The 97,942-nt window shown below is 68.7% G+C and carries 96 protein-coding genes, 2 tRNA genes and 1 pseudogene (1 of these 99 running past the window's edge); 52 read left to right on the forward strand and 47 right to left on the reverse strand.

Annotated features, from left to right (window positions below; genetic code table 11):
- Positions 1-235: the end of an NmrA family NAD(P)-binding protein gene (locus J2Y58_RS06400; RefSeq protein ID WP_310100354.1), read on the forward strand. 632 nt of this gene lie to the left of the window's left edge; 235 of the gene's 867 nt are visible here — the last part of the coding sequence; the start codon falls outside the window, past its left edge; its stop codon occupies positions 233-235.
- A 62-nt stretch (positions 236-297) separates the two neighbouring features.
- Here J2Y58_RS06400 and J2Y58_RS06405 read toward each other — a convergent pair whose 3' ends face one another.
- From J2Y58_RS06405 to J2Y58_RS06430, 6 genes are all read right to left on the reverse strand, one after another.
- Positions 298-444, reverse strand: a complete 147-nt coding sequence (locus tag J2Y58_RS06405; RefSeq protein ID WP_310100357.1) for a hypothetical protein — start codon at positions 442-444, stop codon at positions 298-300.
- 103 nt (positions 445-547) lie between these two features.
- Positions 548-1,828 (reverse strand): MFS transporter, encoded by a 1,281-nt coding sequence (locus J2Y58_RS06410; RefSeq protein ID WP_310100360.1) that lies wholly within the window; start codon positions 1,826-1,828, stop codon positions 548-550.
- 38 nt (positions 1,829-1,866) lie between these two features.
- Positions 1,867-2,871, reverse strand: a complete 1,005-nt coding sequence (locus tag J2Y58_RS06415) for a transporter (RefSeq protein ID WP_310100363.1) — start codon at positions 2,869-2,871, stop codon at positions 1,867-1,869.
- 136 nt (positions 2,872-3,007) lie between these two features.
- The gene (locus J2Y58_RS06420; protein WP_310100366.1) at positions 3,008-4,756 is read right to left on the reverse strand and encodes a bifunctional 3-(3-hydroxy-phenyl)propionate/3-hydroxycinnamic acid hydroxylase; all 1,749 of its coding nucleotides are present in this window, start codon (positions 4,754-4,756) and stop codon (positions 3,008-3,010) included.
- A complete protein-coding gene (locus J2Y58_RS06425) occupies positions 4,675-5,523 on the reverse strand; it encodes a fumarylacetoacetate hydrolase family protein (RefSeq protein WP_310100370.1) in 849 nt (282 codons plus the stop codon). Before J2Y58_RS06425 ends, J2Y58_RS06420 begins: the two co-directional genes overlap by 82 nt.
- A 29-nt stretch (positions 5,524-5,552) precedes the next feature.
- A complete protein-coding gene (locus J2Y58_RS06430; RefSeq protein WP_310100373.1) occupies positions 5,553-6,431 on the reverse strand; it encodes a VOC family protein in 879 nt (292 codons plus the stop codon).
- A gap of 157 nt (positions 6,432-6,588) precedes the next feature.
- On the opposite strand from J2Y58_RS06430, the gene J2Y58_RS06435 reads away from it, so the two are divergent.
- Positions 6,589-8,073 (forward strand): carotenoid oxygenase family protein, encoded by a 1,485-nt coding sequence (locus J2Y58_RS06435; RefSeq protein WP_310100374.1) that lies wholly within the window; start codon positions 6,589-6,591, stop codon positions 8,071-8,073.
- 25 nt (positions 8,074-8,098) lie between these two features.
- Entirely contained in the window at positions 8,099-9,568 is a 1,470-nt protein-coding gene (locus J2Y58_RS06440) for an aldehyde dehydrogenase family protein (RefSeq protein WP_310100377.1), read from the forward strand.
- A gap of 18 nt (positions 9,569-9,586) precedes the next feature.
- On the opposite strand, the gene J2Y58_RS06445 is transcribed toward J2Y58_RS06440, so the two are convergent.
- Positions 9,587-10,345 (reverse strand): IclR family transcriptional regulator C-terminal domain-containing protein, encoded by a 759-nt coding sequence (locus tag J2Y58_RS06445; RefSeq protein ID WP_310100380.1) that lies wholly within the window; start codon positions 10,343-10,345, stop codon positions 9,587-9,589.
- Positions 10,346-10,402: 57 nt separating this feature from the next.
- On the opposite strand from J2Y58_RS06445, the gene J2Y58_RS06450 reads away from it, so the two are divergent.
- Positions 10,403-10,990: a hypothetical protein gene (locus tag J2Y58_RS06450; protein WP_310100384.1), complete on the forward strand. Its 588-nt coding sequence runs from the start codon at positions 10,403-10,405 to the stop codon at positions 10,988-10,990.
- Positions 10,991-11,064: 74 nt separating this feature from the next.
- On the opposite strand, the gene J2Y58_RS06455 is transcribed toward J2Y58_RS06450, so the two are convergent.
- The gene (locus J2Y58_RS06455) at positions 11,065-11,475 is read right to left on the reverse strand and encodes an SgcJ/EcaC family oxidoreductase (RefSeq protein WP_310100387.1); all 411 of its coding nucleotides are present in this window, start codon (positions 11,473-11,475) and stop codon (positions 11,065-11,067) included.
- Positions 11,472-12,737, reverse strand: a complete 1,266-nt coding sequence (locus tag J2Y58_RS06460; RefSeq protein ID WP_310100390.1) for a GGDEF domain-containing phosphodiesterase — start codon at positions 12,735-12,737, stop codon at positions 11,472-11,474. Before J2Y58_RS06460 ends, J2Y58_RS06455 begins: the two co-directional genes overlap by 4 nt.
- Before the next feature lie 109 nt (positions 12,738-12,846).
- Between J2Y58_RS06460 and moaA the strand changes: the two genes are divergently transcribed.
- From moaA to J2Y58_RS06480, 4 genes are all read left to right on the forward strand, one after another.
- Positions 12,847-13,857 (forward strand): GTP 3',8-cyclase MoaA, encoded by a 1,011-nt coding sequence (gene moaA, locus J2Y58_RS06465; protein ID WP_310100648.1) that lies wholly within the window; start codon positions 12,847-12,849, stop codon positions 13,855-13,857.
- Entirely contained in the window at positions 13,854-14,633 is a 780-nt protein-coding gene (locus tag J2Y58_RS06470) for an NAD kinase (protein ID WP_310100393.1), read from the forward strand. The genes moaA and J2Y58_RS06470 overlap by 4 nt, the downstream gene beginning before the upstream one ends.
- A gap of 66 nt (positions 14,634-14,699) precedes the next feature.
- Positions 14,700-14,774 (forward strand) — tRNA-Asn (locus J2Y58_RS06475).
- Between the two features lie 161 nt (positions 14,775-14,935).
- Positions 14,936-15,544: a CC0125/CC1285 family lipoprotein gene (locus J2Y58_RS06480; protein ID WP_310100395.1), complete on the forward strand. Its 609-nt coding sequence runs from the start codon at positions 14,936-14,938 to the stop codon at positions 15,542-15,544.
- Positions 15,545-15,772: 228 nt separating this feature from the next.
- Here J2Y58_RS06480 and J2Y58_RS06485 read toward each other — a convergent pair whose 3' ends face one another.
- From J2Y58_RS06485 to hisI, 4 genes are read right to left on the reverse strand one after another with little or no spacing between them, the layout of a single operon-like run.
- Positions 15,773-17,575, reverse strand: coding sequence for an acyl-CoA dehydrogenase C-terminal domain-containing protein (locus J2Y58_RS06485; protein ID WP_310100398.1), 1,803 nt, complete (start codon positions 17,573-17,575; stop codon positions 15,773-15,775).
- 4 nt (positions 17,576-17,579) lie between these two features.
- Positions 17,580-17,999, reverse strand: coding sequence for a MerR family DNA-binding transcriptional regulator (locus J2Y58_RS06490; RefSeq protein ID WP_310100399.1), 420 nt, complete (start codon positions 17,997-17,999; stop codon positions 17,580-17,582).
- 31 nt (positions 18,000-18,030) lie between these two features.
- A complete protein-coding gene (locus tag J2Y58_RS06495) occupies positions 18,031-18,516 on the reverse strand; it encodes a hypothetical protein (protein WP_310100401.1) in 486 nt (161 codons plus the stop codon).
- Positions 18,516-18,890, reverse strand: a complete 375-nt coding sequence (hisI, locus tag J2Y58_RS06500; RefSeq protein WP_310100403.1) for a phosphoribosyl-AMP cyclohydrolase — start codon at positions 18,888-18,890, stop codon at positions 18,516-18,518. Before hisI ends, J2Y58_RS06495 begins: the two co-directional genes overlap by 1 nt.
- A gap of 486 nt (positions 18,891-19,376) precedes the next feature.
- On the opposite strand from hisI, the gene purF reads away from it, so the two are divergent.
- On the forward strand, positions 19,377-20,834 hold the full coding sequence (gene purF, locus J2Y58_RS06505) for an amidophosphoribosyltransferase (RefSeq protein ID WP_310100406.1): 1,458 nt from the start codon (positions 19,377-19,379) through the stop codon (positions 20,832-20,834).
- Positions 20,834-21,547, forward strand: a complete 714-nt coding sequence (locus J2Y58_RS06510) for an SDR family NAD(P)-dependent oxidoreductase (RefSeq protein ID WP_310100408.1) — start codon at positions 20,834-20,836, stop codon at positions 21,545-21,547. Before purF ends, J2Y58_RS06510 begins: the two co-directional genes overlap by 1 nt.
- 3 nt (positions 21,548-21,550) lie before the next feature.
- Here the strand turns inward: J2Y58_RS06510 and J2Y58_RS06515 are convergent, their stop codons facing one another.
- From J2Y58_RS06515 to J2Y58_RS06525, 3 genes are read right to left on the reverse strand one after another with little or no spacing between them, the layout of a single operon-like run.
- On the reverse strand, positions 21,551-22,762 hold the full coding sequence (locus J2Y58_RS06515) for a cyclopropane-fatty-acyl-phospholipid synthase family protein (RefSeq protein ID WP_310100411.1): 1,212 nt from the start codon (positions 22,760-22,762) through the stop codon (positions 21,551-21,553).
- Positions 22,763-22,774: 12 nt separating this feature from the next.
- Positions 22,775-24,115, reverse strand: a complete 1,341-nt coding sequence (locus J2Y58_RS06520) for a deoxyribodipyrimidine photo-lyase (protein ID WP_310100414.1) — start codon at positions 24,113-24,115, stop codon at positions 22,775-22,777.
- 8 nt (positions 24,116-24,123) lie between these two features.
- On the reverse strand, positions 24,124-25,044 hold the full coding sequence (locus J2Y58_RS06525) for a histone deacetylase (protein WP_310100417.1): 921 nt from the start codon (positions 25,042-25,044) through the stop codon (positions 24,124-24,126).
- A 42-nt stretch (positions 25,045-25,086) separates the two neighbouring features.
- Here J2Y58_RS06525 and J2Y58_RS06530 point away from each other — a divergent pair, with 42 nt between their 5' ends.
- From J2Y58_RS06530 to J2Y58_RS06565, 8 genes are all read left to right on the forward strand, one after another.
- Positions 25,087-26,049: an alpha/beta hydrolase gene (locus J2Y58_RS06530; protein WP_310100420.1), complete on the forward strand. Its 963-nt coding sequence runs from the start codon at positions 25,087-25,089 to the stop codon at positions 26,047-26,049.
- 31 nt (positions 26,050-26,080) lie between these two features.
- Positions 26,081-26,611: an RNA pyrophosphohydrolase gene (locus tag J2Y58_RS06535; protein ID WP_310100423.1), complete on the forward strand. Its 531-nt coding sequence runs from the start codon at positions 26,081-26,083 to the stop codon at positions 26,609-26,611.
- A gap of 15 nt (positions 26,612-26,626) precedes the next feature.
- Entirely contained in the window at positions 26,627-27,691 is a 1,065-nt protein-coding gene (locus J2Y58_RS06540) for a DUF481 domain-containing protein (RefSeq protein WP_310100425.1), read from the forward strand.
- A 25-nt stretch (positions 27,692-27,716) separates the two neighbouring features.
- Complete coding sequence (locus J2Y58_RS06545) at positions 27,717-28,919, forward strand: hydrolase (protein WP_310100428.1); 1,203 nt, start codon at positions 27,717-27,719, stop codon at positions 28,917-28,919.
- Entirely contained in the window at positions 28,916-29,932 is a 1,017-nt protein-coding gene (locus tag J2Y58_RS06550; RefSeq protein ID WP_310100433.1) for an arginine N-succinyltransferase, read from the forward strand. Before J2Y58_RS06545 ends, J2Y58_RS06550 begins: the two co-directional genes overlap by 4 nt.
- Positions 29,929-31,182 (forward strand): N-succinylarginine dihydrolase, encoded by a 1,254-nt coding sequence (locus J2Y58_RS06555; protein ID WP_310100436.1) that lies wholly within the window; start codon positions 29,929-29,931, stop codon positions 31,180-31,182. Before J2Y58_RS06550 ends, J2Y58_RS06555 begins: the two co-directional genes overlap by 4 nt.
- Positions 31,179-31,418, forward strand: coding sequence for a hypothetical protein (locus tag J2Y58_RS06560; RefSeq protein ID WP_310100438.1), 240 nt, complete (start codon positions 31,179-31,181; stop codon positions 31,416-31,418). Before J2Y58_RS06555 ends, J2Y58_RS06560 begins: the two co-directional genes overlap by 4 nt.
- Before the next feature lie 62 nt (positions 31,419-31,480).
- On the forward strand, positions 31,481-33,628 hold the full coding sequence (locus J2Y58_RS06565; RefSeq protein ID WP_310100441.1) for a TonB-dependent receptor domain-containing protein: 2,148 nt from the start codon (positions 31,481-31,483) through the stop codon (positions 33,626-33,628).
- Positions 33,629-33,680: 52 nt separating this feature from the next.
- Here J2Y58_RS06565 and J2Y58_RS06570 read toward each other — a convergent pair whose 3' ends face one another.
- From J2Y58_RS06570 to J2Y58_RS06585, 4 genes are all read right to left on the reverse strand, one after another.
- Positions 33,681-34,196, reverse strand: a complete 516-nt coding sequence (locus tag J2Y58_RS06570; RefSeq protein WP_310100444.1) for a GNAT family N-acetyltransferase — start codon at positions 34,194-34,196, stop codon at positions 33,681-33,683.
- Position 34,197: 1 nt separating this feature from the next.
- Positions 34,198-34,620 (reverse strand): nucleoside-diphosphate kinase, encoded by a 423-nt coding sequence (gene ndk / locus J2Y58_RS06575; protein WP_310100447.1) that lies wholly within the window; start codon positions 34,618-34,620, stop codon positions 34,198-34,200.
- An 82-nt stretch (positions 34,621-34,702) separates the two neighbouring features.
- Positions 34,703-35,143, reverse strand: a complete 441-nt coding sequence (locus J2Y58_RS06580; protein WP_310100449.1) for a DNA polymerase III subunit chi — start codon at positions 35,141-35,143, stop codon at positions 34,703-34,705.
- Between the two features lie 10 nt (positions 35,144-35,153).
- Positions 35,154-36,596 carry a leucyl aminopeptidase gene (locus J2Y58_RS06585; protein WP_310100453.1) on the reverse strand — a complete coding sequence of 481 codons (1,443 nt, stop codon included), beginning with the start codon at positions 36,594-36,596 and terminating at the stop codon, positions 35,154-35,156.
- Positions 36,597-36,749: 153 nt separating this feature from the next.
- Between J2Y58_RS06585 and J2Y58_RS06590 the strand changes: the two genes are divergently transcribed.
- From J2Y58_RS06590 to rsmA, 4 genes are all read left to right on the forward strand, one after another.
- Positions 36,750-38,990 carry an LPS assembly protein LptD gene (locus J2Y58_RS06590; RefSeq protein WP_310100455.1) on the forward strand — a complete coding sequence of 747 codons (2,241 nt, stop codon included), beginning with the start codon at positions 36,750-36,752 and terminating at the stop codon, positions 38,988-38,990.
- Between the two features lie 76 nt (positions 38,991-39,066).
- Positions 39,067-40,422 carry a peptidylprolyl isomerase gene (locus tag J2Y58_RS06595; protein WP_310100457.1) on the forward strand — a complete coding sequence of 452 codons (1,356 nt, stop codon included), beginning with the start codon at positions 39,067-39,069 and terminating at the stop codon, positions 40,420-40,422.
- A 10-nt stretch (positions 40,423-40,432) separates the two neighbouring features.
- Entirely contained in the window at positions 40,433-41,434 is a 1,002-nt protein-coding gene (pdxA, locus tag J2Y58_RS06600) for a 4-hydroxythreonine-4-phosphate dehydrogenase PdxA (RefSeq protein WP_310100459.1), read from the forward strand.
- Positions 41,431-42,252 (forward strand): 16S rRNA (adenine(1518)-N(6)/adenine(1519)-N(6))-dimethyltransferase RsmA, encoded by an 822-nt coding sequence (rsmA, locus tag J2Y58_RS06605; RefSeq protein WP_310100461.1) that lies wholly within the window; start codon positions 41,431-41,433, stop codon positions 42,250-42,252. The genes pdxA and rsmA overlap by 4 nt, the downstream gene beginning before the upstream one ends.
- 7 nt (positions 42,253-42,259) lie before the next feature.
- Here rsmA and J2Y58_RS06610 read toward each other — a convergent pair whose 3' ends face one another.
- The 3 genes from J2Y58_RS06610 to guaB all read right to left on the reverse strand — a co-directional run bounded on the left by J2Y58_RS06610 (position 42,260) and on the right by guaB (position 45,855).
- The gene (locus tag J2Y58_RS06610; RefSeq protein WP_310100463.1) at positions 42,260-42,784 is read right to left on the reverse strand and encodes a tetratricopeptide repeat protein; all 525 of its coding nucleotides are present in this window, start codon (positions 42,782-42,784) and stop codon (positions 42,260-42,262) included.
- 33 nt (positions 42,785-42,817) lie between these two features.
- Positions 42,818-43,969 (reverse strand): RsmB/NOP family class I SAM-dependent RNA methyltransferase, encoded by a 1,152-nt coding sequence (locus J2Y58_RS06615; RefSeq protein WP_310100465.1) that lies wholly within the window; start codon positions 43,967-43,969, stop codon positions 42,818-42,820.
- A 428-nt stretch (positions 43,970-44,397) separates the two neighbouring features.
- Positions 44,398-45,855 (reverse strand): IMP dehydrogenase, encoded by a 1,458-nt coding sequence (gene guaB / locus J2Y58_RS06620; RefSeq protein ID WP_310100466.1) that lies wholly within the window; start codon positions 45,853-45,855, stop codon positions 44,398-44,400.
- 142 nt (positions 45,856-45,997) lie between these two features.
- Here guaB and J2Y58_RS06625 point away from each other — a divergent pair, with 142 nt between their 5' ends.
- Entirely contained in the window at positions 45,998-46,690 is a 693-nt protein-coding gene (locus tag J2Y58_RS06625; RefSeq protein ID WP_310100467.1) for a PEPxxWA-CTERM sorting domain-containing protein, read from the forward strand.
- Positions 46,691-46,731: 41 nt separating this feature from the next.
- Here J2Y58_RS06625 and J2Y58_RS06630 read toward each other — a convergent pair whose 3' ends face one another.
- Positions 46,732-48,348, reverse strand: coding sequence for a phosphoenolpyruvate carboxykinase (locus J2Y58_RS06630; protein ID WP_310100469.1), 1,617 nt, complete (start codon positions 48,346-48,348; stop codon positions 46,732-46,734).
- Positions 48,349-48,510: 162 nt separating this feature from the next.
- Here J2Y58_RS06630 and J2Y58_RS06635 point away from each other — a divergent pair, with 162 nt between their 5' ends.
- From J2Y58_RS06635 to J2Y58_RS06670, 8 genes are all read left to right on the forward strand, one after another.
- Positions 48,511-49,215 (forward strand): response regulator transcription factor, encoded by a 705-nt coding sequence (locus J2Y58_RS06635; protein WP_310100470.1) that lies wholly within the window; start codon positions 48,511-48,513, stop codon positions 49,213-49,215.
- Complete coding sequence (locus J2Y58_RS06640) at positions 49,184-50,749, forward strand: stimulus-sensing domain-containing protein (RefSeq protein WP_310100472.1); 1,566 nt, start codon at positions 49,184-49,186, stop codon at positions 50,747-50,749. The genes J2Y58_RS06635 and J2Y58_RS06640 overlap by 32 nt, the downstream gene beginning before the upstream one ends.
- Positions 50,746-51,177: an HPr kinase/phosphatase C-terminal domain-containing protein gene (locus J2Y58_RS06645; protein WP_310100475.1), complete on the forward strand. Its 432-nt coding sequence runs from the start codon at positions 50,746-50,748 to the stop codon at positions 51,175-51,177. The genes J2Y58_RS06640 and J2Y58_RS06645 overlap by 4 nt, the downstream gene beginning before the upstream one ends.
- Positions 51,174-52,070 (forward strand): RNase adapter RapZ, encoded by an 897-nt coding sequence (gene rapZ, locus J2Y58_RS06650; RefSeq protein ID WP_310100478.1) that lies wholly within the window; start codon positions 51,174-51,176, stop codon positions 52,068-52,070. Before J2Y58_RS06645 ends, rapZ begins: the two co-directional genes overlap by 4 nt.
- 17 nt (positions 52,071-52,087) lie before the next feature.
- Positions 52,088-52,507, forward strand: a complete 420-nt coding sequence (locus J2Y58_RS06655; RefSeq protein ID WP_310100651.1) for a PTS sugar transporter subunit IIA — start codon at positions 52,088-52,090, stop codon at positions 52,505-52,507.
- Positions 52,504-52,773, forward strand: coding sequence for an HPr family phosphocarrier protein (locus J2Y58_RS06660; protein WP_310100481.1), 270 nt, complete (start codon positions 52,504-52,506; stop codon positions 52,771-52,773). Before J2Y58_RS06655 ends, J2Y58_RS06660 begins: the two co-directional genes overlap by 4 nt.
- A 21-nt stretch (positions 52,774-52,794) precedes the next feature.
- A complete protein-coding gene (locus J2Y58_RS06665; protein WP_310100483.1) occupies positions 52,795-53,592 on the forward strand; it encodes an RNA methyltransferase in 798 nt (265 codons plus the stop codon).
- 97 nt (positions 53,593-53,689) lie between these two features.
- Positions 53,690-54,139: a hypothetical protein gene (locus tag J2Y58_RS06670; protein ID WP_310100487.1), complete on the forward strand. Its 450-nt coding sequence runs from the start codon at positions 53,690-53,692 to the stop codon at positions 54,137-54,139.
- Between the two features lie 14 nt (positions 54,140-54,153).
- On the opposite strand, the gene J2Y58_RS06675 is transcribed toward J2Y58_RS06670, so the two are convergent.
- The 3 genes from J2Y58_RS06675 to recR form a co-directional block, all read right to left on the reverse strand.
- Positions 54,154-55,533, reverse strand: a complete 1,380-nt coding sequence (locus J2Y58_RS06675; RefSeq protein WP_310100491.1) for a DNA recombination protein RmuC — start codon at positions 55,531-55,533, stop codon at positions 54,154-54,156.
- A 63-nt stretch (positions 55,534-55,596) separates the two neighbouring features.
- On the reverse strand, positions 55,597-56,130 hold the full coding sequence (gene def, locus J2Y58_RS06680; protein ID WP_310100494.1) for a peptide deformylase: 534 nt from the start codon (positions 56,128-56,130) through the stop codon (positions 55,597-55,599).
- A gap of 45 nt (positions 56,131-56,175) precedes the next feature.
- Entirely contained in the window at positions 56,176-56,772 is a 597-nt protein-coding gene (gene recR / locus J2Y58_RS06685) for a recombination mediator RecR (RefSeq protein WP_310100654.1), read from the reverse strand.
- Between the two features lie 52 nt (positions 56,773-56,824).
- On the opposite strand from recR, the gene fmt reads away from it, so the two are divergent.
- On the forward strand, positions 56,825-57,730 hold the full coding sequence (fmt, locus tag J2Y58_RS06690) for a methionyl-tRNA formyltransferase (RefSeq protein WP_310100497.1): 906 nt from the start codon (positions 56,825-56,827) through the stop codon (positions 57,728-57,730).
- Positions 57,727-58,518 (forward strand): tRNA pseudouridine(38-40) synthase TruA, encoded by a 792-nt coding sequence (gene truA, locus J2Y58_RS06695; RefSeq protein WP_310100501.1) that lies wholly within the window; start codon positions 57,727-57,729, stop codon positions 58,516-58,518. The genes fmt and truA overlap by 4 nt, the downstream gene beginning before the upstream one ends.
- On the opposite strand, the gene J2Y58_RS06700 is transcribed toward truA, so the two are convergent.
- From J2Y58_RS06700 to ilvD, 3 genes are all read right to left on the reverse strand, one after another.
- Positions 58,458-59,648 (reverse strand): class I SAM-dependent RNA methyltransferase, encoded by a 1,191-nt coding sequence (locus J2Y58_RS06700; protein ID WP_310100503.1) that lies wholly within the window; start codon positions 59,646-59,648, stop codon positions 58,458-58,460. The two genes, truA and J2Y58_RS06700, sit on opposite strands and share 61 nt — an antisense overlap.
- On the reverse strand, positions 59,645-61,018 hold the full coding sequence (locus J2Y58_RS06705; protein WP_310100506.1) for an NAD(P)H-hydrate dehydratase: 1,374 nt from the start codon (positions 61,016-61,018) through the stop codon (positions 59,645-59,647). The genes J2Y58_RS06700 and J2Y58_RS06705 overlap by 4 nt, the downstream gene beginning before the upstream one ends.
- A 108-nt stretch (positions 61,019-61,126) precedes the next feature.
- Complete coding sequence (gene ilvD / locus J2Y58_RS06710) at positions 61,127-62,848, reverse strand: dihydroxy-acid dehydratase (RefSeq protein ID WP_310100507.1); 1,722 nt, start codon at positions 62,846-62,848, stop codon at positions 61,127-61,129.
- Between the two features lie 109 nt (positions 62,849-62,957).
- Here ilvD and J2Y58_RS06715 point away from each other — a divergent pair, with 109 nt between their 5' ends.
- Complete coding sequence (locus J2Y58_RS06715) at positions 62,958-64,961, forward strand: S9 family peptidase (protein WP_310100510.1); 2,004 nt, start codon at positions 62,958-62,960, stop codon at positions 64,959-64,961.
- Between the two features lie 178 nt (positions 64,962-65,139).
- Here J2Y58_RS06715 and J2Y58_RS06720 read toward each other — a convergent pair whose 3' ends face one another.
- The 7 genes from J2Y58_RS06720 to dapA form a co-directional block, all read right to left on the reverse strand.
- Positions 65,140-65,487: a response regulator gene (locus tag J2Y58_RS06720; RefSeq protein ID WP_310100513.1), complete on the reverse strand. Its 348-nt coding sequence runs from the start codon at positions 65,485-65,487 to the stop codon at positions 65,140-65,142.
- 40 nt (positions 65,488-65,527) lie between these two features.
- Positions 65,528-67,948, reverse strand: coding sequence for a response regulator (locus tag J2Y58_RS06725; protein ID WP_310100517.1), 2,421 nt, complete (start codon positions 67,946-67,948; stop codon positions 65,528-65,530).
- 17 nt (positions 67,949-67,965) lie between these two features.
- Positions 67,966-70,017: a M13-type metalloendopeptidase gene (locus tag J2Y58_RS06730; RefSeq protein WP_310100520.1), complete on the reverse strand. Its 2,052-nt coding sequence runs from the start codon at positions 70,015-70,017 to the stop codon at positions 67,966-67,968.
- A gap of 63 nt (positions 70,018-70,080) precedes the next feature.
- Complete coding sequence (locus tag J2Y58_RS06735; protein WP_310100522.1) at positions 70,081-70,641, reverse strand: DUF2062 domain-containing protein; 561 nt, start codon at positions 70,639-70,641, stop codon at positions 70,081-70,083.
- 2 nt (positions 70,642-70,643) lie between these two features.
- Positions 70,644-71,126: an SsrA-binding protein SmpB gene (gene smpB, locus J2Y58_RS06740; RefSeq protein ID WP_310100524.1), complete on the reverse strand. Its 483-nt coding sequence runs from the start codon at positions 71,124-71,126 to the stop codon at positions 70,644-70,646.
- Positions 71,127-71,165: 39 nt separating this feature from the next.
- On the reverse strand, positions 71,166-71,492 hold the full coding sequence (locus J2Y58_RS06745; RefSeq protein WP_310100528.1) for a hypothetical protein: 327 nt from the start codon (positions 71,490-71,492) through the stop codon (positions 71,166-71,168).
- Positions 71,493-71,498: 6 nt separating this feature from the next.
- Positions 71,499-72,380 carry a 4-hydroxy-tetrahydrodipicolinate synthase gene (gene dapA, locus J2Y58_RS06750; protein WP_310100531.1) on the reverse strand — a complete coding sequence of 294 codons (882 nt, stop codon included), beginning with the start codon at positions 72,378-72,380 and terminating at the stop codon, positions 71,499-71,501.
- A 231-nt stretch (positions 72,381-72,611) separates the two neighbouring features.
- On the opposite strand from dapA, the gene J2Y58_RS06755 reads away from it, so the two are divergent.
- The 6 genes from J2Y58_RS06755 (at position 72,612) to J2Y58_RS06780 (ending at position 78,465) form a co-directional block, all read left to right on the forward strand.
- Positions 72,612-74,459 carry a lytic transglycosylase domain-containing protein gene (locus J2Y58_RS06755; RefSeq protein WP_405053076.1) on the forward strand — a complete coding sequence of 616 codons (1,848 nt, stop codon included), beginning with the start codon at positions 72,612-72,614 and terminating at the stop codon, positions 74,457-74,459.
- Entirely contained in the window at positions 74,456-74,941 is a 486-nt protein-coding gene (locus tag J2Y58_RS06760) for a GreA/GreB family elongation factor (protein ID WP_310100536.1), read from the forward strand. The genes J2Y58_RS06755 and J2Y58_RS06760 overlap by 4 nt, the downstream gene beginning before the upstream one ends.
- A gap of 197 nt (positions 74,942-75,138) precedes the next feature.
- Positions 75,139-75,381: a hypothetical protein gene (locus tag J2Y58_RS06765; protein WP_310100539.1), complete on the forward strand. Its 243-nt coding sequence runs from the start codon at positions 75,139-75,141 to the stop codon at positions 75,379-75,381.
- Positions 75,382-75,439: 58 nt separating this feature from the next.
- Positions 75,440-76,237 carry an NYN domain-containing protein gene (locus J2Y58_RS06770; RefSeq protein WP_310100542.1) on the forward strand — a complete coding sequence of 266 codons (798 nt, stop codon included), beginning with the start codon at positions 75,440-75,442 and terminating at the stop codon, positions 76,235-76,237.
- Positions 76,238-76,239: 2 nt separating this feature from the next.
- Positions 76,240-77,865 (forward strand): M28 family peptidase, encoded by a 1,626-nt coding sequence (locus tag J2Y58_RS06775; protein WP_310100659.1) that lies wholly within the window; start codon positions 76,240-76,242, stop codon positions 77,863-77,865.
- A gap of 42 nt (positions 77,866-77,907) precedes the next feature.
- Entirely contained in the window at positions 77,908-78,465 is a 558-nt protein-coding gene (locus J2Y58_RS06780) for a Uma2 family endonuclease (RefSeq protein ID WP_310100545.1), read from the forward strand.
- Between the two features lie 194 nt (positions 78,466-78,659).
- On the opposite strand, the gene ettA is transcribed toward J2Y58_RS06780, so the two are convergent.
- Positions 78,660-80,339 (reverse strand): energy-dependent translational throttle protein EttA, encoded by a 1,680-nt coding sequence (gene ettA, locus J2Y58_RS06785; protein WP_310100548.1) that lies wholly within the window; start codon positions 80,337-80,339, stop codon positions 78,660-78,662.
- Positions 80,340-80,449: 110 nt separating this feature from the next.
- Here ettA and J2Y58_RS06790 point away from each other — a divergent pair, with 110 nt between their 5' ends.
- The 4 genes from J2Y58_RS06790 to J2Y58_RS06805 all read left to right on the forward strand — a co-directional run bounded on the left by J2Y58_RS06790 (position 80,450) and on the right by J2Y58_RS06805 (position 82,757).
- Positions 80,450-81,847, forward strand: coding sequence for a M20/M25/M40 family metallo-hydrolase (locus J2Y58_RS06790; RefSeq protein WP_310100552.1), 1,398 nt, complete (start codon positions 80,450-80,452; stop codon positions 81,845-81,847).
- A 165-nt stretch (positions 81,848-82,012) separates the two neighbouring features.
- A complete protein-coding gene (locus J2Y58_RS06795) occupies positions 82,013-82,276 on the forward strand; it encodes a hypothetical protein (protein ID WP_310100556.1) in 264 nt (87 codons plus the stop codon).
- A gap of 18 nt (positions 82,277-82,294) precedes the next feature.
- Positions 82,295-82,558: a hypothetical protein gene (locus J2Y58_RS06800; RefSeq protein ID WP_310100559.1), complete on the forward strand. Its 264-nt coding sequence runs from the start codon at positions 82,295-82,297 to the stop codon at positions 82,556-82,558.
- A gap of 122 nt (positions 82,559-82,680) precedes the next feature.
- Positions 82,681-82,757 (forward strand) — tRNA-Pro (locus tag J2Y58_RS06805).
- 261 nt (positions 82,758-83,018) lie between these two features.
- On the opposite strand, the pseudogene J2Y58_RS06810 reads toward J2Y58_RS06805, so the two are convergent.
- The 6 genes and pseudogenes from J2Y58_RS06810 to J2Y58_RS06835 form a co-directional block, all read right to left on the reverse strand.
- Positions 83,019-83,479, reverse strand: a pseudogene (locus tag J2Y58_RS06810) (transposase); the annotation flags it as partial.
- Positions 83,480-83,583: 104 nt separating this feature from the next.
- Complete coding sequence (locus J2Y58_RS06815) at positions 83,584-84,384, reverse strand: aminotransferase class III-fold pyridoxal phosphate-dependent enzyme (protein WP_310100562.1); 801 nt, start codon at positions 84,382-84,384, stop codon at positions 83,584-83,586.
- Positions 84,336-84,884: an aminotransferase class III-fold pyridoxal phosphate-dependent enzyme gene (locus J2Y58_RS06820; RefSeq protein ID WP_310100565.1), complete on the reverse strand. Its 549-nt coding sequence runs from the start codon at positions 84,882-84,884 to the stop codon at positions 84,336-84,338. The genes J2Y58_RS06815 and J2Y58_RS06820 overlap by 49 nt, the downstream gene beginning before the upstream one ends.
- A 26-nt stretch (positions 84,885-84,910) precedes the next feature.
- Positions 84,911-86,473 (reverse strand): long-chain-fatty-acid--CoA ligase, encoded by a 1,563-nt coding sequence (locus J2Y58_RS06825; RefSeq protein ID WP_310100572.1) that lies wholly within the window; start codon positions 86,471-86,473, stop codon positions 84,911-84,913.
- A complete protein-coding gene (locus J2Y58_RS06830) occupies positions 86,470-87,285 on the reverse strand; it encodes an enoyl-CoA hydratase/isomerase family protein (protein ID WP_310100574.1) in 816 nt (271 codons plus the stop codon). The genes J2Y58_RS06825 and J2Y58_RS06830 overlap by 4 nt, the downstream gene beginning before the upstream one ends.
- A gap of 780 nt (positions 87,286-88,065) precedes the next feature.
- Positions 88,066-88,989: a LysR family transcriptional regulator gene (locus J2Y58_RS06835; RefSeq protein ID WP_310100582.1), complete on the reverse strand. Its 924-nt coding sequence runs from the start codon at positions 88,987-88,989 to the stop codon at positions 88,066-88,068.
- A 104-nt stretch (positions 88,990-89,093) separates the two neighbouring features.
- On the opposite strand from J2Y58_RS06835, the gene J2Y58_RS06840 reads away from it, so the two are divergent.
- The 8 genes from J2Y58_RS06840 (at position 89,094) to J2Y58_RS06875 (ending at position 95,301) form a co-directional block, all read left to right on the forward strand.
- Complete coding sequence (locus J2Y58_RS06840) at positions 89,094-89,792, forward strand: pirin family protein (RefSeq protein WP_310100585.1); 699 nt, start codon at positions 89,094-89,096, stop codon at positions 89,790-89,792.
- A 49-nt stretch (positions 89,793-89,841) separates the two neighbouring features.
- Positions 89,842-90,669 carry an alpha/beta hydrolase gene (locus J2Y58_RS06845; protein WP_310100587.1) on the forward strand — a complete coding sequence of 276 codons (828 nt, stop codon included), beginning with the start codon at positions 89,842-89,844 and terminating at the stop codon, positions 90,667-90,669.
- 52 nt (positions 90,670-90,721) lie between these two features.
- Complete coding sequence (locus tag J2Y58_RS06850) at positions 90,722-91,312, forward strand: NAD(P)H-dependent oxidoreductase (protein WP_310100590.1); 591 nt, start codon at positions 90,722-90,724, stop codon at positions 91,310-91,312.
- Positions 91,313-91,554: 242 nt separating this feature from the next.
- Positions 91,555-92,142, forward strand: coding sequence for an arylesterase (locus J2Y58_RS06855; protein WP_310100593.1), 588 nt, complete (start codon positions 91,555-91,557; stop codon positions 92,140-92,142).
- Between the two features lie 68 nt (positions 92,143-92,210).
- On the forward strand, positions 92,211-93,185 hold the full coding sequence (locus tag J2Y58_RS06860) for an SDR family oxidoreductase (protein WP_310100596.1): 975 nt from the start codon (positions 92,211-92,213) through the stop codon (positions 93,183-93,185).
- A gap of 32 nt (positions 93,186-93,217) precedes the next feature.
- On the forward strand, positions 93,218-93,517 hold the full coding sequence (locus tag J2Y58_RS06865; RefSeq protein ID WP_310100662.1) for a hypothetical protein: 300 nt from the start codon (positions 93,218-93,220) through the stop codon (positions 93,515-93,517).
- A 63-nt stretch (positions 93,518-93,580) separates the two neighbouring features.
- On the forward strand, positions 93,581-94,660 hold the full coding sequence (mgrA, locus tag J2Y58_RS06870) for an L-glyceraldehyde 3-phosphate reductase (protein ID WP_310100599.1): 1,080 nt from the start codon (positions 93,581-93,583) through the stop codon (positions 94,658-94,660).
- Positions 94,661-94,806: 146 nt separating this feature from the next.
- A complete protein-coding gene (locus J2Y58_RS06875; protein ID WP_310100602.1) occupies positions 94,807-95,301 on the forward strand; it encodes an FCD domain-containing protein in 495 nt (164 codons plus the stop codon).
- Positions 95,302-95,370: 69 nt separating this feature from the next.
- On the opposite strand, the gene J2Y58_RS06880 is transcribed toward J2Y58_RS06875, so the two are convergent.
- Genes J2Y58_RS06880 through J2Y58_RS06890 form a run of 3 tightly spaced genes read right to left on the reverse strand, consistent with a single transcriptional unit; the run spans position 95,371 to position 97,626 of the window.
- Complete coding sequence (locus J2Y58_RS06880; protein WP_310100605.1) at positions 95,371-97,074, reverse strand: L-dopachrome tautomerase-related protein; 1,704 nt, start codon at positions 97,072-97,074, stop codon at positions 95,371-95,373.
- Positions 97,075-97,113: 39 nt separating this feature from the next.
- Entirely contained in the window at positions 97,114-97,419 is a 306-nt protein-coding gene (locus tag J2Y58_RS06885; protein WP_310100608.1) for a SemiSWEET family transporter, read from the reverse strand.
- A gap of 48 nt (positions 97,420-97,467) precedes the next feature.
- Complete coding sequence (locus tag J2Y58_RS06890) at positions 97,468-97,626, reverse strand: hypothetical protein (protein WP_310100611.1); 159 nt, start codon at positions 97,624-97,626, stop codon at positions 97,468-97,470.
- Positions 97,627-97,942: the final 316 nt, after the last annotated feature.

Consider the following 97,942-nt stretch of genomic DNA (forward strand, 5'->3'; position numbering starts at 1 on the left):
GTCCGACGTCCTCGGGCGCCCCGTCGCCTATGGCGGCGACGATCCCAGCGGTTTCGAACAGAACATGGCGACGTTCATGCCGCGCTGGATGGCCTATGAGATGCGGCTGATGGCCGAGCGCTACGTCAGCGACGGGATGATCCCGGAGGCGGGCGACCGCGAGCGCCTGGAGAGCCTGCTCGGCCGGCCCTTGCACGACTATCGCGAGACGGGAGTCCGGCTCGCTTCCGCCTGATCTTCGGGTTGCGACCTCGGCGGCCAGCGGGTTGGATAACCGCCGGCCGCCGGGTTCACGCGTCAGGCGGCGTCCGCCATCCAGGCGATCGCATCCGCGCCGGCGGTTATCTTGAGCGGTGCGGACGGGTCGGTCGCGGCCTCGAACCCGGCAGCTGCAACCTCCTGAGCATGAGTGACCGGCGCTGCGTCCTCCAGGAACCGTCTCATCACGCCCTCGATCAACGGCTTGTAGGCGGGATCGTCGAAGCGTTGCCATAGCCCTTATCTCGCTGATCGCGCCGCCATTTCACGTCTTGACGTTGCCCGCAGCTCACTCGGCGGAAAGCTCAAACTTGACAGGATTCTCGGCCCGTTCGTTCGCGCGCTCGTTGCTGGTTGTCGGGAAGAAGGTGGCGGCAGCTACACCCAAAGCTAAGGTTCCGACGCTGCAAAGGAGGACGGCCGAGCCGAGGGATCCCGACATGCCGGTCAGCGCGATGATCAGGATCGGGCTTGCGAATTGCCCGCTCCAGAAGCTCGACTGCCACCAGCCCGCGCCCTGACCGCGCCGCGCCGCCGGCAGCAGCGCCATCGCGCCGTTGAGAAAGGTCGGCAAGGCGATACCCCCGGCGAAACTGGCGACGAACAGACCCGCAGCCAGATAGGGGTAAGCGGTCGCCAGACCCGCGATGGCGAGGCCGGCGGCGAGCAGCGAAAAGCACAGCACGCCCGTCACCGCGAGCGGCAGATGGCGCAGGCGGCCGAAGCACAAGGTGCCGATAACGACTGCGAAATTGCTCGCCGCCGACATCATGCCGACGGTTGATGGCGCCACCGGGCCAAGTGCGTTCAAGAGATACGGCGTTTGGATCTGTGCGACATAGAAGCCCAACGACAGCACCACTGTCGCGAAGCAGATGATTGCCAGTCGGGCGAAGGGGAGCTCCCCGTGCGGCGGGGTGGAAGGGGCCGCGGGGACGGGTATCGTGCGACCGTCCGACGGCACCAGCATCAGCATGACGGGCAAGGCGAACAGCGCCATGCTATAGACGGCAAACGGCGCGCGCCAGCCGATGGTGCCCAACGCACCGCCAATCAACGCGAAGATCACCGCCGCGACCGACGCACACGCAGTCTGTAACGACAGCAGGCGTTCCCGTCGCGCCGCGGTGTAGAGATCACCGATCAGCGCCGTGGAACACGTCATGATAATGCCTTCCGCCACGCCCATTCCGGCGCGCACCGCGATGATCGCGTTCAGATCATGCAGGACCAATGGCAGCAGGCCGAAGACGGCATAGAGCAGCATCGCGACCGTCAGCAGCCGGCGCTTGCCCACACGATCCGCCAACCAGCCGACCACGGCCGAGCACAGCGCGATCGCCAGCGCCGGTACGGTGAGAGCGAGCGCCACGCGCAGGCGGACGTCGGCGGCGCCCGCGAACGCGGCTTCCAACTGCGGCAGGACCTGCGCGATCAGCAACGTGCCCGCGATCGGCAGGCAGGCCAGCAGCGCCAGCAGCACACCCGGGGCCTGCGTCCTTGTCTCCGCCGAACGCTCGCTGCCCGGCCCGAACGGTACCGCTGCTTGTTCTTGGATCATGACATGCATGACGATCGTCCTTTGTCGAGGAAAAGGGCTGGACCGGGTCAGTGGATCGGCACGATGAATTGGACGTTGATTTGCGGTCCCGTCGCATAGTTGCGCGTCCTGACCGGCAAGTAGACGTTCGCGTTGACCGCGAGGCGCGGCAAACGATCGACGTGAACACCGGGCCCGACATAGATGGCCGATCGCCTGGTGTCGGCCAGACGTGTGCCGTTAATGCGATCGTCGTCCAGCTGCTGCACGAGAAAGCCGTTGGCTCCCAACGCCACGCCACGCGATATCTCACGAGAGGCAGCCAGGTTCGTGTAGATCAGTTGCCCGGCTTGACCGTTCCGGAAGGTGAAGCCCGGAATGGTTGGCGGATTGGCGATGCGGGAGGTGCGGAAATTGTAGAGATATTGCGTGCGGCCCGATACCTCCCAGCCCGGCGCCGGCAACAGCGTCCAGGCGACATACGGGTTGATCGACCAATAGCCGCTGCCCTGGTTGAGGTCGCGAGACCGGTCGAAACCACCGGTGGGCGCGATCGCGTTGAGCGCGAGACGGACGGAGGCGACGGGGCGGGGGCCGCGCATCACCGGCTTGAACTGGATGTACGGACCAAAGGTGATATCCCCCAGACCCGTGCCGTTATCGCGCAGCTGCAATCCGCCGCTGCCGAACCGGCTGTCGATGCGGGTGACGGGCACCAGCACGTCGAACCCCAGCGCGTTGCCGCCGAGCGTGTAGGAAGTGGCGACGGACAATTGCGTCACCGACGTGGTCACGTTGATGCGCGGGTTACGAAATGCAGGCGCGTCGTCGCCCTTGTTGTCGGTGATCGCGTTCAGATCGTTGAAGCGGACATATTGCAGCACCGTCAGACCGGGGCGTGCCGCGCTGAACCCGTCGTAGAAGCTGCTGCTGCCTAGATTGATGCCGTTGGTGGGCACAACCAGATCTGGCAGGGCGGACCCTGCAACGTTCCCGCTCGCCTGCGCACTCGCGGTCGGCGTCGCGAGCATCCCGGTCAGACCAGCCGCACACGACATCATCAGATAGCGCATCATCGATCCTCCCCATGACCCGGGCCTTCTGGCCCTGTGTCGTGACTCGGCGATTGTCGCCGCTTTATCTAATTTCCGAGATATACGGAAATCCGCCTTACTAAAAGCATGATTCCGGCATTGCCGCAATAGCGATCTAGATGGTGGATGCCGTGGATGATGCCGGGACAAGGCTGCCAAGTACCTTCAGCAGATGCGGGGCGACGGTCAGCAACTCGTCGGGCGCAAAGGTCGTCAGTACGTAGCGATCGGGCCGTATCAGCAGGATTCGTCCCGCAGCTCCCGCCGCGCGGAGTGTCGCGAGTGGATCGTGCGCTGCGGTCACGCACGGGACGGACGGAGGCAGGCGATCGTTGCCGATGGAAACAAGACGGGGTTCGAGCCGCACCACAAGCGGCGATCGAGCGACTTCGCGGAGCACCGCCGGATTGAGATCGACGCCGACGAGCGCGAAGCCGTCACCGAGCAGCTCGTCGAGTGGAGTCGGTGCTCCGTTCCGCGGCGTGACGATCGGTTGAGGTAGAAGTCGTCCGACCATTGTCGTGCGCGCCGGCGTCCCATCGGCGAGCACCAGCCCTTTGGCGAAGCGGGGCTTTGGCTTATACTTCATCTGGGCGAAATAGTCGCGCGCCGGGGCCCACAGGCCAAGCGAGCGGAACATCAGCCGGATCATCAGCCCCTTGCGTCTGCTCGACGGACCCATGATGCGTCCCATCCGCAGCGCGAGGCGGATCATCTCGGCAACGTGATCGCGCCGTTCGGGCTCATAGCTGTCGAGGATGGCCGGGGACAGTCGCCCTCCGACCACCCAGGCGAGCTTCCAGGCGAGGTTGTGTGCATCGCGGATGCAGCTGTTCATGCCCTGCCCCGCGAACGGTGGCGTGAGATGGCAGGCATCGCCCGCCAGGAACACGCGCCCGGCACGCCATGTCGGCGCGAGGCGCGCGTGAAAGGTATACACCACGCGGCGGACGACCACGCTGTTCGCGTCGGCACCGTGCGAGCGGATCAGCCGTCGCACCACGGCATCGTCCACCATGTCACCGGGCTGCTCGCCAGGCAGCAGCTTGAACTCGAAACGACGGGTCGCGTTCGGGCCGGGCAAGGCGATGCAGGGGCGGCGCGCGTTGCAGAACACCAACGTGTCGCGGCTCGGCGCAGGTGATCGTTCGAGGTCGACGATCAACCAACGCTCGGGAAAGGTTTCGCCCGCGAGTTCGAGGCCGAGGGTGGTGCGGATCGGGCTTCGGCCCCCGTCCGCGGCCACCAAGTAATCGCAGCGCACCGTACGCCGTCGCCCGTCCGCGTCGGCAAGCGTGAGGGTCACACCGCGGTCATCCTGGTCGAAGCCGTCGAGGATTGTGCCGAACAGGCTGTCGACGCTCGGCGAACGTGCCAGACAATTGCGCAGCGTGGCCTCGAACAGAGGCTGGCGAAAGGCATTGCGCCGCGCATAGCCATAAGGTTGCGCGGTTGGCTCCACCTTCAGGAACGGCCGCCCCCGCGGCGACAGATATTCGGAGCCATAGCCCGCGACGATGTCGGGCAGCACGTCGTCGATCACCCCGGCGGCCTGCATCGTGCGCAGCGATTCGTCGTCGATCGACACCGCACGCGGTTCCTGCACGGTGGCCGCGTTGCGTTCCACCAGCAGCGCGCGCGTGCCGTAGCGCGACAAGAGGCATGCGAGAGCGAGCCCCGTCGGCCCGCCGCCGACGATCACGACCGGATAATGCGCCACGTCCGCCCCGTCACGACGATCGGGCGGCGGAGCATCGACGGAACTTGGCGGTGGCGACAGCGTCATGCCTCGACCTCGACGCGATTGATCAGCAGGCCGACGCCGGGAATATCGACTTCGACCGTGTCGCCGGGCGTCATCCACAAGGGCGGCTGCCGCTTCGCCCCGACGCCGCCCGGCGTGCCGGTGGCGATCACGTCACCTGGCGACAACGGCGTGAACGCGGAGACATAGGCAATGACCGCTGCGATCGGAAAGATCATGTCCGAGGTCGGTTGCGATTGAACGACCTCGCCGTTGAGCCGGGTCGTCACCGTCAGCGTGGCGGGATCCGCAACCTCGTCGGCAGTGACCAGCCACGGTCCGAAAGCGCCGGTGCCGGGAAAGTTCTTGCCCGGCGTGAATTGCCGCGTGTGCCATTGCCAGTCGCGCACCGAGGCATCGTTGAAACAGGCGTAGCCTGCGACATGCGCAATCGCCCCGGCTTCGGGAATAGCGCGTCCGCCTTTGCCGATGACGATCGCCAACTCTCCCTCGAAATCGAGCTGTGTCGAGACGCGGGGCATCGTGATCGCCGCGCGGTGCGCGGTCTGGCTGTCGGCGAAACGGGTGAAGATCGAGGGATGGTCGACCTTGTCGCGGCCGGTTTCCTGGCGGTGGCTCTCGTAGTTGTGACCGACGCACAGGATCTTGCCCGGGTTGGGAATGACCGGCAGCAACGCCAGGTTCGCCCACGGGAGCCGGGGAGCCAAGGCCCGCGCGGCCAGCGCATCGTTCCAAGCAGCGGCAGCGATGAGCGCCTTCAGGTCGAGATAGCGACCGGCGAGCACCGCGCCGACATCGTACACGGTGTCGCCGTCGACGATGCCATAGCTGGCGCCGCGATCGGTGACGAAGCTGGTGAGCTTCATGGAAATATCTTCCTTTTGATGGGAAGGGATCAGCTGCGCAGCAGACCCTGGCCCCAGCTGTTGAGGGTGCGCTGCTCGTGTGGCCACCGGCCTGCGGGCCGATCGTGGCCGACGGTTTCCAGCTCGGCGGAAATCTCGATCCAATTGCCGTCCGGGTCGTGGACGAAGATAAACAGGTTGTTGCCGGGTCCGTGGCGTCCGGGACCCCATTGGATGACCACATGCTCAGCCGCCATGTGGTCGCCCCAGTCGCGGATCGCGTTCCAGTCTGTCGTCTCGTAGCAATGGTGGTCGAAACGGCTCTCCGCCGCCAGGAACACCGCAAAGCTGTGATGCTCCTCGCTGCACCGGAGGAACGAGGTCCGCACGTCGCCTTCGCCATCGAGGACGTCGTCGGACAGGGTGAAGCCCAGGACGTCGACGAAGAACCGCACGATCGCCTGCGGATCGCGACTCGCCATTACCACGTGCTGCAACCGCGCCGCCGGGGTCGGGGAAGCGACGTCGGCGTCGTCCGCGTCGGGCGGGTCGCCCGCGATGCCGAAGACGAAGCGGTTGCCGTCGGGATCACGCACCGTCACCGCGTCGTCGAACAGCGAAGTCGCGCCGTTCTCGGCGTCTAGCCCGGCGGCGACGATGCGACGACGCAGCGCTGCCAGTTCGGCCGTGTCCGGCAATGCGAAGGCCGCCGCTGCCAGCGTGCGTCCAGCGCCCGGCACCAGCAGCAGCTGGCGATCGGGCCCCGTCGCGACGAAGGCGTCGCCGCGGGGCGTGACGCGATATCCCATCGCGCGCCGGTAGAAATCGGCGCTTACCGCCGGGTCGGTGCAGGCGATCTCCAGATAATGGAGGCGTGCGACGAGCGTATCCGCCGGGCGCCCCCACCGGTCCTTCGAGAACAGAAACATGGCATCCTCCTGCGATCGCTCCCCTGACCCACAGCAGAAGGGCGCGCGTATTTCCTATAATACCGGAATTATGTTGTCAAAGGGGAGGCCGGAAAGTAGGGTGGTCACTGCCAACTTGCCGGCCCGTATGCAGTCGGGCGGTACGGAGTTCGAGACGATGAGCTTGCGATTCCCGTCCACCCCGGACTTCCTCGGTCCGCTTTACGCCCCCTCGCGCTTCGAAGGCGGCGTGCACGATCTGGAGGTGACGGGATCGATCCCGCCTGCGTTGAAGGGACGGTTCGTGCAGGTCGCGCCCGACCCGATCTATCCGCCGATGCTGGGCGACGACATCTTCTTCAACGGCGATGGCGCGGTGACGGCGTTTCGGTTCGCTGACGGACATGTCGACCTACAGCGCCGCTACGTCGAAACCGATCGCTTGAAGGCGCAGCGGGCCGCACGCCGCTCGCTCCATGGCCTGTACCGCAATCCCTACACGAACGATCCTGCCGTCGAGGGATTGAGCACCGGCACCGCCAACACCAACGTCGTGCCATTCAACGGCATGTTGCTGGCATTGAAGGAGGACAGCCTGCCCGTCGCGGTCGATCCCGAGACGCTGGCGACGATCGGCAGCTGGGATTTCGGGGGGCAGATCCGCAACACGCCGTTCACCGCGCATCCGAAATTCGACCCGGGCAACGGCAATCTGCTGGCATTCGGTTATGAGGCCGGCGGCCTGGCCTCGCGCGATCTGGTTTATTACGAATTCACCGCCGACGGGCACAAGATCCGCGAAATCTGGGTGACTGCACCGTATGCAGGGATGGTGCACGACTTTGCGGTGACCGAGCGGTTCGTCGTCTTCCCGGTCCTGCCGGCCACCGCAGATCTGGAACGCATCCGCGCCGGCGGTCTCCACTTCGAGTGGCAACCCGATCTGGCGTTCCAGTTTGGCGTGATGCGACGCGATGGCGACGGATCGGACATCCGCTGGTTCACAGGCCCGAACTGTTTCCAGGCCCATGTCCTGAACGCCTTCGAGGAGGGCGAACGCCTTCACCTCGACATGCCCTCGGCCGATGGCAACGTCTTCGCTTTCTTCCCGGAAGCGGGCGGTGGTGCCCCCGCTCCCGAGACGCTGCGTTTCGAGCTCGCGCGCTGGACCCTCGATCTTCGATCGAACGCGAGAGACGCTATCCACGCCACGCTGATGGACGCGCCGTGCGAGTTTCCGCGCTGCGACGACCGGGTCGCGGGGCGGCCGTACCGCCACGGTTTCATGCTCGGGCTCGACATGCGCGAATATGCGATCGACCGCCTGGGACCGCCGGCATGGCAGTTCTTCAACCTGCTGCTGCACGTCGATGTCTCCACCGGGGCGGTGCAGCGCTGGGTGGCGGGCGATGCGGAGTGTTTCCAGGAACCGACCTTCGTTCCGCGCGCCGTCGATGCGGCGGAGGGGGACGGGTACATCCTGGTGCTGGTCAATCATCTGGAAACCAGCACCACCGAGCTGGTGATCCTCGAGTCGCTGGCGATCGCCGAAGGGCCGGTCGCGCGCGTCGCCCTGCCGATGCGGCTGCGCATGAGCCTGCATGGCAATTGGCTGCCCGATACGGACGACGATCGCGCAGTCGCCCCCAATCATTCCGCCTGAGCGGCCGCGAACACGGAGTTCCGACATGACCGACCTTCATTACACCGACCTCGATCGGCAGTTCATCGACGGACGCTGGGTACACGGCAATGCCGGCGAGACGCTGACCAACCGTAATCCGTTCGACGACACCGTGCTCAACACGATCGCGCTGGCGAGCGTCGCCGATCTCGACGGCGCTTATCTGGCGGCTGAGCGCGCGCAACGGTCGTGGCGGCTCACCGGGCCGAGCGAGCGGGCTGCCCTGTTCCTGCGCGTGCTGGCGATCGTCGACGCCCGCAAGGACGAGATCATCGGCTGGCTGGTTCGCGAAAGCGGATCAACGCTGCTCAAGGCAACAATCGAATGGGGCGCCATGCGCGGCGGGGTGATGGAGGCGATTACGCTGCCGTCCCGTGTCGAGGGCAAGATCATGCCGATCGATCAAGCGGGCAAGCAGAGTTTTGTTTTCCGAGAGCCGTTGGGTGTGATCGGCGTTATCAGCCCTTGGAACTTCCCGCTTCACCTATCTCATCGCTCGATCGCCCCAGCCATCGCACTGGGCAACGCTGTTGTTGTCAAACCAGCCGAGGACACGCCGGTCACCGGGGGGTTGCTGATCGCCAAAATCTACGAGGAGGCGGGGCTACCCGCGGGCGTTCTCAACGTCGTGGTTGGCGATGTCGCAGAGATCGGCGACGCGTTCACACTGCACCCGGTGCCCAAGCTGATCTCGTTCACCGGGTCGACCCGTGTCGGAAAGCACATCGCGGGCCTCGCGGCAGGCGGCAAGCAGCTGAAGCATGTCGGCCTCGAACTGGGCGGAAACGCGCCGATCGTGGTGCTCGACGACGCCGATCTCGACCTTGCGGTCCGCGCTGCCGCCTTCGCACGCTTCCTGCACAATGGTCAGATCTGCATGAGCGGCAATCGCATCATCGTCGCAGACAGTCTGTACGACACGTTTGTGGATCGCTTCGTCGCCCATGTCAGCGGCTTCACGACGGGCGACCCGGCCAACCCAGCGACGATCATCGGCCCACTCATCAACAGCAAGCAACGCGACGCCGCGATCCGCAACATTGCTGCGGCGCGCGACGCCGGCTTTTCCGAGCGGCTGAGTGGCGACATCGAGGGGCTGATAGTTCCGCCGCACATCTTTGCCGGCGTGCCTAACGACAGCGCTTTCGCCCAAGCCGAACAGTTCGCGCCCGTCGCCCCGCTGATCCGGGCGCGGAATGAGGAGGAGGCGATCCGGTTGGCCAACGCGACGGAATTTGGCCTGTCGAGCGCGGTGTTCACGCGCGACGTGGGCCGCGGCATGCGTGTCGCCCGGCGGATCGAAGCGGGGATGACGCACGTCAACGACATTTCCGTGCAGGACAGTCCGTTCAACATGTTCGGGGGCGAGAAAAACAGCGGCGTCGGGCGATTCAACGGGGAATGGATCGTTTCCGAATTCACCACCGATCACTGGATCACTGTGCAGGAGACCCCACGCGCCTATCCGTTCTGAGCGCGTCCGGCGGCGGGATCAGGTGGCGGCGATCGCGCGGGTGATCGCCTCACCCGCCTCTGACACCGCTTGTCGCGCTGTGGCCAGCCGATCCTTATCAGCGCGAAATGGCGCGGCCTTCACTACCAGCCCGACGCTACCCAGCACGAGTTCGTCACCGTCGAACACGGGAGCGGAGATGCCCATCATACCCTCATCGAGCTCCCCCTCGGTCATCACCACCTTCTGGCTGCGCAGCCATCGTATATGACCTTTGAACGCCTCCCAGTCGGAGCCGAGCCCCGCCGCAGCAATCTCGTCCGCGTCTGCATCGTAGAAGCGACGCAATTGTCGCCCGGTCAGTTGCGCCAGGATCGCTTTGGAAGCCGCGCCGCGCGCTAGTGGCATGGGTCGGCCACGCTCGTAGCTGATGGCCTCGTCGTCGATGCCGGCGCCATATTGGTCCACGCACATCACGCGGAGGCGGTAGATGCGACACAGCAACCCGGTCACGTCGCCGCCTGTCGCCGCGACCAGACCCGGCAGCACGGAGCGCGCGGCGTGGATCAAGGGATCGAAGCGGCGCATCAGCCGGTCAAGCTCGATCACCGCGGGGCCGATCGTGTAGCGCCCGCCCCGCTGCGATACCAGCAGCCCGGCGTCGACCAGGCTACGCACATATTGATAGGCGGTGCTTCCCGACAGAGACAGCCTGACCGCTACCGCCTCGACCGTCCACTCCGGCTGCTCCACCGTGAACAGGCTCAGGATGGATAGTACCTTGTCGGCAGTCGCCATGTTGCATTCCCTTGTCTGCCGATCGGCGTTGCGACGTCCGGTCAGCTTCCTAGCATCATGACGGGCGCGCGTAAGCCGTCGACGATCAGCGAAACGACCATCAACTCCGTTATCCGCGTCACCGCCGTGGTGCTGCTTGTTCCGATCGCGGCGAACCGGTCGCTCTTGACACCCCTGAAGGGCGGCAATGACCGTCATGCTAGTGGCTCAGCCAACGCCCGGCCTTCTGCTGGACGGTCAGGGGCGCGGATCGCAGGGATGCTGACCGATGCCGGCACGGACCTCGTCATCCTGCGCCTGGCGGGCATGAGCGCAATCCCGGCACTGGCCCTGCTCCCCGGATGGTTATGCATCTGCGCGGCATGCGGCAGTATGAACCGTCACTTCCGCAATGATGCCTTCTTCCCAGCCGGCTATTCAGGGGCGATTGTCATCTCGTTCCGCTTCATTGATCGCGTCGCCGGTCCGAACGTGGCGTTGGCCCGCATCTTGTGCACGATCTCGGGACCTTCACATACGCCCTACTTGCGACCGGCGCCGCCCGAGATGCCGGCGGACAGCCGCCGCCAGTCGCCACGGCATCGGTGGCCACGGCGCGGAGCGGCCGATCGTCGATGTCGCCCTGTACCGTCCTCAACGTCGTAGGCACCCGCCGGATAGATGCCCTGCCCCGCGGCGGCCCGCCGAAGAGATCGAAGGTCGAGTACTGTCAAAAAAGCCTAGCTGCTATGGTCGGAGATGATCTTCCACCCGTCCTTGCGACGTTCAAACAGCAAGGTCGTCAGCCCGGTCTGCGGCGCACCGGTCGTCGGGGTCAGCGTCCAGCGCGCGACGTGCAGGACGTGCACCGCGCTCAGCGGTCGCCACGCGAGCGGCTGGAAGCTCAGGCGACCGCGGATGTTTCCGCCGCCCGTGAAGCTCCGGGCATACCGCTCGGCGATTGCTGGCTTCCCGCGCACCACCTTGTCCCCGGCGACATAGACGGCGTCGGGCGCATAGATGGCGGTGAAGCGCGCGAGATCGCCGGCGTTCCAACCGGCCGCACTATCGGCCATCGCGGCATTGATCGCGACTTGCGGAGCGATCGCGGCCGCCGCGGCGGCCACCGCGGCGACGATGAGCGGCATCATGATTTTCCCTTCGACGATCCGTTCCCGACCAAGGCGATCAGCGCCGCGTCGTCGAGCGGCCCGGCGCACAGGAACCCCTGGTAATAAGTGCAGCCGCGCGCGGCGAGCAGCAGGCGCTGCGCCTCCGTCTCCACGCCCTCTGCGATCGTCTCCAGCCCCAGCCCCTCGGCAATGCCGAGCACCCCTTGCAGCACGACGCGGTTGCGCGCGTCGCCGACCGCCGCCTGCGTAAGGCTCCGGTCGATCTTGAGATAATCCAGCGGCAGCGTCGCGACATAGGACAAGCTGGAATAGCCGGTTCCGAAATCGTCCAGCGCCACGCGGCATCCGGCCGCCCGCAGCGCCGCTAGCCCGACACCGGCGGCGCGAAGGTTGTCGATCATCGCTTCCTCGGTCACCTCCGCGGTCACCCTGCCTGGCGCGATCCCGGCTTCGTGGACGCGCGCCAGGAACCGGCTGACGAACGGCGTACGCGACAGGTCGGTCGCAGTAACGTTGACCGCGATCCGCAGCCCCGACAGGGCATCGGGCCAGTTCGCCGCGCGACGCAGCGCCAGCGCCTGGACATGGTCGGACAGCGCGTTGCCCAGCCCTGCGCGGTCCGCCGCCGCCAGCAGCGTCTCCGCACCCAGCACGCCCAGCCGTGGATGCTGCCACCTCGCCAGAGCCTCCACCCCGACGATCCGGCTATCGATCAGATTGACCTGCGGCTGAAAGCGCACGTCGATCTCGTCGCGCTCCATCGCCCGGTGCAGATCGGCGGCGAGCGCCGCCAGCGGGACGCCGCTGCCCTCCGCCGCGACCCGCGTCGTCGCACCCTCGGACGCCCGCGCGTGCGCCAGCGCCTCCGCCGCACGGCGCAGCAGGTGATCGAGCGCCTCGTCGCCAGTCATCCGCGCCACGCCGATCCTGGCGCCGAGATGGACCGTCTCGTCACCGACGCGGAACGGATGCTCCAGCGCCCGCTCGACGGCGTCGACCGCGGCGTCGCCGACCTGCGCATCGCCGGAGACGATGATCGTGAACGTCGCGCCGCTGCGCACCGCCGCGCTGTCGAACTCGACCAGGGCCCCGGACAGCCGCGCGTCGATCGCATCGACCAAGTGGTCGCCGGTGGCGCGGCCGTAGGCCGCGTTGACGATCTCGAAGCTGGTGGGCGCGACCGTGACGGCGGTTACGCCGTGGGTGGCGTGAGCGACCAGCCTGACCTGCTCCTCGCTGGCCGAGCGCTCGCCGCGCCGACGACCGGCGGCGCGCTGCATGGTTCGTGTCTGACGCTCCATGCCGCTTTGGTAAGGCGCGACGCGCGAGCGGGCAATCCGATCTTGCGGCGCGATGAACGACTCAATAGCGTCGGGCGTTGTGACGGCGATGACTCTGAACGACAGCCCGGCCATGCCGCTCGTAGACGGCTTCGGCCGTACCATCCGCTACCTGCGCGTGTCGGTGACGGATCGCTGTGACCTGCGCTGTCGCTATTGCATGGCCGAGCACATGACCTTCCTGCCGCGCGCGAAGATCGCGACGCTGGAGGAGCTGGCGATCATCGCCGAGCGGTTCGTGGTGCGCGGGGTGCGCAAGGTGCGCCTGTCGGGCGGCGAGCCGCTGGTACGGCGCGATGTCATGCAACTGGTGCAGCGCTTGGGGCGGCATGTCGGCGGCGCGCTCGACGAACTCACCATGACGACCAACGGAACGCGGCTGCGCGAGCACGCCGGCGCTCTCTTTGATGCCGGACTGCGGCGGTTGAACGTCAGCCTCGACAGTCGCGATCCGGCGCGCTTCCGCCACATCACCCGCCACGGCGAGGTCGCGCAGGTGCTCGACGGCATCAAGGCGGCACGCGACGCCGGGCTGGCGATCAAGATCAACATGGTAGCGCTGAAGGGCGTCAACGAGGACGAGATCGCCGCCATGCTCGACTGGTGCGTCGCGGAAGGGCACGACCTGACGCTGATCGAGACGATGCCGCTGGGTGCGGTCGACGAGGACCGCACCGATCGTTTCCTGCCGCTGACCGTCGTGAAGGAGCGGCTCGACCAACGCTTCACGCTGGCGCGCGACGCCGCGCAGACCGGCGGGCCGGCGCGCTACTGGCGGGTCGACGGCGGTGCGACCCGGCTTGGCCTGATCTCGCCCCTGACGCAGAACTTCTGTGACGGGTGCAATCGCGTTCGACTGACGACAGAGGGGCGGCTGTATACCTGCCTCGGACATGACGACCATCGCGACCTGCGCGCCGCGCTGCGCGAGGGCGGGGTCGAGGGCCTGGACGCCGCGATCGAGGACGCGCTGAGCACCAAGCCGCGCCGGCACGACTTCCGTATCGGGCGCGGCGACGCCCCCGCGGTCGCGCGCCACATGAGCGTGACGGGCGGATGACGCAATATCCGCGGCGGGCGCTGGTCGCCTCGCCCACCGCCGCGGCGCAGGCCGCACGCGCGGAGCTTGCCGACGCCTGGGACTGGTGCATGATCGATGAAGCCGATCTGGTCGTGGCGTTGGGCGGCGACGGGTTCATGCTGCAGACGCTCCATCTGTTGCTGGAGCGGCGCCGGGCGGCGGTGCCGGTCTTCGGGATGAATCTGGGCACCGTCGGCTTCATGATGAACGAGTGGCGGCGGCACGACCTGGACGGTCGGATCGAGCGGGCGCGCGCCTTCAAGGTCACTCCATTGACCGCGACGGCGATCGGCCATGATGGGCGCATCCATACGATGCCGGCGATCAACGAGGTGTCGTTGCTGCGCGAGACGCGCCAGACCGCCAAGCTGGAGGTCCGGATCAACGACCGTGTCGTGCTTGAGGAGCTGTCATGCGACGGCATCCTGGTCGCGACACCGGCCGGATCGACCGCCTATAACCTGTCGGCACACGGGCCGATCCTGCCGCTGGGATCGCAGATGCTGGCTTTGACCCCGATCAGCGCGTTTCGCCCCAGGCGCTGGCGCGGGGCGATCCTGCCCGACCGCACGCGCGTATCGTTGCGCGTGCTCGACGCGGGCAAGCGCCCCGTGTCGGCGGTCGCCGACCAGCGCGAGATCCGCGACGTGGCGCAGGTCGACATCGCGCTGGACCGCGCGCGCGAGCTGACATTGCTGTTCGATCCCGAGCATGCGCTCGACGACCGCATCACGATGGAGCAGTTCGTCGCATAAGACAGAAAGATGAAATAAGGGTCTTGCGCGCCAAAAATCCGGCTTTATAGACCCCCTCCACGACGTTCCCTGATAGCTCAGCGGTAGAGCTCTCGACTGTTAATCGAGCGGCCGTAGGTTCGAATCCTACTCAGGGAGCCACTTCTTTTCTGTTAGAAGACCACGAGCAGCGATCCTCGCGCTTGCGCCGCATCAGTCTGATAGCGTCGTCTTATGCGGAGCGTTTCCGTTCATCGCACGTTCCACTCACCTCGGCTATGCGACGATTCGTCGCACCGCCTTGGTGCGTCGGAGAGTACGCCATGATGAAGAAGTTCGGCCGCTCAGCCTTGGTCGTGGCGCTGGCGGCCAGCACGACGCTGGTGGCCGCGTGCGCTACAGAAACTGCCTACCGTCCCGCCACCGGCACCGGTTTCTACCGTACCGGCTACAGCGACCTGCGGATCGAGCCCAACCGCTACCGCGTCACCTTTGCGGGCAACACCGTGACCGACCGTGATGTCGTCGAGCGTTACCTGCTCTTCCGGTCGGCGGAACTAACCCTCCAGAACGGCTACGATTATTTCGTGATGGCGGACCGTGACACCGACCGGCAGGCCCGCACCTATTCGACGCCAGGCTTTGGCGGCGGATGGGGACCGGGGTTCGGCGCATGGGGCGGCGGACTGTGGGGGCCCCGCTGGGGTTTCTACGGCCGTGGCTTCGGTTACCGCGCCTGGGATCCGTTCTGGGGTGGGCCGTGGGGCGGTTGGGGAGGTGGTCAGGACATCCGGACCGTCGACCGCTATGAGGCGTCTGCCGAGATCGTGATGTTCAAGGGGACGCCGGAGCGCGGAAATGTCCGTGCTTTCAATGCGCGCGCGGTAGTCGAGTCGCTGGGGCCGACGATCCGGTTGCCCAAGGCGTCGTAATTTCGACACCATCGGGTGGCGAACGGGGCACCGATCGGAGCGATCGGTGCCCTTTTTCGTGGGAAAATAGCGGGCTCGGTGCGCTGAGAGAGTGCCTTTTGCCGGCGTCGGGGTGGTGTTGGGGGCGAACGGTGCCGTGCTGCCATGCCCCCTCCCCAACCCCTCCCCCGGAGGGGGAGGGGCTTTACTGTCGCGTTTGACGACGGACCTTCCCCGATCAGGGCCGCGTCAGGCCGCGGCGAACATTTCCGGCGGGAGCGCCATGATCGCTTCGGCGCCGCCCTCGATCTGGCGGCGGAACGAGCCGGCTTCGGGGAGGACGCGCTCGGCATAATAGCGGGCGGTGACCAGCTTGGCGTCGAGGAAGGCCGCATCGCCCTCGCCCGCTTCCTTCAGCTTCGCGGCGGCGGTCGCCATGCGCAGCCACATCAGCCCGACCGCGACGGTGCCGACCAGGTGCATGTAGGGCACCGCGCCCGCGCCGACGTTGTTGGGGTCCTTCATGCCGTTGGCGAGGAACCACATCGTCGCCGCCTGCAACTCGCCCGCCGCCTTCTCCAGCCGCTGCGCGAAGTCGGACACCGCCGGGTTCGCCTTGCCCTCGGCGATCTCGGTCATGACCAGCCGCCCGAACGCCTGCACCGCGCGGCCACCGTTCTGCGCGAGCTTGCGCCCGACGAGGTCCATCGCCTGCACGCCGTTGGTGCCTTCGTAGATCATCGCGATCCGCGCATCGCGGACGTATTGCTCCATCCCCCATTCGCGGATGTAGCCGTGGCCGCCATAGACCTGCTGCGCGTTGGTCGCGATCTCATAGCCGCGATCGGTGCCCACGCCCTTGATGACCGGGGTGAGCAGCCCGAGCAGGTCGCCCGCCAGCTGGCGGTCCTCCTCGGCATCGGCGTTATGCTCGAGATCGGCCTGGAGCGCCCCCCACAGGCACAAAGCGCGCAATCCCTCGGTCCACGCCTTGCCGTCCATCAGCATGCGGCGGACGTCGGGGTGGACGAACAACGTGTCCGCCTTCTCACCCGGCTCCGCAGGGCCGGTCAGCGCACGGCCCTGACGCCGGTCCTTCGCGTATTGCACGGCGTTCTGATAGGCAGTCTCCGCGACGCCGAGCCCTTGCAGACCGACGCCGAGGCGAGCGGCGTTCATCATGATGAACATCGCGGCGAGACCCTTCATCTCCTCGCCGACCAGCCAGCCGGTCGCACCGTCATAGTTCATGACGCACGTCGAGTTGCCGTGGATGCCCATCTTGTGCTCGATCGAGCCGCAGGTGACCGCATTGCGCGCGCCCAGCGAGCCGTCGTCGTTCACCAGCACCTTGGGCACCACGAACAGCGAAATGCCCTTCGAGCTGTCCGGCGCGCCGGGCGTCTTGGCGAGCACCAGATGGATGATGTTGTCGGTGAGGTCGTGCTCGCCGGCCGAGATGAAGATCTTGGTGCCGGTGATCTTGTAGCTGCCGTCCGCCTGCGGCTCGGCGCGGGTGCGGATCAGGCCGAGGTCGGTGCCGCACTGCGGCTCCGTCAGGTTCATCGTGCCGCCCCATTCGCCCGACACCATGCGGGGCAGATACTTCTGCTGCTGTTCCGGCGAGCCCTTCACCACCAGCGCGGCGATCGCGCCGTGGGCGAGGCCCGGGTACATGGCGAACGCCATGTTGGCGGAGATCATATATTCCTGGAACGCGGTCGAGACGACGTGCGGCATCCCCTGCCCGCCGAACGCCTCCGGCGCGCTGAGCGTGCCCCAGCCCGATTCGACGAACTTGGCATAGGCTTCCTTGAAGCCCTTCGGCGTCGTCACGCTGCCGTCCTCGTGACGGGTGCAGCCTTCCTGATCGCCGGACTGGTTGAGCGGGAACAGCACCTCGGCGACGAAGCGCCCGCCCTCCTCCAGCACCGCCTCGACGGTGTCGGGGGTGGCGGCGGCGAAGCCAGGGACGTTGGCGTAGCGATCGAGTCCGACGACGTGTTCGAGCACGAAGCGGGTGTCGCGGATCGGCGGCGTATACTGCGGCATCGTCTCACTCTTTCCTGATTGGGTCGCCACCGAGCACGTCGACGAACTCGGTCAGCTCGGTGATGGCGGCGTCGATGTCGTGCTTCTGCTGTTCCAAGGCGGCGATGCGGTCGCGGCAGCGCTGGATCGCAACCGCGCGCTGCGTCTGGCGGCCGTCGCCCAGATCGTAGAGGTCGATCATCTCGCGGATGTCGGCCAGGCTGAACCCGACGCGCTTGCCGCGCAGGATCCACGCCAGCCGCGCACGATCGCGATGCGAGTAGATGCGGACCAGCCCGCGCCGCTCCGGCGCGATCAGTCCTTCGTCCTCGTAGAATCGCAGCGCGCGCGGGGTGACGCCGAACTCGGCCGACAGGTCGGTGATCGTGAAATGCTCACGATCGGGTCGCGGAGAGACGACGGCATAGGCAGCAGAAGCGCTCATGGATGTCACCATACTTCCCTTTACGTGAACGTCAATCGGCACACAGCAATTTGCCGTCCGCGCCGCGCAGCCGCGCTGCCTCCCCCGCCGCCTCGCTCAGCCGGTCGAGCGCGAGCGCATCCAGCGTCGCGCGGCCCTGGCAGACGGTTGCGCAGGCCACAGGGGTCTGCGCGGGAAAGGACATGCGATCGCCATCCCGCGTGGCGGTGAAGCGGCAACCGCCGCCGAGGTCGACCGTCAGGTTGCGCTTCCCGCGCGCCTCGCCGTGCGCCAGGCAGCGTTGCCCGCCGCCGTAATCGACGCTGACGCCGATCCGGTAGCGCGGCGCGGCGCCGGTCAGGCACGCGCGGTCCTCCCCCGCGGCATAGACGCCGGCCGCGTCGGCGGCATCGGCGACGATCCCGACGTTGCGCGCCGCGGCCTCCAGCGCGCGGCCCGCCGCCGCATCGTCGACGGGGTCGGCCGGCTGCCCGCACGCGGCGAGCAGCACGAGCAGCACGCCGGGGGCGAGACGCATCAGTCGATCCGCTCCAGCCCCGAATCGGTCACGCGCCGGTAGAAGCAGCTCGGCGCGCCGGTGTGGCACGCCGGGCCGGCCGGATCGGCGACGATCCACAGCGCGTCCTGATCGCAGTCGACGCGGATCTCCACCACCCGCAGCACGTTGCCCGACGTCTCGCCCTTCTTCCACAGCCGCGCGCGGCTGCGCGAGAAGAAGGTCGCCTCGCCGGTGGCGCAGGTCGCGGCGATCGCCTCGTCATTCATATGCGCGACCATCAACAGCGCGCCGGTCGCGCGGTCGGTGACGACCGCGGTCACCAGCCCGGCGGCATCGAACTTCGGGCGGAAGGTGGTGCCGGTTTCGCGGTCGAGGGCTGTGGGATCACTCATCGCGGCGTCTTACGCGCTCTCCCCTGGATAGGGGAGAGGGATAGCGCCGTTTGGGGGTGGCGGTATCCAGCGAGCCGTTGGCGCGCGCTCGCCGACGCGAGCGCCAGCCCGCACCCGGCTGCGACGAGAACCGATCGACATCCAGGCCAGCGGCCCGAATGGACCCCCGCCGTCATTCCCGCGTAGGCGGGAATTCAGACACGCTTCGCTCGGTTGTAGAGCCGCGACGTCAGAGGTTCTGGATCCCCGCCTGCGCGGGGATGACGGTAATCGGCGAGAGGATGACGGTAATCGGCCGGGGAGGGGCGATAATCGGCCAGGGAGGGTCCATGTCGATCGGAGCCACGCCCTTGCTGCGCCGATCCGCCTCTCAACAACAAACGGCGGCCCAGAACGCGCGATGTGCCGCAACGGGTCCCGCCGGTTGATGACATTCTCGCGACGCTCGCTATATGCGGCCCCGCACAACGCGAGCCCCCTACGCTTATGCTGACCACACATCCGTTCGACGACGACCACCTGCACGAGGAATGCGGCATCTTCGGCGCTTCCGGCTCGGAGGGTGCGGCCGCGCTCGTCGCGCTGGGGCTCCATGCGTTGCAGCACCGCGGGCAGGAAGCCGCCGGGATCACCAGCTTCGACGGTCACGTCTTCCACACGCATCGCGCGATGGGGCATGTCGCGGGCAATTTCGACCGCGACGACGTGATCCGCGCGCTGGCCGGCGATGTGGCGTGCGGGCACGTGCGTTATTCGACGACCGGCGAGACCGCGCTGCGCAATGTCCAGCCGCTGTATGCCGAGTTGCAGTCGGGCGGGTTCGCGATCGCGCACAACGGCAACATTTCCAATGCGATGCGGCTGCGGCGCGAGCTGGTGCGGCGCGGGTCGATCTTCCAGTCGACCTCCGACACCGAGACGATCATCCATCTGGTCGCGACCAGCCAGTATCGCACCCTGCTGGACAAGTTCATCGACGCGCTGAAGCAGGTCGAGGGCGCCTATGCGCTGATCGTGATGACTCCGGACGGCATGATCGCGTGTCGCGATCCGCTGGGCATCCGTCCGCTGGTGATGGGCAGGCTGGGCGAGACCTATATCTTCGCCAGCGAGACGGTGGCGCTCGACGTGGTCGGCGCGACGTTCGAGCGCTCGGTCGAGCCGGGCGAGCTGGTGATCGTGCAGAACGGCGAGCTGCGCTCGATCCGCCCCTTCGAGCCGGTCGCCGCGCGGCCGTGCATCTTCGAATGGGTGTATTTCTCGCGCCCCGATTCGATCGTCGACGATCATTCGATCTATTCGGTGCGCAAGAACATCGGCGCGCAGCTGGCGATCGAGGCACCGGTCGATGCTGACCTCGTCATCCCGGTGCCCGATTCGGGCGTGCCGGCGGCGATCGGCTATGCGCAGGAATCGGGTATTCCGTTCGAACTGGGGATCATCCGCTCGCATTATGTCGGCCGGACGTTCATCCAGCCGGGCGACAAGGTCCGGCACCTGGGCGTCAAGTTGAAGCACAACGCCAATCGCGCGCTGATCCAGGGCAAGAAGGTCGTGCTGATCGACGATTCGATCGTGCGGGGCACGACCTCGCTGAAGATCGTGCAGATGATGCGCGAGGCGGGCGCGGCAGAGGTGCATATGCGCATCGCCTCCCCGCCGACGCGGCACAGCTGCTTCTACGGCGTCGACACGCCCGAGCGCGCGAAGTTGCTGGCGGCGAAGCTGGACCTCGGCGGGATGACCGACTTCATCCATGCCGACAGTCTGGCGTTCGTGTCGATCGACGGGCTGTACAAGGCGCTGGGCGAGGCGCAGCGCGCGGCGGGCAAGCCGCGATATTGCGATGCGTGCTTCACCGGCGACTATCCGACGACGCTGACCGACCATGACGAATCGAGCGCGGTCGACCAGTTGGCGATGCTCGACGAGCGGGTGATTTGATGGCGGGCGCGCAGCGGCTGAAGGACCGGCTGGCGCTGGTCACCGGTGCCAGCCGCGGGATCGGCGCGGCGACCGCGATCGCGCTGGCGGCGGAGGGCGCGCATGTCGTGCTGACCGCACGCACCGCCAAGGGGCTGGAAGAGGTCGAGCAGACGATCTTCGACGCCGGCGGGTCGGCGACGATCGCGCCGCTGGATCTGGCGCAGAGCGATTCGATCGCGCGGCTGGCCACCGCGATCGGCGAGCGGTGGCAGGCGCTGGACGTCTTGGTGCTGAACGCAGGGATGCTGGGCACGCTGGCGGCGGTGCCGGCGATCGACGCCAAGGAACTGGCGCAGGTGCTGACGCTGAACGTGTCGGCGCAGGTGGCGATGATCCAGTCGTTCGACGCGATGCTGCGGCGCTCGGACGGCGCACGGGTGATCGGGGTGACCTCCTCGGTCGGACGAACGCCGCGGGCCTATTGGGGGGCGTATGGCGCGTCGAAGGCGGCGTTCGAGACGCTGCTCGAGGCATATGGCGACGAGATCGCCGAGGTCAGCAAGATCCGGGTGGCGGTGCTCGATCCGGGCGCGACGCGGACCAGGATGCGCGCGCGGGCGTATCCGGGCGAGGACCCGGCGTCGGTGAAGGCGCCGGAAGTGGTAGCGGAGCGGATCGTGGCGCTGGCGGTCGAGGGGTTCGGGGTGAACCACCGCGAGCGGGTGGGCTGAGGATCAGTCCTTCACCAGCGTGACCTGCATCACGTCGATGCCGCCGCCGCGAAAGCCGCCCTCGCAATACATCAGGTAATAGCGCCACAGCCGCTGGAAGCGCGCGTCGAAGCGCGCGGGCAGGCGGCCGTCGCGCGCGGCGGCGTCAAAGCGGTGGCGCCAGTCCTTCAGGGTTTCGGCATAGTCGCGCCCGAAGCGGTGCTCGTCGTGCCACGACAGGCCGTGCGCGGCGGCGAGCGTGCGGAAGCGGCTGGCGGAGAGTAGCGAACCACCGGGAAAGACGTAGCGCTGGATGAAGTCGGCGCTGCCACTGTAGGCGTCCCAGATATCGTCGGCGATGGTGATGAACTGGAGCGCGGCGCGGCCGCCGGGCTTCAGCACGCGCGCGATCGTGGCGAGATAGGCGGGCCAATATTCGGGGCCGACCGCCTCCACCATCTCGATACTGGCGACCGCGTCATAGGTGCCGCGGGTGTCGCGATAGTCGGTGAGCGCGACGGTGACGCCGGGGAGGCCCTGCGCCATGACATGGTCGCGCTGCTCGGTCGACAGGGTGAGGCCGTGGACCGCGACGCCGTGCGCGGCGGCGGTGGCGGCGAACGAACCCCAGCCGCAACCGATCTCAAGGATGCGCTGCCCGGCGGTGGTGGCGGTGCGGGTCAGGACCGCGTCGAGCTTGCGCTGCTGCGCCGTCTCCAGCGGTTCGCCGTCGGCCACGTCGAGCGCGCTGGAATAGGTGAGCGTGGCGTCGAGCCACTCGCGGTAGAAATCGTTGCCGAGGTCGTAATGCGCGGCGATGTTGCGGCGCGCGCCGCTGCGGTGGTTGCGGCGCAGGCGGTGGCCGAGCCGGACGGCGAGCCGCGCAACGTGCTTGGCGCGCGCGACATTGCCGAGCGCGGCGCGGTTGCGGACGAACAGGTCGAAGATCGGGACGAGGTCGGGGCTGGTCCAGTCGCCCGCCTCCCACGCCTCGTACCAGCCGATCGATCCGGCGGTGACCAGCCGCCGCAGCGCGCGCCAGCGGACCAGCCGGACGATCGCGACCGGCCCTGGCGCATGCCCGCCGAGCAATCGGCGCGTACCGTCGGGCAGGTGCGCGTCGATCGCCCCGGCGAGCAACCCGCGATCGATGCGGTCGAGGATGCGGTGGTAGAGCGGGGCGAGCAGCCGCGCGCGGTGCGTCGGCGGGATCGGATGAGTGGTGGCCGCGTCCATGGCGGACGCGCCCTATCGCACCTTCCTGCCCGCCGCCAGCGCGCGTTCGCGGGCCTCGCGGTGGCCGATCAGCTTGGCCGGATACGCCGCAGGGCGGCAGCCGGCGGCGTCGGGATCGTGGATCGCCGCATCGGGGAGTTCGGCGAGTTCGGGGACCCAGCGGCGAATGTAGCCGGCGGCGTCGAACTTCTCGCTTTGGGACAAAGGCGCCATGATCCGCCCGAACATGTTGGCGTCGATCCCGGTGCCCGCCACCCATTGCCAGTTGACGGCGTTGTTGCCGTAGTCAGCGTCCACCAGGCAATCCCAATACCAGCGCTCGCCCTCGCGCCAGTCGATCAGCAGATGCTTGATGACGAAGGACGCGGCGATCATGCGCACGCGATTGTGCATCCAGCCGCTCTGCCACAGCTGGCGCATGCCGGCATCGACGATCGGATATCCGGTGCGGCCCTGCTGCCATGCCTTCAGGTCGGCCGTCGCGTCCCTGCCGGTGCGCCACGGCAGCCTGTCGAAGGCCGGGCGGCCGTTGCGATCGGCATAGTCCGGGAGCGCGAGGACAACACCGTCGGTGAAGTCGCGCCACGCCAGTTCCTTGCGAAAGGTGACGTCGTGCGCATCGGTGGCGTGCCAGACCGCGCGCGGCGAGACCTCGCCGAAGTGGAGGTGCGGCGACAGGCGCGAGGTACCGTGCTCGGAGGGCAGGTTGCGGCGCTCGTCATAGCCGTCGAGGGCAAGCGCGGCGACCTTGTGGCGCGCCTCGTCCTCGCCGGGTGTCCAGTCGAAGCCGCCCGACCAGTCGGGCGTTGTCGGCAACAAATGCCAGTCGGCGAGCATCTCGCTCTCGGGCCAGCGATCGGGTGCGGGGATCGTGCGCGGCGCATCGACCGGACGCTCGGGTGGGAGATGCTCCTGCAATCCCTTCCAGAAGGCGGAATAGATGCGGAACTGCCCGCCGGAGCCGGTGGTGACCCGTTCGGGCGGGGCGAGGTGGTTGCCGTCGTGGAGGCACAGCCGTTCGCCCAGCGCCGCTTCGGCCTTGCGCCACCATGGTTCGTAGTGGCGGATCGCGTGGATCGCGCCGGCGCCGGTCCGCTCCATCAGCTCGGTCAGGATCGCGACCGCATCGCCGCGGCGCAGGATCAGGCGGCTGCCCTTCTCCGCCAGCGCGTCGCCGAGCGCCTTGAGGCTGTGATGCAGCCACCAGCGCTGCGCCCCGCCGATCCGCCAGTCGCCGGGGGCGTCGTCGTCGAGGATATAGACCGGGATCACCGCGCCTGCCTGCGCAGCGGCGACCAGCGCCGGTTGATCATGGAGGCGCAGGTCCTGCCGGAGCCAAAGTAGATTGGTCATCGCGGCGGCTACGAACGATCGCCGGCACCGGTTCCCGCGAACGCCGCCGCCAGGGTTTCGATGACGCGGACGTGGCGCGCGGCGATCGCCATCACGTCATCCCCGTATCCGCCCCCGACGGTGACGGCGAGCGGGGCGCCGGCAGCGATCGCGAGGCGCGCGACCAGTCGGTCGCGGCGGTCGAGCCCGTCCTGGGTCAGCGCCAGCCGGCCGAGGCGGTCGCCGGCGAACGGATCGACCCCGCCCTGGTAGAGGATCAAGGTCGGCTGCCACTCGGCGATCAGCGGTGCGAGCGTCTCCTCCAGCACCGCCAGATAGGCATCGTCGCCGATCGAATCGGCGAGCGGGACGTCGAGCGTCGAGCGCGCCTTGCGCACGGGGAAGTTCTTTTCCGCATGGATCGAGTAGGTGGCGATCTGCGGATGGCCGGCGGTGAGCGCCGCGGTGCCGTCGCCCTGATGGACGTCGACGTCGACGATCAGCACGCGCGCGGTGGTCCCCTCCTCCACCAGTCGCAGCGCGGCGACGGCGAGGTCGTTGAACACGCAATAGCCCGCGCCGGTGTCGGCGAGCGCATGGTGGCTGCCGCCCGCCGTATTGGCGGCGAAGCCGTGGTCGAGCGCAAGACGCGCGGCGAGATACGTGCCGCCCGGCACCACCTGCGCGCGGCGTGCCACCACCGGCGTGACAGGAAAGCCGATCCGGCGCGCCTTGGCGGCGGGTACCTGCGCCGACAGCACCTCGGCGACATAGTCGGGGTCGTGCGCGACCTCCAGCCATTCGCGCGGCATCGGCTCGGGCTCGAACCAGGTCAGCGCGTCGCCGCGGGCGCGCAGCAGGTCGCGGATCGCGCCGTTCTTGCCCCAGCGATAGGTGCTGCGCGCCGGTGCCTCGGTGACGTAATCGGGATGATGGACGATGGCGATCATCATCCTAAGATAGGAAGGCGCGTCCCCGCGCAGGAGTATCGCATGACCGAGCCTGCCCCCACGCCGTTCGTCCGCCCCGACGTGGCGACGTTCCTGGCGTATCTCAACAACCTGCCCGGCCCGCGCACGTATGAGATGACGCCCGCGCAAGCGCGCGCGGCGATGCTGGCGATGAGCGACGTCGCCGACCTGCCCAAGGGCGAGCTGGCGGTGCGGCGCGACGTGACGATCCCCGGCCCCGCCGGACCGATCGCCGCGCGGCTGTTCGATGCGCGCGAGACGCGCGCGCCGGGCCCCGCGGTTGTGTTCTACCATGGCGGCGGCTGGGTCGTCGGCGACGTCGACACGCATGCCAGCTTCACCGCGGAGATGGCGCGGCAGCTGGACCTGCCGGTGATCTCGGTCGACTATCGCCTTGCGCCCGAAGCGCCCTTCCCTGCCGCGGTGGAGGACGCCGAGGCGGCGGCGCGCTGGGTCGCAGGGAGTCCCGCCGAACTGGGCCTCGCCGTCACCGGATTGGTGACCAGCGGCGACAGTGCGGGGGGCAATCTGGCGATCGTCGTCGCGGCGGCGTTGCGCGATGCCCCCGCCGCGGTGCCGGTGATCGTGCAGGCGCCGATCTATCCGGCGACCGATGCGACGCGCGATTACGCGTCGTTCGCGGCGTTCTGTGACGGTTACCTGCTGACGCGCGAGACGATGGGGTGGTTCGGCGGACATTACCGGCCGGTCGCGGACGATCCGCGCTTCTCGCCGCTCGTCGGCGAGGTAGAAGGAATGCCGCGCGCGGTGATCGTCGCCGCCGGGCTCGACCCGCTGCGCGACCAGGGGCGCGCCTATGCCGCCGCACTGGCGCTGGCGGGGGTGCCGGTGACGTATCAGGAAGCGGCGGGGAACATCCACGGCTTCATCACGCTGCGTCGCGCGATCCCGTCGAGCCAGCAGGACGTGGCAGCGTTTCTGCTCGCCGTGAAGGCGGCGGTGCTCGCCGCCGCGGTGCCTTGATGCCGCCGCACGCGCAGCCTATCGGACGCGCATGACTGCGCCAGACACCCTGCCCTATCGCCCCTGCGCCGGTGTGATGCTCCTCAACCGCGACGGGCAGGTGTTCGTCGGCCAGCGGCTCGATAACGTGCTGGAAGCGTGGCAGATGCCGCAGGGCGGGATCGATCCCGGCGAGGAGGCCGAAGCGGCCGCGGTGCGCGAATTGTGGGAAGAGACCGGCGTGACCGCGGACAAGGTGACGCTGATCGCGGAGGCGCCGGACGAGCTGTTCTACGACCTGCCGCCCGAGATGATCGGCAAGGTGTGGAAGGGCAAGTACCGCGGGCAGCGTCAGCGCTGGTTCCTGTTCCGCTTCGAGGGCGACGATCGCGACATCCGCATCGACACGCCGCACCCGGAGTTCCGCGCATGGCGCTGGGCCGCGCCCGCCGAGCTGCCGCAGCTGATCGTGCCGTTCAAGGCGCAGCTGTACCGCGACGTGCTCGCCGCCTTCGCGACGTATCTGCCCGATCCTCACCTGCCCGCCCCTCACGGGTCCGGCGACGTGTCGCAGGCGGGCTGAGCCGGCGACACCCGCATGTTGTCGGTACTGATCGGGACGATGTGGCTGGCCGCGCTGCCCGGCGTAGCGCCGGAGCCGGCGGTCGAGCGGCGGCGAACCACGACCGTACGGCGCGCACGGCGACGCAGCACGCTGACCCGTCCCGAGCCGGAGGTCGAGCCGGTCACGATCACCGCGCCGCCGCCCGAGGTGCCGCCGCCGGTGCTGAACGAGGTGGGGGTGATGCTGGACCGGATTCGTGGTCCGGAGATCCCGCCCGAGATCCGCGCGATGCTCGACGCCGCGATGCAGGCGGGCGACGAGAGCGGGGTCGATACGCTGGTCCGCTATGCCAAGAACGGCGATCCCGGGTCGCGCGACCTGGTGCTGCGTCGTGCGACCGAGTGGAAGGAGGCGCGCGCGCGGGCGCGGAACGAACGGGTGCAGCAGGCCAGCGCCTTCGAGCTGTGGAGCGGGCGCGTCGAGGCGGGCGGGTTCATCTCGACCGGCAACTCCGACGTCACCGGGCTGACCGGGGTCGCCGACCTGACGCGCGAGGGGCTGCGCTGGCGCCACCGCGTGATGGCGCAGGCCGATTTCCAGCGCACCGCCGGGGTAACCAGCCGCGAGCGCTACGTCCTCGGCTACCAGCCGAACTACAAGATCAACGACCGCGGCTATATCTACGGCAACGGCCAGTATGAGTCGGATCGCTTCCTCGGCTATTTCAGCCGCTATTCCGCGTCGGTCGGCGCCGGGTACAGCGTGTTCCGACGCAACGGCCTGACGCTGGACGTCGAGGTCGGGCCCGCGTTCCGGCAGACCGACTTCACCGACCGTTCCATGCAGGGCAGCCTGGCGGCGCGCGGCAGCGTCGAGCTGAACTGGACGTTGTTCAGCGGGCTGGTGGTGACGCAGAATGCGTCCGGATACTGGGAGCGGTACAACAGCACGGTGCGCAGCGTGTCGGGCATCGAGGCCAAGCTGCTGGGGCCGCTGTCGGCGCGGCTGTCCTATACGCTGCAATATGAAAGCGAGCCGCCCGCGGGGCGCGTGACCACCGACACCACCAGCCGTGCCTCGCTGGTCTATACGTTCTGACCGACCCACGTTAGACGTTTGCGGCATGGAGAGACTGACGGGAACCGAGCGTGCCGCGATCGAGCGGCTCGACGCCGGCGCGATGCTGGCGCGGGTGGAGCGATGGGCTGCGATCAACAGCGGGACCCGCAATCTGGACGGGTGCGCCGCGATGGCGGCGGCGCTGTCGGACGCATTCGGGGTGCTGCCGGGGACGTTGCGGCTGGTCGATCCGGCGCCGGCGCAGGCGGTGGGCGCGGACGGCACGGTGAGCGAGCTGGCGCACGGGCGGCACCTGCACCTGAGCGTACGGCCCGAGGCGCGGGTGCGGCTGTTGCTGACCGGGCATATGGACACGGTCTATCCCGCGGATCATCCGTTCCAGCGGCTGGCGTGGCGCGACGCGGGCGTGCTGAACGGGCCGGGCGTGGCGGACATGAAGGGCGGGCTGGCGCTGCTGCTGGAGGCGCTGCGCGCGGTGGAGGCGGTCGGCGCCGATATCGGCTATGACGTGATCATCAACGCCGACGAGGAGATCGGATCGCTGTCGTCGGCGGGGCTGCTGGCGCAAGCGGCACGCGGCAAGGCGGCGGCGCTGACCTACGAGCCCGCGTTGCCCGACGGGACGCTGGCGGGGGCGCGCGGCGGGACCGGCAATTTCGCGATCACGGTGCGCGGGCGCGCGGCACATGCCGGGCGCAACCCCGGGGACGGGCGCAACGCGATCGTCGCGGCGGGGGCGCTGGCGGTGCGGCTGCACGGCGAGCGGTCGCCGCGGCTCGCGGTCAATCCGGCGCGGATCGACGGGGGCGGGCCGAACAACGTCGTGCCCGATCTCGCGGTGCTGCGCGTCAACTTCCGTCCTGCCGATGCGGCCGAGATCGCACGAGCGCAGGCGGCGATCGATGCGGCGGTGGCGGAGGTCGCCGCGGCGCACGACGTGACGATCGCGGTGCACGGCGGCTTCAACCGTCCGCCCAAGCCGGTCGACGCGGGCGCGGCGCGGTTGTTCGAGCTGGTTCGCTCGGCGGGCGCCGATCTGGGTCAGCCGATCGCGTGGCGCGACACCGGGGGCGTTTGCGACGGCAACAACATCGCGGCATGTGGCGTCCCGGTGGTCGACACGATGGGCGCGCGCGGCGGGGCGATCCACTCCGCGGACGAATTCCTGATCGTCGACAGCCTGACCGAGCGCGCCGCCTTGTCGGTGGTGACGATGCTGCGGCTGGCCGAAGGAGCGCTGGCATGACGTTCGTGATCCGCGCCGCCGACGCGCACGATCTGGCGCATCTCTACGAAATGGCGAAGCTGACGGGCGGCGGGTTCACGAACCTGCCGCCCGACCGCAAGGCGCTGACCGCCAAGCTGGAGCGCAGCGCGCAGGCCTTCGGGCATGACGACACGACGCTGGCCGACGAGTTGTTCGTGCTTATGCTGGAGAACGACGTCACGGGCGACGTGCGCGGCACCTGCCAGCTGTTCACGCATGTCGGGCAGAAACACCCGTTCTACAGCTATCGCCTGGGCACGCTGACGCAGCATAGCCGCGAGCTGGGGCGGACGTTCCGGGCCGAGATGCTGTCGCTGACCACCGACCTGGAGGGGGCGAGCGAGGTCGGCGGGTTGTTCCTGCATCCGGGCGAGCGGGCCGGCGGGCTGGGGCTGCTGCTGGCGCGCAGCCGGTACCTGTTCATCCGCGCGCACCGCCCGCGCTTCGCCGACCGCACGCTGGCCGAGCTGCGCGGGGTGATCGACGAGGCGGGCGGGTCGCCGTTCTGGGACGGACTGGCGGGGCGGTTCTTCGGCATGGGGTTCCAGGAAGCGGACGAGTTCAATGCGGTCAACGGCCACCAGTTCATCGCCGACCTGATGCCCAAGCACCCGATCTATACCGCGATGCTGTCCGAACACGCGCGCGCGTCGATCGGACTGCCGCACCCGTCGGGACGTGCGGCGATGCGGATGCTGGAAAACGAAGGGTTTGCGTTCGAGAATTACGTCGACATCTTCGATGGCGGGCCGACGATGACGGTCAGGACCGACCAGATCCGCACCGTCCGCGACGCGCGCGACGCCACGGTGGTGGCGGTGCGCGACGGCGGGCTTGAGGAAGCGCTGGTCGCGACGGGGCGGCTGGGCGCGTTCCGCTGCGCCTATGCCCGGATCGGGACGGTTGACGACGGCGTGACGCTGGACCCGGCGAGCGCGGCGGCATTACGCGTCGGCGAAGGCGACCGGGTCAGCTGGATCGGACGGATATGATACGCGAGATCAACTTCGACGGGATCGTCGGGCCGAGCCACAATTATGCAGGCCTCAGCCCCGGCAACCTCGCCGCCACCGCCAATGCCGGCCATGTCGCGCACCCGCGTGCGGCGGCGTTGCAGGGGATCGCGAAGATGCGCGCCAACCTTGCGCTGGGGCTGGTGCAGGGCGTGTTCGTGCCGCCGCCACGCCCCGACCGCGACTGGCTGGCGCGACTGGCCATCGACTATGACGCGGCGCCGACGCATCTCAAGGCGCAGGCGCTGTCGGCCTCGGCGATGTGGGCTGCGAACGCCGCGACCGTGTCCCCCGCCCCCGACACGGCGGACGGGCGGTGCCACCTGACCGTCGCCAATCTGGTGACGATGCCGCATCGCAGTCACGAGTGGGAAGCGACGTTGGCGCAGCTCCGCCTCGCCTTCGCCGACGAGCGGCATTTCGCGGTGCGTGCGCCGGTGCCGGCGCCGTTCGGTGACGAAGGCGCGGCGAACCACATGCGGTTGTGCGCCACGCACGATGCGCCTGGCGTCGAGGTCTTCGTCTACGGCGTGTCGGGCGGGCCCTACCCTGCGCGCCAGCATGTCGAGGCGAGCCGGGCGGTGGCACGCGCGCACGGGCTGGACCCGGCGCGGACGCTGTTCGCCCAGCAATCGGTCGCGGCGATCGCGGCGGGCGCGTTCCACAACGATGTCGTCGCGGTCGCCAACGAGCGCGTGCTGCTGACCCACGAACAGGCGTTCGAGGATCGCGACGGCTTCTACGCCGACCTGCGACGGCTGCTGCCCGAGGTCGAGATCGTCGAGGTGCCCGCCGCGGCGACGAGCCTTGCCGATGCGATCGGATCGTATCTGTTCAACGCGCAGCTGGTGACGCCGCCGGACGGTGAGGCGACGTTGATCGTGCCGGGCGAGGCGCGCGCCAATCCGCGCGTGTGGGCGTGGATCGAGGCGCATCTGGCCGGCAACGGACCGATCCGGCGCGTGCGCGTGGTCGACGTGCGCGAGTCGATGGCGAACGGCGGCGGCCCGGCGTGCCTGCGGCTGCGCGTCGCCTGCGATCCCGCGGCCGTCGACCCGCGCTTCCTGGTCGACGATGCCAAGCTCGACCGGATCGCGGCGGTGATCGAGACCCATTGGCCCGAGGAGATCGCACCGGATGCGATCGGCGACCCAGGGCTGCTGGAGCGGATCGCCGCGGCGCGTGCGGCGTTGCTGTCCGCGCTCGTTATGGAGGAGTTGCAGGCATGACGGCGCGGCTGACGCGATGGTGGCGCGGGTTCGCGCGGCTGTTCGTCGTCAAGACCAAGTTCGAGGCGTTCATGCTGATCTACGCGATCGCCACCGGCGCGGTCGAGCGCGGCATGACCTATCTGCACCGCTTCCCGGGCACGGCCGGCTGGATCATGTTCGGGGCGTGCACGATCGTTGTCTTCATGGCCGGGGGCAAGATCCTCGACGGCGTGGAGCGCGACGCGCTGAATTGAGTAGTGCCACTCTTGATATGTTGTAACATTGCGGTATGCGGCGACCAACAACGGAGTCGTCCATGAAAGCCTTTCTCCTCGCCGCCGCCGCGCTCGCTCCGTTCTCGCTGCCCGCCGCGGCCCAGACCCCGGCCTCGACCCCTGCCACCGGCGATACGTCGCGCCAGCGCGATCCGCACCGTTCCGACGAGGTGATCGTCACCGCGCCGATCCAGACCAGCGAAACCGACGTGCTGCAGGGCACGTCGGTGCTGACCGGGGCGAACCTGACCCGCGAGCTGCGCCCGACGATCGGCGAGACGCTGGCGCGGCTGCCGGGCGTGTCGGCGACCTCGTTCGGCCCGAACGCCTCGCGGCCGATCCTCCGCGGCTTCCAGGGCGATCGTATCCGCGTGCTGACCGACGGGATCGGCTCGATCGACGTGTCGAACACCTCGGTGGACCATGCCGTCGTGATCGATCCGCTGCTCGCCGAGCGCGTCGAGGTGCTGCGCGGGCCCGCGGCGCTGCTCTACGGCTCGTCGGCGGTGGGCGGCGTCGTCAACGTCGTCGACCGGCGCATCCCGCGTGCGCTGCCCGAAAACGGCTATCGCGTCGATGCGATCGGTACCTATGGCAGCGCGGCGAACGAACGATCGGTCGGCGGCGCGGCGGATGTGACCGCGGTCGGCCCGCTCGTCCTGCACGTCGACGGATCGTATCTGAAGTCCGACGACCTGCGCACCGGCGGGTTCATCCTGTCGCGCGCCGCGCGCCGTGCGTCGCTGGCGCTGGCCGGGGTTCCGCAGGACGGCGACGAGGCGATCGACTTCGCGGGCAACGCCGCGCTGAAGGGCAAGCTGCCCAACAGCGGGGCGGAGACGTGGACGGCGGGCGCGGGCGCGTCGATCATCAACGACGGCGGGATGCTGGGCGTGTCCTACGGCCATTACGACAGCCTGTACGGCGTGCCGGTGCGCTATGCGACGGCGGTGGGGCAGGAGCAGGAGGCACCGCGGCTCGACGTGGTGCAGAACCGCTACGACCTGCGCGCCGAAGTGACCCCGCACGGATCGGTGATCGACGCGATCCGCGTCCGCGCGGCGCACGCCAATTATCGCCACTTCGAGCTGGAGGAGGACGGCGAGGTCGGCACCGCCTTCTACAACAATGGCCTGGAGGCGCGACTGGAGGTCGTGCAGGCGCGGCGCGGTGCATGGCAGGGTGCGAGCGGCGTGCAATATCTCAGCCGCAACTTCGACGTGGTCGGCGACGAGGCGTTCCTGCCGCGCAACCAGACGCAGCAAACCGGGCTGTTCACGCTCCAGCAATATGAGGACGGGCGCTTCAAGGCCGAGGGCGGCGTGCGCTACGAGCAGACGACGCTGACCGCGGATGCCGGTATCCGCGAGGGCACCGAGCGCTTCACCGCGCAGGAGCGCCGCTTCGGCACGTGGTCGGGGTCGCTGGGGGCGGCCTATACGCTGGCGGACGGGGTGCGGGTCGGACTGAACGGTTCGCGTACCGCGCGCGCGCCATCGGCGGAGGAGTTGTTCGCCAACGGGCCGCATGCCGGCACGCAGGCCTATGAACTGGGCAACCCGAACTTCCGCGCCGAGACGTCGTGGGGACTGGAGGCGACGCTGCACGCGCACAACCAGATCTTCAGCCTGGATGCCTCGGCCTATTACAACTGGTTCGACAATTACATCTACGAGACGCAGGTCGACGACGCACCGTGCGTCGCGGCGGCGCAGGGCGAGATCGAGCTGCCATGCTTCCGCTACGATCAGGCGAAGGCACGCTATTACGGGTTCGAACTCGACGGGTCGGCGCGGCTGGCGACGGTCGGGACGCATACGATCACCGCCGACCTGCTGGGCGATTACGTTCATGCGCAGGTCGTCGATCGCGGGCCGGTGCCGCGCATCCCGCCGCTACGGCTGCTCGGCGGGCTGGAGGCACGCAGCGACACCAGCGCGGCGCGCGTCGAGGTGGAACATGCCTTCGTGCAGGACCGCACCGCGGCGTTCGAGACGCGCACGCCGGGCTATACGATGGTCAACGCCTCGCTGTCGCTGCACCCGTGGGGCGGAAGCGACCGGCGCAGCATCCTGCTGGCGGCGAACAACATCTTCGACGTCGAGGCGCGGCGTGCGACGAGCGTGCTGAAGGACTTCGCGCCGCTGGCCGGGCGCGACATCCGGGTGACGTTCCGGATGGGGATCTGAGCCGCTTCTCGAGCGGTCGCATCATGTAGCCGTTCGGTTGATGGTCGAGCGGTTACAAGCTGCGCGCGTAGATCAAATCGTCGTGCCACGTCGCGCCGACGAGGAAGCGGCGCGTGCCGGCGACGGTGAAGCCCTGTTTCTCGTAGAAGCGCTGCGCGCGGCGGTTGCCGCCGTAGACGCCGAGCAGGAGGCGGCGGTGGCCGGCCTCCTGCGCATCGGCGATCGCCTGCGCCATCAGCGCGGGGCCAAGCCCGGTACCGTGGGTGGGGAACAGCGCGTAGATGCGCTTCAGCTCGATGTCGCCCGGTTTGGGCGCGACGGGCAGGTCAGGTGCGGTGAGCAGCGTGTAGCCGAGCGGCGCGGCGCCCGCTTCCGCCTCGGCAAGGTTCGCGATCGCCCCCTGCCCCATATAGCGGGCGAAGGCGTCCGGGCTGCTGTTGCGGGTGACGTGCGCGACGATGTCGGCACCGTCGAGGATGCCCGCGAACGCCTCCAGGAAGGTGGCGCCTGCTACCAGCGACAGCGCCGCGATATCCGCGGGCGTCGCACGGCGCAGGCGCCAGTCCATATCAGCCGACGATCTCTTCCGGCTTGAAGAAATAGGCGATCTCGATCTCGGCATTCTCGTCCGAGTCCGAGCCGTGCACGGTGTTCGCCTCGATCGACTCGGCCAGTTCCTTGCGGATCGTGCCGGGTGCGGCGTTCTCGGGGTTGGTGGTGCCCATGATGTCGCGGTTGCGCTGCATGGCGTTCTCGCCTTCCAGCACCTGCACGACGACCGGGCCCGAGGTCATGAAGGTGACCAGATCGTTGAAGAACGGACGCTCCTTGTGGACCGCGTAGAAGCCCTCGGCCTGCTCCTTGCTCATCTGGATGCGCTTGGATGCGACGACGCGCAGGCCGGCATCCTCCAGCATCTTGGTGACCGCGCCGGTCAGGTTGCGGCGCGTGGCGTCGGGCTTGATGATCGAAAAGGTACGGTTCGCGGCCATGACGGTCACGGGCTCCTGAAAAAAGAAACGGATGGAAGTGGCGTCGCCCTAGGCGGAGGGCGGCCAGTATGCAAGCGAGCGCTCAGGCCGCCTGTTCCCAGCGGCCGGCGTCGTTCTGCTTCCAGTAGCGGCGCTCGACGCCGTCGCGCGCCGCCAGCGCCTTCCATGCCGCGCGGGCGGCGCGGATATGCTCCTCGTCGAAGAAGTGGAAGGCGCGGTCGAAATCGAGCGCGGCGTCGCGCCATTCGCCATCGACCAGCGCGATATGGCGGGCGCGATTGGCGGGGTCGATGTCGGGGGCGATCAGGATCGGCTGGCGATCATCGGCGGCGCTGCCGCGTTGCGCGTGCGGCAGGAAGCTGTCGGGCGCGTAGCTCCACAGCAGCCGGTCCAGCGCGGTGCGGCGATCGGCGTCGGCGGCGACGATCAGCAGCCGCGCCCCCGACGCCACCACCTTCGCCGCGATCTGCGGCAGCGCGCGCTCCAGCGGCATCCGGGTCAGGTGGTAGAAATCGACCTGCACCGGCCCCGCCTCACCCCTCGCACACGTCCGCGACGAAGCGGTCGAGCACGCGAACGCCATAGCCGGTCGCGCCCTTGCCCCAGGTCGCGCCGTCCTTGTCGGCCCAGACCATGCCGGCGATGTCGAGGTGCGCCCAGGCGACGCCGTCGTCGACGAAGCGCTGGAGGAACTGCGCCGCGGTGATCGAGCCGGCGCCGCGCGGGCCGACGTTCTTCATGTCGGCGATCGGCGAATCGATCAGCTTGTCGTAACCGTCCGCCAGCGGGAAGCGCCAGAGCTTGTCCCCGGTCTCGCGACCCGCCGCCAGCAGTTGCTCGGCCAGCGCGTCGTCGTTCGAGAACAGGCCGCCATATTCGTTACCCAGGGCGACGATCATCGCGCCCGTCAGCGTGGCGAGGTCGACGATCCGCACCGGCTTGTGCGTGTTCTGCACCCAGGTGATGCAGTCGCACAGCACCAGCCGCCCCTCGGCGTCGGTGTTGATGACCTCGATCGTCTGGCCGGACATGCTGGTCACCACGTCGCCGGGCCGCTGCGCGTTGCCGTCGGGCATGTTCTCGACCAGGCCCATGACGCCGATGACGTTGGCCTTCGCCTTGCGCGTGGCCAGCGAGAGCATCGCGCCGGCCACCGCCGCCGCGCCGCCCATGTCCCACTTCATGTCTTCCATGCCCGCCGCGGGCTTGATCGAGATGCCGCCGGTGTCGAAGGTCACGCCCTTGCCGACCAGGGCCGTCAGCGGTGCGTCCGCCCCCGCCCCGTTCCACTTGAGCGCGAGGACGCGCGCCTCGCGGCGCGATCCCTGCGACACTCCGAGGAGCGCGCCGGCGCCGAGCTCGGTCAGTTCCTGCTCGCCGAGCACGGTGACCTCGAGGCCGAGGCCGTCGACCGCCTGCAGCACGCGGTCGACGAAGCTTTCGGGGTAAAGGATGTTCGGCGGCAGCGTCGCGAGCAGGCGGGCGAGCGCGAGGCCCTGGCTGACCGCGTCGCGGCCCGCCCATTCCGCGTCGTCGCCGACGATCGTCACGCGCGCCAGCGTCGGCTTCTGCTTCTCGGGCAGCTTGGTGCGATATTCGTCGAAGCGCCACGCGCGCTGCGCCACGCCGGCGGCGAAGCGGGCGGTGGCGAGCGGCTCCACGCCCGACAGGTCGGCGACCGCCGCCGTCACGCCCGACGTCAGCAGCCGCGCGGCCAGCGCGCCGCCGGCGCGCTCGAACGCGGCATCGTCGCCCGCGCCGACGCCGAGCAGCAGCACGCGCTGCACCTTGTCGCCCTGCGGCACGAACACGTCGAGCACGCTGCCCGCCTCCCCCGCGAAGCGCTGCCCGGCGGCCGCACCGGCGAGCAGCGCGTCGGCGCCGTCGACCAGTCCGGTGAGCGCCGCGTCGTTGCGTACCGCCAGCGCGAGGACCGTGGCGTCCGCGGGACGATCGGCGGCGAAAGCGATCTGCATTCCTGTATCCTCTTGCCTCATGCCGCCTACCTAGGCACCGCTCCGCCAAATGGCAAAGCGTTGCAGGTACTGCGAAGCGATGCGATAGGCGCACGAACAGCGCCGTCGCCATTTCCGGTCGGGCGGCGCGAACGGGGCAGCGACAACGACGTGATGCGGTTCGATCTTCTCGCCGGTGGCGCACTGTGGCTGGCGCTGGCGCAACCGGTCGCGGCGCAGTCGTTGCAGGATCGTGGGCCGGTCCCGGTGGCGCCGCCGCCAGCGACCGCCGCGACGCCGGTGACCCAGAATGACCAGGTTCAGTTCAGCGCAGGTGCGCTCGAATACGATTATAACGCCGATGTGGTGACCGCCGACGGCGACGTGCGGATGACGCGCAGCGGCGAGCGGCTGCGCGCCGACAAGGTGGTGTGGAACCGCAAGACCGGGCGCGTCGTCGCGACCGGCAACGTCGCGGTCACGAATCCCGAAGGTGACGTCGCCTATGGCGACTCGATCGAGCTGACCGACACGCTGAAGGACGGCGTCGTCGACAATCTTCTGGTCGTGCTGAAACAGGGAGGTCGGCTGGCGGCGGCGCGCGGGGTGCGCGAGGGCGACGGGACGATGAACCTCGACCGCGCGGTTTATTCGCCGTGCGCCGTCACCGGATCGGACGGCTGCCCGCGCGAGCCGACGTGGAAGATCACGGCAGTCAAGGTGACGTATCGCCCCGACAAGGAGCGCGTCTATTACGAGGGCGCGCGCTTCCACCTGTTCGGCCTTTCCAGCCCGGCACTGCCGCGCTTCAGCCACAGCGTCGCGGCGAGCAACGACACCGGATTGCTGACGCCGTCGTTCGGGCTGACGCGACTGAACGGCGCGCAACTGGTGCTGCCGGTCAATTTCGCGCTGGGACCGAACAAGTCGCTGGTCGTCGCACCGCATATCTTCAGCTCCGAGATCCCGATGCTGGAGGCCCGGTACAGCGCGTTGAACGAGCTGGGCGCGTTCTCGCTGCGCGGCTTCGCGACCGGCAGCCGGCGGACCGAGAACCTGGCGATCGTCAACGATCCGGGCACCGAACGCGCGTTCCGCGGGTATCTCGACGGCGTCGGCCGCTTCCAGTTCGATCCCAACTGGAGCCTCTCGGGGTCGCTGCGACTGGTGACCGATCGCACCTTCCTGCGTCGCTACGACATTTCGAACGAGGATCGGTTGCGCACGACGCTGGCATTGGAGCGCGTCGACACGAACAGCTACCTCTCCATCGCCGGCTGGGCGGTGCAGACGCTGCGCGTCGGCGATCTGCAAGGCATGCAGCCGGTCGCCTTGCCCGAGGTCGATTACCGTCGCCGCGTGCCCGACGCGTTGTTGGGCGGGACGCTTCAGGTCCAGCTCAACTCGCTGGCGATCGGGCGCAAGTCGGGGCAGGACACGCAGCGCGCGTTCGGCAGCGCGCGCTGGGATTGGCGCGGCATCACCGTCCTGGGGCAGGAAGTGACGCTGACCGCGTTCGGGCGCGCCGATGCCTATGACACGCAGAACGTCGCGGCGACCTCGATCGTCAGCTATCGCGGGTTCGAGGGGTTTCAGACGCGGCTGATCGGCGCGCTGGCCGCCGACGTGCGCTGGCCGTTCGTCGGCGAGCTGTTCGGCGGGTTCCAGCGTTTCACTCCGCGCGTGCAGATCGTCGCGACGCCCAAGACGCGCAACATCCAGATCCCGAACGAGGACGCGCGCGCGGTCGACCTCGAAGATTCGAACCTGTTCGCGCTCAACCGCTTCTCCGGCTACGATCGCTGGGAAGACAGCAGCCGCGTGACCTATGGCGCGGAATGGGCGCTCGACCTCGACCGGATCGCGATTTCCGCCAACGTCGGGCAGAGCTACCGCCTGGCCGAGCGGCCGAGCATCCTGCCCGACGGGACCGGCCTGTCGGACCGCTTCTCCGACATCGTCGGGCGCACCAACATTCGCTTCGGCGAGTTCGTGACGCTGACGCACCGTTATCGCATCGACAAGGACAATTTCTCGGTGCGTCGCAACGAGATCGACGCGACGGTGGGTACGCGGCAAACCTATGCGACGATCGGCTACCTCCGGCTGAACCGCGACATCGACGTGCTGGAGGACCTTGAGGATCGTGAGGAAGTGCGCGCCGGCGGGCGCGTCGGCATCACCCGCTTCTGGTCGGTATGGGGATCGGCGATCGTCGACCTGACCGACCGGGCGGAGGATCCGCTGTCGACCTCCGACGGGTTCAATCCGATCAGGCACCGCGTCGGCGTCGCGTACGAGGACGATTGTCTCGATCTGGGGCTGACGTGGAAGCGCGATTACCGCAACATCGGTGACGCACGCAGCGGCAACAGCTATCTGTTGACGCTTTCCTTCAAGAACCTCGGTCGCTAAGCCGCGGTTCAGTTGTTTTCCGGCACAGGCGCCGTGGTGCCCGTGGGCGCTTCATCGGGATTTCGAGACGGACGTGATGACGAAAACGAAAGGCGCGGCGTTGACCCGCCGGTTGCTGGGCACGATCGTGGCGTTGGGCGTGACCGGCGTCGCGCTGGCGCAGGATGCCGCACCGCCGGCACGTGATCCCACCGGGCTGAACCTGCCGGCCGATCTCCAGATCTTCGGCAAGGTCGATCCGAACGTCCGCAAGGCGACCGCGATCGTCAACGAGGCGATCATCACCGGCACCGATGTCGACCAGCGCGTCAACTTCATCGCCGCCGCGAACGGTGCGAAGCTGAACGCCGAAGAGCGCGAGCGGCTGCAGCTTCAGGTGCTGCGCCAGCTGATCGACGAGACGTTGCAGATCCAGCAGGCCAAGGTCGCCGACATCACGGTGACCAAGGGCGAGATCGACCAGGCCTATGCCGGGGTCGCGCGCAACCTGCAAAAGACGCCCGCCACGCTGACCACCTGGCTGCGCGAGCAGGGATCGTCGGACCGCTCGCTGCGGCGGCAGATCGAGGGCGAGCTGGCGTGGAACCGCTATCTGCGCAAGCGCGTCGAGCCGTTCGTCAACGTCGGCGACGAGGAAGTGAAGGCGATCCTCGACCGTCTGGAGGCCGCGAAGGGCACCGAGGAATATCACCTCAACGAAATCTACCTCGCCGCGACGCCGGACCGGCAGCAGCAGGTGTTCGACAACACCAAGCAGCTGATCGCCGAGATCAGCAAGGGCCAGGCGCCGTTCAGCTATTTCGCGCGCAACTTCTCCGAGGCGTCGACGCGCGGCGTCGGCGGTGATCTCGGCTGGGTGCGAGCGGCACAGCTGCCCGCGCCGCTCGCCGAGGCGGCGCAGACGATGCAGGTCGGGCAGGTCGCGGGGCCGGTGGCGACGCCGGGCGGCTTCTCGATCCTGTATCTCGTCGACAAGCGGCAGGTGTTGATGGCCGATCCGCGCGACGCACGCCTCAGCCTGAAGCAGCTGACGATCAAGTTCCCCGCCGGCACCACGCAGGCGCAGGCGACCGCGCGCACCAGCGCCTTTGCCAGCGCGATCCAGAAGTTGCAGGGCTGCGGCTCGGTCGACAAGGTCGCGGCATCGCTGAACGCCGAGGTGGTCGACAATGACGCGATCCGCATTCGCGACCTGCCCCCGCCGTTGCAGGCGATCATGCTGAAGCTGCAGGTCGGCCAGGCGACTCCGCCGTTCGGCTCGCCGACCGAAGGCGTGCGGACGCTGGTGATGTGCGGGCGCGACGAGGCGCAGGGCGGACAGCTGCCGGGCGCGCAGCAGATCCAGAACCAGCTGGAGCAGCAGCGCGTCAACCTGCGCGCCCAGCAGGCGCTGCGCGACCTGCGTCGCGACGCGGTGATCGAATATCGCTGAGGACGAACGCATGACCGCGCCGATCGTCGTATCGATGGGTGATCCCGCCGGGATCGGGCCGGAGACGATCGCCAAGGCGTGGGACGCGCGGGTCGCACGCGCGCTGCCGCCGTTCGTGGCGATCGGCGACCGGCGCGCGATCGCCCGGGTCTGGGACGGGCCGGTCGCAGCGGTATCCGACCTGAGCGCGGTCGGCGACGTATTCCCCGACGCGCTGCCGGTGCTGACGGTCGAGGACGCGGGCGAGATCGTGCCCGGCGCGCCCGATGCGGACGGCGCGCGCTGTGCGGTGCGGGCGCTGGAAATGGCGACGGGGCTGGTGCGATCGGGCGCGGCGCGCGCGCTGGTGACCGGACCGGTGTCGAAGGCGCAGCTCTATCAGACCGGCTTCACCTATCCGGGACAGACCGAGTTCGTCGCCGAACGCTGCGGGATCGCGCGCGCCAATGCGGTGATGATGCTGGCCGGGCCCGGACTGCGGGTGGTGCCGATGACGACGCACGTGCCGCTGGCGGACGTACCGGCGCTGCTGACCGTCGAGCTGATCCTCGCCAAGGCACGGGTCACCGCGCGGGCGATGATGCGGAACTTCGGGATCGAGCGGCCGCGGCTCGCCTTTGCGGGCCTCAACCCGCATGCCGGCGAGGACGGGGCGCTCGGACGCGAGGAGATCGAGGTGATGCGCCCGGCGATCGCGCAGCTGCACGCCGAGGGGATCGACGTGCGCGGACCGCTGGCCGCGGATACGATGTTCCACGCGCGCGCGCGGGCCGAGTATGACGTCGCGCTCTGCCCGTATCACGACCAGGCGCTGGTGCCGCTGAAGACATTGTTCTTCGACGATGGCGTCAACATCACCCTGGGGCTGCCGATCGTGCGGACCTCGCCCGATCATGGCACGGCATTCGGGATCGCGGGCAAGGGGCTGGCGCACCCGGGGGCGACGATCGCGGCGATCCTGATGGCGGATCAGGCCGCGACTCACCGTACGCGTTGCTTGCCGGCCGCATGACCGCGCCCGAGCTGCCGCCGCTGCGCGACGTGATCGCGCGCCACGGCCTGTCCGCGTCGAAGGCGCTGGGGCAGAACTTCCTCTTCGACGCGCAGCTGCTCGGCCGGATCGCGCGCATCCCGGGCGACCTCGACGATGCCGAGGTTCTGGAGGTCGGGCCCGGCCCCGGCGGGCTGACGCGCGCGTTGCTGGCGCAGGGCGCACGGGTGACCGCGATCGAGCGCGACCGGCGCTGCATTCCCGCGCTTGCCGAGCTGGAGGCGGCGTATCCGGGCAAGCTGCGCGTGATCGAGGGCGATGCGACCGAGATCGATGCGCGTGCGCTGTTCGTAGGTGCGCCGCATATCGTGTCGAACCTGCCGTATAATGTCGGGACCGCGTTGCTGATCGGGTGGCTGTCCGCCGGGTGGATGCCGTGGTGGCGGTCGCTGACGCTGATGTTCCAGCGCGAGGTGGCGGAGCGGATCGTCGCGCCGGTCGGCGGCGATGCCTATGGGCGGCTGGCGGTGCTGTCGCAATGGCGATCGGCGGCGCGGATCGCGATGCCGGTGCACCGCTCCGCCTTCACCCCCCCGCCCAAGGTGATGTCGGCGGTGGTGCATATCACCCCGGCCGAGGCGCCGGAGGGTGTCGCGCTCGCGGCGCTGGAGCGGGTGACGGCAGCGGCGTTCGGACAGCGGCGCAAGATGCTGCGACAGAGCCTGCGCGGGGTGCCGGGCGCGCTGGAGGCGCTGCAGGCGGAGGGGATCGAGGCGACGCGGCGGGCGGAGACGGTGAGCGTCGCGGAGTTTGTCGCCGTCGCGCGCCGGCTCAGCTGAACCGCGCCTAGTCCTTCGACATCGGCGCAGCGCCGGTTGCGGCGGTGGTCGTGTTCGCGCCGACCTGTGCGGTGGTGACCGGCGGGCCCTTCGCGATCACCGATGCCAGCGTCGACGCCTGCGGGCACGCGCCCTTGCAGAGCGAGCGAACCCTGGCGAGGTTCTGGCGTGCGCGCTCGACCGCGCCCTTGGCGACCATCGCCTCCCCCTGTCCGGCGAGCGCGGTCACGTCGTTGGGTTCGAGCAACAGCGCCTCGCGATAGAGGCGGATCGCCTTGCCCGGCAGCCCGCGCGCCTCGGCCACCTCGGCGAGGACCACGAAAGCCTGGCGGTTGCGCGGATCGACGGTGACCGCGGTTTCGAGCAGGTCGGTGGCGCCGTCGAGATTGCCCGCCGCCTTCGCCGCCTTACCCTGTTGCAGCAGCGCCAGGCTGCGCGCGTCGATCTGGTCGTCGGGGCGCTGGCCGTGAAGCGCGGTGGAGACGGACACCAGCGCCAGCGAGGCGGCCACGGCGATGGCGGTGAAACGCATGAACGGCTCCAGCTTCGACACGATCCGGTCCGGTTAGCATGGCGCCCGCAGGCGTGCGACGAAAAAACCGTCCGTGCCGTCATGCGCGGGCGTGAGGCGGAGGCCGGGGCCGTGCGGACGGCCGAACGGCAAGGCGAGCGGCTCGGCCTGCCAGCCGGGGTGCGTGGCGAGGAACGCATCGACCTGTGCCGGCCCCTCGCCGTCGAGCAGCGAACAGACGATGTAGACGAGCGCACCGCCGGGCGTCACCGCCCCTGCGCCGACGCCGAGCACGTGGCGCTGGGTCGCGATCAGCCGGTCGAGCCGCGCAGGCGTGAGCCGCCAGCGTGCCTCGGGGTTGCGACGCCAGGTGCCGGTGCCCGAGCACGGCGCGTCGATCAGCACGACGTCGGCGCTGACGTCGGCGAGCGCGGCGACCTCCTGCTGCGGGTTGAGGAGGCGCGTCTCGACGATCGTCGCCCCGGCCTTTTCGGCGCGCGGGGCGAGACGCGACAGGCGCGCACGGTCGACGTCGCTGGCGATGATGCGCCCATGATTGCCCATCAGCGCGGCGAGCGCGAGGCTCTTGCCCCCTGCCCCGGCGCACAGGTCAAGGATCGTCATCCCCGCCGTCGCGTCCGCGGCGAGCGTCACCGCCTGGCTGCCGGCGTCCTGCACCTCGACCGCGCCGGCAAGCGCGGCGATGTCGGTGCCTTGCGGGAGGCGGCGCGCGAGCGGCAGGCCCGGGATCGCCGCGGCGCCGGGCAGGTCGAGCGCGGCATGATCGGGGTGGAGGCGCACGTCGAGCGGTGCGCGCTCGATCAGCGCCTGCTGCTCGGCGCGGTCGAGGCCCGAGGCCGTCAGGCGATCCTCCAGCCAGCGCGGGTGGAGCCCCTCCGCGGCGCGAGGTTCGTCGGCGATCGGTACGGGGCCGTGCGGCGAGCCGTCGAAGGTCGCCGCCAGCGCCGGATCCGTGGCGGCGAGCGCGAGCATCGCGGCACGGCCGTCGGTCGGGCGCTCGCCGAGGCGACGGATCGCGGCATAGACGAGCTCGCGAACCGCGCGGCGGTCCTTGGAGCCGGCGTAGCGGCGCTGCGCGAAATAGCGCGCGATCAGCGTATCGGCAGCGGCGCCGTTTTCCTGCGCGGCGGTGATGATCGCGTCGAGCAGGTCGATCGCGGCTTGGGTGCGGGCGGCGGGGGTCATCGTGGAGGGCTCAGTATCAATTCGGGGATGTGAGACGCCCCTTCGAGACGCGCCGCATCGACGTGGATCAGGACAGGCGTCGCCAAGCTCGGCCGCTCTTCAGGGCGAACGATGAAACGGTGACGCGCTCGCCCCTTTCCTGCCGTCACCCCGGCGGAGGCCGGGGTCCAGCGGCGAAGCGGTCGCTTCAGGCCAACAGCCTCCCCCAACTGGGCCCCGGCCTTCGCCGGGGTGACGGCTATGCGACAGAATCCGACACCGCGAATGTTGCGAATGTTGAGACGATCGCGCGTTGGAGGCGCGAATGTTGAGATCACACCGGCCTTATTTCGGGTGGTCGCTACAGCTGGTCGGTCGCGCGGGCACGTCATCGCCCCGCCCTGCCATAAACCGGCGGTGTAGGACAGGTGCGGGTCTTGGCGCGGGTCTCAGCGGGTCGGATAGTTGGGCGCTTCGCGGGTGATCGTCACGTCGTGGACGTGGCTTTCCTTGAGCCCGGCGCCGGTGATCTGGACGAACTGCGCGCGCGCCTGAAGGTCCTGGATCGTCGCCGAGCCGGTGTAGCCCATCGCCGCCTTGATCCCGCCGACCAGCTGGTGGATCACGTCGCGCGCGGGGCCCTTGTACGGCACCTGCCCTTCGATCCCCTCCGGCACCAGCTTGAGCTGGTCGCGGACCTCGCCCTGGAAATAGCGGTCGGCCGAGCCGCGGCCCATCGCGCCGACGCTTCCCATGCCACGATAGGATTTGTACGCACGCCCCTGATAAAGGAAGGTTTCTCCTGGTGCTTCCTCGGTACCGGCGAGCAGCGAGCCGACCATGCAGGTCGAGGCGCCCGCCGCCAGCGCCTTGGCGAGATCGCCCGACGTGCGCAGGCCGCCGTCCGCGATGACCGGCACGCCGGCCTTTGCCGCGGCCTCGGCGCAGTCCATGACCGCGGTCAGCTGCGGGACGCCGACACCGGCGACGACGCGGGTGGTGCAGATCGAACCCGGGCCGATCCCGACCTTGATCCCGTCCGCGCCCGCGTCGATCAGCGCGCGCGTCGCCTCGGCGGTGGCGACGTTCCCCGCGACGACCTGTACCGCGTTCGACAGCTTCTTCACGCGCTCGACCGCGCGCGCGACCTCGTTGTTGTGGCCGTGCGCGGTGTCGATCACGATCAGGTCGCATTCGGCGTCGACCAGCGCCTCGGTGCGACCGAAGCCCTTGTCGCCGACCGTGGTGGCGGCGGCGACGCGCAGGCGACCCGCGGCGTCCTTGGTCGCCTCCGGGTACATGACCGCCTTTTCGATGTCCTTGACGGTGATGAGCCCGACGCAGCGATAGGCGTCGTCGACGACCAGCAGCTTTTCAATGCGGCGCTGGTGCAGCAGGCGCCGCGCCTCTTCCTTGGCGACGCCGGTCGAGACGGTGACGAGATTGTCGCGCGTCATCAGCTCGGCGACCGGCTGGTTCGGGTTCTCGGCGAAGCGCACGTCGCGGTTGGTGAGGATGCCGACCAGCTTGCCGTCCGCCTCCACCACCGGGATGCCGCTGATGCGGTTGGCGGCCATCAGCGCCTGCGCCTGCGCCAGCGTCGCCTGCGGGGCGATGGTGATCGGGTTGACGACCATGCCGCTTTCGAAGCGCTTGACCTGCCGCACCGCCGCGACCTGTTCGTCGACGGTCAGGTTGCGGTGGAGCACACCCATGCCGCCGAGCTGCGCCATGACGATCGCCATGTCGGCCTCGGTCACCGTGTCCATCGCCGAGGAGAGGACGGGAATGTTGAGCGCGATGCCGCGCGTCACCTGCGTGCGGGTGTCGGCCTCGCCGGGCAGGACGCTCGACTCCGCGGGCACGAGCAGCACGTCGTCGAAGGTGAGGCCGAGACGAATGTTCATGGGAGGCGCCGAATCCTGTGGGGAGAGGAGGTGGCGCGCCATGTAACCGCGATGCGGGATTATCGCTAGGGGGGAGCGGCGGGACACGATTGCAGCCTCGAAACTCGCCCTTTACACGGGAGACGTTAACGGGGGAGTCATCATGAATGCAGTGTTCCGGGCGGCCAGCGTCGCCGCGTTGGTCGCGCCGGCTGCGGCGCAGGCCGCCATCGTTGATGTGACGATTTCCGGCAAGGTGACGGGACACCGGATGCCGAACGGAAGCCCGGGGTTTGAAAGCAACCCCGATGCGCTGAAAGCCTTTCTTGCCCATTATGCGCTCGGCTCGACGTACAAGCTGACCCTCTCCTACGACACCGCGGCCACGCCGACGTTCTCGTCGAAGACCTATGCCTGGTACAGCGCCGTGCCGATCGGCGGCACCTTCACGATGGACAACGCGTCGGCCTCGCTGCCGGTCGCCGGCATGTCGGTCGGCTATGACACGATGGCTGGCCGCGAGCGCTTCTCGATCTTCGGCAACGCGGCAGGGCCGTGGAAGGGACAGTTTTCGGGCTTCTCACCGATCGACTTCAGCTTCGATGCGACATCGGCAACGCCGATCGGACCGACGTTGCCGACCGACGTATCGCTGGCGGCGAACCCGGCCAATTACGCGCGCATCCGCTTCCGCCGCGACGATGTCGGTGAAACCGGCGTGCTGTTCAGCATCGACACGCTCACCACCGGGGGTGCCGCGGTCCCGGAGCCGGGAACCTGGGCGATGATGCTGGTCGGGTTCGGCGTCGCGGGCACGGCGTTGCGCCGCCGCGGTACGCGTCCGGCGGCGGCGTGACTGACAGGGGGCCGCGGTGATGCGGCCCCCTTCCGGCCCGGTCAGGCTTCGGCGTTCGCCTTCGCCTTCGGGGCGGCCTCGCGCACGCCCTGGTCGACGTGGTCGGCGAATTGCGCGAAATTCTCGTTGAACAGGTCGACGAGCTTCGCCGCGGTCGCGTCATAGGCGGTCTTGTCGGCCCAGGTCTCGCGCGGATCGAGGATCGCGGTGTCGACGCCGGGCACCGAGACGGGCACCTTGAAGCCGAAGTTCGGATCGGTGCGGAACTCGGCGTCGTTCAGGCTGCCGTCGAGCGCGGCGTCGAGCAGGGCGCGGGTCGCCTTGATCGGCATGCGATGGCCGGTGCCGTACTTGCCGCCGGTCCAGCCGGTGTTGACCAGCCAGCAATCCACCCCGCCCTTCGCGATCCGCTCCTTGAGCAGATTGCCGTAGACCGACGGATGGCGCGGCATGAACGGCGCGCCGAAGCAGGTCGAGAAGGTGGCGTCCGGCTCGGTCACGCCGATCTCGGTCCCGGCCACGCGCGCGGTGTAGCCCGAGAGGAAATGGTACATCGCCTGCTCGGGAGTCAGCTTCGCGATCGGGGGCAGGATGCCGTAGGCGTCGGCGGTCAGCATCACGATGCTGCGCGGGGTGCCGCCCATGTTCTCGTCCGACGCGTTCGGAATGAAGTCGATCGGATAGGCGCCGCGGCTGTTCTCGGCGAGGCTGTTGTCGTCGAGGTCGAGCTGCCGCGTGACCTCGTCCATCACCACGTTCTCGAGCACGGTGCCGAAGCGCTTGGTGGTGGCGAAGATCTCCGGCTCGGCCTGCGGCGAGAGGCGGATCATCTTGGCGTAGCAGCCGCCCTCGAAATTGAAGACCGCGTCGTCGGACCAGCCATGCTCGTCATCGCCGATCAGCGTGCGCTTCGGATCGGCCGACAGCGTGGTCTTGCCGGTGCCCGACAGGCCGAAGAACACCGCGGTGCGCCCGTCCGCGCCCATGTTGGCCGAGCAATGCATCGGCATCACGCCGGTGGGCGGGAGCAGGTAGTTGAGGATGCCGAACACCGACTTCTTCATCTCGCCCGCGTAGCGCGTGCCGCCGATCAGGATCAGCTTCTCGGTCATGTTGACGGCGATCACCGTCTCGCTGCGGCAGCCGTGGCGCGCAGGGTCGGCGCGGAAGCTGGGCAGGTCGATGATCGTGTAGTCCGGGACGAAGCCCTTGAGGTCCTGCTCCTCGGGACGGACCAGCATCGTGCGGATGAACAGATTGTGCCACGCCAGCTCGTTGATGACGCGCACGCGGACGCGGTGGCCGGGTTGCGATCCGCCGTACAGATCCTGGACGAACAGGTCGCTCTTGTTGTTCAGCGCGGCCATGAAATCGGCCTTGAGCGCGGCGAAATGCGCCGGCTCCATCGCCTTGTTCGACTTGCCCCACCACACGGTCGATTCAGTTTCGGCATCGCGGACGATGAACTTGTCCTGCGCGGAGCGGCCGGTGTGGTTGCCGGTCTGCACGACCAGCGGCCCGTCGGCGGACAGCTTGCCCTCGCTGCGCGCGACGGCGGTCTCGGTCAGGCGCGCGGTGACCAGGTTCCAGTGCAGCGTGGCGCGGGTGTGGATGCCCTGCGCGGCCAGTCCGGCGTCGGGGATGCGATCGCTCAACATTGTTCTCCAGCTTTGCGCCTTCTTGGGCGCGTTTCGTGGCCGCAAAATACTGCGGCGGCGCGCCCGCGTCAAACGTGTTAAACAGGAACGCGCCGAGTTGTCCCCATTGAGCGCCATGGTGCTTTGCCCTACCCCTGCGGTCGTGATGACCCGGACCCTGCCATGACCGCCACGATCGCGCTGGTCGACGACGACCGCAACATCCTGACCTCGGTGTCGATCGCGCTCCAGGCCGAGGGGTTTATGACCCGGCTGTATTCGGACGGCGAAGCGGCGCTGAAGGCGCTGACCGACAATCCGCCCGACCTGGCGATCTTCGACATCAAGATGCCGAAGATGGACGGGCTGGAGCTGCTCCGGCGACTCCGGGAGAAGAGCCGGTTGCCGGTGATCTTCCTGACCAGCAAGGACGACGAGCTGGACGAGGCGCTGGGGCTGGCGATGGGCGCGGACGATTATATCGCCAAGCCGTTCAGCCAGCGGCTGCTGATCGCGCGCATCCGCGCGATCCTGCGCCGCACCGAACCCGCGCAGCCCGGTGCCGAGGGCGAGGCGGCGGTGCAGGGCCCGATCGAGCGCGGACGGCTGGTGATGGATCCCGCGCGCCACCGCGTGACGTGGGACGGCAAGCCGGTGACGCTGACCGTCACCGAATTCCTGATCCTGGAGACGCTGGCGCAGCGCCCCGGCATCGTGAAGACCCGCAACCAGTTGATGGACGCGGCGTACCAGGACGACATCTACGTCGACGACCGCACCATCGACAGCCACATCAAGCGCGTGCGCCGCAAGTTCCGCGAAGCCGATCCCGCCTTCGACTCGATCGAGACCCTGTATGGCGCCGGCTACCGCTTTTCGGAGGAGTGACGCCGCCGAGCAGGCGCGCGCGTGGTCGGGCAAGGTGTCGCTCACCCCGCGGATCCTGGCGGTCAACGTGCTCACGCTGCTGCTGCTGGCGGGCGGGTTCTTCTATCTCGAATCGTTCCGCAGCCGCATCCTGGACCAGCGCTCGGTACAGGCCGGGCGCGAGGTGCAGCTGATGACCGAAGCGCTGGCGCCGATCGCGCCGAATGCGCGGCCCGCCACGATCGCACGGCTGGCGCGGCAGACCGGCCTGCGGGTACGGCTGTACGATCGCGGCGGCGCGCTGCTCGCCGACAGCCGCGCGCTGGGGGTGGCGAACTTCCGGCTCGACGATCCCGACGACGACCCGCTGGCCCGGCGCAGCGCACGCTGGCTGGATGCCGCGATCGACCGGATCGTGCGCGCGCCGCTCGCCCCGGGCTATCGCGAGCGCAGCGACGGGCGGCGCTGGCCGGACGTGCGCGCGGTGCTGGGGGGAGCGCCGGCCGCCCAGACGCTGTGGCGCGCCCCGGATCGCACGCCCGTCATCACCGCCGCCGCGCCCCTGCCCGGCAGCCTCGCGCTGATGACGACCGTCAACGCGCGCGACGTGACCGAGCGGGTGCGCGCCGAACGTTTCCGGCTGAGCGTCGTGATCCTGGTGGCGGCAGCGATCTCGATCGGGCTGTCGCTGTTCCTGGCGCGCACGATCGTCGTGCCGCTGCGGCTGCTGGCGCGCGCGGCGGTGCGGGTGCGCCTGGGCCGCGCGCGCGAGGTGATCGTGCCCCGGCTGCCCGAGCGGCGCGACGAGATCGGGATGCTGGCGCGCGCGCTGTCCGACATGACGCTGGCGCTGCGCGCGCGGATCGACGCGACCGAGGCGTTCGCCGCCGACGTAACGCACGAGTTGAAGAACCCGCTCGCCTCGCTGCGCTCCGCCACCGATGCGATGGGGCGGGTCGAGGATCCCGAACTGCGCGCCAGGCTGCTGGCGATCGTCAACGACGACGTGCATCGGCTCGACCGGCTGATCAGCGACATCTCCGAGGCGTCGCGGCTGGATGCGCAGCTGAGCCGCGCGACCTTCGACCCGGTCGATGTCGGCGCGATGCTGTCGGCGATGGTCGCCCAGCGCGAGGCGCGCGGCGTCTCGGACGGCATCCGGCTGCGGTTCGATGCGCCGGACGGCGAACTGGTCGTGCCCGGCGAGGGCGCGCGGCTGGAGCGGGTGTTCGCGAACCTGATCGACAATGCCATCTCCTTCTCGCCGCCCTGCGGGCTGGTCAGCATCGCGGCGCGGCCCGACCGCTCGATGCTGGAGATATGGGTCGAGGACGAGGGGCCGGGCGTGCCGGAAGAAGCGCGCGAGGCGGTGTTCCGCCGCTTCCATTCGGTACGCCCGTCGCAGGAGACGTTCGGGCAGCATTCCGGGCTGGGGCTGGCGATCGCGCGGACGATCGTGGAGGGGCACCAGGGCGAGATCGGGGTGGAGACGCGCGAGGACCGCCTGAGCGGCGCACGCTTCGTGGTGCGCTTGCCGCTGGCGGGGCGCAAGTGACCGGGTCGCCGGTGACGGTCCACGCGACCTGCGTGGCGATCGGCGGGCGCGGCGTGCTGCTGACCGGACCGTCGGGTGCGGGCAAAAGCGACCTGGCGATGCGACTGATCGATCGCGGAGCCGTTCTGGTCGCCGATGACTATACCGTTCTTTCCCAAGAGCATGGCGTGTTGATCGCGGAGTCGCCCGCCACGATCGCGGGGCGCATGGAGGTGCGCGGGATCGGGATCGTCGCGCGGCCCGCGCTCGCCGCGGTGCCGGTGGCGCTGGCGGTGATCCTGGCGAGCGAGGACGAACGCATGCCCGAGCCGCGCGCGATCGTGCTGAACGGCGTGACGGTGCCGGAGGTGGTGATCGACCCGCGTTGGCCCTCGGCGCCGATCAAGGTGGAATGGGCGCTGGCCGCGCAGACGGGGGAAACCGCATGAACGAAGTGCTGCTGGTGACCGGGATGGCGGGCGCGGGCGTGTCGACGGTGCTGAAGACGCTGGAGGACCTCGGCTGGGAAACGATCGACAACGTGCCGCTGTCGCTGTTGCCGCGCGTCGTGGCGCCGCCGGTCGATCCTGCCGAGACGCCGCGTCCGCTGGCGATCGGGTTCGGGACGCGGACGCGCAACTTCGACGCCGATACCGCGCTGCGCCGCTTCGAGGAGCTGCGCGAGCGCGGCGACAACGTCGGCCTGCTGTTCCTCGACTGTTCGGGCGAGGAGCTGACGCGGCGCTTCGCCGAGACGCGGCGGCGCCACCCGCTGGCCGACGATCGCCCGGCGGTGGAGGGCATCCAGCGCGAGCGAAGGCTGCTGGCGCCCTTGCGCGCGCGCGCCAACCGGCTGATCGACACGACGACCTTCAAGGCCAATGCGCTGGCGCAGCAGGTGCGGGAGATGTTCGCGCGCGACACCGGCGTCGGCACCACGCTGACGATCGAATCGTTCGGCTTCGCGCGCGGCATCCCGGCCGGGGTCGACATGGTGTTCGACATGCGGTTCCTGCGGAATCCGCACTGGGATGCGGCGCTTCGTCCCCATACGGGACAGGATCCGGCGGTGGCGGCGTATATCGCTGCCGATCCCGCCTATCCGGAGGCGATGGCGCGGATCGAGGAGCTGCTGCTGCTGCTGCTCCCCCGCTATCGCGCGGAGGGGAAACCCTATGTCACGGTCGCGTTCGGGTGCACCGGCGGCAAGCATCGCTCGGTCCATGTCGCCGAGCGCGTGGGCAAACGGTTGCGCGACGCGGGATTTTGCCCCACCATCGTGCATCGGGACCTGGCGGCGGCCCCGCAGGATGCGCTCGAGGGACGCCCACAGGGTCAATGAACGGATTGTCGAAGAACATGTCGGGCCCGGTCATAGGGTTGGTACTGGTGACTCACGGGCGTCTGGCGGACGAATTCGTGGTGGCGATGGAGCATGTCGTCGGACCGCAGCGGCAGGTGCGCACCGTCGCGATCGGCCCGGACGACGACATGGAGGCGCGCCGCGCCGACATCGCCGCCGCGATCGGGGAGGTCGACGAAGGCCGCGGGGTGATCGTGCTGACCGACCTGTTCGGAGGAACGCCCTCCAACCTCGCGATTTCGTTGATGGAACGCGGCCGGATCGAAGTGATCGCGGGCATCAACCTGCCGATGCTGATCCGGCTGGAGTCGGCGCGCAAGGCGATGACGGTGACCGCCGCGGTCGCCGCCGCGCGCGAGGCCGGGCGCAAGTATATCTCCGTCGCGTCCGAAGTGTTGGGCGAGGCGGCGGCGTGAGCGCGTCGCGCACCGTCGAGGTCACCAATCGCCGCGGGCTGCACGCACGCGCGAGCGCCAAGTTCGTGACGCTGGCGTCGGGGCAGCCGGTGCCGGTGACGGTCGCCAAGGGCGATTCGCAGGTGATCGGCACCTCGATCATGGGGTTGATGATGCTGGGCGCGGCCAAGGGCGACCATATCACCATCTCCGCCGAGGGCGACGGCGCCGACGACGTGGTCGCGACGATGTGCGCGCTGGTCGAAGGGAAGTTCGGCGAGGATTGATCCTCCGTCGACGTCGCCGCGATGCCCAAGGTCATCACGTCCTTTTCGAATCCGCTGGTCAAGCGCGTGCAGGCGTTGCGCGACAAGCGGCATCGCCGCGAGGAAGGGCTGTTCCTCGCCGAGGGACTGCGCATCCTGACCGAGGCGCTGGAGACCGGCCGCGTGCCGCGGATCCTGTTCTTCGCCGATGCCAGTGCCAGGCATCCGCTGGTCCGCGCGCTGATCGACGCGGTCGAGCGCGATTACGGCGAGGCGATCGAGACGACCCCCGACATCCTCTCCAAGCTGTCGGGCAAGGACAATCCGCAGGCGGTGGTCGGCGTGTTCGACACGTTCGAGGCGGTGCTGGACGACCTCGACCGCGGATCGGCGCCGATCTGGCTGGTGGCGGAGCGGCTGCGCGATCCGGGCAACCTCGGCACGATCCTGCGCACCGGCGACGCGGTGGGCGCCGGTGCGCTGATCCTGGTCGACGAATGCGTCGATCCGTTCTCGACCGAGGCGGTGCGCGCCAGCATGGGGGCGCTGTTCACGGTGCCGATCGTGCGGGTGATCTGGCCGGAATTCCTCGCCTGGCTACGCGGCGGGCCGGGACAGCTGGTTGGGCTGAGCCTGCAGACCGAGAACGGCTATCGCGACGCGCCCTATGCCGCGCCGACCTTCCTGCTGACGGGGAACGAGGCGCAAGGGTTGCCGGAGGAATATGAGGCGGCGTGCGACCTGCTGGTCAAGATGCCCATGCTGGGCAAGGCCGACAGCCTGAACGCGGCGGTGGCGACCGCGGTGATGGCCTATGAGGTGCTGGCGCGGCATCGGTGAGAGTTTGATTTTACGCAATCGATCAGGTTATTGAGCCGCCCCAGCAGAATTTAATTCGTTCAGGATCGTCGCATCGCCGTTACTGATGGACTAAGCCGTGATTGCCGACGCTTCCTCGCAGATGATGCTTAGCACTCCTGTCGAACGGTCGTCGGAGGGGATCATCTTCGGTAAGATGATGGTGATCGGTTGGCCCGAAAACGATCGATCAGCTCCGCTTGTCATCTGGAACAACGCCGCCACACAGGCCCGGTTACGGCACGACATGGTCGATCCGAAACTGCCGCCGCAAGAACTTAGCTGTCGTTTGCATGTCGCTCAACTTGTCGACTGCTCCCGTTCCCGGATCGGTTCACGCATCTGGAAGCATGGCTACTTACCGATCCTCACCAACTTGCGGCTAGATCGCGACTATGTGCGACATCTTCGTCCCACGCCGACAACACGCATCGCGGTGCAGATCACCTTTGACGACCGAGATTGTCCACTAGCCATCACTTGCACCGGAACACCCGCTCCGCCCCCGCCCTTACCTCCTGAAGATTAACAGCATCCGCGCCATCATTCCGCCGCGTCCTCGACCGCGACCAGCTTGGTCAACGGCCGCGCGGCCTGTTCGCCGACCGGGAGCGGGTCGAGCGACTTGTTGCCGGTGTCGATGTTGAGCGTCTCGAAGCGGCGCGCGCTGGTGAGCACCTGGCTCTCGAGGCTGCCGACGAAGCTGTTGTAGGCGCCCATCGCGGTGTCGAGGTTCTTGCCGAGCCGCGCGACATGGCCGCCCATCACCGCGAGCCGTTGATAGAGTTCCTTGCCGAGGGCGCCGATCTCCTGCGCCTCGCGCGCCAGTTTCTCCTGCCGCCAGACGGCCGAGACGGTCCGCGCGATCGCAATCAGGTTCGTGGGCGTCGCGAGCAGCACGCGGCGTTCGAAGGCATAGTCCCACAGGCCCGCGTCATGTTCGAGCGCGGCGGAGAGGAAATGTTCGCCGGGCACGAACATCACGACATATTCGGGCGCATCGTCGAACTGCGTCCAATAGGCCTTGGCGCCGAGCGCGTTGACGTGCGCGCGCATCGAGGCGGCGTGCGCGGCGAGACCCAATTGTCGCTCGGCCTCGTCGACTGCGCCGAACGCGTCCTGATAGGCGTTGAGCGACACCTTCGCGTCGACGATCAGCGACTTGCCGCCGGGCACGCGCACGATCGCGTCGGGGCGCAGCCGCCCGCCCTCCTCGCTCGCGACGCTGACCTCCATCCGGTAATCGGTGTGCTCGGCGAGGCCGCAGGATTCGAGGACGTTGCGGAGCTGCTGTTCGCCCCAGCGGCCGCGCGCCTTGGGCGCGTTGCGCAGCGCGTTGACCAGCTTGGCCGCCTCGCCCGAGACACGCTCCTGCCCGGCGCGCATCGCCTCGATCTGGCCGTGCAGCTGACCGAAGGCATCGCGGCGCTCGGCCTCGATCTTCGCCACGCCTTCCTCATAGCGTTGCAGGCGGTCGTTGACCGGCTGGAGCAAGGCGCGCAGCCCCTGCCCCGACTGCTCCTCGGCCTGACGGAAGCGCGCCTCGGCGCGTTCGAGAAAGGATTTCTGCGCCTCGCCGAGCGCATTGGTGGCGACCTCGCGGAAGCGCAGGCTCATCTCGTCGGCGGCGGTGCGCAGGTCGGCGATCCGCTGCTCCGCGGCGCGCCCTTCGGCCTCCAGCCGCGACACCGCGAGCCGCGCCGCTTCGCGCTCGTCGCGGGCCTGCGCGAGTTCGACACGCAGCGCCTCGGCGGCGCGGGCGCGCTCCTCGGCGCCGGCAAGGTCGGTGATCGCGCGCTTGAACTGCTCGACCTGCTCGTCGCGTTCACGCCGGTAACCGGCGGCGTCGCGCTTTCCCGCCAGCCAGCCGAGCAAGGCGCCGAGCGCGACCGCGATCAGCGCGACGAGGACATATTCGATCATGCGCGGAACATAGATCGAACGATGCCGTCGCGACAACCGTTAAGTTGTCATAGCGGGGCCGCGTCAGCCGGCGCGGCGCAGCTTGTCGAGCTTCTTGAGCAACATGCCGCGCTTCAACCGCGAGATATGGTCGATGAAGAGCACGCCGTTCAAATGGTCGATCTCGTGCTGCATACAGGTCGACATCAGGCCGTCGAACTCGGCCTCCTGCCGTGCGCCGTCGGTGTCGAGCCAGGTGACGCGGCAGCGGGTCGGGCGCGTCACCTCGGCATATTGCTCGGGGATCGAGAGGCAGCCTTCGTTGTAGCTGGCAGTCTCCTCGCTCAGCCACGTGATCTCGGGGTTGATAAAGGCGTGCGGGTCGCGCGCCGCCTCGCGCGGTTCGCCCTCTTCCAGCTCGCGCTCCTGAAGGTCGATGACGACGATCCGCTGCATGATGCCGACCTGCACCGCCGCCAGCCCGATACCGTGCGCGTCGTACATCGTATCGAACATGTCGGCGACGATCGCGCGGACCGCGTCGTCGACCTGGGGCACGGGCGCGGCGGTTTCGCGCAGACGCGCGTCGGGAACTTCTACGATCGGGAGAATGGCCATGGCGACCGGCTATAAGCGCCGGCCCGGTGCGTCAAGCAACCGCCCCTACGCAACCGGGCGCCGCGCGCGCAGCGCCTGCGCCAGCGTGCCCTCGTCCAGATAGTCGAGCTCACCCCCGACCGGCAGGCCGTGCGCCAGCTGCGTGAGGCGGACCGGGTGTTTCTCCAGCCGCTCGGCCAGATAGTGCGCGGTCGTCTGCCCTTCGAGCGTCGCGTTCATGGCCAGCACGACCTCGTCGACCTGCCCGCCGGCGACGCGCGCGAGCAGGCTGTCGATCGCGAGGTCCTCCGGACGGACGCCTTCCAGGGCCGACAGCCGCCCGCCCAGCACGTGGAAGCGCCCGGGAAACAATCGTCCGCGCTCCAGCGCCCACAGGTCGCTGACATCCTCGACCACGCACAGACTGCGCGGATCGCGGCGCGGATCGGCGCAGATCGCGCACGGATCCGTCGTATCGACATTGCCGCAAATACCGCAGGTTGCGAGCCGTTCCTCCACCGCCGTCAACGCTGCGCGCAGCGGCGCGAGCGACGATTCGCGGCGCTTGAGCAAGTGCAGCACCGCGCGCCGCGCCGACCGCGGACCGAAACCGGGGAGCCGCGCCAGCGCGCTCGTCAGCGCCTCGATCTCGGGGGATGCCATGCGGGACAGATAGGGGGTTGCGCGGTGCGCCGCCAGCGTGTCGAGAGGAGCGATGCGGATCATCTTCATGGGAACGCCGGCGTTCGCGGTGCCGACGCTGGAGGCGCTGGTGGCGGACGGGCATCAGGTGGTGGCGGCGTACAGCCAGCCGCCGCGTCCGGGCGGGCGGCGCGGGCGCGAACTGGTGAAATCGCCGGTACAGCTGCGCGCCGAGGAATTGGGGGTGCCGGTGCGGACGCCGGTCACCTTGCGCGATGCCGGTGAACAGGTGGCGTTCGCGGCGCTGGACGCGGATGTCGCGGTGGTCGCGGCATACGGGCTGATCCTGCCGCGCGCGGTGCTGGACGCGCCGCGACTGGGATGCCTGAACGTGCACGGCTCCTTGCTGCCACGATGGCGCGGGGCGGCGCCGGTGCAGCGCGCGATCCTGGCCGGGGATGCGGAGACGGGCGTCGGGATCATGCAGATGGAGGCCGGGCTGGATACCGGGCCGGTCCGGCTTGAGGGACGGACAAGCATTGGTGGGAAAAATGCCGGGCAACTTACGGACGAGCTGGCACAAATGGGTGCCGAGCTGATGGTGCGGGTGCTGCGCGATCCCGCGGCATTTCCGCCGATGCCGCAGCCGTCGGAGGGCGTGACCTATGCCGAGAAGATCCGCAAGGAGGAGGCGCGGATCGATTTCGCACGCGAGGGTGCGCAGGTCGTGCGGCAAATAGCGGCCTTCGCACCGGTGCCGGGCGCGTTCTTCGAGCATGGGGGCGAACGGGTGAAGGTCCTGGCGGCGGCGTTCGTCGACGGTGCCGGCGCGCCGGGCGAGGTGCTGGACGAGGCGCTGACGATCGCGTGCGGGAGCGGCGCGATCCGCCCGACCACCGTACAGCGCGCCGGGCGGGGCGTGATGAGCGTCGGCGAGTTGCTGCGCGGGTTTGCGGTTCCGGTCGGCACGCGGCTGTGACGCGGTTCGCGCTGACGGTGGAGTTCGATGGCCGTCCGTTCATGGGATGGCAGCGGCAGGCGCATGGACCGAGTGTGCAGCAGGCGATCGAGGACGCCGCGCAGGCGGTGACCGGCGAGGCGGTCGTCGTGCATTGCGCAGGGCGGACCGATGCCGGCGTGCATGGGCTGGCGATGCGCGCGCACCTGGATATTTCCAAGCCGATCGCGGCGTTCCGGCTGGGCGAGGCGCTGAACGCACGGTTGCGGCCGGCGCCGGTGGCAATCCTGGATTGCGTCACGGTTCCGGACGACTTTCACGCGCGTTTTTCGTGCGTTGCGCGCGCTTATGAATATCGCATCGTCAATCGTCGTGCCCCGCTGACCGTCACGAAGGGGCTGGCGTGGCAGATCCCGCAGCCGCTGGATGCGGAAGCGATGCACGATGCCGCGCAGGTTCTGGTGGGCACACACGACTTCACGACCTTTCGTTCGGCGCATTGCCAGTCGGCGAGCCCGGTCAAGTCGATCGACTGGATCGAGGTGGCGCGCGACGACGAGCGTGTGACGGTGCGGGTCGAGGCGCGGTCGTTCCTCCACCATCAGGTGCGATCGATGGTCGGGTGCCTGGCGCTGGTGGGCATGGGGCGGTGGTCGGCGGACGATTTCGCCGATGCGCTGCAGGCCGCCGACCGCGGGCGGCTGGGGCTCAATGCGCCGCCCGACGGGTTGTTCTTCGTGAAGGCGCTTTACGAGGGCGACCTGCTGAAGCGCGCCGCCAGTTCGACGTGCGTCGACCAGCGGAACTGACCCACCGGCTGGACCCAGTCGAGCGTGTAGCCACCGTCGCATAGACGCTGAGCATCCGCGGCGAACGTACTGGGATTGCAGGAGACATAGGCGATGACTGGCACAGTCGCGGCGGCGAGCTGCGCCACCTGATCGCGCGCACCCGCACGCGGTGGATCGATGACGATCGCGTCGAAGCGGTCCAGCTCGGCGGTGGTCAGCGGACGGCGGAACAGGTCGCGGTGCTCGGTGAAGACCAGCCGCTGCGCGCGCCCGGCGGCGGCCTTGAGCGCCATGATCGCGTCGCGTGCGCCCTCCGCGGCATAGACCCGCCCCGGTAACGCGAGCGCGAAGGTGCCGAGCCCGGCAAACAGGTCAGCGGCGATCTTCGCCCCGCCGATCGCCTCGCGGACCGCCGCGACCAGCGTCGCCTCCCCCTCTGCGGTGGCTTGCAGGAAGGCGGCGGGGGGCAACGGCACCGCGACGCCGCCGCGCGTGCCGCCAAGCGTCATCGTGACCGGCTCGGGCTCCCAGCGCGTCTCCGGCCCCATGCCGTCGTCGAAGGCCACGCGTGCGACGCCGTGGTCCTGCGCGAAGGCGGTGAGCGCGTCATGATGCGCGAGCCCTTCGGGCGCGACGCCCTTGACCAGCACGTCGACCCCCTGATCGGCGAGCGTCAGGTGGACGTCGAGGCGGCGTTTGGCCTTGAAGGTCGGCAACAGGCGCTTGAGCGGGCGGACCAGCGCGAACAGCGCCGGGGCCAGCACGTGACATTCGTGGAGATCGACGATCTGGTGGCTGCGCGCGGCGGTGAAGCCGATCCGGCCCGAAGGCTCGTAGTGGAGCGTGGCGCGGCGGCGGGTGCGTGGCGGCGACAGCGCCGGCGGACGAATCGTCGTGGTCAGGCCATGCGCGTCGAGCGCGGACGCGATGCGATCGGTGATGAAGCCCGCCCAGCTTTCGTCGTCGAGGTGCTGGAGCTGGCAGCCGCCGCATTCCGGATAGTGGCGGCACGGCGGATCGATGTGGTGCGGGCCGGGGATGACCCCGCCGTCGTCGGCAAGCGTGTCGCCGGGGGCGGCGAGCGCGACATGGCGACCATCGGCGGCGACCCCCTCCCCGCGCGCGGCGATGCGGACGATCGCGGTCATGCGCGTGCTCCGGTCAGCGCGCTGGCGAGATCGTCGGCGATGAAGGCAGGCCCGAGGCGACGCGCGGCCTCGCCGTGGAGCCAGACGCCCGCGGCGGCGGCGTCGAGCGGCGCGTGGCCGCCCGCCAGCATCGCCGCGATCGCGCCGGCGAGGACATCGCCGCTGCCGGCGGTCGACAGCCACGAGCTGGCGGCGGGTGACAGACGCGCGCGGCCGTCTGGGCCAGCGATCACGGTGTCGGGGCCCTTGAAGACGACGGTGGCGTCGGCGCGGGCGGCGGCAGCACGGGCGGCGGCGAGCTTGTCGGCGTCGGAGGCGCCGAACAGCGCGGCGAACTCGCCGGCATGCGGCGTGAGGATCAGCGGCGCGGCGCGGGCGTGGAGTTGCTCGGGCGTGACGAGATGGAGCGCGTCGCCGTCGATCACCAACGGATGACCGGTGGCGAGCGCCTGCTCGACGAGCGCGCGTGCCTCGTCGTCGCGGCCGAGCCCGGGGCCGATCAGCAGCGCGCCGATGCGCGGATCGCCGAGCGCCTGATCGTCGCAGCGGCGACGGACAAGCGCGTGCGGTGCGCCGGGGATCGTCGCGCCGAGCAATTCGACATACCCCGCGCCGGCGTGCATCGCCGCCCGCGCCGCGAGCTGCGCCGCGCCGGCCATCCGCCCGCGCACGACCGCGACCATGCCGCGAGTGAACTTGTGCGCGTCGACGGCGGGGGCGGCGAGCGCGGGGCGTGCGAGAACGTGCGCGTCGCTGTCGGTCGGCACGCCGATCGGGATGACGCGCACCGCGCCGCAGCGCGCGGCGGCGGGCTGGAGCAAATGCGCGGGCTTCACCGCGCCGAGCGCGAGCGTGACGTGGAAGGCAGGGACATCGCCGAGCAACGCGCCGTCGTCGGTCGCGACTCCGCTCGGCAGGTCGACCGCGACCGCGAGGTTTGCTTGTTCCGTCAAATGCTTGAGCGCCGCTCCTGCTACATCGTCCAAGGCGCGCGACAGTCCGGTGCCGAACAGCGCATCGACCAGCACCGGCGCCGGCGCGGCGGTGGCGAGCGGCTCGACCGTGCCGGTCCATCGCGCGCGCGCGGCGATCGCGGCGGGGCTGCGGGGCTCCCCGAGCGCCGCGACGCGGACCGCGCGTCCGGCGGCGTGCAGGCGTGCGGCGGCGACATAGCCGTCGCCGCCGTTGTTGCCGGGGCCGCACAGGATGAGCACTTCGTTGACGCCGGCCAGCCGCCGGACGGCGTCGGCCACGCCGGCTCCGGCGCGCTGCATCAGCGCGTCGACGCTCACGCCCGCGGCGATGGCGGTATCCTCCGCCGCGCGCATCTGGGCGGCGGTGAGCACGGCGGTTCCGGCGATCGGGATCATCAGCCGCGCCTACCCGGTGTGGGCGGCGGAGTGAAGCGGTTCGTTGTTCGGAAGCAAAGGGGGGCGGGCGGTCGGCTCACCCACCCCGTTCGCGCTGAGACCCCTTCGTCAGATGTCGGCGTAGACGTGCCGCTCCGCCTTGGCGCCGGGGTGCGTGACCGCGCCCTGATAGGCGGGGCCGACGTTCTGCGCATAGCGCCACAGCGCGCCCGAGCCGTAGCCGTTCTCGCGCCCCTGCCAGCGGGTACGGCGGTCGGCCAGCACGGCGGCGTCGACGAGCAGGTCGATCGTGCCCGCCTCGGCGTCGATGCGGATCGGATCGCCGTCCTCGACCAGCGCGATCGGGCCGCCCTCCGCGGCTTCGGGACCGACATGGCCGATGCAGAAGCCGCGCGTCGCGCCCGAGAAGCGACCATCGGTGATGAGCGCGACCTTCTCGCCCATGCCCAGGCCATAGAGCGCGGCGGTGGTCGACAGCATCTCGCGCATGCCCGGCCCGCCCTTCGGCCCTTCGTAGCGGATGATGACCACCTCGCCCTCGTTGATCGCGCGCGCCTCCACCGCTGCGAAGGCGTCCTCCTCGCAGTCGAAACAGCGCGCCGGGCCTTCGAACTGCAAGCGGTGCATCCCGGCGACCTTCACGATCGCGCCGTCGGGGGCCAGCGAGCCGCGCAGGCCGACGACGCCGCCGGTCGGGGTGATCGGGGTGCGAACGTCGTAGATGACCTTCTGGTCGGGGTTCCACGTCACTTCGTCGATGTTCTCGCCCAGCGTCCTGCCGGTGACGGTCAGGCAATTGCCGTCGAGCAACCCGCCGGCCAGCATCGTCTTCATCAGCATGTAGACGCCGCCCGCCTCGTACATGTCCTTGGCGACATACTTACCGCCCGGCTTGAGGTCGGCGATGTAGGGCGTTGATTTGAAAGCCTCCGCCACATCGAACAGATCGAAGTCGATGCCCGCCTCGCTCGCCATCGCGGGCAAGTGCAGCGCGGCGTTGGTCGAGCCGCCGGTCGCGGCGACGACGCGCGCGGCGTTGATGAACGCCGCGCGGGTGCAGATGTCGCGCGGACGCAGGTTGCGCGCGACCAGCTCCATCACCTGCGCGCCCGCCGCAACCGCGATCTGTTCGCGCGTGGTGAAGGGTGCTGGCACCATGTTGCTGTTCGGCAGGGACAAACCGATCGCCTCGCCGACGCAGGCCATGGTGTTGGCGGTGAATTGCCCGCCGCACGCCCCGTGGCCGGGGCAGGCGACCTTCTCGAGCTCGTGAACCTCCGACAGCGGGCAGGCGCCGGCGGCATATTTGCCGACCACCTCGAACACGTCGACGACGGTCACGTCGCGGTCGTGGAAGCGGCCGGGCAGGATCGAGCCGCCATAGACAAAGATCGAGGGGATGTTGAGCCGCAGCATCGCCATCATCATGCCGGGCAGCGACTTGTCGCACCCCGCGAAGCCAACCAGCGCGTCATAGCAATGCCCGCGCACGGACAGCTCGACCGAGTCGGCGATGACCTCGCGGCTGACCAGCGAGGATTTCATTCCCTGGTGCCCCATCGCGATGCCGTCGGTAACGGTGATCGTATTGAAGCGGCGCGGCATCCCCCCGCCCTGCTCCACCCCGCGACGCGCGGCATCGGCCTGCGCATCGAGGGTGGTGTTGCACGGCGCACTGTCGTTGCCCGCGGAGGCGAGCGCGACGAACGGGCGCGCGATCTCCTCCTCGGAAAGGCCCATCGCGTAATAGTAGCTGCGATGCGGGGCACGCTCGGGGCCGACCGACACGTGGCGGCTCGGCAGGCGGGACTTGTCGAAGATATGGGTCATGGCGCGCACGCCTATGTCGCGGGAGGCGGTCCGAACGCAAGGATATTAGCATTGCGGCGCTAGGCGGGCGCGTGCCATATTCGACTAATACAGCAGGGAGGGCAGTATGATGATGAAAGCGGTTCTGGCGGCGGGCGCGGCGTTGATCGCGATCCAGCCGGTGACGGCGGCGATGGACAGCAGCGTGCCGCTGATCGAGCGGGCGAAGCTGTTCGGCAATCCGACGCGCACCGGCGGGAAATTGTCGCCGGATGGCAAGTGGATCAGCTTCATCGCGCCGCGTGACGGCGTGCTCAACGTCTGGGTGGCGCCCGCCGACACGCCCGACCAGGCGCGCCCGTTGACCGCCGAGAAGGGGCGTCCGATCCGCCAGAGCTTCTGGGCGCCCGACTCGCGCTCGATCCTCTACGTCAACGACAAGGGCGGAGACGAAAACTTCCTGCTCTACGGCGTCGATATCGCGAGCGGCGCGCAGAAGACGCTGACCCCGTTCGAGAAGACGCGCGTGCAGGTGATCGGCACCAGCGAGACGATCAAGGACCGCATCCTGATCGGCGTGAACAACCGCGATCCGCGCTGGCACGACGTCTATTCGCTGAACCTCAACAGCGGCGCTCTGACCAAGGTGTTGCAGAACGACGGCTATGCCGGCTTCGTGGCCGACGACGCGCTGAACCTGCGGCTGGCGGCCAAGGCGCGCGACGATGGCGGGAGCGACTACTTCAAGGTCGACGGAACGACCATCGGCACCACCCCGGTCGCGCAGATCGGGCTGGAGGATTCGCTGACCACCTCCCCGCTCGGCTTCACCACCGATGGCCAGACGCTCTACTGGACCGACTCGCGCGGGCGCGACACCGCCGCGCTGGTCGCGCAAGATGTGGCGTCGGGGAAGACGACGATCGTCGGACAGAGCGCGAAGGCCGATGTCGATGGCGGGCTGTTCAATCCGCGCACCGGGCGGCTGGAGGCCTATTCGGTCGACTACCTGACCAACGACTATGTGCCGGTCGGCGAGGCGGTGAAGGCGGACCTCGCGTTCCTGAAGGCACAGAACAAGGGCGAATTCACGATCGGCAGCCGCACGAACGCCGACGACAAATGGCTGGTGACGTTCGACCAGGTGAGCGCGCCGGTCGCCACCTATGTCTATGACCGCAAGGCCAAGTCGCTGAAGCAATTGTACGTCAGCCGGCCCGAGCTGATCGGCGCGCCGCTGGTGGCGATGCGGCCGGTGGAGATCGCCGCGCGCGACGGGCTGACGCTGCCGTCCTACCTGACCGTGCCGAAGGGCGCGACCGGCCCGGTGCCGATGGTGCTGTTCGTCCACGGCGGCCCGTGGGCGCGCGACGGCTATGGTTATAACAGCTACCACCAATGGCTCGCCAACCGCGGCTATGCGGTGCTGTCGGTCAATTACCGCGGGTCGACCGGGTTCGGGAAGAAGTTCGTCTCGGCCGGCGACCTGCAATGGGGCCGCAAGATGCACGACGACCTGATCGATGCGGTCGACTGGGCGGTGAAGCAGGGCGTGACCACGAAGGACAAGGTCGCGATCATGGGCGGATCGTACGGCGGCTATGCGACGCTGGCCGGGCTGACCTTCACCCCCGACACCTTCGCGTGCGGGGTGGATATCGTCGGACCGTCGAACCTGTTCACGCTGCTGAAGACGATCCCGCCCTATTGGGAAGCGGGCAAGCAGCAATTCTACAAGCGGATGGGCGATCCGACGACCGAGGATGGCCGCACGCTGCTGAAGGAGCGCAGCCCGCTGACCTATGTCGAGCGAATCAAAAAGCCGCTGCTGATCGGTCAGGGAGCGAACGATCCGCGCGTGAACGTGGCGGAGAGCGACCAGATCATGGCGGCGATGGCGGCGAAGAACATTCCGGTCACCTATGTGCTGTTCCCCGACGAGGGGCATGGCTTCGCACGGCCGGTCAACAGCATCGCGTTCAATGCGGTGGCGGAGAACTTCCTGGCACCGTGCCTGGGCGGACGCGCGGAGCCGGTCGGCGGCGCGCTGGCGGCGTCCACCGCGCAGGTGAAGCACGGCGCGCAATTCGTGGAGGGGCTGGACGCGACAAGGGCGGCGGCTGCGGGTCAATGACGGTGATGGCATCCCCGCTTCGTACGAAGCGGGGGTGGTTTTCTCGCGTCGCCCCGATCGACTGAACCGTTCGTGCCGAGCCTGCCGAAGCACGTGCTCCGGGCACGCCCTTCGACAGGCTCAGGGCGAACGGTGTTTTTTGGTCGGACCGCCTGAAAGAGTAGGCGTATCCGCCGCGTCAGGCGAGTTGGCTGAGCGCCTTGTCGACGCCGTCGATCGTGAACGGCTTGGCGAGGCGGGGGCGTTCGCGATGCGGGGGCGCGATCTCGTCTCCGCCGCCGCCGGTCGCGAAGACGAACGGGATGTTGCGCTCGGCCAGCGCGTCGGCGATCGCAAAGCTCTTCTCGCCGCCACGCAGGTTCACGTCCAGGATCGCGGCGTCGAAGCCGCCCGCCTCCACCAGCGGGATCGCCGCCGCCACGCTGTCCGCGGTGCCGGCATGCGTCTTGTCGAGCGCGTCGAGGAAATCCTCGAGCATCATCGCGATCAGGGGTTCGTCTTCGACCAACAGCACACGCATCGTCATGGCGAACGCCATAGCGCCGTCTTTCCGCGGTGCAACCGCTTCACGCGCGCGGCGGCGCACCCTCTTGCAGCACCAGCACGTCGCGGGTCGCCTCCGCGAGTTGCTGGACCGAGAACGGCTTCGGCAGGAACGCGACGTTGTCGAGGTCGATCGACTTGCGCAATTGCTCCTCGGCATAGCCCGACATGAACAGGATCGGGATGTCGGGGTGGATCTTGCGCAACTGCCGCGCGAGCGTCGGGCCGTCCATCACCGGCATCATCACGTCGGAAATGACCAAAGTCGGACGATCGACCCCCTGCATCAGCTCCATCGCCGCCTCGCCATTCTCCGCGGCGAGGACGGTGTAGCCCTGCCGCGCCAGCGCACGTTCCGCGACCGCGCGAACCATGTCCTCGTCCTCGACCAGCAGGATCGTGCCCGTGCCCCACAGGTCGCCCGAGCGGTGGCGCGCGGCCTGCTTGGCCTGCGCCGCGGCGGTGACCGCGTCGGTGACCCCGGCGGTGTGGACCGGCAGGTAGATGGTGAAGGTCGCCCCCTGCCCGGGGCGCGAATCGGCGAAGATGAACCCGCCGGATTGCTTGACGATGCCATAGACCGTCGAGAGGCCGAGGCCGGTGCCCTTGCCGACCTCCTTGGTGGTGAAGAACGGCTCGAAGATCTTGGGCAGCACGTCCGCCGGGATGCCGGTGCCGGTGTCGGAGATCTCCAGCGCGGTATAGTCGCCGAGCGGCACGATGTCGCTGCCGCGGCGGCGGATTTCCGCGATCGGTACCGAACGCGTCTGGATCGTCAGCTTGCCGCCGGTCCCCTTGCTGAGCATCGCGTCGCGCGCGTTGACCGCCAGATTGACGACGACCTGCTCCAGCTGCCCCGGATCGGCGCGCACCGGGCCGAGATCGCGGCCGTGCTTGACCTCCATCGTCACCGTCTCGCCCATCAGGCGGCGCAGGAGGTTCGACACCTCGGAGACGACATCGGGCAGTTGCAGCACCTGCGGGCGCAGCGTCTGCTGGCGGGAGAAGGCGAGCAACTGCCGGGTCAGGCTGGCGGCGCGGTTCGAATTGGCGCGGATCTGCTGAATGTCGTCATAGTCGCTGTCGCCGGGCGAATGGCGCATCAGCATCAGGTCGCAATGCCCGATGATTGCGGTGAGGATGTTGTTGAAATCGTGCGCGACGCCGCCGGCGAGCTGCCCGACCGCCTGCATTTTGGTCGCCTGCGCCACCTCGCGCTTCAGCCGGTTCTCCTCGCCGTTGTCTTTCAGGCTGAGCAGCACCGCGGCATCGCCCAGCCCGCGCGCGGCCGCGATCGACAGCGCGACGGGTTCGTCGGGATGGTCCTTCAGCCGTACCGCGAGGTCCGTCGAGCGGGCGGCGGTGCTGGCGAAGCGGCGGATCGCATCGGCGACCGCGCTTTTGTCCTCGCGCACCACCAGATCGCCGGGGTAGATCGGCGGCGCGGCGGGATCGACGTCGGCGGCGCGCGCGAACGCGCTGTTCATCTGGAGGAAGCGCCCCTCGCGATCGACCAGCGCGACCCCGAACGGCATCAGCATGAGAAGCGCCTCGATCTCATCGCCCGACCCGCCGCCGCCGAGTCCGCGTTCGGCATCGACCAGGGCCACGAGGATCGGCGCTTCGGGATCGTCGGCGAGCGGGATCTGCACGAGCCGCAGCGGATTGCCGCCGGCTTCCTCGGCGACGAAGCGCACCATCCCGCCCTGATCCTCGACCAGGAAGCGCGCGAGGTCCTCGCCGATGATCGAGACGTCGGGCGACGGCGCGGCGCGGGTGCGCAGCACGGCGTTGGCCGAAACGACATTGCCTTCCGCGGTGATCAGCGCCGCCATCACCCCCGACGCGCCGAGCTGGACGCCGAGCAGCCCGTCGAGCGCCTCGGTCAGGCGCGCCGGCAGACCGGGCGCGACGCTGCGCCCTGCGAAGCGCCACATCAGCACGTCCTGCTGCTGACCGGCGCGGGTGATCGTCGCCTCGATCGCGCCGACCGCGCCCTTCAGCGTGACCCGTGCATGGCCATCGCGCCATGCCATCCGCCCGGCCACCTCCAGCTCGCCCGCGCCATCGCCGGCCAGCGGCAGCGACGGCGGGGTCGGGAAGCCGGCGAACATCTGTTCGTAACGGTCGTTGGCGCAGACCAGTCGGCCGCCGCGATCGGTGATCGCGACGCCATCGGGGCTGGCTTCCGCCATGACGCGCATCAATTCCCAATCGTAGCTGATCGAGACGGCGCTACCGCGGGATCCGCGTGCGCGCACGACCGCGATCCCCGCCCCCGCCAGCACCAGCGCCGCGGCGACGAAGCCGCCCGCGACGACAGGATCGCCGAGCAACCACAGGATCAGCGCCGCCGCCGCGAGACCCGCGACGACGGCCACCGCCAGCGCGGCGCCGGCGCCGTTCCACCACGGACGCTTACCCTCGATCGTCGCGAGCCGCATCACCGTCGTTCAGCCGATTACCAGATTCGCACGCGCGCGTCGGGCGCGAGGTACAGCTTCTGCCCCGGCTTCGGCGCATAGGCGTTGTACCACGGGTCCATGTTGCGGACGATGTCGCTGCGCTGCTCGGACGGGGCGTGCGGGTCGGTCAACAGCCGCTGGCGCAGGTTCGCCTCGCGATAGTTGCGGCGCCACACCTGCGCCCAGCCGAGATAGAAGCGCTGGTCGCCGGTAAAGCCGTCGATTACCGGCGCGGGCTTGCCGTTCAGCGTCGCGAGATACGCGTCGTGCGCGGCGGCGAGCCCGGCGAGATCGGCGGAATTCTCGCCCAGCGTCAGCTCACCCTTCACGTGCATTCCCGGCAGCGGCTCGTAGGCGTCGTACTGCTTGACCAGCCGATCGCTGAGCGCCTTGAACTTCTGCACGTCCGCATCGGTCCACCATTGCGTCAGCCGGCCTTTCGCGTCGAACTTCGCGCCCTGGTCGTCGAAATGATGGCTGATCTCATGCCCGATCACCGCGCCGATGCCGCCGTAATTGACCGCCGGATCGGCTTTCGGATCGAAGAACGGCGGCTGGAGGATCGCGGCGGGGAAGGTGATCGCGACCAGCCCGAAATTGGCCTGCGCGTTGACCGTCATCGGCGCCATGCCCCATTCCCAGCGATAGATCGGCTTACCGAGCTTCGTGACGTTGTAGTCGTGGCGCCACTGATTGGCGCGCAGCATGTTGCCGAAGGCGTCACCGGCGCGCACGTCGAGGTTGGAATAGTCGCGCCACTGGTCGGGGTAGCCGATGCGGGGCGTGAACGCGGCGAGCTTCGCCTGCGCCTTGGCCTTGGTTTCCGGCGCCATCCAGTCGAGCTTCTCGATCCGGCGACCGAGCGCGGCGAGGACGTTGCGCACCATCGTGTCGGCGGCAGCCTTCGTCTCGGGCGGGAAGTAGCGCGCGACATAGACCTTGCTGACCTCGTCGGTCAGCGCCGCCGAGGTGAAGCCGACCCCGCGCTTCCACCGCTCCTGCTGCTGCGGCGTGCCGCTGAGCACCGTGCCGTTGAACGCGAAGCTCTCCGCATCGATCGCGCGCGGCAGCACGTCGGCGAACCCGTCGAGGCTGCGCACCAGCAACTGATCGCGCAGCACCGCGACCGGCGTGGCGGCGATCAGCCGCGCGGTGCCGGTGATCGCGGTCGGCTGCGCGACGATCAGCGTCGGGGCGCTCGCCTTCTCGGCCTTCAGGAAGGTCGCGAAGTCGAAGCCGGGCGCGCTTTGTTGCAGCTGCGCCAGCGTCAGCTTGTTATAGGTCTTGTCGGCGTCGCGGCTGTCGATGCGGGTCCAGTGGACGCGCGCCAGCTCGGTCTCGAACGCGACGAGCGCGGCGGCGCGTGCCTCGGCGTTCTGCTCGCCCGCCAGCGTCAGCAGCTTGGCGAGGTGCGCCTGATAGGCGGCCTTGGTCTGGACCAGCTTGGCGTCGGTCGACAGGTAGTAATCGCGGTCGGGCATTCCCAGGCCGCCCTGCATCAGGTTGACGGCATAGGTGTCCGGATCCTTGTCGTCCTGCCCGACGTAGAGGCCGAACGGAATGTCGACACCGTTGCGGTCGGCCTCGGCGAGCAGGGCGGGATAGCCGGCCTTGTCGACGCGGCGGATCTTTGCGAGCCACGGCTGGATCGGCGCCAGACCCGCCTTCTCGATCGCGGCGGTATCGAGGAACGCGGCATAGGCACGGCCGATCTTCGACGCCGGGTCGGTTCGCGCCGCCTCCAGAATGCCGCGCGTGCGGGTGCGCGACAGGTCCTGCAGGACGTTGAACGCGCCGTAATTCGATTCGTCCGCTGGAATCGCGGTGTTCTTCGCCCAGGTGCCGTTCGCGTAATTGTAGAAGTCGTCGCCCGGCAGGACGCTGCGATCCATGCCGGCGGCGTCGAAGCCGAACGTGCCATAGGCGGGGCGATCGGCGGCGGGGGCGGCCGGTGCGGCGGCGGGGGTCGGTTGCTGCTGCGATTGCGCGAGCAGCGCGGCGGGGACGAGGGCGAACAGCGAAGTCAATGAAACGGCGAGGAAACGCATGTACCGGCATCCTTTGGGAATTTTCCCGATGCCGCGCGTCTTAACCAGCCGCGCCCGCCCGCGCTAGTTGCCGTGGTGACGGCTGCGCCACTTGCGCGCGATCCACAGCCGCCACAACAGCGCCGCCAGCCCGTAGCCGAGCGCCGCGCCGACGACCGAGCATACCACCATCCCCACCGCGGTGGCGGGACCGACATCCTGGAGCAGCCATTCGATCCAGCCCGGCGCCCGCTGCACCGCGTCGCCCAGCGGCTGGCCGGGGACCGAGCGGTCGAGGTGGAGCAGCCAGCCGCCGACCTTGTAATACATCACGAACAGGAACGGCGTGGTCAGCGGATTGGTGAAGAAGGTGGTGAGCGCCGCCGCGGGCACGTTGGCGCGGACCGGCAGCGCCAGAACCGCGGACGCCGGGATCTGCCCCATCGGGATCAGGATGCCGGTGAACATGCCGAGCGCCACGCCGCGCGGCACCGAGCGGCGCGTGAAGCGCCACAATTCCGGCGCGAGCACCCGGTGCGCGACCGGACGCAGCACGCGGCTGTTCTCCATCGACTCGCGCGTCGGCAGGTTGCGGCGGCTCCAGGCCGCGAGACGTTCCCACAAGGTCACCGGCCGGGTCGCCACGCTCAGCCGTGATCGCGCATGATGCGGCCGGCCTCGCGCTTCCAGTCGCGCTCCTTGATATGCTCGCGCTTGTCGTGCGCCTTGCGCCCCTTGGCGAGTGCCAGTTCCACCTTCGCGCGCCCCTGCCCGTTGAAATAGACGGTCAAGGGCACGAGGGTCATGCCCTCGCGCGCGACCGCACCGTGGAGCTTGTTAATCTCGCGCTCGTGAAGCAGCAGTTTACGTGGACGCTTGGGTTCGTGGTTGAAGCGGTTGCCGTGGCTGAATTCGGGAATGTTCGAATTGACCAGCCACACCTCGTCGCCCGTCACCTCGGCATAGCTTTCCGCGATCGAGCCCTCGCCGAAGCGCAAGCTCTTCACCTCGGTGCCGGTCAGGACGATCCCGGCCTCGTAGGTGGTGTCGACCGCATAATCGAAGCGGGCGCGGCGGTTCTCGGCGACGATCTTCTTCTTGTCGAAGGTGGCGGGTTTGGGACGCGGCATGGGGGCGATGTAGGCGCGGTTGCGGCGCCGGGCAAACGGCTAGTCGCGAGATTTGCCGAACGGGATCTTCAGCCGGATCATCGCGCGGTTGCTCTGCACTCCGCCGACGCTTGCTGCCTCGGCTTCTGCGGCGAGCGCGGCCCGTCCGCCGAGGATGCCGGTTTCCGCTTTCGGCAGCGCCGCTGCATCGGGGTCGTAGCGATCGTCGAGCGGGCGGAGCCGGTAGCGCTCCGGGTCCGGGCGGCGGCCGCAGACGACGACGTCGCCGCGGGTCGGCGCGGTGCAGGGATCGCGCGCGTGCGGCTGAGACACCAACGGACCGGCAACGGCGGACTGGAGGAGGAACCAGATCGCCGTCACCGCCACCCTCCCCTACAGCCCTGCGCGCCGCAACCCGGCATCAACCGCCGCGCGGCTGGCCTCGGACGGCCAGGTCATCGGCAGGCGCAGGCCGTCGGGGAAGCCGGGGCGGACCTTCGTCATCGCATATTTGACCGGGCCGGGCGAGGCGTCGGTGAACAGCGAGGTGTGGAGCGCGAAGAGGCGATCGTGGAGGTCGCGCGCCGTGGCATAGTCTCCGGCGGTGCAGGCGCGCTGGAAGTCCGCGCACAGCCGCGGCGCGACATTGGCGGTGACCGAGATGCACCCCACCCCGCCGGTCGCGTTATAGGCAAGCGCGAGATCGTCGTTGCCCGAGAGTTGGCAGAAGTCCGCGCCGAGCGCCTCGCGGTGCTGGGTCACGCGGGTCAGCACGCCCGAGGCATCCTTGACCGCGACGAACGTCTTCGGAAAGGCGGAGACAATGCGGATCAAGGTATCGGGCTGAATGTCGGTGACGGTACGCGCGGGAACGTTGTAGAGGACGATCGGCAGCGGCGCGTCCTTCGCCAGCGCCTCGAAATGCCGGAAGATCCCTTCCTGCGACGGGCGATTGTAATAAGGCGGCACCATCAATGCCGCATCCGCACCCGCCTCGCGCGCGGCATGGAGGTTGGCGGCGGCGACGCGCGTGTCGTTCGACCCCGCGCCCGCGATCACCGGCACGCGCCCCCTCGCCTGGTCGACGCAGACGCGGACGATCGCGAACTGCTCCTCCTTGGTCAGCGTCGCGGCCTCGCCGGTGGTGCCGCACGGAACCAACGCCGACGAGCCTTCCGCGATCTGCCATTCGATCAAATCGCGGTACGCGCTCTCCACGAAGTCGCCGTGCGCGTCGAAAGGCGTGACCAGCGCCGGGATGGAACCTGAAAACATGAGGCGAATTTGCTCCTGTGGCGCGTTTTGGGGGACGTCGTTCAGCGCAGATACGGCTAGGGCTGCTATGCTGTCCACCACGGGCGTCGGTCAGAAACAGTGAAGGCGGGTGCGTTGATCCTATTCGTTGCAGCAGCAGGAACCCTGGCGGTGGTCGCGGGGCAATATGGCGCGGTGCCCGCGACGCAGCAGTCGCCGGTCCCGGCGGCGCCGGCCGCGCCGCTGCCGGGAATGGCGCAGCCGCTGGCGCAGTGGAAGGCGCTGCAACAAACCGACGGCTTGCCGTTCGACAGCTATTATTCGTTCATCAGCGCGCATCCGGGCTGGCCCGGCGAGGCGGCGTTCCGCCGCGTGCTGGAGCGCAAGGCGGCGACCGACCCGAACACGCCGGTGACCAGCGTCGCGGCCTTCTGCCGCCGGTGGAAGCCGCTGACCGCCGCGGGCTGGATCGCGTGCGCGCGCGCCTATCAAGCGACGGGCGCGGGCGTGGACGCGCAGGTGGCGGCGCGAACCGGCTGGCGGCTCGGCAACCTTTCGCCGCAGGACGAGACGACGGTGCTGACGCAATTCGCCAGCGCGCTGTCGCCCGCCGATCACGATGCGCGGATGGACGCGTTGCTGTGGCAGGGCGCGACGAGCGCGGCGGCGCGGATGCTGCCTTACACCAGTACCGCCGCGCGGGGGCTGTTCAGCGCACGGCTGGCCTTCCGGACGGGGGCGGAGAATGCGTCGGCACTGGCGGCGAGCTATGACGCGCAGGGGGCGCAGGACGCCGGCTATATCGCCGACAAGGCGACGTGGCTGCGCGATTCGGGCGCGAGTCCCAGCGCGCGCGGCTGGCTGGCGCGCACGCGGGGGACGATGACGCGGCCGGGCAATGTCGAGAAATTCTACGAGGCGCTGCTGGTCAATGCGCGCGGCGCGGCGGCCGACAATCAGTGGCAGACCGCCTATGACATCGCGCGGCAGATCGACGACGCCTATCCGGCGGGCACCGACGTGTCGACCAAGCCCTATGGCGAGCGTGACGATTACACCTCGCTGGCGTGGCTGGCGGGCCAGGCGGCGACGAAGCTGGGGCGGCCGGCGGATGCGCGCGCGATGTTCGAGCGCTACGGCCGCGCGAGCCAGTCGCCGCAGACGCGCGCCAAGGGCTTCTACTGGGCGGCGCGAGCCGCCGAGCAGGCACGCCAGCCCGATGCGAGCGCCTTGTTCGAGCGGACCGCGGGCTATCGCGACCAATATTACGGGCAATTGGCGATCGAGCATCTCGGCCGCGCGCTGACCGCACCGCCTGCCCCGCCCGTCCCGGTGATCGCGCCTGCCGCGCGCAGCGCCTTCTACGCCCGCGAGACGGTGCGCGCGGCGCAGTTCCTAGGGCAGATCGGGCAATATCAGGACCAGACCGCGTTCGTGAAGCAGATCGCCAGCGACGCGACCAGCGACACCGACCATTATCTGGCCGACGAGCTGTCGCGCGCGCTGCGACGCCCCGATCTGGGCGTGCTTGTGGGGCGCAGCGCGATGCAGAACGGACTGACCGAATATAGCGCCAACGGCTTTCCGACCGTCGCGGTGCCGAGCGGCTATGAAGCGGAATGGCCGATGATCCATGCGGTGGCGCGGCAGGAGAGCCAGTTCGACCGCATGGCACGCAGCCCGGTGGGGGCGAGCGGGCTGATGCAGCTGATGCCCGGCACCGCGCGCGAGCAGGCCGGCAAGCTGGGGCTCGGTTACGATCCCGACCGGCTGACCAGCGACACCAATTACAACATCCAGCTGGGATCGAGCTATTTCCAGCGCATCTATGGCCTCTACGGCAGCTATCCGCTGGCGATCGCGGCGTACAATGCCGGGCCGGGGAACGTGAACAAGTGGCTGCGCGCCTATGGCGATCCGCGCACGGGCGCGGTGGATGCGGTCGATTGGGTCGAGGCGATCCCCTATGGCGAGACGCGCAACTACGTGCAGCGCGTGCTGGAGAATGCGGTCGTCTACGACCTGATGAACCCGGCGCGCGCCAAGAGCCGCGGGCCGAACAATCTCAGCTGGTATCTGGGCCGGGCGCGCGGCGGATGACCGAGCGGCCCAACCACATCACGCCGGCAGGCTATGCCAAACTGCGCGCCGAATACGAGCAGCTCTTCGCCCATGATCGCCCCGCGCTGGTGGAGACGATCAGCTGGGCGGCGGGCAACGGCGACCGGTCGGAAAACGGCGACTATATCTACGGGCGCAAGAAGCTGCGCGAGATCGACCGGCGGTTGGGCTGGTTGTCGCGGCGGATGAAGGCGGCGAAGGTCGTCGATCCGGCGCAGCAGCAGGATCGCACGCGCGTGTGGTTCGGCGCGACCGTGACGATCGCCGACGAGGACGACAACGAGCGTGTGCTGACGCTGGTCGGCGACGACGAGGCCGAGGCGGGCGCCGGCCGCGTCGGGTGGAATGCGCCGATCGCGCGTGCCTTGCGCGGCGCGGCGGTGGGCGACCTGCGGCGCGTCACGTTGCCGGCCGGCGAGCGGGAGTATGAGATCGTGGGGATCGTTTATCCGGAAGCGTAAGGGTGCGGTTGACGTGGTCACCTTCCCCCGCCACCCGTCATCCCCGCGGGGGCGGGGATCCATAACCTCTGACGCCCGCGCTTCTATCGACGGACCTGCGTGTCTGGATTCCCGCCTGCGCGGGAATGACGGGGGTGGGAGGCGCGCGAGGAACACCCCCCTGCCTCCAGGTGTTTGAGGGCGAGAGGAGATTTCCGATGGCCGACGAACATCCCCGCGTGCAGTCCGCGCGCGATCACGACGACAAGGACGTGATCGAGGGCATGATCCCCGGCGGCGAGGCGGTGCCCTCGACCGGCGGCGGCGCGCTGGCGCGCGACCTGGGGTCGCAGGACGACCTGCACCAGGTCGACGATCCCGATGGGCATGAGCGCGTGACCAAAGAGGCGGCGCAGGACGCCGGTCAGGCCTATCGCAGCGATCGCCAGACGCGCGATTGATCCCGGCGATCGATCCACGCGCGATTGACGGGGGCGCGTCGGCAGCCGATGCAAGCGCATGGCCGCCGACGACAATCCCGCCCGCAACATCGCGTTGCTGATCGATGCCGACAATGCGTCGTGGCAGGCGCTCGACCCGGTGTTGACCGCGCTCGCCGAATTCGGGCGGGTCAACGTGCGGCGCGTCTACGGCAATTGGTCGAAGGACGGGCTGAAGGGCTGGCGCGACATGAGCGTCAAGCACGGCATTGAGCCGCAGCAGCAGTTCGACCTGACGCGCGGCAAAAACGCCACCGACATGAAGATGACGATCGACGCGATGGACCTGCTCCACCGCGGACGGGTGGATGCGTTCGGGATCATGTCGTCGGACAGCGACTTCATGCCGCTCGCCACGCGAATCCGGCAGGACGGGCTGGACGTGTACGGCTTCGGCAACAGCAATACGCCGGCCGGCTTCCGCAACGCCTGCACGCGCTTCATCGACGTGAACGCGCTTCTGGAGACGACCAAGCCCAAGCGGGCGCGGCGCGTGGAGGTGCCGATCACCGAATCGGTCCCGCCCGCGATCGGCGCGGCCGCACCGCCCTCACCGGCCCCAGCCCCGCCAACCGGCGCGACGGCCAGGGTCGACGATCCGGAGCTGCTGCACCTGCTCCATGACGCCTATGATTCGCTGAAGCCCGATGCGAAGGGCTTCGTCGGCCTGTCGGCTTTGGGGCAGCGCGCGGCGAACCGGTCGAGCTTCGACGTGCGCAATTACGGGTTCAAGCGGCTGTCGGACCTGGTCGATGCGATCCCCTCGATCGATGTCGATCGGCGCGACAGTCGTGTCTTCGTACGCTGGAAGGATTGATGATGCGGCTTGCCCTGTTGGCGCTGGCGACCACGCTGGCCACCCCCGCGAGCGCGCAGGATGCGGTGCCGCAACGGCTGTCGGACGACGTGAAGGTGCTCGCCTCGCCCGCGTTCGGCGGCCGCGCGCCGGGGACCGCGGGCGAGCGCAAGACGCTCGACTGGCTGGTGGCGCGGTTCAAGGGCCTGGGGTTGCAGCCCGGCGGACCGGACGGGCAGTGGGTGCAGAAGGTACCGCTGATCCACACCCGGATCGCGCCCGGCGCACGGATGACAGTGGGCGACGCGGTGCTGGCGCAGGGACGGGAAATCGCGGTCACCACCGTGCGCGACGCGGCGCGGATCGACATCGCCCGGTCGCCGATGGTGTTCGTGGGTTACGGCGTGTCGGCGCCCGAGGCGGGCTGGGACGATTTCAAGGGCATGGACCTGCGCGGGAAGACGTTGGTCTTCCTGGTCAACGATCCCGATTTCGAGGCCGCCGCCGACGACGATGCGAAAGGCGCGTTCGGCGACCGGCGCATGACCTATTACGGGCGGTGGACCTACAAATTCGAGGAAGCCGCGCGGCGCGGGGCGGCGGCGGCGCTGATCGTCCACGACACCGGCGGGGCGGGGTATCCGTGGTCGACGGTCAATGCCTCGAACGGCGAAAACTACGACATCGTGCGTGCGGCGGGCGACGCGCGCGTGCCGTTGCAGGGCTGGATCGCGCATGACGAGGCCGACCGGCTGTTCGCCGCGGCGGGACTCGATCTGGCGAAGTTGCGGATCGCGGCGCGATCGAAGGGGTTCCGGCCAGTGGCGATGAAGCGCGATTTCTCGGCCACGGCCGATGTCGCGGTGGAACGGATCGAGAGCGCGAACGTGCTCGCCAGGCTGCCCGGGCGGACGCGGCCCGACGAGACGGTGATGTTCGCCGCGCACTGGGACGCTTATGGCGAAGGGCCCGCGGATGCGACGGGCAAGACCCTGCGGCCCGGCGCGAACGACGACGCGCTGGGCGTCGCCGGCGTGGTCGAACTCGCACGGTTGTTCAAGGCCGGACCGGCGCCCGAGCGCTCGCTCGTCTTCGCGTTGTGGACCGGCGAAGAGCGCGGGCTGCTGGGTTCCGAATATTATGCGACGCATCCGGTCTATCCGCTGGCCAAAACCGCGGCGAACCTGACGCTCGACATCCTCCAGACCGCGGGCCCAGCGAAGGACGTGGTGCTGGTCGGGCAAGGGCAATCGTCGCTCGACGCGATGCTGGCGGACGCGGCGCGGGCGCAGGGACGCACCGTGACCCCGGAGACGTTCAGCGAGCGCGGGCTGTTCTACCGCGCCGATCACTTCTCGGTAGTGCGGCGCGGGGTGCCGTCGCTGCTGCTGATGGCGCTGGGCGGCGCGTCGGACCTGAAGGACGGCGGACGCGCAGGCGGGCAGAAGTGGCTCGACGACTACATGGCCTGCTACCACAAGACCTGCGATGCGTGGGACGCGCGCTGGGACCTGCGCGGGGCGGCGGCGGACGTCGACCTGTTCCACGCCATGGGGGCGCGACTGGCGACAGCGGGCGTGTGGCCGACATGGAGCGCGGGGAGCGAGTTCCTGGCGGTGCGCGAGAAGAGCGCGGGGGAGCGGAGGTAGCGGCGGTTTTCCCGTCTCTCTTTTGGTGATACTTTAGCTGCCATGACGGTTCAGGAGCGCCTCCGCCCGGGCAAGTACCGGCTGACGGTCGAGGATTACCTGCGGCTCGCGGCCGACGGTACGTTCGGCGACCGCCGGACCGAGCTGATCGAGGGGGACATCTGGATCATGAGCCCGGCGCATACGCCGCACGCCCGGATCAATGGCATGCTGGCGGCGGCGATCGTGCAAGCGCTCGCGCCTGGATCGGGCCTGATGCTGCTGGTCGCGCCATCAGTCAGACTGTTCGACGATACCATGCCGGAGCCGGACCTGGTGGTGGCGATCGATCATCGTGAGGGCGTACTGCCGGGCGACAAGGTGCGCTTGGTCATCGAAGTGGCCGACAGCACGCTGGCGACCGACCTGACGCTCAAGCGGGCGCTCTACGCTCGGGCCGGTATAAGAGAATATTGGGTGGTCGACGTGCGTGGCGCGACAATCCACCAGATGTGGGCGCCCTCTGGCGAGGACTATGCCGAACGGCGCACGGTGGCGTTCGGTGACATGCTCCATGCCGCGACGGCGGCAGGACTTTCGGTGGACACCGCGGGACTGTAGGTCGCGAGCGGACGGCCGGTATCTGGCGCCGGACACGTGCTTCGACAACCTCGGCACAAACGGGGTGGGTAGAACCAACGGGCTTGGTAGAACCTAGCGGCCGGTAGCATGACCCGAACCGGTGGACGCGACGGCCGGCAGCGAAACCTACCCGCTCGACAGGCGGAGCGCCGTCGCGCCCCGCCCTGCCCGCATCAGCGCGTCAGCTTCTTGTAGGCCAGCCGCGTCGGGCGGTCGGCGGCGTCGCCCATGCGGCGGCGCTTGTCTTCCTCGTAGCTTTCGTAATTGCCCTCGAACCATTCGACATGGCTGTCGCCCTCGAAGGCCAGGATGTGCGTGCACAGGCGATCGAGGAAGAAGCGGTCGTGGCTGATGACCACCGCGCAGCCCGCGAACGTCTCCAGCGCCTCTTCGAGCGCACGCAGCGTCTCGACGTCGAGATCGTTGGTCGGTTCGTCGAGCAGCAGGACGTTGCCGCCCTCCTTCAGCATCTTGGCCATATGGACGCGGTTGCGCTCACCGCCCGACAGCTGGCCGACCTTCTTCTGCTGATCGGGTCCGCGGAAGTTGAACGCGCCGACATAGGCGCGCGTGCCGATCTCCTGCTTGCCGAAGCGGAAGACCTCCAGCTCGTCGGAGATTTCCTGCCAGACGTTCTTGTTCGGATCGAGGTCGTCACGGCTCTGGTCGACATAGCCGAGCTTCACGGTCGTGCCGACGTCGATCGTCCCGGCATCGGGCTTTTCCTGTCCGGTGATCAGCTTGAACAGCGTCGACTTGCCCGCGCCGTTCGGCCCGATCACGCCGACGATGCCGCCCGGCGGGAGCATGAAGTCGAGGTTTTCGAACAGCAATTTGTCGCCATAGGATTTGGTCAGCCCCTTCGCCTCGATCACCTTGCCGCCGAGCCGCTCGGGCAGCTGGATAAGGATCTGCGCCTTGCCAGCGACGCGGTTCTCCTGCTTCTCCATCAACTCGTCGAAGGCCCGGATACGCGCCTTGCTCTTGGTCTGGCGCGCCTTGGGGGTCTGGCGCATCCACGCCAGCTCGTCGGCGATCGCGCGCTGGCGCCCGGCCTCCTCGCGCTCCTCCTGCTCCAGCCGCTTGGCCTTCTTCTCCAGATAGCCCGAATAGTTCGATTCGTAGGTGTAGTAGCGCCCGCGATCGAGCTCGAGCACCCAGTTGACGACGTTGTCGAGGAAGTAGCGGTCGTGGGTGACCAGGATGACGTTGCCGGTATATTCCTTCAGGAAGTTCTCCAGCCACGCGACGCTCTCGGCGTCCAGGTGGTTGGTCGGCTCGTCGAGCAGCAGGATGTCGGGCTTTTCCAGCAGCAGCCGGCACAGCGCGACGCGGCGGCGCTCACCGCCCGACAGCTTGGTGACGTCCGCATCCCCCGGCGGGCAGCGCAACGCCTCCATCGCCACCTCGAGCTGGTTGTCCAGCGTCCAGCCGTCGACCGCATCGATCTTCGCCTGGAGATCACCCATCTCCTCCATCAGCGCGTCGAAATCGGTGTCGTCCTGCGGATCCCCCATTTCGGCGGAGATGGCGTTGAAGCGGTCGACGAGGTCGGCGATCGGGCGCACGCCGTCCTTGACGTTGCCCATCACGTCCTTGGCCGGGTCGAGCTGCGGCTCCTGCGCGAGATAGCCGACGCGCACGCCCTCGGCCGCCCAGGCCTCGCCCTGGAATTCGGTGTCGATGCCGGCCATGACCTTCATCAGGGTCGACTTGCCGGCGCCGTTCGGACCAATGATCGCGATCTTCGCGCCCGGGATGAATTGCAGGTGGATGTTGTTGAGAACGGGCTTGTTCGCGCCCGGGAAGGTCTTGGTCAGACCCTTCATGACATAGGTATACTGAACGGCCATCGGGCGCGCGGCTCCATGAGTGAGGGTGCAGCGGAAAAAATCGTTGTCGCGCATGTAGGCGCAGCCCGCGTCGTTGGCAAACCGCCCCCGCCCGGTTACGCCGTGCATCCATGAAGCACCTCCTACCCCTGACGCTCTCCCTGCTGCTCGCCGCGCCCGCCGCGGCGCAGCGCACCGCTCCCCCTACCCCCGCCGCGGTCGACCCGCGGGTCGCCGGCCTGCGCGATGCGGCGTTGAAGGACGATATCGCCTATGACATCGTCGAGGGGCTGACGACCGAGGTCGGGCAGCGGCTGGCCGGCACCGAGGCGGAGGCGCGCGCGCGGACCTGGGCGGTCGCCAAGCTGACGGCGCTGGGCTTCAGCAACGTGCGCGTGGAGCCCTACCGGATGCCGGTGTGGGTGCGCGGCGACGAGGAAGCCGAGGTGATCGCGCCCGTGCCGCACAAACTGGCACTCGCCGCGCTCGGCAATTCGGCGAGCACGGGGCCGCGCGGGCTGACCGGCGACGTCGCGGTATTCGCCGACTATGGCGCGTTCGCCAACGCGCCCGCGGCGGCGGTGCGCGGCAAGATCGTCTACATCGGCAATGCGATGCAGCCGACGCAAGACGGATCGAGCTATGGTGCGAGCGGCACGGCGCGCTTCACCGGCCCGGCGCTGGCATCGCAAAAGGGCGCAGCGGCGATCGTCATCCGCTCGATCGGGACCGACACGCATCGCCTGCCGCACACCGGCGTCACCGACTTCCCCGCCGGCGTGAAGCCGATCCCCGCCGCGGCGCTCTCCACGCCCGATGCGGCGTGGATCGAGCGACTGGCGGCGCGTGGGGCACCGATCCGGATGCGGCTGTTGCTCACGCCGCGGCAGATCGGCGAGCGCGAATCGGGCAACGTCATCGCCGAGGTGCCGGGCACCGATCCGGCGGCGGGGGTCGTGCTGGTCGGCGGACATCTCGACAGCTGGGACCTCGGCACCGGCGCGATCGACGACGCCAGCGGCGTCGCGATCACCGCCGCGGCGGCGAAGCGCATCCTGGACAGCGGACGGCGGCCGCGCCGGACGATCCGGGTCGTGTGGTTCGGCGCCGAGGAAGTCGGTGGGTTCGGCGGCAAGGAATATGCGAAGCGCCACGGCACCGAGCGCCACGCCACCGCCTCCGAAAGCGATTTCGGCGCCGATCGCGTGTGGCGGTTCGAGACGCAACTGCCCGACGGCGCCGCTGCGGTCACCGCGCGGCTGGCCAGTGCGCTCGCCCCGCTCGGGATCGTACCGGGCAGCGGGCGCGCCGGCGACGGCACCGACATCGCGCCGACGATCGCGACCGGCGTGGCCGGTGTCGACCTCAACCAGTCCGGGCTGCGCTATTTCGACACCCACCACACGCCGGACGACGTGCTGGAACGCGTCGATCCCGAGCAGCTGCGGCAGAACGTCGCGGCGTGGACGACGATGCTGGCGATCGTCGCGGACGCGCCGGAGGAGATCGGGCCGGTGCCGCGCCCCTGAGCCGAACGCGGTCGCCGGGCGTCGAAACGGGTCACCGTTCGTCGCAACCTTTCCAAACGATGAATTTTGCTTATTGACCCCCTCGGTTGGTAGGGTATTGCGAGCGTTCGCGACGGCGCTGGGGTCGGGCGCGAGTGTTTTTATGTGATGCTTGGGAGCATTCCGATGAAGAAGATCCTGCTCGTTGCCGCCGCCGCCGGCCTGATGTCGGTCGCCGCCTGCTCGAAGTCGCCCGAGGCTTCGGCTGTCGAGAACAACGCCGACATGATGGCCGACAACATGGACGCGATGGCGGCCAACGTTGCCGACATGTCGAACACCACCGCGAACCCGTTCGCCGAGGACAATGCCGAGGCCGTCGCCGAGAACATCTCGACCGCCGCCGACAACGTCCGCGACGCCGGCGAGGACGCCGCGAAGAACATGTAATCGGCAGGAGCCGTGCCGGTGGTCATCAGGACGCTCACTCCCCTGCTCGCGGCGGCGCTCTTCGTCTCCGCCTGCAGTGACCGATCCGGCACGGCTTCGATCGAGAACAATGCCGAGGCGATGGCCGATGCGCTCGAGCGCAAGGCCGACAACCTCGAAGCGATGGCCGATGCCGCCGCCAACGCCAGTGCCGCCACGATGCTGGACGGCATGGCGGACAATCTCGACGACCAGGCGGACAACGTCCGCGACCTGGCCGAAGAACGAGCCGCTCCGCGCTGAGCGGGGCGGTGCTGGCGGCGGACGCCGTTGCGGGGCGCCTGCGGGCGCCTCTTCTTTTTTGCGGAAGCCGTCGACACTTGCACGCGCGCCACGCGCGGCCTAGGTCGATCCTTTCCATGCGTCGGGGAGTGGCGCAGTCTGGTAGCGCGCCTGCTTTGGGAGCAGGATGTCGCAGGTTCGAATCCTGTCTCCCCGACCAAAAAATGTGTCATTTTTTGTCACTTAGGCCAACAGCTTCGCTGTCACCCCATGCCGCAATCCGGAACAAGCCGGATGCAAGCGGACGGGATGTGATACATGACTTACGGGATTATCCCGTCGCGAGCGAACGAGTCGCTCTCCCCTGCATATCGCGGTCTCCTTCATCGACACATCCAGGCAAACATGGCGGATCATCTTCCGTCCTCCTCTTCAGGGGACGACTGGCTATCCCCGGGGGCAACGCTCCTGATTACGCCATGTGATCTACGAACGATCTTTCCCTGCGCAGCAGGATGCAGATCCTGAAGTAGCCGTACCGCTTCCTTGTCGCGGCCAGATCACGGATGCGCGGCATCGGCGGCGCCTGGTCCGGCCGATGCGACACCTAGCGCCCCGACGACCGGTCGACGCCCGGCGCCGAGCAGCTGCGCCGCTCGCCGACACCATGGAACGCCTGAACGTGCGGGACGAGGTCGCGCCGTCGTCCAGGCGTCAGAGCATCTTTGCCAGGACACCCTGCAGGATGTGCTTGTCCAGGTTGAGGTCAGCGACCAGCTGCTTGAGCTTGCGATTCTCCTCCTGGAGCAGCTTCAGGCGTCGCAGCTCGCCTATGCGGAGGCCGCCTTACACCTTCTTTCAGCGGTAGAACGTCTGCTCCGAAATCCCCATGCGTCGGATCTCCTCTGCCACCGACGTGCCGGTCTCGTTCCGGTTGCCCATCCGCCCTACCCGCCTATGCAGTATCTTCTGAATATATTTCCCTCATTACGGGTGAGAACGTTGTAGCCGAAACGTCGGCACGTCGTGATCGCTACGTGGAGTTCCTACTTCAGCCGAACCGTGGCGGCGAGCGCGTCGTCGAAGGTCGAGACGATCTGTTTCACGTCCTCGTCGCCCAGCGCCAGTGAACAGTAGAACTTGCCGTGGGTCAGCACGCCGCGCTTCACCAGCTCGCGCACGAGGGGCTTGAGCAGGCGGTTGTCCGGGCTGTGCGACGTGCGATAGTCGACCACGTCCCGGCCGGTGAAGGCGAACTGTACGATCGGCCCGTTGCCCAGCGCCTTTGCCGCGACGCCGTGTTTCGCGAACGAGGCGCGAGCGCCCTCGCGGATGCGCTCGGCGACCGCGAACAGCCGTTCGTAGGTGCCGGGACGGCGCAGCACGTCCAGGGTCGCCAGGCCGGCGGCAGCAGCCACCGGATTGCCGCTCATCGTGCTGCTGAGATAGCAGTAGCCCGGCTCGGCGGCCCGGCGCGGATTGCCCAGCGCCATGATGTCGGCCCGGCCCGCGACCGCGGACAGCGGTAGCCCACCGCCGACAATCTTGCCGTAGGTCGCAAGGTCGGGCGTGACTCCGTAGAATTCCTGCGCGCCGCCGTAGGCAAGGCGGAACCCCGTCACCACCTCGTCGAAGATGAGGACGGCGCCGTTGCGGGTGCACAGCTCGCGCAGCCCTTCGAGAAAGCCCGGCGCGGGATCGATGCAGCGCTGCTGCGCCTCGACGATGACGGCGGCTAGCGTGTCGCGATGGTCGTCCATGATCGCCGCCACGGCGTCGAGGTCGTTGAAGGGCGCGATCAGCACCTCGTCCTGCAACACCGGTGGGATGCCGGCGGTGTCGGGCACCGCCCGCGGATAGGGACGTCGGGCGGCGGCGCCATGCTCATCAGCGCATAGTCGTTGACGCCGAGGAATGCGCCCTCGAACTTCAGCACTTTGCTACGGCCGGTGTGGGCTCGCGCAAGGCGCATCGCGAACATCGTCGCGTCCGATCCGGAAATGCCGTACTTGATTTGGTCGGCGCACGGGATCGCCTCGACCAATCGCTCGGCAAGCTCGATGCCGCGTTCGTTGAGGATGTAAAAGTTGGAGGGGTTCAGCACCGCTTCCTGCAACGCGGCGACTACCTCCGGATGCGCGTGGCCCAGCACCATCGGGCCGGAACCGTTGACGAGGTCGATATACTCGCGCCCGTCGCCGTCCCTGACGCGGCACCCCTCGCCGCTGGCGACGACGACGTCGGCGTCCTCGTCCATTGCATAGGAATTGAACGTGCCGCCGGGCAGCACGCGGCGCGCGCGCTCCAGAAAGGCGGCGTTGCGCGAATTGCCGGGGAAGCTGGCCACGATCGTCTCCTGTGTCGGGGTTGCGGTCACGCCGCGCCGGCAGTGCGGTGGAATTGGTCGCGCAACTCACGCTTCAGCACCTTGCCGTAAGCGCTCTTGGGCAGGCTCTCGACGAACACGACGTGCTTGGGCTTCTTGAACGAGGCGATATGGTCGCGCGTGAAGTTGATCAGCGCGGCCTCGTCGCGCGCCGCGCCTTCGCGGGGGACCACCATCGCCACCACCGCCTCGCCCCATTTCTCGTCCGGAACGCCGATCACCGCGACCTCGGAGACCGCCGGATGGCGATAGAGGACCTCCTCGATCTCGCGCGGGTAGATGTTCGACCCGCCGGAAATGATCATGTCCTTCACCCGATCGGTCAGGAACAGATAGCCGCCGTCGTCGAGGTAGCCGACGTCCCCGGTGCGCAGCCAGCGGCCGAACTTCGCCTTCGCCGCCGCCGCCTCGTCGTTCCAATAGCCGCGCATGACGAGGTCGGACCGGATCGTGATCTCCCCCGCGACGCCGGTCGGCAGCGGGCGGCCCTCCTCGTCGACGATGCGGATCATGACGCCCGTCGCCTCGCGCCCGACCGACGACAGCCGCGCGATGCGGACGGGGTCGTCCCCGGTGACATGGTCCTGCTTGCCGAGAACGGTACAGCACGCCGCCGCCTCCCCCTGGCCGTAGCCCTGGACGAAGATCGGGCCGAGCAGCCGCATCGCCTCGTCCAGCACCGCACGGTGCATCGCCGCGCCGCCGTAGACGATGGAACGCAGCGACGACACGTCGTGACGCTCGAGCGCGCCGCTGCGGACCAGCATCTGCACCATCGTCGGCGCCATCATCGTCGCGGTCACGTCGTAGCGCTCGATCGCCTCGCACACCTTGTCGGGATCGAACGACTTGGACAGCGGGAAGCTCTGCGCTCCCGCGCGCGCCAGGAAGACGAGCCCGATGCTCGCCGTGCCGTGCGAGATCGGGGCAAGGTGCAGCATGACGTCGGTCTCGTCGGCGTCGCGCAGCCCGTCGGTCAGGTAGTGCTGCACCATTGCGACTAGGTTGCGGTGCGTTTCCATCGCGCCCTTCGGCCGCCCGGTCGTGCCGGAGGTGTAGAACAGCCAGGCGACATCGTCGGGATCGATGTCGATCGCGGGCGCGCCGCGGTCCTCGCCGGCGAGGAGGTCGTCGTAGGGGCGCCCCGGCATGCCTGCGTGCCAGTCGCCGATGCAGTAGACGTGCGGCGGCAGCGCGACCTCCGCGTGGATCGCGGCGACGGTCTGGGCGAAATCGGACGAGTAGACGAGGATCGCGGCGCCCGAGTCGGCCAGCATGTGCGCGTACTCGCGCGCATGAAGCTTCGGGTTCATCGGCATCGCCGCCATGCCGGCGTGCATCGCGGCCAGATAGGCCTCGAACCCCTCGAAGCGGTTGGCGGACAGGATCGCGACCCGATCGAATTGCACTCCCACCGCCAGCAACGAGCACGCGACACGGTCCAGCCGGCGGCGTCCCTCGGCATAGGAGATCGCGCGGTCGGGCAGGATCCACAGCGGCCGAGCCGGATGACGGATCGCCGAGCGGACGAGAAAATGGGCGACGTTCATGCGCGCTCGCTCCGCAGCTGGTGGCCCTTGTACACGGGCGGCCGCTTGTCGAGGAAGGCAGCGAGCGCTTCCTTGGCGTCGTCCTGCATGAAGTTCAGGCCCTCGTAGGCGACCGACAGGTCAAGCATCGGCGCTGCCTGGCGCAGCCAGTGGTTGAGGCAACGCTTGGTCCAGCGCAGCGCCTGTTGCGGAAGCGCCGCGAGCTGGTCGGCGAGCGCCAGCGCCTTGTCGAGAACCTGCTCGCGCGGCAGGCAGCGCGAGACGAGGCCGATCCGTTCCGCCTCCACCCCGGTCATCCGGTCGGCGGTCAGCAGGTACAGCTTGGCCTTGAGCATCCCGCAGAACAGCGGCCACAGCATGACAGCATGGTCGCCCGACGCGACGCCGATCCGGCTGTGCGCGTCGGTGATGACCGCGTCCTCGGCTATGATGCTGATGTCGGCGCACAGCGCGGTGGCGAGCCCCGCGCCCGCGGCGGCGCCGTTGATCGCGGAGATGATCGGCTTGTCGCAGTGGATCATGCCGTAGACCAGCCGAAGCGCCTGCTCGCCGGAATGGATCGTCGGTTCGATCCGTCCAGGATTGTCGCGTCCCTCGTCGAGGTCGCCGCCGACGCTGAACGTGCGCCCCGCGCCCGTCACTACCGCGACATCGACGCTCGCATCGCGACCGATCGTCGACCACACCTCCGCCAATTCGTGGTGCAGCCGCGCGTTGACCGCATTGTGCCTTTCCGGGCGGTTGATGGTGACCAGCATGACGTGCGGCGACGGTCGCTCGAACGTCAGGTGCCGGAACTCGTCGTACAGCATGAACGGCGCTCCCCCTGCGGGCCTGATCACCCGCCCGTCCATGCTCCCGCGGCCACGGCGGGGCTGCAATCGCCATGTCCCGAACCGAACATCGGCCAGCGGAAATGATGCCGGCGGGCCATCCGGCGGGGGTAAATGTGATGATGATGCGAGTACGATCGGCTGTCGTTTTCGGATCATGGCGTTGAGGATGACGGGGAGTCGTCGTGCGACGGCGGTGAGGATGGCCGCGTGTCGCCGGCGCAGCGATCAGGTCGCCGTCGCAGCCGCTGGTGGCCTCGAAGACGAGGCGGATATGTCGCTCGAGCGTGTCGAGCCAGGCGGCGATGGCATCGGGTGGATTGGCGACCTGCCCGATGACTATTCGACAATCGTTACTTGTTCGCCGCCGCCGCTGCGCGCGAAGCCTCGTTGAGCCCGGAGGGGCTGGAGCTTGACGTATCGCTCCTCCCCCTCACCGGCTGCGCGCTGGTGGTCACCGTGGCTTGCGAGCCTCGTCGCGGGCGAGCAGATGACGCTGATTGCTCGCGCCATCGACGACGACGAGCTGGAGCTTGGCCTGGCCGACGACGAGCGCGGCGTGTCGATGAACGAATCTGCTATGAGCGCGCCGGAGCGGGAGGCCTATCTGGTCCTGATCGATCGCGCCTTCGAGCGGCCCGCGGTGATCCGCGGCTCGATGGACAAAGCGATGGCCGAGCAGTTCGCCCGGCTCGCCTCGACGGTGAACGACTTCTGGCTGCTGGGGAAGCGGTCAGACGTCGGCCAGCCGGGCAGTCGTCAGCCGGACGGAAGTGCCCACGGCGCCTTCGCCAGCGCGTGGGCGAGATGGTCGATCGCCGCCTGCACGCGAAGCGGCCGCAGTGTCGAGGGCGGCATCACCAGATGCAGTGCCAACACGGGTGCCGCCCAGTCGGGCATCACCACCTCCAGCGTGCCCGCAAGCAACTCGCGCCACACCAGAAATTCCGGCTGCATCGCAACGCCCTGCCCCGCCAGCAGCGCCGGGGTCAGCACGTCGGCGTTGTCGGCCCACAACACGACCGGCGGGGCGATCGCCTCCTCACCGAACTGCGGATGCGTCAGGCGCCACACGCCGGGATTGGCCGCGCCGCTATAGGCGAGCGCGCGATGCCGGGCGAGCTGCGCCGGATGCGTCGGTCGCCCCACCCGGTTCCAATAACCGGGCGACGCGACCAGCAGCAGCCGCACCGTGCACAGCCGCCGCGCGACGAGCGAACTGTCCTCTAGCCGCGCGATCCGCAACGCGAGATCGAACCCGCCCGCAACCAGATCGACGTGCCGGTCGCTCAACGCGAGGTCGAGCGTCACCTCCGGGTAGGCGGCCATGAACGCCGGCAGGATGGCCGCCATATAGCCGATCCCGAACGACACCGGCACGCTGATCCGCACCCGCCCGCGCGGCACCGCCGATTGCTCCTTCGCCTCGTCCTCCGCGGCCTCGCCCTCTCGCAGCAGACGCGTCGCGCGCGGCAGCACCGCGCGCCCGCCCTCGGTCAGCGCGAGGCGACGCGACGTGCGATTGAGCAAGGTCACGCCCATCCGCGCTTCCAGTCGCGCGATCGCCTTGGAAACGGTCGGATTGGCCAGCCCCAGTTCCTGTGCGGCCCGCGCGAAGGAGCCAGTTTCAGCGACCTTGGCGAAGATCGCCCAGGCTTCGAGATCCGGGAGTCGACGTGTCATTTTCGGCAATGATGCAATGCCATACTTGCCGTTTCGTCAAGCGTGTTTGTGCACCATCTTGCCCTCAGCGAAACAAATGTCAGTGTCTTTCAAGGAGCTTAGAGATGATCGATCGTCGCCCCTTCGCCAAACTCGGTGGTGCCAACCACGGCTGGCTGGATGCCAGGCATCACTTCTCCTTCGCCAGCTACTACGATCCTGCCAACATGGGCTGGGGCCCGATCCGCGTGTGGAACGACGACACGATCGCCGCGGGCACCGGATTTCCGCCGCATCCGCACGCCGACATGGAGATCATTACCTATGTCCGCGACGGCGCGATCACGCATCAGGACTCGTTGGGCAATATCGGCCGCACCGAAGCCGGCGACGTGCAGGTGATGAGCGCCGGCTCGGGCGTCCGCCACTCCGAATACAACCGCGAGACGCAGACCACGCGGATCTTCCAGATCTGGATCGAGCCGAAGGAACGGGGCGGCGAACCGCATTGGGGTGCCAAGCCCTTCCCGAAGGGCGATCGCGCCGGGCAGTTCGTCGTGCTCGCCTCGGGGCTCAAGGGCGACGCGGACGCGCTGCCGATCCGCACCGATGCCCGGGTGTTGGGGGCGACGATCAAGGCCGGCGAAAGCGCCGAGTATCGCCTCGGCGTCGGCCGCCACGCGTATCTGGTTCCCGCCACCGGCGCGATCGACGTCAACGGCGTCCGGATCGAGGCGCGCGATGGCGCCGCGATCGTCGACGAGGCAACGTTGACCGTCACCGCGATCGAGGATGCCGAGATCGTGCTCGTCGACGCCGCCTGACCCTTCTTTCCCTTCTGTGTGCGTAGCCATCGAACCACGGAGACCGACCATGCCGTTCATCACCACCGCCGACGGTACCGAGATTTTCTACAAGGACTGGGGCCCGCGCGATGCGCAGGTCATCCACTTCCACCACGGCTGGCCGCTGAGCGCGGACGACTGGGATGCGCAGATGATGTTTTTCCTCGACAAGGGCTACCGGGTGGTGGCGCATGACCGGCGCGGCCATGGTCGCTCGACGCAGGCCGCGACCGGCCACGACATGGACAGCTATGTCGCCGATGTGATCGCGCTGACCGACGCACTTGATCATCGGGACGCGATCCATGTCGGCCATTCGACGGGCGGCGGTGAGGTCGCCCGCTATGTCGCGCGCGCCGCGCCGGGGCGTGTCGCCAAGGCGGTGCTGGTCAGCGCGGTCGCGCCGATCATGGTACGAACCGACCGCAACCCCGAAGGGGTGCCGATCGAGGTGTTCGACGACGTCCGCCATCAGACCGCGACCAACCGCGCGCAATTCTTTTACGACTTCACCCTGCCCTTCTTCGGCTACAACCGCGACGGCGCCGAGGTGAAGGAAGGCGTGCGCCGCAATTGGTGGCGGCAGGGGATGCAGGGCAGCGTGCTGGCGCATACATTGGGCATCAAGGCGTTTTCGGAGACCGACTTCACCGACGATCTGAAGGCCATCGCGGTCCCGACGCTGGTCATGCACGGCGAGGACGATCAGGTCGTGCCGTTCGCGACGACCGGCAAGCTGTCCGCCGACATCGTCGCGGGTGCGGTGCTGAAATCCTACCCCGGCTATCCGCACGGGATGCCGACCACGCATGCCGACCAGATCAACGCCGATCTGCTCGCCTTCATTCAGGGTTGAGCGACGTTTCGGGCGGGCCGATGGTCCGCCCGTCTTCTTCAGGGGAGTGGCGATGGCCGACCGCATACTGATCTTCTACGGCTCCTACCGCGCGGACCGGCAGGGCATCCGGCTCGCCGACTATCTGATGCGAGCCTTCGCCGATCGCGGCGCCGCGCCCGAACTGATCGATGCCAAGGCGATCGGGTTGCCGATGCTCGACCGTATGTACAAGGAGTATCCGGCAGGTACGGCGCCGCCGGCGCTGGAGGCGCTTGCGGCCAAAATTCGCGCCGCCGACGCCTTCGTCTTCGTCACCGGCGAGTATAACTGGGGCCAGCAGCCCGGGCTGAAGAACCTGACCGACCATTTTCTGGAGGAATGGTTCTGGCGGCCGGCGGCGATCGCCAGCTATTCGGCCGGTCGGCTTGCGGGCGCACACGCCAGCGTTGCGTGGCACGGCACGCTGAGCGAGATGGGGATGGTCGTCATCTCGAGCACGCTGACCATCGGCAGCATCGGCCACACGCTCGACCCCGACGGCAACCCGATCGGGGATGGCGGCGCGTCGCTAACCCGCAGCTTCCCGCGCTTCGCCGACGACCTCGCCTGGTGGACCGCGGCCGCGCGTGAGCAGCGCGCACGCATCGCGCCTCCCTATTGAACGGGGAGCTTGCGTTCACCCTGTTCGTCGCTGCGAACCTCAGCGACCGCTGCGCCCCTTCCGACCCACAAGCGGTCACCGATCGCTCGCGTTCGTTTTCTGCTTGCCGACCCTTGCCGATCCCAACTCTTTACATGAGTACCGACCCGCGCGCACGCTCATCGCCGATAGCGTGCAGGTCTGACGAGTGATGCCCTTGGGTACCGGGCTGATCTTTGCGGCCGCGATCATATATAAGAACGATGCCCGCCTTCTGGACGCCCCACGTGCTCGCGCTCGGAGACAGCCTGACTGCCGGCTACGGCCTTCCGACACGCAACTCTTTTGCAGCGAAGCTGGAACAGGCGCTGCGTGACCGTCACCCGGACGCGACCGTGCACGATGCCGGCGTGTCGGGGGACACCACCGCCGACGCTCTCCACCGCCTGCCGCGAGTGTTGAGCGGCCTTGCCCACAAGCCTGAGCTCGCCATCGTCGAACTCGGCGCGAACGATCTGCTGCGCGGTGTTGCCCCCGCGCGCACCAGGGCGAACCTCGACGAGATCCTCGGCACGTTGACCTCGTGCGGCATCGCGACCTTCCTGACCACCTTCGAGGTGCCACCGTTCCTGCGCGCCCATGCCCCGTCGTATGACAGCATGTACGCCGATCTTGCGGAGCGCCATGGCGCCGATCACGCCCCGTTCTTCCCTCCCGGCGTCATGGGTCACCCACGGCTTACCCTACCGGACGGCCTTCACCCCAACGCGCGCGCGATCGAACTGGTCGTCGCGCATCTCCTGCCCGCGATCGTCGCGGCGCTCGGTCGCCCGCCCGCCCCGCTCGCCTGATCGCCCCGCTCGGAACGACCACGCCCGCGGATCGTCCGGCTTCTGTCGATCGGAACGAGGCAGCAGGCATGACGGGCAGAACGGCAGCGACGCGGGTGGTCATCACCGGGGCATCGAGCGGGATCGGCGCGGCGACCGCCGTCGCCTTCGCCCGGCGCGGGGCGCATCTGGTGCTCGCGGCACGTGGCACCGCCGGGCTGGAGGATATCGCCGCGCGCTGCCGGGGGGCCGGGGGCGAGGCGCAGGTGCAGACCCTCGACGTGACCGATGCCGGCGCCGTCGCGCGGCTGGCGGCCACGGCGCGCGACACGCTGGGCGGGATCGACGTGTGGTTCAGCAACGTCGGGGTCGGCGTCGTCGGTCGCTACGAGGACGTGCCGATCGCCGAGCATGCGCAGGTCGTCACCACCAACCTCCTCGGCCATATGAACGACGCGCATGCGGTGCTGCCGATCTTCCTGGCGCAGGATCATGGCATCTTCATCAACATGATCTCGGTCGGCGGGTTCGTCGCGACCCCCTATGCGGCGGCCTATGCGGCGAGCAAGTTCGGGCTGCGCGGGTTCAGCGAGGCGCTGCGGGGCGAGATGTCGAAGCATCCGCGCATCCATATCTGCGACGTCTTTCCCACCTTCGTGGATACGCCGGGGATCGATCACGCCGCCAATCATACCGGCGCGGAACTGTCGCTGCCGCCCGGCTCCCTGGCGCCGGAAACGGTGGCGAAGGCGGTGGTGCGGCTTGCCGACCGCCCGCGCAACACCACCGTCGTCGGTGCGCCCGCCATCGCGCTGAAATTCAACCAGTTCCTGGCCCCCAACCTGTCGGCCGCGCTCATGAACGGCTTCATGGACAGTTGGGCGCGCAAGGCCGATCCGGGCGCGGACAGCAGCGGCGCGCTGTTCGAGACGCCCTCCGATCCGAGCGGCATCGACGGCGGACGACGCCACCCGGAGCGGCGCCGCACCGCCGCGCTGCTGGGGGTCGGCGTCGCGGCGGTCGGGCTGGCGGCGCTGGGTGCCGGCGCGTGGCGACACCGCTAGCCGATCCGCCGACCACGCCCGATGGTCGCTACATGGTGGTGCGCGGGCGCTTGTGGCGCAAAAGCAACCCAGCCCTTCCGCCCGATACGCGCCAGGCGCTCGTGGAAGAACTGATGGCCGCGCGCCGCGCGGTGCAGGGCGCGCTCCGCCACGACGATCCCGTTGCCCTGCGCGCCGCCCGCACGCGCGTCGACGCCGCCAAGGTCGCGCTGGGCGAGCGCGGCCCGGTCTGGTGGACCGACGGTACGCCCGACCTCAACCGCTGCCTGGCGCGCAACACGCGCTATGCCGACTGGTACGCACAATTCGCGCCATCCACCGAACCCGGTTGACGCGCCGCGGTTGAAACGCACGCCCCGGCGTGCGTTAACCTGTTGAGATAAGAGGAGCCTGCCATGCCGTTCGACCCGCCCTATGCCGCATCTCCCGACCGCTATGACGGCCGGATGCCGTACCGCCGCACCGGTCGCAGCGGGCTGCGGCTGCCCGCGATCAGCCTCGGCCTGTGGCAGAACTTCGGCGGTGCGGACGTGTTCGAAACGGGCCGCGCGATCCTGCGCCGCGCCTTTGACCGCGGCGTCACCCATTTCGATCTCGCCAACAATTACGGCCCGCCCTACGGATCGGCGGAGGAGAATTTCGGGCGCGTGCTCGCCGCCGATCTGCGCGGGTACCGTGACGAGCTCGTGATCTCGACCAAGGCCGGCTGGGACATGTGGCCCGGGCCGTACGGCGACATCGGGTCGTCGCGCAAGTATCTGATCGCCAGTTGCGACCAGAGCCTGAAGCGGATGGGGCTCGACTATGTCGACATCTTCTATTCGCACCGCGTCGATCCGGCGACCCCGCTGGAGGAGACCATGGGCGCCTTGGTCCAGCTCCACCGGCAGGGCAAAGCGCTGTACGTCGGCATCTCCTCCTACGATCCGGGGCTTACCCGCAAGGCCGCGCAGATCCTCGCCGAGGAGAAGGTGCCGTTGTTCATCCACCAGCCGAGCTACTCGATCCTCAACCGCTGGATCGAACGCGAACTGCTCGCCACCCTGGAGAACCTCGGCACCGGCTGCATCGCTTTCTCGCCGCTGGCACAGGGCATGCTGACCGACAAATATCTGCACGGCGTCCCGCAGGGCGCGCGCGCCGGCCGCGGTGGCTCGCTGTCGCAGGGGATGCTGACCGACCAGAACCTGGCGGCGATCCGCGCGCTCAACGACATCGCGGCTCGGCGCGGGCAAACGCTGGCACAAATGGCGATCGCCTGGGTGCTGCGCGACGCGCGCGTCACCTCCGCGCTGATCGGCGCGCGCACGGTCGAACAACTCGACGACTCGCTCGATGCGGTGAAGGCGCTCGACTTTTCCGCCGACGATCTCGCCGCGATCGACAAGGCGGCCGAGGACGGCGGGATCAACCTCTGGGCTGAATCATCCGACATCACCGCCCTGCCCCTCCCGCAGGGCACGCCCGCCGACTGATGCGTTGTTCGACGGGGTGACCGCGGTAGCATCGATCATTGCGCACTCACCGGATCGCGACCTTCTGGCGAGTGCGCGGCGATCGGGGCGTTGCATGAAAGAACGCGAAGTCCGGTGGTTACGGGCCGCTGGTCCAGTAAGCGTCCGTGTTGATCGCGAGCGCGGTCCGTCGCAGCGTCGCGCAGACGCCGCTCGCGACCGACCGCGAACAGCAGCAGATTGGCCGCCGTGAGGGTTTTGCCCACGACTCCTGCACGTGCGCGACCGGTGATCGTGACGCCGTATTTGCCGTCCTCGGCGACCGTCGCCACCTGCGCGCCGCCGGCTGCGCACCGATGCGCACCGATGCGCACCGGTGCCGCGGTCGGAGGGCAGGTGACGACCAAGCGTTCCACCTTGCTGTCCTCGACGCGACACGCAACGAACGGTTGCTGACGTTATCCAACTCGATCGCCGCCGCGGTCGAATGGACCACGCGCTTCTCGCGCGATCAGCGGCGGCAGGTGCGTGACCCGATGCCCGACCATCACGCTGTATTCAGGGCACTGGTCGCCGGCGACGGCGATGCTGCGCGACGCGCGATGGAGACGTTGATAGACAATGCTCCCACCGACGCAAATACGCCACTTCGAGCCGAATGATGCTATGCAAGAGAAGCTCTCCGGCGATTCATGTGGAAAGCGCAATGCCAGCCACATCGCGGGCCGGGCTCAGCCGCGCTGAGGTATCCACCGCTGCTGACGTGCCCCGGCATCGTAGCGTAACGGCGAGCGAAGCGTCGCGAATTCGATCCACGTGCCCCATGGCGTCTGTCCGAAGCGAAAGCGGTTGCCCGGCCCCTTCTCGTTTGTTCCCAGGTCGTGCGGGCCGGGAAGCAGCTTGCCGCCCGCCCGCTCGAACCGCGCACAGGCGGCGTCGATGTCGTCCACCGCCACGCTGAAGTGGACGAGGCCCATATCGTTGATCTGTGCGGCCTGCGTGCGCCGTACGCCGTCGATCTGGAAAAGCTCGATATTGGCGGCGTTGCCGAGCCGCAACTGGCACAGCCCGCGCATCGTCGCCCCGGCCGGCAACGCGTTCATCTTCGCCACGCCCGGCCCTTTGAGCGGTTCATCGGTCAGCTTCAGGTGACGATACAGCACCGTCGCGCCGAACGCCTGCTCCAGGAAGCGGATGCCGTCCTCCATGTCGGGAACGGTCATCGCCACATGCTCGATGCCGCGGATGAAGCCCAGCCCGCGATCGGGCGGGCGGCCGGTGACCGCATCGCCCAGGCGCACCCCGTCCACCTCCTCCGGCAGGTCCATGACGAACACCTGCCACGGTGGCCGCGTCCGGTCGGCGCCGGCATGGACGGCAAGGTCCTCCAGCTGCGAGGCCGGCACGAACAGACGCCGTCGATGATCGATGAAGATGGCGTCGGGCGATGACAGCCGGTCGTCCGCGATCAGCGGGACCTGCCGCCCCTGCGGCGTCAGGATGGTGATCCGGCGGCTTTCCGCATCCGACAGATAGAGGTTGCCCAGCGTGTCCATCGCCGTACCGCCGATCGTGGGGATCTCGGCGATCGTCTGCACGGCCTGCGCCAGCGCATCGTCGTCCAGCCGCTCGTCCAGCAGCAATTCGGTCGCGATGCGCCGGATCGGTCCGGTCGGGGTTGACCAGTACAGCCATGCGCCATCGGCATCGAGTTCGATCATGTCGCTGTGCACGGCCGGGCGTCGGCCGGCACGATCGGCCAGGACACGACCGCCGGCACCCCTTTGCACCTGTGCTTCGGGCTTCCTGGTCAGCGGGTGCCCCGAGAGGCGGCGCACGGTGCGGTCCGCCGCCAGATCGTGCACGATGATGCCGCCCCTTCCGGAGTCGGTCACATAGACGATGTTGTCGTGGACACGCAGGTCGTTCATCGCCGCGCCCGGCGGCAGGATCTCGTCGGCGAAGCGCAGCACCGTCAGCACGGTACCGGTCGCGGCGTCGATCCGTACGATCTTCGCGCCGCCCGCGACCGGTCCGGACGCGGTTGTGCCCTGATCGACGACCCACAACGTATCGTCGGCGAAGACATGAACCGCATTGACGTTGACGAACGCCTCCCGCGGGTCGACGCCGGGGCGCCATTCGTTCCAACGGCCACCGGGGAACGGCGTTGTCGCGCCATCCTCCTCTAGACGGACCAGCCCGGGGGTTTCCGCGTGACCGTTCAAGCGAGGCAGCCCGAGGAAGATGAAGCCCTGCTGCGACACGGCCACGCCGTTGCATAGCCGGTCGGAACGCGCCGCGACCCGCAATTGCGGCGAGTCAGCGGCACCTCGCTGGCCGGGCCGGGCGGTGCCTGCGGCGACCGCAGGAACGAAGCCGGTCGCGGCAGCCCCCGCCAGGGCGGCACGGCGGGTCATCGGCGGCAAGGACATGGCAATCTCCACGAAGAAGCAGGCGCGGACGCGACAGGATCAAAGGGCAGTGAAAACGGTGATGAGGCCGAGGATGACGCCCGGGAAATTGCCCGCCGCCACCGGCCAGTCGCGGCGCAAGGCGCCGTAGCTTGTCCACAGGCTGCAATTCACCACCGTGGCGATCGGCATGATGATCGACCCCTTCTGGCCGGCCAGGTTCAACCTGATCTGATCGACGTAGGAGACGAACATGAAGATGGCGGTGGTGGTGGCGATCCACCCCAGCCATTTCAGCGCCGATCCCGCCACCGGTCCGGTCGCGGCCGTATCCATGGCGCGATCGGCCGTACGTGTCTGGTCCATGAAAAAGCCTCTTATTGTCATGGGCGCGGGCGCCGTAACGGCGCTCGATCAGCCGCGACACCGATCAGAGAATGCGTGCGCCGCCGGTTCTCGGGCGAGCAAGGCAGAAGGGACGCCCGCGCCCACGTTGAAGGCGAGCGTCCCGCCGATCGCCGGCACCATCGCGCGATCAGCGGCCCGGGCGCAGACGACATTGCCGATCGTCATGCCGCCCGCGAACAAGGCGCCGAAACCGATCGCGCCGGTCGCGCAGCGTCAGCAGGATCAGGCGGATCAGCGCCGGAGAGACGTCAAGACGATCATGGGTCATTCGCGTATCGTCTGCGCGGCCCCGGCGGCGGACGGGCGCCAGCGCGACAGTGAGCTGCCCCCTTCTGAGTGGTCCATGGACTATGAGAGTCTGGATCAAGGAAGGGACGACGAATGCTTGCCAAGAAGCACAAGCCCGAAGAGATCATCGGCAAGCTGCGTGAGGTTGAGATCATGGTGAGCCAGGGTGGCACGACGGCCGAGGCATGCCGGC

The organism is Sphingomonas sp. BE138, assembly GCF_031456125.1.
Classification (GTDB): domain Bacteria; phylum Pseudomonadota; class Alphaproteobacteria; order Sphingomonadales; family Sphingomonadaceae; genus Sphingomonas.

Bases quoted from the DNA above. Each gene is read 5' to 3' on its own strand.
- J2Y58_RS06405 (WP_310100357.1), bottom strand. From the start codon at position 444: ATGAGACGGTTCCTGGAGGACGCAGCGCCGGTCACTCATGCTCAGGAG.
- J2Y58_RS06410 (WP_310100360.1), bottom strand. From the start codon at position 1,828: ATGCATGTCATGATCCAAGAACAAGCAGCGGTACCGTTCGGGCCGGGC.
- J2Y58_RS06415 (WP_310100363.1), bottom strand. From the start codon at position 2,871: ATGCGCTATCTGATGATGTCGTGTGCGGCTGGTCTGACCGGGATGCTC.
- J2Y58_RS06425 (WP_310100370.1), bottom strand. From the start codon at position 5,523: ATGAAGCTCACCAGCTTCGTCACCGATCGCGGCGCCAGCTATGGCATC.
- J2Y58_RS06430 (WP_310100373.1), bottom strand. From the start codon at position 6,431: ATGTTTCTGTTCTCGAAGGACCGGTGGGGGCGCCCGGCGGATACGCTC.
- J2Y58_RS06435 (WP_310100374.1), top strand. From the start codon at position 6,589: ATGAGCTTGCGATTCCCGTCCACCCCGGACTTCCTCGGTCCGCTTTAC.
- J2Y58_RS06440 (WP_310100377.1), top strand. From the start codon at position 8,099: ATGACCGACCTTCATTACACCGACCTCGATCGGCAGTTCATCGACGGA.
- J2Y58_RS06445 (WP_310100380.1), bottom strand. From the start codon at position 10,345: ATGGCGACTGCCGACAAGGTACTATCCATCCTGAGCCTGTTCACGGTG.
- J2Y58_RS06450 (WP_310100384.1), top strand. From the start codon at position 10,403: ATGACGGGCGCGCGTAAGCCGTCGACGATCAGCGAAACGACCATCAAC.
- J2Y58_RS06455 (WP_310100387.1), bottom strand. From the start codon at position 11,475: ATGATGCCGCTCATCGTCGCCGCGGTGGCCGCCGCGGCGGCCGCGATC.
- J2Y58_RS06460 (WP_310100390.1), bottom strand. From the start codon at position 12,737: ATGCAGCGCGCCGCCGGTCGTCGGCGCGGCGAGCGCTCGGCCAGCGAG.
- moaA (WP_310100648.1), top strand. From the start codon at position 12,847: ATGACTCTGAACGACAGCCCGGCCATGCCGCTCGTAGACGGCTTCGGC.
- J2Y58_RS06470 (WP_310100393.1), top strand. From the start codon at position 13,854: ATGACGCAATATCCGCGGCGGGCGCTGGTCGCCTCGCCCACCGCCGCG.
- J2Y58_RS06480 (WP_310100395.1), top strand. From the start codon at position 14,936: ATGATGAAGAAGTTCGGCCGCTCAGCCTTGGTCGTGGCGCTGGCGGCC.
- J2Y58_RS06485 (WP_310100398.1), bottom strand. From the start codon at position 17,575: ATGCCGCAGTATACGCCGCCGATCCGCGACACCCGCTTCGTGCTCGAA.
- J2Y58_RS06490 (WP_310100399.1), bottom strand. From the start codon at position 17,999: ATGAGCGCTTCTGCTGCCTATGCCGTCGTCTCTCCGCGACCCGATCGT.
- J2Y58_RS06495 (WP_310100401.1), bottom strand. From the start codon at position 18,516: ATGCGTCTCGCCCCCGGCGTGCTGCTCGTGCTGCTCGCCGCGTGCGGG.
- hisI (WP_310100403.1), bottom strand. From the start codon at position 18,890: ATGAGTGATCCCACAGCCCTCGACCGCGAAACCGGCACCACCTTCCGC.
- purF (WP_310100406.1), top strand. From the start codon at position 19,377: ATGCTGACCACACATCCGTTCGACGACGACCACCTGCACGAGGAATGC.
- J2Y58_RS06510 (WP_310100408.1), top strand. From the start codon at position 20,834: ATGGCGGGCGCGCAGCGGCTGAAGGACCGGCTGGCGCTGGTCACCGGT.
- J2Y58_RS06515 (WP_310100411.1), bottom strand. From the start codon at position 22,762: ATGGACGCGGCCACCACTCATCCGATCCCGCCGACGCACCGCGCGCGG.
- J2Y58_RS06520 (WP_310100414.1), bottom strand. From the start codon at position 24,115: ATGACCAATCTACTTTGGCTCCGGCAGGACCTGCGCCTCCATGATCAA.
- J2Y58_RS06525 (WP_310100417.1), bottom strand. From the start codon at position 25,044: ATGATCGCCATCGTCCATCATCCCGATTACGTCACCGAGGCACCGGCG.
- J2Y58_RS06530 (WP_310100420.1), top strand. From the start codon at position 25,087: ATGACCGAGCCTGCCCCCACGCCGTTCGTCCGCCCCGACGTGGCGACG.
- J2Y58_RS06535 (WP_310100423.1), top strand. From the start codon at position 26,081: ATGACTGCGCCAGACACCCTGCCCTATCGCCCCTGCGCCGGTGTGATG.
- J2Y58_RS06540 (WP_310100425.1), top strand. From the start codon at position 26,627: ATGTTGTCGGTACTGATCGGGACGATGTGGCTGGCCGCGCTGCCCGGC.
- J2Y58_RS06545 (WP_310100428.1), top strand. From the start codon at position 27,717: ATGGAGAGACTGACGGGAACCGAGCGTGCCGCGATCGAGCGGCTCGAC.
- J2Y58_RS06550 (WP_310100433.1), top strand. From the start codon at position 28,916: ATGACGTTCGTGATCCGCGCCGCCGACGCGCACGATCTGGCGCATCTC.
- J2Y58_RS06555 (WP_310100436.1), top strand. From the start codon at position 29,929: ATGATACGCGAGATCAACTTCGACGGGATCGTCGGGCCGAGCCACAAT.
- J2Y58_RS06560 (WP_310100438.1), top strand. From the start codon at position 31,179: ATGACGGCGCGGCTGACGCGATGGTGGCGCGGGTTCGCGCGGCTGTTC.
- J2Y58_RS06565 (WP_310100441.1), top strand. From the start codon at position 31,481: ATGAAAGCCTTTCTCCTCGCCGCCGCCGCGCTCGCTCCGTTCTCGCTG.
- J2Y58_RS06570 (WP_310100444.1), bottom strand. From the start codon at position 34,196: ATGGACTGGCGCCTGCGCCGTGCGACGCCCGCGGATATCGCGGCGCTG.
- ndk (WP_310100447.1), bottom strand. From the start codon at position 34,620: ATGGCCGCGAACCGTACCTTTTCGATCATCAAGCCCGACGCCACGCGC.
- J2Y58_RS06585 (WP_310100453.1), bottom strand. From the start codon at position 36,596: ATGCAGATCGCTTTCGCCGCCGATCGTCCCGCGGACGCCACGGTCCTC.
- J2Y58_RS06590 (WP_310100455.1), top strand. From the start codon at position 36,750: ATGCGGTTCGATCTTCTCGCCGGTGGCGCACTGTGGCTGGCGCTGGCG.
- J2Y58_RS06595 (WP_310100457.1), top strand. From the start codon at position 39,067: ATGACGAAAACGAAAGGCGCGGCGTTGACCCGCCGGTTGCTGGGCACG.
- pdxA (WP_310100459.1), top strand. From the start codon at position 40,433: ATGACCGCGCCGATCGTCGTATCGATGGGTGATCCCGCCGGGATCGGG.
- rsmA (WP_310100461.1), top strand. From the start codon at position 41,431: ATGACCGCGCCCGAGCTGCCGCCGCTGCGCGACGTGATCGCGCGCCAC.
- J2Y58_RS06610 (WP_310100463.1), bottom strand. From the start codon at position 42,784: ATGCGTTTCACCGCCATCGCCGTGGCCGCCTCGCTGGCGCTGGTGTCC.
- J2Y58_RS06615 (WP_310100465.1), bottom strand. From the start codon at position 43,969: ATGACCCCCGCCGCCCGCACCCAAGCCGCGATCGACCTGCTCGACGCG.
- guaB (WP_310100466.1), bottom strand. From the start codon at position 45,855: ATGAACATTCGTCTCGGCCTCACCTTCGACGACGTGCTGCTCGTGCCC.
- J2Y58_RS06625 (WP_310100467.1), top strand. From the start codon at position 45,998: ATGAATGCAGTGTTCCGGGCGGCCAGCGTCGCCGCGTTGGTCGCGCCG.
- J2Y58_RS06630 (WP_310100469.1), bottom strand. From the start codon at position 48,348: ATGTTGAGCGATCGCATCCCCGACGCCGGACTGGCCGCGCAGGGCATC.
- J2Y58_RS06635 (WP_310100470.1), top strand. From the start codon at position 48,511: ATGACCGCCACGATCGCGCTGGTCGACGACGACCGCAACATCCTGACC.
- J2Y58_RS06640 (WP_310100472.1), top strand. From the start codon at position 49,184: ATGGCGCCGGCTACCGCTTTTCGGAGGAGTGACGCCGCCGAGCAGGCG.
- rapZ (WP_310100478.1), top strand. From the start codon at position 51,174: ATGAACGAAGTGCTGCTGGTGACCGGGATGGCGGGCGCGGGCGTGTCG.
- J2Y58_RS06655 (WP_310100651.1), top strand. From the start codon at position 52,088: ATGTCGGGCCCGGTCATAGGGTTGGTACTGGTGACTCACGGGCGTCTG.
- J2Y58_RS06665 (WP_310100483.1), top strand. From the start codon at position 52,795: ATGCCCAAGGTCATCACGTCCTTTTCGAATCCGCTGGTCAAGCGCGTG.
- J2Y58_RS06675 (WP_310100491.1), bottom strand. From the start codon at position 55,533: ATGATCGAATATGTCCTCGTCGCGCTGATCGCGGTCGCGCTCGGCGCC.
- def (WP_310100494.1), bottom strand. From the start codon at position 56,130: ATGGCCATTCTCCCGATCGTAGAAGTTCCCGACGCGCGTCTGCGCGAA.
- recR (WP_310100654.1), bottom strand. From the start codon at position 56,772: ATGGCATCCCCCGAGATCGAGGCGCTGACGAGCGCGCTGGCGCGGCTC.
- fmt (WP_310100497.1), top strand. From the start codon at position 56,825: ATGCGGATCATCTTCATGGGAACGCCGGCGTTCGCGGTGCCGACGCTG.
- J2Y58_RS06700 (WP_310100503.1), bottom strand. From the start codon at position 59,648: ATGACCGCGATCGTCCGCATCGCCGCGCGCGGGGAGGGGGTCGCCGCC.
- J2Y58_RS06705 (WP_310100506.1), bottom strand. From the start codon at position 61,018: ATGATCCCGATCGCCGGAACCGCCGTGCTCACCGCCGCCCAGATGCGC.
- ilvD (WP_310100507.1), bottom strand. From the start codon at position 62,848: ATGACCCATATCTTCGACAAGTCCCGCCTGCCGAGCCGCCACGTGTCG.
- J2Y58_RS06715 (WP_310100510.1), top strand. From the start codon at position 62,958: ATGATGAAAGCGGTTCTGGCGGCGGGCGCGGCGTTGATCGCGATCCAG.
- J2Y58_RS06720 (WP_310100513.1), bottom strand. From the start codon at position 65,487: ATGACGATGCGTGTGCTGTTGGTCGAAGACGAACCCCTGATCGCGATG.
- J2Y58_RS06725 (WP_310100517.1), bottom strand. From the start codon at position 67,948: ATGCGGCTCGCGACGATCGAGGGTAAGCGTCCGTGGTGGAACGGCGCC.
- J2Y58_RS06730 (WP_310100520.1), bottom strand. From the start codon at position 70,017: ATGCGTTTCCTCGCCGTTTCATTGACTTCGCTGTTCGCCCTCGTCCCC.
- smpB (WP_310100524.1), bottom strand. From the start codon at position 71,126: ATGCCGCGTCCCAAACCCGCCACCTTCGACAAGAAGAAGATCGTCGCC.
- dapA (WP_310100531.1), bottom strand. From the start codon at position 72,380: ATGTTTTCAGGTTCCATCCCGGCGCTGGTCACGCCTTTCGACGCGCAC.
- J2Y58_RS06755 (WP_405053076.1), top strand. From the start codon at position 72,612: ATGGCGCAGCCGCTGGCGCAGTGGAAGGCGCTGCAACAAACCGACGGC.
- J2Y58_RS06760 (WP_310100536.1), top strand. From the start codon at position 74,456: ATGACCGAGCGGCCCAACCACATCACGCCGGCAGGCTATGCCAAACTG.
- J2Y58_RS06765 (WP_310100539.1), top strand. From the start codon at position 75,139: ATGGCCGACGAACATCCCCGCGTGCAGTCCGCGCGCGATCACGACGAC.
- J2Y58_RS06770 (WP_310100542.1), top strand. From the start codon at position 75,440: ATGGCCGCCGACGACAATCCCGCCCGCAACATCGCGTTGCTGATCGAT.
- J2Y58_RS06775 (WP_310100659.1), top strand. From the start codon at position 76,240: ATGCGGCTTGCCCTGTTGGCGCTGGCGACCACGCTGGCCACCCCCGCG.
- J2Y58_RS06780 (WP_310100545.1), top strand. From the start codon at position 77,908: ATGACGGTTCAGGAGCGCCTCCGCCCGGGCAAGTACCGGCTGACGGTC.
- ettA (WP_310100548.1), bottom strand. From the start codon at position 80,339: ATGGCCGTTCAGTATACCTATGTCATGAAGGGTCTGACCAAGACCTTC.
- J2Y58_RS06790 (WP_310100552.1), top strand. From the start codon at position 80,450: ATGAAGCACCTCCTACCCCTGACGCTCTCCCTGCTGCTCGCCGCGCCC.
- J2Y58_RS06795 (WP_310100556.1), top strand. From the start codon at position 82,013: ATGAAGAAGATCCTGCTCGTTGCCGCCGCCGCCGGCCTGATGTCGGTC.
- J2Y58_RS06825 (WP_310100572.1), bottom strand. From the start codon at position 86,473: ATGAACGTCGCCCATTTTCTCGTCCGCTCGGCGATCCGTCATCCGGCT.
- J2Y58_RS06830 (WP_310100574.1), bottom strand. From the start codon at position 87,285: ATGCTGTACGACGAGTTCCGGCACCTGACGTTCGAGCGACCGTCGCCG.
- J2Y58_RS06835 (WP_310100582.1), bottom strand. From the start codon at position 88,989: ATGACACGTCGACTCCCGGATCTCGAAGCCTGGGCGATCTTCGCCAAG.
- J2Y58_RS06840 (WP_310100585.1), top strand. From the start codon at position 89,094: ATGATCGATCGTCGCCCCTTCGCCAAACTCGGTGGTGCCAACCACGGC.
- J2Y58_RS06845 (WP_310100587.1), top strand. From the start codon at position 89,842: ATGCCGTTCATCACCACCGCCGACGGTACCGAGATTTTCTACAAGGAC.
- J2Y58_RS06850 (WP_310100590.1), top strand. From the start codon at position 90,722: ATGGCCGACCGCATACTGATCTTCTACGGCTCCTACCGCGCGGACCGG.
- J2Y58_RS06855 (WP_310100593.1), top strand. From the start codon at position 91,555: ATGCCCGCCTTCTGGACGCCCCACGTGCTCGCGCTCGGAGACAGCCTG.
- J2Y58_RS06860 (WP_310100596.1), top strand. From the start codon at position 92,211: ATGACGGGCAGAACGGCAGCGACGCGGGTGGTCATCACCGGGGCATCG.
- J2Y58_RS06865 (WP_310100662.1), top strand. From the start codon at position 93,218: ATGGTGGTGCGCGGGCGCTTGTGGCGCAAAAGCAACCCAGCCCTTCCG.
- mgrA (WP_310100599.1), top strand. From the start codon at position 93,581: ATGCCGTTCGACCCGCCCTATGCCGCATCTCCCGACCGCTATGACGGC.
- J2Y58_RS06880 (WP_310100605.1), bottom strand. From the start codon at position 97,074: ATGTCCTTGCCGCCGATGACCCGCCGTGCCGCCCTGGCGGGGGCTGCC.
- J2Y58_RS06885 (WP_310100608.1), bottom strand. From the start codon at position 97,419: ATGGACCAGACACGTACGGCCGATCGCGCCATGGATACGGCCGCGACC.
- J2Y58_RS06890 (WP_310100611.1), bottom strand. From the start codon at position 97,626: ATGACGATCGGCAATGTCGTCTGCGCCCGGGCCGCTGATCGCGCGATG.